At 58.8% G+C, this 115343-nt stretch carries 109 protein-coding genes (2 of these 109 only partly in view); 47 read left to right on the top strand and 62 right to left on the bottom strand.

Annotated features, from left to right (window positions below):
* Both K1X75_01135 and K1X75_01130 read left to right on the top strand, forming a co-directional pair.
* Nucleotides 1-56 carry the 3' portion of an enoyl-CoA hydratase/isomerase family protein gene (locus tag K1X75_01135; protein MBX7056637.1) on the top strand. 757 nt of this gene lie to the left of the window's left edge, so only the last 56 of its 813 coding nucleotides appear in the window; the start codon falls outside the window, past its left edge; its stop codon occupies nt 54-56.
* Between the two features lie 216 nt (nt 57-272).
* Nucleotides 273-2699 (top strand): DUF1554 domain-containing protein, encoded by a 2427-nt coding sequence (locus K1X75_01130; GenBank protein ID MBX7056636.1) that lies wholly within the window; start codon nt 273-275, stop codon nt 2697-2699.
* A gap of 206 nt (nt 2700-2905) precedes the next feature.
* Here the strand turns inward: K1X75_01130 and K1X75_01125 are convergent, their stop codons facing one another.
* The 3 genes from K1X75_01125 to K1X75_01115 form a co-directional block, all read right to left on the bottom strand.
* Nucleotides 2906-3751, bottom strand: coding sequence for a flagellin (locus K1X75_01125; GenBank protein MBX7056635.1), 846 nt, complete (start codon nt 3749-3751; stop codon nt 2906-2908).
* A gap of 258 nt (nt 3752-4009) precedes the next feature.
* Nucleotides 4010-4855 (bottom strand): flagellin, encoded by an 846-nt coding sequence (locus tag K1X75_01120; protein ID MBX7056634.1) that lies wholly within the window; start codon nt 4853-4855, stop codon nt 4010-4012.
* Nucleotides 4856-5615: 760 nt separating this feature from the next.
* Nucleotides 5616-6011: a flagellar protein FlaG gene (locus K1X75_01115; GenBank protein MBX7056633.1), complete on the bottom strand. Its 396-nt coding sequence runs from the start codon at nt 6009-6011 to the stop codon at nt 5616-5618.
* A 150-nt stretch (nt 6012-6161) separates the two neighbouring features.
* On the opposite strand from K1X75_01115, the gene K1X75_01110 reads away from it, so the two are divergent.
* Entirely contained in the window at nt 6162-6608 is a 447-nt protein-coding gene (locus K1X75_01110) for a hypothetical protein (protein MBX7056632.1), read from the top strand.
* A gap of 78 nt (nt 6609-6686) precedes the next feature.
* On the opposite strand, the gene whiG is transcribed toward K1X75_01110, so the two are convergent.
* Genes whiG through K1X75_01090 form a run of 4 tightly spaced genes read right to left on the bottom strand, consistent with a single transcriptional unit; the run spans nt 6687 to nt 10376 of the window.
* Nucleotides 6687-7487, bottom strand: coding sequence for an RNA polymerase sigma factor WhiG (gene whiG, locus K1X75_01105; GenBank protein MBX7056631.1), 801 nt, complete (start codon nt 7485-7487; stop codon nt 6687-6689).
* 23 nt (nt 7488-7510) lie between these two features.
* Nucleotides 7511-7939 carry a hypothetical protein gene (locus tag K1X75_01100; GenBank protein ID MBX7056630.1) on the bottom strand — a complete coding sequence of 143 codons (429 nt, stop codon included), beginning with the start codon at nt 7937-7939 and terminating at the stop codon, nt 7511-7513.
* A gap of 12 nt (nt 7940-7951) precedes the next feature.
* Nucleotides 7952-8917 carry a MinD/ParA family protein gene (locus K1X75_01095; protein ID MBX7056629.1) on the bottom strand — a complete coding sequence of 322 codons (966 nt, stop codon included), beginning with the start codon at nt 8915-8917 and terminating at the stop codon, nt 7952-7954.
* 7 nt (nt 8918-8924) lie between these two features.
* A complete protein-coding gene (locus K1X75_01090) occupies nt 8925-10376 on the bottom strand; it encodes a hypothetical protein (protein ID MBX7056628.1) in 1452 nt (483 codons plus the stop codon).
* A 229-nt stretch (nt 10377-10605) separates the two neighbouring features.
* Between K1X75_01090 and K1X75_01085 the strand changes: the two genes are divergently transcribed.
* Nucleotides 10606-11238, top strand: coding sequence for a hypothetical protein (locus K1X75_01085; protein ID MBX7056627.1), 633 nt, complete (start codon nt 10606-10608; stop codon nt 11236-11238).
* Nucleotides 11239-11310: 72 nt separating this feature from the next.
* Nucleotides 11311-12363 carry a class I fructose-bisphosphate aldolase gene (locus tag K1X75_01080; GenBank protein ID MBX7056626.1) on the top strand — a complete coding sequence of 351 codons (1053 nt, stop codon included), beginning with the start codon at nt 11311-11313 and terminating at the stop codon, nt 12361-12363.
* 1101 nt (nt 12364-13464) lie between these two features.
* Here the strand turns inward: K1X75_01080 and K1X75_01075 are convergent.
* The 4 genes from K1X75_01075 to K1X75_01060 form a co-directional block, all read right to left on the bottom strand.
* Nucleotides 13465-13686: a hypothetical protein gene (locus K1X75_01075; GenBank protein MBX7056625.1), complete on the bottom strand. Its 222-nt coding sequence runs from the start codon at nt 13684-13686 to the stop codon at nt 13465-13467.
* Between the two features lie 249 nt (nt 13687-13935).
* Nucleotides 13936-14787, bottom strand: coding sequence for a hypothetical protein (locus K1X75_01070; protein ID MBX7056624.1), 852 nt, complete (start codon nt 14785-14787; stop codon nt 13936-13938).
* Nucleotides 14771-15664: a hypothetical protein gene (locus tag K1X75_01065; GenBank protein ID MBX7056623.1), complete on the bottom strand. Its 894-nt coding sequence runs from the start codon at nt 15662-15664 to the stop codon at nt 14771-14773. The genes K1X75_01070 and K1X75_01065 overlap by 17 nt, the downstream gene beginning before the upstream one ends.
* A 317-nt stretch (nt 15665-15981) precedes the next feature.
* On the bottom strand, nt 15982-16413 hold the full coding sequence (locus K1X75_01060; GenBank protein MBX7056622.1) for a hypothetical protein: 432 nt from the start codon (nt 16411-16413) through the stop codon (nt 15982-15984).
* A gap of 39 nt (nt 16414-16452) precedes the next feature.
* On the opposite strand from K1X75_01060, the gene K1X75_01055 reads away from it, so the two are divergent.
* Nucleotides 16453-17268 (top strand): CoA pyrophosphatase, encoded by an 816-nt coding sequence (locus tag K1X75_01055; GenBank protein ID MBX7056621.1) that lies wholly within the window; start codon nt 16453-16455, stop codon nt 17266-17268.
* Between the two features lie 21 nt (nt 17269-17289).
* Here K1X75_01055 and K1X75_01050 read toward each other — a convergent pair whose 3' ends face one another.
* The 10 genes from K1X75_01050 to K1X75_01005 all read right to left on the bottom strand — a co-directional run bounded on the left by K1X75_01050 (nt 17290) and on the right by K1X75_01005 (nt 25155).
* On the bottom strand, nt 17290-17640 hold the full coding sequence (locus K1X75_01050) for a TRL-like family protein (GenBank protein ID MBX7056620.1): 351 nt from the start codon (nt 17638-17640) through the stop codon (nt 17290-17292).
* A complete protein-coding gene (locus K1X75_01045) occupies nt 17627-17953 on the bottom strand; it encodes a TRL-like family protein (protein MBX7056619.1) in 327 nt (108 codons plus the stop codon). Before K1X75_01045 ends, K1X75_01050 begins: the two co-directional genes overlap by 14 nt.
* Nucleotides 17954-17958: 5 nt before the next feature.
* Nucleotides 17959-18279 carry a TRL-like family protein gene (locus tag K1X75_01040; protein ID MBX7056618.1) on the bottom strand — a complete coding sequence of 107 codons (321 nt, stop codon included), beginning with the start codon at nt 18277-18279 and terminating at the stop codon, nt 17959-17961.
* Between the two features lie 14 nt (nt 18280-18293).
* Nucleotides 18294-19142: a hypothetical protein gene (locus K1X75_01035; protein ID MBX7056617.1), complete on the bottom strand. Its 849-nt coding sequence runs from the start codon at nt 19140-19142 to the stop codon at nt 18294-18296.
* A gap of 110 nt (nt 19143-19252) precedes the next feature.
* Nucleotides 19253-20464 (bottom strand): 6-phosphofructokinase, encoded by a 1212-nt coding sequence (locus tag K1X75_01030; GenBank protein ID MBX7056616.1) that lies wholly within the window; start codon nt 20462-20464, stop codon nt 19253-19255.
* Between the two features lie 46 nt (nt 20465-20510).
* The gene (locus tag K1X75_01025) at nt 20511-22298 is read right to left on the bottom strand and encodes a hypothetical protein (protein ID MBX7056615.1); all 1788 of its coding nucleotides are present in this window, start codon (nt 22296-22298) and stop codon (nt 20511-20513) included.
* 6 nt (nt 22299-22304) lie between these two features.
* A complete protein-coding gene (locus K1X75_01020) occupies nt 22305-22949 on the bottom strand; it encodes a hypothetical protein (GenBank protein ID MBX7056614.1) in 645 nt (214 codons plus the stop codon).
* Nucleotide 22950: 1 nt separating this feature from the next.
* On the bottom strand, nt 22951-23889 hold the full coding sequence (locus K1X75_01015; protein MBX7056613.1) for an electron transfer flavoprotein subunit alpha/FixB family protein: 939 nt from the start codon (nt 23887-23889) through the stop codon (nt 22951-22953).
* Nucleotides 23890-23910: 21 nt separating this feature from the next.
* On the bottom strand, nt 23911-24672 hold the full coding sequence (locus tag K1X75_01010) for an electron transfer flavoprotein subunit beta/FixA family protein (protein MBX7056612.1): 762 nt from the start codon (nt 24670-24672) through the stop codon (nt 23911-23913).
* 111 nt (nt 24673-24783) lie between these two features.
* Nucleotides 24784-25155, bottom strand: coding sequence for a hypothetical protein (locus K1X75_01005; GenBank protein MBX7056611.1), 372 nt, complete (start codon nt 25153-25155; stop codon nt 24784-24786).
* Between the two features lie 165 nt (nt 25156-25320).
* On the opposite strand from K1X75_01005, the gene K1X75_01000 reads away from it, so the two are divergent.
* Nucleotides 25321-26505: an acyl-CoA dehydrogenase family protein gene (locus tag K1X75_01000; GenBank protein ID MBX7056610.1), complete on the top strand. Its 1185-nt coding sequence runs from the start codon at nt 25321-25323 to the stop codon at nt 26503-26505.
* On the top strand, nt 26502-26933 hold the full coding sequence (locus K1X75_00995; protein MBX7056609.1) for a hypothetical protein: 432 nt from the start codon (nt 26502-26504) through the stop codon (nt 26931-26933). Before K1X75_01000 ends, K1X75_00995 begins: the two co-directional genes overlap by 4 nt.
* Here the strand turns inward: K1X75_00995 and K1X75_00990 are convergent.
* A complete protein-coding gene (locus K1X75_00990; GenBank protein ID MBX7056608.1) occupies nt 26930-28543 on the bottom strand; it encodes a hypothetical protein in 1614 nt (537 codons plus the stop codon). The two genes, K1X75_00995 and K1X75_00990, sit on opposite strands and share 4 nt — an antisense overlap.
* Nucleotides 28544-28695: 152 nt before the next feature.
* On the opposite strand from K1X75_00990, the gene K1X75_00985 reads away from it, so the two are divergent.
* Entirely contained in the window at nt 28696-29976 is a 1281-nt protein-coding gene (locus K1X75_00985; GenBank protein ID MBX7056607.1) for a diguanylate cyclase, read from the top strand.
* Between the two features lie 18 nt (nt 29977-29994).
* Here K1X75_00985 and K1X75_00980 read toward each other — a convergent pair whose 3' ends face one another.
* From K1X75_00980 to K1X75_00965, 4 genes are read right to left on the bottom strand one after another with little or no spacing between them, the layout of a single operon-like run.
* On the bottom strand, nt 29995-33045 hold the full coding sequence (locus K1X75_00980) for an SDR family oxidoreductase (protein ID MBX7056606.1): 3051 nt from the start codon (nt 33043-33045) through the stop codon (nt 29995-29997).
* Nucleotides 33045-36068 (bottom strand): SDR family oxidoreductase, encoded by a 3024-nt coding sequence (locus tag K1X75_00975; GenBank protein MBX7056605.1) that lies wholly within the window; start codon nt 36066-36068, stop codon nt 33045-33047. Before K1X75_00975 ends, K1X75_00980 begins: the two co-directional genes overlap by 1 nt.
* A 17-nt stretch (nt 36069-36085) precedes the next feature.
* Entirely contained in the window at nt 36086-37675 is a 1590-nt protein-coding gene (locus K1X75_00970; protein MBX7056604.1) for a nickel-dependent lactate racemase, read from the bottom strand.
* A 17-nt stretch (nt 37676-37692) separates the two neighbouring features.
* Complete coding sequence (locus tag K1X75_00965; protein ID MBX7056603.1) at nt 37693-38385, bottom strand: HAD-IB family hydrolase; 693 nt, start codon at nt 38383-38385, stop codon at nt 37693-37695.
* 186 nt (nt 38386-38571) lie between these two features.
* Here K1X75_00965 and K1X75_00960 point away from each other — a divergent pair, with 186 nt between their 5' ends.
* The 3 genes from K1X75_00960 (at nt 38572) to K1X75_00950 (ending at nt 40271) form a co-directional block, all read left to right on the top strand.
* Nucleotides 38572-39006 carry a MarR family transcriptional regulator gene (locus tag K1X75_00960; protein MBX7056602.1) on the top strand — a complete coding sequence of 145 codons (435 nt, stop codon included), beginning with the start codon at nt 38572-38574 and terminating at the stop codon, nt 39004-39006.
* A 63-nt stretch (nt 39007-39069) separates the two neighbouring features.
* Nucleotides 39070-39498: a hypothetical protein gene (locus K1X75_00955; GenBank protein ID MBX7056601.1), complete on the top strand. Its 429-nt coding sequence runs from the start codon at nt 39070-39072 to the stop codon at nt 39496-39498.
* Between the two features lie 329 nt (nt 39499-39827).
* The gene (locus K1X75_00950; GenBank protein MBX7056600.1) at nt 39828-40271 is read left to right on the top strand and encodes a YHS domain-containing protein; all 444 of its coding nucleotides are present in this window, start codon (nt 39828-39830) and stop codon (nt 40269-40271) included.
* Nucleotides 40272-40312: 41 nt separating this feature from the next.
* Here K1X75_00950 and K1X75_00945 read toward each other — a convergent pair whose 3' ends face one another.
* The 3 genes from K1X75_00945 to nirK are packed head-to-tail and all read right to left on the bottom strand — an operon-like array spanning nt 40313 to nt 43202.
* Nucleotides 40313-40909: an SCO family protein gene (locus K1X75_00945; GenBank protein ID MBX7056599.1), complete on the bottom strand. Its 597-nt coding sequence runs from the start codon at nt 40907-40909 to the stop codon at nt 40313-40315.
* A 4-nt stretch (nt 40910-40913) separates the two neighbouring features.
* Complete coding sequence (locus tag K1X75_00940; protein ID MBX7056598.1) at nt 40914-41744, bottom strand: formylglycine-generating enzyme family protein; 831 nt, start codon at nt 41742-41744, stop codon at nt 40914-40916.
* A 30-nt stretch (nt 41745-41774) separates the two neighbouring features.
* Nucleotides 41775-43202, bottom strand: a complete 1428-nt coding sequence (nirK, locus tag K1X75_00935) for a nitrite reductase, copper-containing (GenBank protein MBX7056597.1) — start codon at nt 43200-43202, stop codon at nt 41775-41777.
* Between the two features lie 158 nt (nt 43203-43360).
* On the opposite strand from nirK, the gene K1X75_00930 reads away from it, so the two are divergent.
* The 7 genes from K1X75_00930 to K1X75_00900 all read left to right on the top strand — a co-directional run bounded on the left by K1X75_00930 (nt 43361) and on the right by K1X75_00900 (nt 51383).
* Nucleotides 43361-45181 carry an alginate export family protein gene (locus K1X75_00930; protein MBX7056596.1) on the top strand — a complete coding sequence of 607 codons (1821 nt, stop codon included), beginning with the start codon at nt 43361-43363 and terminating at the stop codon, nt 45179-45181.
* A 221-nt stretch (nt 45182-45402) separates the two neighbouring features.
* Nucleotides 45403-46098 carry a c-type cytochrome gene (locus K1X75_00925; GenBank protein ID MBX7056595.1) on the top strand — a complete coding sequence of 232 codons (696 nt, stop codon included), beginning with the start codon at nt 45403-45405 and terminating at the stop codon, nt 46096-46098.
* Nucleotides 46099-46110: 12 nt separating this feature from the next.
* Entirely contained in the window at nt 46111-47478 is a 1368-nt protein-coding gene (locus tag K1X75_00920) for a cbb3-type cytochrome c oxidase subunit I (protein ID MBX7056594.1), read from the top strand.
* Entirely contained in the window at nt 47478-48269 is a 792-nt protein-coding gene (locus K1X75_00915) for a CbbQ/NirQ/NorQ/GpvN family protein (protein ID MBX7056593.1), read from the top strand. Before K1X75_00920 ends, K1X75_00915 begins: the two co-directional genes overlap by 1 nt.
* Before the next feature lie 20 nt (nt 48270-48289).
* Nucleotides 48290-50008: a VWA domain-containing protein gene (locus K1X75_00910; GenBank protein MBX7056592.1), complete on the top strand. Its 1719-nt coding sequence runs from the start codon at nt 48290-48292 to the stop codon at nt 50006-50008.
* Nucleotides 50009-50058: 50 nt separating this feature from the next.
* Nucleotides 50059-50676, top strand: coding sequence for a Crp/Fnr family transcriptional regulator (locus K1X75_00905; GenBank protein MBX7056591.1), 618 nt, complete (start codon nt 50059-50061; stop codon nt 50674-50676).
* 56 nt (nt 50677-50732) lie between these two features.
* Nucleotides 50733-51383 carry a TetR/AcrR family transcriptional regulator gene (locus tag K1X75_00900; protein MBX7056590.1) on the top strand — a complete coding sequence of 217 codons (651 nt, stop codon included), beginning with the start codon at nt 50733-50735 and terminating at the stop codon, nt 51381-51383.
* Between the two features lie 26 nt (nt 51384-51409).
* On the opposite strand, the gene K1X75_00895 is transcribed toward K1X75_00900, so the two are convergent.
* Nucleotides 51410-52411, bottom strand: coding sequence for an NAD(P)-dependent glycerol-3-phosphate dehydrogenase (locus tag K1X75_00895; GenBank protein MBX7056589.1), 1002 nt, complete (start codon nt 52409-52411; stop codon nt 51410-51412).
* Nucleotides 52412-52532: 121 nt separating this feature from the next.
* Here K1X75_00895 and K1X75_00890 point away from each other — a divergent pair, with 121 nt between their 5' ends.
* The 7 genes from K1X75_00890 (at nt 52533) to K1X75_00860 (ending at nt 58523) form a co-directional block, all read left to right on the top strand.
* Nucleotides 52533-53210 (top strand): hypothetical protein, encoded by a 678-nt coding sequence (locus K1X75_00890; protein ID MBX7056588.1) that lies wholly within the window; start codon nt 52533-52535, stop codon nt 53208-53210.
* Nucleotides 53211-53291: 81 nt separating this feature from the next.
* Nucleotides 53292-53756 (top strand): hypothetical protein, encoded by a 465-nt coding sequence (locus K1X75_00885; protein MBX7056587.1) that lies wholly within the window; start codon nt 53292-53294, stop codon nt 53754-53756.
* A gap of 134 nt (nt 53757-53890) precedes the next feature.
* On the top strand, nt 53891-54817 hold the full coding sequence (locus tag K1X75_00880; protein MBX7056586.1) for a metallo-mystery pair system four-Cys motif protein: 927 nt from the start codon (nt 53891-53893) through the stop codon (nt 54815-54817).
* A gap of 1 nt (nt 54818) precedes the next feature.
* Nucleotides 54819-56126 (top strand): di-heme enzyme, encoded by a 1308-nt coding sequence (locus K1X75_00875; GenBank protein ID MBX7056585.1) that lies wholly within the window; start codon nt 54819-54821, stop codon nt 56124-56126.
* A 2-nt stretch (nt 56127-56128) separates the two neighbouring features.
* Nucleotides 56129-56917, top strand: coding sequence for a hypothetical protein (locus K1X75_00870; GenBank protein ID MBX7056584.1), 789 nt, complete (start codon nt 56129-56131; stop codon nt 56915-56917).
* Nucleotides 56914-57942 carry a hypothetical protein gene (locus K1X75_00865; protein MBX7056583.1) on the top strand — a complete coding sequence of 343 codons (1029 nt, stop codon included), beginning with the start codon at nt 56914-56916 and terminating at the stop codon, nt 57940-57942. The genes K1X75_00870 and K1X75_00865 overlap by 4 nt, the downstream gene beginning before the upstream one ends.
* Before the next feature lie 23 nt (nt 57943-57965).
* Nucleotides 57966-58523, top strand: a complete 558-nt coding sequence (locus K1X75_00860; GenBank protein MBX7056582.1) for a c-type cytochrome — start codon at nt 57966-57968, stop codon at nt 58521-58523.
* Nucleotides 58524-58838: 315 nt separating this feature from the next.
* On the opposite strand, the gene hemN is transcribed toward K1X75_00860, so the two are convergent.
* The 7 genes from hemN to K1X75_00825 form a co-directional block, all read right to left on the bottom strand.
* Nucleotides 58839-60227, bottom strand: coding sequence for an oxygen-independent coproporphyrinogen III oxidase (gene hemN / locus K1X75_00855; GenBank protein ID MBX7056581.1), 1389 nt, complete (start codon nt 60225-60227; stop codon nt 58839-58841).
* Between the two features lie 85 nt (nt 60228-60312).
* Complete coding sequence (locus tag K1X75_00850) at nt 60313-62259, bottom strand: hypothetical protein (GenBank protein ID MBX7056580.1); 1947 nt, start codon at nt 62257-62259, stop codon at nt 60313-60315.
* Nucleotides 62260-62421: 162 nt separating this feature from the next.
* The gene (locus tag K1X75_00845) at nt 62422-62826 is read right to left on the bottom strand and encodes a DUF4332 domain-containing protein (GenBank protein ID MBX7056579.1); all 405 of its coding nucleotides are present in this window, start codon (nt 62824-62826) and stop codon (nt 62422-62424) included.
* A 47-nt stretch (nt 62827-62873) separates the two neighbouring features.
* The gene (locus tag K1X75_00840) at nt 62874-63998 is read right to left on the bottom strand and encodes a DUF4340 domain-containing protein (protein MBX7056578.1); all 1125 of its coding nucleotides are present in this window, start codon (nt 63996-63998) and stop codon (nt 62874-62876) included.
* Nucleotides 63991-65730, bottom strand: coding sequence for a GldG family protein (locus K1X75_00835; GenBank protein ID MBX7056577.1), 1740 nt, complete (start codon nt 65728-65730; stop codon nt 63991-63993). The genes K1X75_00840 and K1X75_00835 overlap by 8 nt, the downstream gene beginning before the upstream one ends.
* Nucleotides 65727-66461, bottom strand: coding sequence for an ABC transporter permease (locus tag K1X75_00830; GenBank protein ID MBX7056576.1), 735 nt, complete (start codon nt 66459-66461; stop codon nt 65727-65729). Before K1X75_00830 ends, K1X75_00835 begins: the two co-directional genes overlap by 4 nt.
* Before the next feature lie 101 nt (nt 66462-66562).
* Nucleotides 66563-67486 (bottom strand): ATP-binding cassette domain-containing protein, encoded by a 924-nt coding sequence (locus K1X75_00825; protein MBX7056575.1) that lies wholly within the window; start codon nt 67484-67486, stop codon nt 66563-66565.
* Nucleotides 67487-67655: 169 nt separating this feature from the next.
* On the opposite strand from K1X75_00825, the gene K1X75_00820 reads away from it, so the two are divergent.
* The gene (locus tag K1X75_00820) at nt 67656-68552 is read left to right on the top strand and encodes a hypothetical protein (protein ID MBX7056574.1); all 897 of its coding nucleotides are present in this window, start codon (nt 67656-67658) and stop codon (nt 68550-68552) included.
* Nucleotides 68553-68630: 78 nt separating this feature from the next.
* Nucleotides 68631-68936 (top strand): hypothetical protein, encoded by a 306-nt coding sequence (locus K1X75_00815; GenBank protein ID MBX7056573.1) that lies wholly within the window; start codon nt 68631-68633, stop codon nt 68934-68936.
* 26 nt (nt 68937-68962) lie between these two features.
* Here the strand turns inward: K1X75_00815 and K1X75_00810 are convergent, their stop codons facing one another.
* Nucleotides 68963-69595, bottom strand: a complete 633-nt coding sequence (locus tag K1X75_00810; protein ID MBX7056572.1) for a hypothetical protein — start codon at nt 69593-69595, stop codon at nt 68963-68965.
* A gap of 129 nt (nt 69596-69724) precedes the next feature.
* On the opposite strand from K1X75_00810, the gene K1X75_00805 reads away from it, so the two are divergent.
* Both K1X75_00805 and K1X75_00800 read left to right on the top strand, forming a co-directional pair.
* Nucleotides 69725-70345, top strand: a complete 621-nt coding sequence (locus K1X75_00805; GenBank protein ID MBX7056571.1) for a response regulator — start codon at nt 69725-69727, stop codon at nt 70343-70345.
* On the top strand, nt 70342-71286 hold the full coding sequence (locus K1X75_00800; GenBank protein ID MBX7056570.1) for an ROK family protein: 945 nt from the start codon (nt 70342-70344) through the stop codon (nt 71284-71286). The genes K1X75_00805 and K1X75_00800 overlap by 4 nt, the downstream gene beginning before the upstream one ends.
* Here the strand turns inward: K1X75_00800 and K1X75_00795 are convergent.
* On the bottom strand, nt 71265-72101 hold the full coding sequence (locus tag K1X75_00795) for a hypothetical protein (GenBank protein MBX7056569.1): 837 nt from the start codon (nt 72099-72101) through the stop codon (nt 71265-71267). The two genes, K1X75_00800 and K1X75_00795, sit on opposite strands and share 22 nt — an antisense overlap.
* Nucleotides 72098-73012, bottom strand: coding sequence for a diaminopimelate epimerase (dapF, locus tag K1X75_00790; GenBank protein ID MBX7056568.1), 915 nt, complete (start codon nt 73010-73012; stop codon nt 72098-72100). Before dapF ends, K1X75_00795 begins: the two co-directional genes overlap by 4 nt.
* A gap of 84 nt (nt 73013-73096) precedes the next feature.
* Here dapF and K1X75_00785 point away from each other — a divergent pair, with 84 nt between their 5' ends.
* The 3 genes from K1X75_00785 to K1X75_00775 are packed head-to-tail and all read left to right on the top strand — an operon-like array spanning nt 73097 to nt 74825.
* Nucleotides 73097-73942, top strand: coding sequence for a sigma-70 family RNA polymerase sigma factor (locus K1X75_00785; protein ID MBX7056567.1), 846 nt, complete (start codon nt 73097-73099; stop codon nt 73940-73942).
* Nucleotides 73939-74487: a UDP-glycosyltransferase family protein gene (locus K1X75_00780; GenBank protein MBX7056566.1), complete on the top strand. Its 549-nt coding sequence runs from the start codon at nt 73939-73941 to the stop codon at nt 74485-74487. The genes K1X75_00785 and K1X75_00780 overlap by 4 nt, the downstream gene beginning before the upstream one ends.
* The gene (locus K1X75_00775; GenBank protein MBX7056565.1) at nt 74484-74825 is read left to right on the top strand and encodes an STAS domain-containing protein; all 342 of its coding nucleotides are present in this window, start codon (nt 74484-74486) and stop codon (nt 74823-74825) included. Before K1X75_00780 ends, K1X75_00775 begins: the two co-directional genes overlap by 4 nt.
* Nucleotides 74826-74842: 17 nt before the next feature.
* Here the strand turns inward: K1X75_00775 and K1X75_00770 are convergent, their stop codons facing one another.
* Together K1X75_00770 and K1X75_00765 are read right to left on the bottom strand one after the other, a co-directional pair.
* Nucleotides 74843-75787: a rhomboid family intramembrane serine protease gene (locus tag K1X75_00770; protein ID MBX7056564.1), complete on the bottom strand. Its 945-nt coding sequence runs from the start codon at nt 75785-75787 to the stop codon at nt 74843-74845.
* A gap of 1 nt (nt 75788) precedes the next feature.
* Complete coding sequence (locus K1X75_00765; GenBank protein MBX7056563.1) at nt 75789-76049, bottom strand: hypothetical protein; 261 nt, start codon at nt 76047-76049, stop codon at nt 75789-75791.
* A 91-nt stretch (nt 76050-76140) separates the two neighbouring features.
* On the opposite strand from K1X75_00765, the gene K1X75_00760 reads away from it, so the two are divergent.
* Nucleotides 76141-77010, top strand: a complete 870-nt coding sequence (locus K1X75_00760) for a hypothetical protein (GenBank protein MBX7056562.1) — start codon at nt 76141-76143, stop codon at nt 77008-77010.
* A 101-nt stretch (nt 77011-77111) separates the two neighbouring features.
* Nucleotides 77112-77519, top strand: coding sequence for a PaaI family thioesterase (locus tag K1X75_00755; GenBank protein ID MBX7056561.1), 408 nt, complete (start codon nt 77112-77114; stop codon nt 77517-77519).
* Here K1X75_00755 and K1X75_00750 read toward each other — a convergent pair whose 3' ends face one another.
* The 9 genes from K1X75_00750 to K1X75_00710 form a co-directional block, all read right to left on the bottom strand.
* Entirely contained in the window at nt 77520-78815 is a 1296-nt protein-coding gene (locus tag K1X75_00750) for a hypothetical protein (GenBank protein MBX7056560.1), read from the bottom strand.
* Nucleotides 78812-79180 carry a hypothetical protein gene (locus tag K1X75_00745; GenBank protein ID MBX7056559.1) on the bottom strand — a complete coding sequence of 123 codons (369 nt, stop codon included), beginning with the start codon at nt 79178-79180 and terminating at the stop codon, nt 78812-78814. Before K1X75_00745 ends, K1X75_00750 begins: the two co-directional genes overlap by 4 nt.
* A gap of 208 nt (nt 79181-79388) precedes the next feature.
* The gene (locus K1X75_00740) at nt 79389-80750 is read right to left on the bottom strand and encodes a TIGR04282 family arsenosugar biosynthesis glycosyltransferase (protein ID MBX7056558.1); all 1362 of its coding nucleotides are present in this window, start codon (nt 80748-80750) and stop codon (nt 79389-79391) included.
* The gene (locus K1X75_00735) at nt 80747-81544 is read right to left on the bottom strand and encodes a hypothetical protein (GenBank protein ID MBX7056557.1); all 798 of its coding nucleotides are present in this window, start codon (nt 81542-81544) and stop codon (nt 80747-80749) included. Before K1X75_00735 ends, K1X75_00740 begins: the two co-directional genes overlap by 4 nt.
* Nucleotides 81545-81857: 313 nt before the next feature.
* Nucleotides 81858-83264 (bottom strand): HEAT repeat domain-containing protein, encoded by a 1407-nt coding sequence (locus K1X75_00730; GenBank protein MBX7056556.1) that lies wholly within the window; start codon nt 83262-83264, stop codon nt 81858-81860.
* On the bottom strand, nt 83209-85311 hold the full coding sequence (locus K1X75_00725; GenBank protein MBX7056555.1) for a tetratricopeptide repeat protein: 2103 nt from the start codon (nt 85309-85311) through the stop codon (nt 83209-83211). The genes K1X75_00730 and K1X75_00725 overlap by 56 nt, the downstream gene beginning before the upstream one ends.
* Nucleotides 85312-85411: 100 nt before the next feature.
* On the bottom strand, nt 85412-85855 hold the full coding sequence (locus K1X75_00720) for a transcription antitermination protein NusB (protein MBX7056554.1): 444 nt from the start codon (nt 85853-85855) through the stop codon (nt 85412-85414).
* A 110-nt stretch (nt 85856-85965) separates the two neighbouring features.
* Nucleotides 85966-86349, bottom strand: a complete 384-nt coding sequence (ribH, locus tag K1X75_00715) for a 6,7-dimethyl-8-ribityllumazine synthase (protein ID MBX7056553.1) — start codon at nt 86347-86349, stop codon at nt 85966-85968.
* Between the two features lie 105 nt (nt 86350-86454).
* Nucleotides 86455-87759, bottom strand: a complete 1305-nt coding sequence (locus K1X75_00710; GenBank protein MBX7056552.1) for a thioredoxin domain-containing protein — start codon at nt 87757-87759, stop codon at nt 86455-86457.
* A 103-nt stretch (nt 87760-87862) separates the two neighbouring features.
* On the opposite strand from K1X75_00710, the gene K1X75_00705 reads away from it, so the two are divergent.
* From K1X75_00705 to K1X75_00685, 5 genes are read left to right on the top strand one after another with little or no spacing between them, the layout of a single operon-like run.
* Entirely contained in the window at nt 87863-88306 is a 444-nt protein-coding gene (locus K1X75_00705; GenBank protein MBX7056551.1) for a hypothetical protein, read from the top strand.
* Between the two features lie 16 nt (nt 88307-88322).
* On the top strand, nt 88323-89459 hold the full coding sequence (locus K1X75_00700; GenBank protein ID MBX7056550.1) for a glycosyltransferase family 4 protein: 1137 nt from the start codon (nt 88323-88325) through the stop codon (nt 89457-89459).
* Nucleotides 89449-90579: a hypothetical protein gene (locus K1X75_00695; GenBank protein MBX7056549.1), complete on the top strand. Its 1131-nt coding sequence runs from the start codon at nt 89449-89451 to the stop codon at nt 90577-90579. Before K1X75_00700 ends, K1X75_00695 begins: the two co-directional genes overlap by 11 nt.
* Before the next feature lie 6 nt (nt 90580-90585).
* Nucleotides 90586-90927 (top strand): P-II family nitrogen regulator, encoded by a 342-nt coding sequence (locus tag K1X75_00690; protein MBX7056548.1) that lies wholly within the window; start codon nt 90586-90588, stop codon nt 90925-90927.
* 18 nt (nt 90928-90945) lie between these two features.
* Nucleotides 90946-91266, top strand: a complete 321-nt coding sequence (locus K1X75_00685) for a divalent-cation tolerance protein CutA (protein ID MBX7056547.1) — start codon at nt 90946-90948, stop codon at nt 91264-91266.
* Nucleotides 91267-91297: 31 nt separating this feature from the next.
* Here K1X75_00685 and K1X75_00680 read toward each other — a convergent pair whose 3' ends face one another.
* From K1X75_00680 to K1X75_00670, 3 genes are all read right to left on the bottom strand, one after another.
* Nucleotides 91298-92890, bottom strand: coding sequence for an OmpA family protein (locus tag K1X75_00680; GenBank protein MBX7056546.1), 1593 nt, complete (start codon nt 92888-92890; stop codon nt 91298-91300).
* Nucleotides 92891-92960: 70 nt separating this feature from the next.
* On the bottom strand, nt 92961-94055 hold the full coding sequence (locus tag K1X75_00675) for a hypothetical protein (GenBank protein ID MBX7056545.1): 1095 nt from the start codon (nt 94053-94055) through the stop codon (nt 92961-92963).
* Nucleotides 94024-95547 carry an MBOAT family protein gene (locus K1X75_00670; protein MBX7056544.1) on the bottom strand — a complete coding sequence of 508 codons (1524 nt, stop codon included), beginning with the start codon at nt 95545-95547 and terminating at the stop codon, nt 94024-94026. The genes K1X75_00675 and K1X75_00670 overlap by 32 nt, the downstream gene beginning before the upstream one ends.
* 104 nt (nt 95548-95651) lie before the next feature.
* Between K1X75_00670 and K1X75_00665 the strand changes: the two genes are divergently transcribed.
* From K1X75_00665 to K1X75_00655, 3 genes are read left to right on the top strand one after another with little or no spacing between them, the layout of a single operon-like run.
* A complete protein-coding gene (locus tag K1X75_00665) occupies nt 95652-96896 on the top strand; it encodes a bifunctional ornithine acetyltransferase/N-acetylglutamate synthase (protein MBX7056543.1) in 1245 nt (414 codons plus the stop codon).
* On the top strand, nt 96877-98217 hold the full coding sequence (locus tag K1X75_00660; protein MBX7056542.1) for a hypothetical protein: 1341 nt from the start codon (nt 96877-96879) through the stop codon (nt 98215-98217). The genes K1X75_00665 and K1X75_00660 overlap by 20 nt, the downstream gene beginning before the upstream one ends.
* Nucleotides 98214-100715, top strand: coding sequence for a serine/threonine-protein phosphatase (locus tag K1X75_00655; GenBank protein MBX7056541.1), 2502 nt, complete (start codon nt 98214-98216; stop codon nt 100713-100715). Before K1X75_00660 ends, K1X75_00655 begins: the two co-directional genes overlap by 4 nt.
* Before the next feature lie 59 nt (nt 100716-100774).
* On the opposite strand, the gene K1X75_00650 is transcribed toward K1X75_00655, so the two are convergent.
* Nucleotides 100775-101089 (bottom strand): hypothetical protein, encoded by a 315-nt coding sequence (locus K1X75_00650; GenBank protein ID MBX7056540.1) that lies wholly within the window; start codon nt 101087-101089, stop codon nt 100775-100777.
* A 31-nt stretch (nt 101090-101120) separates the two neighbouring features.
* Entirely contained in the window at nt 101121-102173 is a 1053-nt protein-coding gene (locus K1X75_00645; protein ID MBX7056539.1) for a quinone-dependent dihydroorotate dehydrogenase, read from the bottom strand.
* Nucleotides 102174-102310: 137 nt separating this feature from the next.
* Here K1X75_00645 and K1X75_00640 point away from each other — a divergent pair, with 137 nt between their 5' ends.
* The 3 genes from K1X75_00640 to K1X75_00630 all read left to right on the top strand — a co-directional run bounded on the left by K1X75_00640 (nt 102311) and on the right by K1X75_00630 (nt 105060).
* A complete protein-coding gene (locus K1X75_00640) occupies nt 102311-102988 on the top strand; it encodes a hypothetical protein (protein MBX7056538.1) in 678 nt (225 codons plus the stop codon).
* 246 nt (nt 102989-103234) lie between these two features.
* A complete protein-coding gene (amt, locus tag K1X75_00635; protein ID MBX7056537.1) occupies nt 103235-104698 on the top strand; it encodes an ammonium transporter in 1464 nt (487 codons plus the stop codon).
* Nucleotides 104699-104721: 23 nt separating this feature from the next.
* Nucleotides 104722-105060: a P-II family nitrogen regulator gene (locus K1X75_00630; GenBank protein MBX7056536.1), complete on the top strand. Its 339-nt coding sequence runs from the start codon at nt 104722-104724 to the stop codon at nt 105058-105060.
* A gap of 75 nt (nt 105061-105135) precedes the next feature.
* On the opposite strand, the gene K1X75_00625 is transcribed toward K1X75_00630, so the two are convergent.
* Nucleotides 105136-105621, bottom strand: a complete 486-nt coding sequence (locus K1X75_00625) for a peptidylprolyl isomerase (protein MBX7056535.1) — start codon at nt 105619-105621, stop codon at nt 105136-105138.
* 103 nt (nt 105622-105724) lie between these two features.
* Complete coding sequence (locus K1X75_00620; protein ID MBX7056534.1) at nt 105725-106795, bottom strand: hypothetical protein; 1071 nt, start codon at nt 106793-106795, stop codon at nt 105725-105727.
* Nucleotides 106796-106989: 194 nt separating this feature from the next.
* Here K1X75_00620 and K1X75_00615 point away from each other — a divergent pair, with 194 nt between their 5' ends.
* Nucleotides 106990-111888 carry a protein kinase gene (locus K1X75_00615; GenBank protein MBX7056533.1) on the top strand — a complete coding sequence of 1633 codons (4899 nt, stop codon included), beginning with the start codon at nt 106990-106992 and terminating at the stop codon, nt 111886-111888.
* Nucleotides 111889-111902: 14 nt separating this feature from the next.
* Here the strand turns inward: K1X75_00615 and K1X75_00610 are convergent, their stop codons facing one another.
* From K1X75_00610 to K1X75_00595, 4 genes are all read right to left on the bottom strand, one after another.
* A complete protein-coding gene (locus tag K1X75_00610) occupies nt 111903-112445 on the bottom strand; it encodes a TIGR00730 family Rossman fold protein (protein ID MBX7056532.1) in 543 nt (180 codons plus the stop codon).
* Nucleotides 112442-113986 carry a hypothetical protein gene (locus K1X75_00605; protein ID MBX7056531.1) on the bottom strand — a complete coding sequence of 515 codons (1545 nt, stop codon included), beginning with the start codon at nt 113984-113986 and terminating at the stop codon, nt 112442-112444. Before K1X75_00605 ends, K1X75_00610 begins: the two co-directional genes overlap by 4 nt.
* Nucleotides 113987-114136: 150 nt before the next feature.
* Entirely contained in the window at nt 114137-114754 is a 618-nt protein-coding gene (gene lexA / locus K1X75_00600; GenBank protein MBX7056530.1) for a transcriptional repressor LexA, read from the bottom strand.
* Nucleotides 114755-114875: 121 nt separating this feature from the next.
* Nucleotides 114876-115343 carry the end of a PDZ domain-containing protein gene (locus tag K1X75_00595; protein MBX7056529.1) on the bottom strand. The gene runs 1380 nt beyond the window's last position, so only the last 468 of its 1848 coding nucleotides appear in the window; its start codon lies off the right edge, out of view; its stop codon occupies nt 114876-114878.

Below are 115343 nucleotides of genomic sequence, written 5' to 3'. Positions count from 1 at the left end.
GCAAGGCGCTGCGGGAAATGGTCGCGGCGATGCGCGCGCGGAAGGGCCCGGCTTGACTGCGCCGGGCCAGGAAATTGGCGGTAAGGGCCGTCCAATCTAGAGTGCGGCCAGGGTCCGCCCGCTTCAGAGCAGATTTTGGCTGACGTAGCGTCAGAGTCCCCCCTGATGTGCACAAATCTGCTCGCGCTTCGCCTCAGCAGGGAATGCCTTCGGGGGAGACTGGAAAAGGCCGATTCTTAGTTGGGAATCACTTGCGCCTGTGATTTAGAGAGATGGCTACTTTGCGCAAATTCTTGCGACTTTTTGGCATTGCCGGCCTTAGCTGCAGCGCCTTTGCCTGCGCTCAGTCGCCGGAGCTGCCAAATTTTCTGGCGCTTGGGCTGCTGCCGACCCCCGGAGTTTCCGTGCTGGCCACGCTGAACGTGACCGAGGGAGGTGCAACGGACACCTACTCGCTCCGTCTTAACCAGGCGCCCACAGCTCCCGTCACCATCCAGGTTGTGCCCGATTCCCAATTGAGCGTCTCCACGACCAGCCTGACCTTCAACAGCAGCAACTATTCTACGCCGCAGGGCGTGATTGTGACGGCCGTTGACGATCTGATCATCGAGGGCAACCACTTTGGCTACATCACCCATTCTGTTTCAACCAGCGATCTGGCTTTCCAGAGCCTGAATCCTGGCATCGTGGTTGCCGGCATCACCGACAACGACAGCGCCGGCATCTCCCTTTCCACGACGACTGTGGCGGCAACCGAGGGCGGCGCCACTGGCGCCTACACCGTTGTGCTTACTTTTGCGCCAACGGCCAGTGTAACGGTTACGGCCACAGCCGATAGTCAGACGCGCGTCAACGGCGCAGCCTCAGCGCCGCTAACATTTACTGCGGGCGCCTGTCCTGGCCCCGGGAACTGGTGCGTTCCGCAGACAATTACAGTCAGCGCCGTCAATGATACTGTAGTCGAGGGCGCCCACACGGGCACGATCACTAACGCGGCAACAAGCGCCGATCCAAAATACAACGGCCTGGCGATATCGAACGTGACCGCCAATCTGACGGACAATGATGCGGCCGGCGTCTCGCTAGTGGAAAGCGGCGGAAGTACAGTACTGGTAGAGAATGGCGCCACTGATTCTATCAACGTATCGCTGACCCTGCAGCCCTCCTCCAACACAACGGTTCGCATCGATCCAGACGCCCAGGGCGATGTTGGCGCCGGCGCCGGCAATCCGCTGGATCTGGTATTTACGACCGGCGCCTGTCCCGGACCGGGGAACTGGTGCACGGCGCAGACGGTCACTGTCACCGCTGTAAACGATGCCGTCGACGAAGGCGATCATACGACTACCATCACACGTACTGTAATCGCTGGACCGGCGCCCTATGTTGCACTGGCCCCGGTCAACATCATTGCTACAATCACTGACAACGACCGTGGCAGTGTTACTTTCAATACGGCGGGCAGCGTCGATGTGGATGAGCTAACCCCGGCGACCGCGGACACCTACACCATCGTGCTGGGCTATCGACCAGAATCCAATGTCACCATCACCGTGGACCCCGATTTGCAGCTCAGTGTCAACGGCGGCGGAGCGGGCGTGGCAACCAATCTCACCTTTACCGGCGGCGCCGCCTGTCCGCCGGCCAACTGGTGCACGGCCCAGACCGTTTCAGTTACTGCCATCGATGATGTTGCCGCCGAAGCGACTCCCCACACTGGCGTCATCACTCACACCGTCGCAGCTGGTTCGCCGGCCGCCTATCTCGCGCTGAACCCGCTGGCCAACGTAAATGTAAACATCGCCGACAACGATTCGGACGGCGTCCTAATGGTTCAGAGCGGCGGCGTAACCAACGTAACAGAAGGCGGCGCCACCGACACGTATACGATCAAATTGACCTCGGATCCGGGCGTCAATGTGACGATCAACATTGATCCAGATGCACAGCTCGATCTTGGCGGCGGCGCCGACAACGCAATCAACCTGACCTTCACGACGGGGGCCTGTCCGGGGCCGGGTAACTGGTGTGCGAATCAGACCGTTACCGTGACAGCCAATGACGATGGCGCCGCCGAAGCCAACCACACCGGCGTAATTGCACACAGCGTAACAGCAGGACCGGCAGGCTATCTGGCGCTCAACCCGCTGCCGTCGATTACGGCCAATATCACGGACAATGACGTGAAACGGATCTTTGTCACCGCCGGAACCTGGAATGGACAAACCGTAGGCGGCATAGCCGGGGCCGATGCCAAGTGTGCGGCAGACGCAAACAAACCGGCCGGCCCTGGCGTATGGCGCGCGTTGATGGTGGAGTCAAACCTCAACACACGCATTGCCTGTACCACCGCTAATTGCGGCGGCGGACCTGGCGAACACATCGCCTGGGTGCTTGCCGCAAATCAGGCATATTACCGAACCAACCTGACCACCGCCCTCTTTACCACGGATGCAAATGGGATCTTTGTGTTTGGCGCCTTTACCAATGCCTTTGGCGCCGCCGGAACCGCCTGGACCGGGCTGAACAGCAATTGGACGGCACAGGGCGTGCTGCTCGAATGCGGACAGTGGGCAAGTTCCGGCCCCATCATCTTTGGCGCATTTGGCAGCGTTACTGCAACCAATGGCACCGCACTGAGCAATGGCAGTACGAGCTGCAACGGAGCAACGCGCAACCTGATCTGCGTGGAACAGTAGTCTTCCCGCCGCCTGCCGCAAGAGCTCAGCTTTTTTCGTCTACTACCGATACTGGAACTGGACGAATCCTGCCGACGCCAAAAAAAACCCGGGGCGAAACCCCGGGTTGTGCAGGTCCTTTTTCGGGCGCTTTGGGCGAGCTCCGCACAAATACGCTCTCGTTTATGCGCCGGCGGGATTCGTCCGCTCAGGTTGAAGGCGCTGCCTCAACGCAAGAGCGATAGAATCCCCTGTGGACGCACGCCAGCCTGCGCCAGCATTGCGACGGAGGTCTGAGATAGAATCTGGCGAGTGGTGAGCTCAACCATCTCCTCCGCCATATCTGCATCTCTAATTCGCGATTCTGATGCCATGACGTTTTCATACGCATTCATCAGCCCCTTTGCAGAATGTTCCAGCCGGTTATAGTAACCGCCCAGATCAGCCCGCAAACGCATCAGCCTGGTCAAAGCCTTATCGGCGCTGCCGATCGTATCGTTGGCCCCGGCTGGCGTAGAGATCGTCACCGCGCGCGAATCCGCGCCGCGGAGACTCAGAGCTCGCGCCGTCATCGTAGTGATGAACACGCGCTCCCTCTGCGCCGCATTGGCCCCCATCTGAAACCACATGGAGCCGCTGCGTGATCCTCGCGAATATTCGCCGAGCAGCAGCTTGAAGCGATTGAATTCCGCCTGCGACGCAACTCGATCGACTTCGTCAACAAGTTGAGAAACCTCAACCTGTATCAGCTGCCGGTCTTCCCGGCTGTAGATGCCGTTAGCGGATTGTACCGCCAGTACCCTGATTCGCTGCACGATGTCAGCAATTTGCCCCAGGTAGCCTTCCGTGGTCTGGATGAAGCTCATCCCGTCCTCGGTATTACGCTCTGCCTGTCGCAAACCCTGAACCTGGGTCCGCATCTTCTCAGACACCGCAAGCCCGGACGGATCGTCTCCGGCGCGGTTGATCCGCTCTCCGGAGGCCAGTCGCGCCATGGACTTGTCCACTTGCCACTGATTGAACTTATAAACGCGATGGGCATTCACCGCGCTCATGTTGTGATTGATAATCATCCTGCACTCCTTTTGCTTTCTTTTTCTCTTTTCCGACTTCCGTGCCGGAAGCGACTGCGGCGCTACTTGCGTCGCGCCAGAGTCATGGAGAAAGCAGCCTGTTCGGTTCGCCGCCTGAGCGACGATCCCGCACAGTCTTGCGTCCTCCCCCCGGAAGGCGCCCGGCGGCGCCTGGCGGAGAGAGAACGCAAATGGAGATTCAGGAAGGTTCAATCAGCGCAATACTCTCATCCTCCTGAGTTCAATTCGATCGAATCCTTATCGCAGCAGTTGCAATACTGACTGCGGGCGGATATTCGCCTGAGCGAGCATGGCCGTTCCGGTTTGGACCAGAATCTGGTTCTTGGTGAAAGCCACAGATTCCTCGGCCATATCCGTATCGCGAATGCGGCTTTCCGCCGCCTGCGTGTTTTCGTAGGCGTTCATCAAGCCTTTGGCGGCGTGTTCGAGGCGATTGAAGTAAGCGCCCAGGTCCGCGCGTTGCTTGTTGATACGCGTCAACGCAGAATCCACCATTCCCAGCGCCTCGTTGGCCATGGCCGGCGTGGAGAGGCTAACAATGCTGCCATCCACACGTCGTACGTTCAGCGACAGGGCGGTCATCGTAGAGATGTATACCCGCTCGCGCTGATGCTGGTTTGGTCCAATATGGAACCACATTGAGCTCACGCGTGATCCGCGTGCGTAGTGGCCCATCAACAGATTCATCTTGTTGAACTCAGCTTGCGATGCGACGCGATCAATCTCGTCGACGAGCTGAGACACTTCGACCTGAATGTTCTGCCGGTCGCTGGCAGTGTAGATTCCGTTCGAGGCCTGGACAGCCAGAACGCGAATTCGTTGTAAGATGTCCGCGACTCCAGACATGTAGCCTTCGGCGGTCTGGATCATGCTCATCCCGTCTTCAGTGTTACGTTCCGCCTGGCGCAAACCGGCTATTTGAGCGCGCATCTTTTCAGATACGGCCAATCCAGAGGCGTCATCTCCGGCGCGGTTGATCCGCATGCCCGAAGACAACCTCTCCATATTCCGGTCCACTTCCCAATGCTGGAACTTGAGGACGCGATTCGAATTGATCGCGGAAAGGTTATGGTTGATGATCATTCGCGTTTCCTCCCTGAAACGGCGTATGTCTCCGGGATGTTGGCCCGGTTTCTATATATCCGGCGGCCCCGTCCAGGTCCGAATCCTTTCGGACGCCAATAGACGGAAAGCCCCAGTCACAGATCGGGAGGCGACGGGGGGCGCCTTAAGGGCCGGCGGGAAAAAAAACCCGCCGCCACAAAAAAATTGCCCCGGACAAAAGCGACGCCGCCAGCCCAAAGGCCGCCGGCGCAGGGAGGGGCGCCGGGCGGCATCTGGACGGAGACTCGGTAAGGCTTCCATCGGCCGCAGGCCGCAGGGCTTAATAGCCGTCCTGCAAATTTCAGCGGCGCCCGGGCAGTCCCATGGCGGAGGACAGGATCGCCCGCTCCCAAATAGTTCAATGTTAAATTACATGGCAAAAATTCAAATCCAGGCGGCGCTTGCGGCGGCATTTGTATTGGCCATTTTTTGGCCGAATCGAATCAGATCGTGCGTCCTTTAGATGAATGGCTGATCCATTCAGGAGAATAGATTTCGTATGACGAAGTAAATTCTGACCGCGTTGATAGTGAGTTCAAGCTTGCTGGCGGCCGAACGCCGCGAATGCGTGCGCGAGGCAGGCGCAGATCAGCGCACTGCATTGGCCGCCGGTCATAGCTGAGAGATGCGTTGTGCAGCGGAGGGCCTGGGCGCGGCCCTTCGCCACTCCCCGCAGGGCAGGCGCCTCCATGAGATTGGCCCCGATCGACGTGCAGGGCGTCGACCGAGGTCCAGTCTTTCAGGCTTCCTTGTTGATAATCAATCCGCTCAGCTCATCCAGTACGTTGGCAAAATCCAGGACCTTCTCGGAGGGAATCTCTTCGATTGTCTCTCCGGTCATAAAATTCACCAGGGCGACCTGTAGACGACCCGATTCGGCATGCATCTTGAATTGATAGCGGGTATTTGCAGCGTCGGTCCCGTGCGAACTGGCAACGGTTTCCAGCGCACCAAGCGCCTTACCGATGCGTTCCCGGTTTTCCGGCGTATCGAGTACATCCCTGTACTGCCTTTCCCGCGGATTTGCAACAACTTGCAGCTGTTCCTCGCTGCGCCTTGCGGCGACGATCCGCATGCCTTCCGTGGCGGTCTGGCTGTGCGCAGACTGGACCCTGTCAATGGCGACATTTTCCATAGTTGCCCACCTCATTCACCCCATCGACGAGGGCAGGATGTGGCTTTAGGCGGCTGCACGAAAAAAATTGAGGCCCGGAGACCTCGTGCCGCCGTTCAAACCCAAGCCGGTCATGGTCGCCGGGCATATTTCTGTTGATCCCCGGAAAGAATGCTATTTCTGTTGATTGTGCTACGTCGTCGCCTGGGTCTCCTGGTTTTCATTGGGGTATGCGCTGCCTTGCCTTCGGCCTGTCTGGATACAGTCTACGACCTTGATGATTCAGGCGATGCCGCATTGGAAACTCGCGGCAAGGCCTTACGTAGAATCAGCGTAGCCTACACCCTGCGCCTGTCGCAATGCGGATTGGCGAACAACTCCGAATTATCCCTTTTTCCTCTGATTCTGGAAGGCGACTGCTCAGCGAGGGATGACGATCTATTGCGAAGCTGCGAGCAGCGCCGTGAGTACGTAGGATCGCGCGCAGTCGATGACTGCATCGTGGCGCTCATACTGACACCTTGCAGTAGCAAGACGACAGCCGGCTCTGCGGCGCAAAGCGCCTTCTTGCCAGCACTGATTATCTGTTCCTCAGCAGTTGACGGCGAACTTCCTTGAAGTACTACTGACAATTTGCATTCGGCGCCATTCGGAAAATCCCGCGCCGGTGGGCGCTAGCTGACGACGCCGAAGCAATTACTTCTTCAGCGCATTTTTCATACGCATCAGCTTGCCGCGCAGACGCATAATTGCCTTGGTGTGCAATTGCGAGATGCGGCTCTCCGTCACTTCCAGCACTTCGCCGATTTCTTTAAGAGTAAGGTCCTCGTAATAGTAAAGAACGATTACCTTTTTCTCTTTGTCCGGCAGATGCTTGATGGCCTCAACAATCACCGACTTGATTTCTTCTTTTTCGATGAGCGTATCCGGATTAAGGTTCGCCGGAGACTCGAGGGTTTCCATGAAAGAAACCTCATCATTGTCGTCTCCCAGATACCAGATGTCGTTCAATGAGATCATGCTGGCGCCGGAGATCTTGGCCAGCAGGCTTTGCAGCTCATCCTGGGAAATGCCCATCTCGCGAGCGATATCATCGTCATCCACAGTATGCCCGAGCTTGTTCTCGAGCATGGCAATGGTCTCTTCCACCTGCTTGGCTTTTTGGCGGATCGAACGCGGGATCCAGTCAATGCTGCGCAACTCATCGAAGATGGCGCCGCGGATGCGGGTCATAGCGTAGGTTTTGAACTTGATGTCGCGATCCGGATCAAATTTTTCGATGGCATCCAGCAGTCCAAAGCTGCCGTAGCTCACCAGATCGTCGAATTCGACATTTTGAGGCATGCCAATGGCCACCCGGCCGGCAACGTACTTCACCAGCGGCGAGTACTTCTGCACCAGATAGTCGCGGATTTCCCGATCAGCAGTCTGACGATAGTTGCGCCAGAGCTCCAGCTCATCCCGGTCTTTGTACTTTTCCCAGATCCTGGTGGACATGCCTATCTCGCGTCAATTTGAACCTATGCGCTATCTTTAGCCAGCATTGTTTTGATGGCCTCGGCCATCAATTTTGGCTCATTCTTGATCTTGATCTTATCGACTATGATATGATCGCCAAACTTGCCCGAACTGGCCTCGTTGGCGGCCGACGCCATCGCCGGCGTCTCTTCGCCCAGGTCCAGCTCGCCTTCCTCGTCGCCGCCGAGGCTCAATTCGTCATCTGACGAAGCGGAGGACGCGGCGCCCCCTGCAAAGAGTTCAAATACTTCTGGAACTCGCTTTTCCAGAACGATATAACTGCCAATTCCGGCGCCGCCGGCAACCAGCGAGCAGACTACGGCGGTTACTACCAATGGAGTAACGCGATTTCCGCCGATCAAACCGGCAATAGCGCTGATCAGTAGGCCAAGCACTGCAAAAGCGATGGCAAATCTGATGAGCAGTCCCATAGCATTGGAGTCTTAGAACGCGCCTGCGTTGCGGTCGCCGCTGCGACCCATCAGTTTGCGAAAGAAGCCAAGGATCCCTTCTGGCGCTTCATTGCGATTGGTATTCATCAAGCGCGCCGCAATGTGATTGATGCAGGCCGAACTCTTGGAACCGGGGAATTGAACCAGATGCGGACGCTGGCTTCTGACGCTTTTTTGGACCAGACTCTCCTCAAAGATGAAGCCAATAGCATCGACTTCTGTCTTGAGGAACTGAGCGGATATGCTGGCCAGCCTGTCGGCGACGCGCTTGGCTTCAATAGCCGAAGGCACGCGGTTCACGATCAGTTTGATGATCTTTTCCTGGCCGTTAGCCACGATACTCTTGATCATCCCGTAAGCGTCGGTGATAGCTGTTGGCTCGGGGGTGGTCACGACGACAATTTCATCGGCAGGCATGACCAGACCCAGCACATTGGCGCCCACGCCAGCGCCGGTATCGATCAGCATCACGTCGTAGCCAGTCAGCTCGCCAAGCTGGCTCAGGAAATGTTCGCGCTGCGAATCATTTAGATTGGCCAGCTGCGAAATGCCATTCGCGCCTGCGATGATGTCTATTCCAAAGGAAGTGGGGATGATGATGTCGCGGATTTTCTTTTTCCCCTTCATAACCTCGTAGATGTTATGCTCGGGGATAATGCCCATCAGGACGTTGACATTAGCGAGGCCAAGGTCGCCATCGAGCAGCAGGACGCGCTTGCCCAGTTTTCCAATAGCAATGCCCATATTGACCGAGAGCGTTGACTTCCCCACGCCTCCCTTGCCGGAGGTTACGGAGATGACCCGGGTCTTTACCTCGCCCTGCTCTTCGCTCATTTCCGGCACATCGCTGTCCGTCTCAATTGGCGTATCGCTTTCTGCTGGCTCCAGCAAAGCGGAAGCGCGGGATCGATCGCCCGCCAGCTTTCGAAGACTCTCTGCCTGATCCATAAGCTGCACTCTGCTATCAATGGTCCTGAGCAACAGGAACACGCGCTGCCGTGGCGCCCTCCTCCTGGATCAGCCGTTGAGCTAGCTCCTCAGGCCTCAGGTCGAGGATGTCCGCAGGCACATCCTGGCCATTCATGAAAAACGAGAATGGCTTGTTGTACTTATCGGCAAGCTCAACCAGGGGGCCGATTTTTTCCGTTTCGTCCATCTTTGTAACGACTATTTTGTCCGCTCCAATCCGGTCGCAGGCAAGCATGATTTTTTCCATGGCCTCGGGGCTCAGGTCGGCGGCCAGCACCAGATGGCGCTCACAGCGAACCTCGCAGGCTTCCATATACTGCCGCAAGGCATTCAAGCGCTCATGGTCGCGCGCCCCGATCCCCGAAGTGTCAATCAGCATCAGTTCGGCGCCGTCGCGACGCAGGCATTCCCGAAACTCACCCGGCGAGAAGGGCGCAAAAAAGGGGGCCTCCATGACCGAGGCATAAGTCTTCAGCTGTTCCGTCGCCGCCAGGCGATAGTGGTCCAGACTGTAAAGCGAGACATCGCGCTGCTTCACAATGTGGTAGCGGGCCGCCACTTTGGCCAGACTGGTTGTCTTGCCGGCCCCGGCCGGCCCGATGAAGAAGATGGCGCGACATTCGCCGCGCGGCGGGGCTATTTCGGAGTTGATGTGAATCAGGTCCGCCAGGCGAGCAATAGCCCGATTTTCAATGATGCGCAGGTCCTCTTTTTCCTCCGCCGAGAGCGCTTTGTCGAGCTTGCGCAGGAAGCGCCGACAGAAGTCCTCGCTGAATCCCTGAGCCCCAAGCCGCGCGCGCAAGCGATTGAAGTGCATTGCGCTCCGCTCACTGGATGAATCTTCCTCTTCCGGCTCCGCAGCAAAGATTGGACGCTCAATCCGCGGCGCGGCAGCATCGGCGCGGCGGCGAGATATTGCCGGCCCAGAAGGCTCGTCAGAGACCATTGGCTCAGGCGAGGAGAGCGGCCTCGCCGGAACATCGGGCCCCGCCCCTTCCCATCCCTGGAGAAGCATGTCAATGGCTGCTCGATCGCCGGCATCGAGCACTGGCTTCACCGCGTCATCGCTGGCCGAGCGATGCCTGGGCGCGGATTGGTCGACGCTTGCTTCGCCCAGGCGCGGGAAGCGAGCAGGCAAAGGATCGCCTTCGCCTGCAGTCTGACGCAACGTTCGGTCAATCCATTCTCTGCGCTGGCGATTGCGCTCCGGCGAGGTGAGTGCGGCGCGGTCATTCAGACGACTGGCCAGCGCGCTGCGCCCGGGCGAGCGTTCTTCCGCCACCATATAGTCGATCTCATATTCCTTTTTGCCAAAGATGCCAGCTCCGAAGAGGCCATCGCCCTTCACGGCTCGCGTCTGGACGACGATAGCATTCTCCCCGTGCTGCGACCGGAGCTTCATCAAGCATTCGGAGACGTCTCGACCGCGGATCTTGCCGTACTTCATGAATGCTCCGCTCGATCGTTTGTAAACATATGATAAGTAATGACAGGCAAAGCTTCGCCTCCTGCATTATGTCGCATTTGTGCTTCTGCCTGGCAATCGTTTTCCATTTTTCCGCTTCAACCTCGCAGGGATGCGGTCTTCTCTGCGTAGACTTCGCCTTCGTTGTCCGCGCCGGACGCGGAAATTTGCTTGTGAACGCACTGCTCAAGCGGCAAGCGCGGTAATGCTGATGCCCTTGCGCCCTTTCATCCTGGCCCTCAGCGCCGTTGGCGTGGCGGCATTTGCTGGCTGCAAAGGCGGAAAGCAAGCGCCCGACGCCCCGCCAGCTGCCAGCCTGATGCAATGGGGACAGGCGCAAGCTGACACCGCAGCGCGGCTGGAAGCTGCTGGATGGAAAGCACAGGGGGCGGCTGACGGCGGCTTGCGACTGATCCTTCCTGAAGCAGATGAACCTGCTGCTGAGGCCCTTGCTGCCCTGGGCGACGATGCTCCGCCGCGCTATGAACTTGCTCTCCTCGGCCAGAGCGAAAAATTGCAAATTGTTGTCCTGCAACGTCGCGATTCCACGCAGAGGCTGACTGCATTTCGCCAGTCGCTTTTGCATGAATTTGGCGCTGGCGAACCCATCTGGACCGCGCCGGAAAAGGAAATCGCCCAGGCCTCCGGAAATCGGCTGGCCGAACGCACAAGCCTCTACGAAACTGCAAGCGCTTACATTGCGCTCTACGAAACTCGATTTACTGCTGCTGAGGCCAGGCAGGCTGATGATCCTAATTCGAGTATCGAGGCGCGCATTTATTCACGCCAGTACAATGAGGGCATCAGCCGCGAGGCCCTCGTTGCAGGCTTCGAGGCTCGCTAATCCAGGGGCCGACCAAACCCATGTCCTGAATTGTCCGGGAAAGAAGATCATGATAGTGAGGAATGTACAGAAATGAGTTACAATCGAATCGTAGAGCTGCTTGGCAAAGACGGCGACTCGCTTTTGAATCACAAAGCAAAGGTCGATAAATCGACGCTGCATTTGCCGGGAGAAGACTTTGTAGAGAGGGTGTGGATGCCTTCCGATCGCACTCCGCAAACGCTGCGCTCGCTGCAGCAGCTATTTGGGACTGGCCGACTGGCGCATAGCGGCTACGTGTCGATTCTGCCCGTCGATCAGGGGATTGAGCACAGCGCCGGCGCCAGCTTTGCGCCGAATCCAATCTATTTCGATCCGGAAAACATTGTGAAGTTGGCCATCGAAGGCGGCTGCAACGCCGTAGCCTCGACTTTCGGCGTTCTGGGAACCGTCGCTCGCAAGTATGCGCACAAGATTCCCTTTATGGTAAAAATCAATCACAACGAACTGTTGAGCTATCCCAATAAGTTCGATCAGATCATGTTTGGCAACATTGAAGAGGCCTGGAACATGGGCGCCGTCGCCGTGGGCGCTACCATCTACTTTGGATCGGACGAGTCCAGCCGTCAGCTCATTGAAGTGGCGCAGGCCTTCCAGCTGGCTCACGAACTGGGCATGGCTACAGTACTTTGGTGCTACACCCGAAACAACGAGTTCAAGAAGGACAAGGACTACCATGTCTCTGCGGACCTGACCGGTCAGGCTAACCACCTGGGCGTTACGATCCAGGCGGATATCATCAAGCAAAAGCTTCCGGAGAACAATGGCGGTTTTAACGCCATCAAGTTTGGCAAGACGCATCCCAAGGTTTACAGCGACTTGTCCAGCGATCACCCGATCGATCTCTGCCGCTACCAGGTGCTGAACTGCTACATGGGCCGCGCCGGCCTGATCAATTCCGGCGGCGCCTCTTCCGGAGAAAGCGACCTGGCCGAAGCAGTACGCACTGCGGTGGTCAACAAGCGCGCTGGCGGCATGGGACTGATATCCGGTCGCAAGGCCTTCCAACGGCCAATGAAAGATGGCGCTGCGCTACTGCAGGCCATTCAGGACGTTTATCTGGCCAAAGAGATTACGATCGCCTGAGAGGCAAAGAGCATCCGTGGGGTTGCCAGGAGGCAGCCACACGGATGGCGCGTCGCCCGCCAAATCAGCTCAAAGCTTACAAACCCAAAGCAAGGCTCGCAATCGGCAAGACCCTACCTTGGCGAATCGCAGAAGATAAGTCCGCGAATCGCCTGCCCATTCAGCGGTTCAATGCGCAGCGACTTAGCTTCTGGAAATGTGACTAGAGTATCGGGGCCGATTTGCTCCCAATGCTCCGGACTCAATGCCAGGCGTCCGCGCCCGGAGAGAACAAGCATAGAGGTCGCCCGTGGAGCTCGAGGCAATAGGTCAACCTGCTCTGCGGCAGCGAACAGGTAAACTTGTGAACCCACAGCCGCGCGCAAAGGTTGCACTGTGACGCTGGCAGGGATGATACGTGAAGTTCGAACCGCGCGTAGATCAATCAGACGCAGGGCGGGGCTTTCGATCGGACCTCCGGCAACGGTCTCACTGGCCGACCGATCGCCCTGGTCGCATGCTGCGACCAGAACCGTCAAAACAAACAGACCGAGGCAGAGCTTCCGCTCCCATCGAATCGCCTTCAGGCTTGCCCTGGCCGGCCACGAGGCCAGCCAGAACGAGCGCAAGGTTATTCTCCCCAAAGGATCCGCACTTCGGTGCAAGTAACCGAATCTCCGCTGATATTGCATCGCTCGACACTCGGTTCGCTAGCACGGAAAAACAAGTATTCTCCGTGCGAGAAGCGATACGTACCGTTTGGAGTATCTACAACGTAGGTTGTCGGGTGACAGGCGGCGATCAGCCCGGCGACTGCTAGATTCAATGTCAGTATGATTTTTTTCATTTCGAAAGTCTCCTGATCTGGCATGTCACCAAAGATTCAGTCCCGGCCAGTCCTGGAACGATGCGCGCATGTCTGTACAACTCAGATTGCCAGCGGCGTCGACTTTACAGAGGTTGACCCGCCTGTTAAAGCACAAGTATCCACAGCGCTGGGTGTATAGGACCAGTTGCTTGGAATTCCCATTTCCGCCTTGGTCAACCGCATACGTGGTCTGGCAGGCGCCGAAAGTCAAAGCAAGTGCAATGAAGGCGATTGATAGTATTTTATTCATTGTTTCAGTTCCTATTCAGTTCCACTGCGACGCGACGGCACTTTAAATCGCCGTTGCTTTGAATTTCACAGCGCTGCACTCCAAATTCTGTGCCGAAAAGAGCGCTACTGATGTAGCTCACGTAAACAGCGTCCGAGACATATGTGGCCCCGGTCATGAAACGGCACGCGGAGCCAAGCGACAATGTCAGGAATGACAGCGCCAGGAGCTTGATAAGTTTGCTCATAGTTCCTCCAATTTATTTGCGCTGGAGGCGACCGTTTGGCCTGCGCCCAGCGCAGGCAACTTAGCTTGGTCCTTTTAGCATAGTCAATACATTTAAAAAAGTTAACAATGGCCGCGATTCCGAAGCAGCAAATGCTGTCCTGGTTCCACTTTGCGAGGCGACACACATGGCCAGCCGGAGCAGGATCCGTTCAAGCTGGAGCGGGTGCCACTATCCAATCGCTACCAAAAACGTTAGCGCAATTCCCGCTCACCTTCGGTCGGGTCCGGCGCCCAGCGCATCCCATTGCGCCTGAATCTGGGCCTCCAGCAACGCTTGCAAACCGCGATGCCGCTCGTTAGGGTTCAAGGACGATGACCCGCCGAGGGCGAAATCATCTGCGTCGTGATCGAGGACGATTTTTCCGGTTTCAAGGTCGTAGACAACGAATTTGGTGCTAACACGGGCGCCCGCCAGGCAGCCGAGTTCCTGCCCATTGAACCATCCGGCATTATGTGCATAGTACTGCAGAATGATCGGAAATAGGACCGATGAAGCCTGCGGCGCATTTCGTCGCCAGTATCCGCGAATTTCTGGACGAAGCTCCTCGGGCGCTGAAAAAACACGCCGCGGTAGATTGATATTTTCTCGACCCTCATTCGGAGATGGCTCGAAATTTCGGGAGGAGCGGAAGTTTTCAAGCGCCAAGCGTTGGTTGGGGGGCAACGGTAACATTCCCCTGCCCGATAGCCGCGTCAACTTGCCGGCCAGCTGGGAGGAGGCATCGTCGCGGATCTCTTGCTGCAGGGAAAACTCGGTAGTCTTGTTCCGTATGTAGGCGCCTTCTGCAGCGGGTGCGCGGTCATAGCCGCCTCGAAAGAAAATCAAGCCAACATAGACATTGGTCTGATATTGACTTCTTGGGCTTCGCTCGCCCAGTACATCCGCAATGAACTGCACCGGAGCGATAGCCAGCCCCTCCGTAGACGCTTGACCAGCCCGAACCAGATATATGGCCGAAAGCGAATCGACGCTGCTGCACCCGGCGAAAAATGCAACAGGAAGCAAGGCGACCACCAGGATTGCCGACAGCTTCCCCGGGTAGCTACTCCTCTGCCGCATGAGCCGTATCCTTGAAGTCAGCCCAGAGCCTCAGCATTTCGTCGCTGATCCAGTCGTCGCCATCGCCCTGGTCAAAAAACTTCTGAAAGCGATCCGCTGCTGTAGCGGAATCGCCGCGTCGCCACGCAGCGATCGCGGAGTTCCAGAGCGCAGCGCGCGAGCGCCCATTGCTATGCCTGAGTGCAAGCTCCCATTGCCTTGCCGCCTCTGTCATGTCACCCTGCCTGGCAAATCGAATGCCCAATTGCAATGAACTCAGTACGCTATTCGCTTCTTCCGAGTCTTCGATATCATCCACACGATCCAGGAGTGGTACGCTCCGATCTGCCAGCTGCGGCGAAAGCCGCTCGGACAGCGCAAGGCCGGCCGCAGTCGCCGCACCGTCCAGCGCTGCGAGGGCGGAAGGGCACTCCGGATTACCTGGAATTCCAACCAGGCGGTAGGGAGCGCTTGTTGCGTAGGAAAAGCTATCGCCTGTTTGAACATCCGTCAGGCGTCCCTGGACGAACAATGTCAGGTAGCGAACACCCGCAGGCTTGGTTCCAGAAAGCGTAAGCAACATCTTGCGCCAGGCCAGCGCAAGTCCAGTTTCCTGCGCCGGAGCGGTTGCATCGTTACCCAGTAAGCCGCCAACAAGAGCCCCCATTCCGTGAGTGGTATTGATTGCTTCTTCTTCTTTGCATTCGCTTCGCGGCTGATTGGTCAGTCTGACAAAAAGCAGAAAATCGACGGCAGACTCCCGCCCAACAGCCAGCTGTTGTTCGGTCATGCCACTTTGAGTGTAAGCCAGTTCGCGCAAGCGTTCTCGACGATTGCTGATGTCGATGACCTGAAAGTACCCCCCCGAATTGAGACTACTCTCCGTTTTCGCCTCCATGAGCGAACTCCAGTCCCCGCTGAAGTTCAGACTGCCTGCGACATCCGAGCGAGGTTGAACGGCTACCACGCCAATCCTGCGACGGCCCTGAAGAATTTGCTGCAGTCGCTGCTCACCGCCTGGTCCGAAGCGTGCTAGTTGTATTTCTATCGAATTACTTGAGCAATTGACGATCGTTGTCAGGAAGACTGATGCCAAAGCGCAACCGAGAAGCGAACCGCGGATCATAGACTGATTGAAGACGGCCGGGAGAATTACGCAAGTACGATTGGGAGGTCCAATATTGCGGCGCCGGTAGCGGCGCCGCAAATGTGAGTCTATTGACGCGCGGTATTCTTGATTGTGAGAGCGCGACCGTGTACAGTTACGCATTCTCTACCAAACGCTGGCCACAGACCGCTCGCCTCGGCGCGCACCTGACCGATTGCAAAATAGCTCGATCCTTCGACTTTTGCAAGGGCGTTGTTCATCGCCTCGCTACGGGCTTCGCTTGTCAGGAGCCCACTGGAGAAATCCAGCGGATTGGAATAGAGCGAAGCGCCCCTGCCGCTTTCCGAGCTGAACAAACGGCCCCAGGCAACAAAGAATACTCGCGTAACACACGCTTCCCCAACCGTATCTCCAGAAACCTCAAAATTTGCGGGCAGCAGGCTCAACGGAGCAGGAACAGAAGCGCCCTCCTCGCGGAGCGAATGCGTACATTGCGCGAGCAGCGCCGTCGCCGCCAGAATCAGAAGAATTTTTTTCACAGCGTATCCTCCAGAGTGAAACAGTTATCAGCTGCCCGGATGGTCAGCGTGGATCCGTTGATTCATTCATCCAAAGCATCTGTCAAATACAAAAATAGCATTTGTCGCCGACTCAATTGCCAATGTGAGAATTGCCTGCGTTGCTATCTTTTTGCGTTGCACCAGCTCGCCGTATTTAATTTGCTTTTGTTTGCAATGCCTAACTCCCCAGGAGAACAACAAAAAATTTTTGATCGGCTGCGGCGGCGCATGCTTGAGCCGCTTCCGGGCGCTAAGGCGCAATATCGCCTGGCGCCATCCCACAGGCCGGGCCCCGAAATGAACCCGGGGCCTTCCGCCCCCGTCAAACAAGCGGGCGTTCTACTACCTTTATTCTATCGAGCCGGTGCGCTGCGTATCTGCATGATTCGCAGGCCTGAAGAGTCGGGTCCGCACAGCCGACAAATAGCCTTCCCCGGAGGTCGACGCGAAGATTCAGACGCAGATCTACAGGCAACTGCTCTGCGCGAAACAACCGAAGAAATTGGCCTCGCAATTCCGCCGGACAACGTCGCCGGGGCGCTAAGTTCACTCTATGTGGCGCCTAGCCAGTTCTATGTTGAGCCGTTTGTTGCCCTGATCCTTGCTCCGGACCAGTATCGAGCAGACGAAGAGGAGGTAGCTGAGGTCCTGGAATTTCAGTTACAGGATTTTGCCAAATCGGAGAATTTTCGGATCGAAGAGTGGATAGTTCGCGGATTTCGAACGACGGTTCCGCATTTCCGCATCGACGGAGAGACAATCTGGGGTGCTAGCGCCATGATGCTGGCCGAGTTATTGGAAATCCTGAAAGATTGCGGCCTCAAACTTTTTTGAAAATCAAAGCGCCGCCCTTGCCTACTCCCCCCAGACAATAACACATTCGCGAACAAATCCTGCGCCCAGAATCTCATCATGGGAATAGTCCACGGCCGCAATTCGTGTTATCTCGCCTTGCTTCATTGCCTCGGCTATGCTGGCGCCCGTTTCGTACCAGAAATAGTTGAGATAGGCCAGAGCCCAGGTGCAGTTTCGGCCTGACCTGAGCGCCTGTCCATCCCCAATGGCCTCGCCGCGCGCCGTATCGCGTGATGAATAATGCACGTTGGTGTACAGACAACCGCTCATCGGAGGCGAGTAGTGCTGAATGCAGCTAACGGATATTCCGGCGAACAGGGAAAGCGCGAGGAACAGATTACTTTTCGCCATAGACATCTGTACAGTAAGCATGATACACGCCCAAAACGCTGAAGTAGCTAAAATCAATTCGTGCAATACGGCGAATTCCGTTTTCGCTAGCAATGTGGCCTGCGCCCGCATCCCCCCACGCGACAAATATGCCGATCATCTTCAGGCATCCTCTTGCGCGAACGACAGGTTGAGCACTATTGTTGCGATTGAATTCCCCATCCAGATGGAAGTTATTGTAAATGAGCGAAGTATTAGGAATTTCCGCCGAATTAACACAGCCAGCGAGAAGAGAAACCGAAAACAAAAACGGAAGTGCTCTTAGATTTGGCATTGCGATCATTCTGCACTCTGCCCCGGAGTTCCAGTGAGGATGACACAGTAGCGTCTGTACAGGAAACCGAGGACAAGCGTATATTCGCGTTCGGTAGAGTGCATCGCGATCAAATTCCCATTCTTGATTGCTGGCCTCAAGGAGGCGTCCCCCGTCGATACCAGGCCCAGATAGGAGCGAAAACAGCTGCGCTGTACCGAGAGATTTGCAGCATTGCCGACTCGAGCCGGATCGGTATGCTTGCGATACACCAACCCGTAACAACCGCCAAGCATCCAGATCAGAACTGCCGCTAGCGGGGCGAACCAGTATGATTGCCGCACCATGTTGAAAACTTCTCTCAATACGAATAGCGAGCAATGTTATCAAAATTGAGTACGAAACCTGCCTCCAGCGCAGTTGTATTCAAGGCGCTGTGGAAACCTCCGTCCCCCCTTAGCAAGCGCCGCGTCCATGCCCCTTCAATTTTCACACCAAACTCGGGCGTAAGGTAGAGGTTGGCCCCAACGCCCAACGCGCCGGCAAACCCAGTTCCATTTTGCGATTGAACCTGATTGAACGCGATGAAAGTTGTGGAGGATTGAAAAGCAGACTCAAACTTCAAGAGTCCGCCGCGCAGCAAGAGATATGGATCAATTCGCGTCTTTTCGACCGGGTGCCAGGAAAAATGTGCCATCCAAATTGTGTCACGATAGAAGCGCCGCGACACCGGCGTCACTTCTGTATAGCGACTTAAGAATAGGGCGCTTGAGCTGCTCGCGTTTGGAAGCAAGAACTGCTCTTGCCGTTGCACGTGAATCGAAGTGCGTGCGATGCTGATGCCGGCGCCTATTTGCGATGAGATGCCGTACTCCAGAACGCCTGTCGCGGACGATTCGCTAGAAAATCTGGCCGGCAAAAGGAGCAAGGGAGACGCAGGAACCGTTCCCAGTACGCGTACCTCAGCTGCACCCAGGGCCGCCTGCGTGCGACGCTCTTGCCATTGGCTGCTCTCTGTTCTGATCAGGTCGCCGCTACGATCAAACAAGGAGCCGCCGCCGCCGGAAAGGAGAATGATTCCCTCATAAAAACCAGACTCAGCATCCGACTGCAGTGACGGAACGGAACCCGTTCCCCCCTCTGCCAGCAATCCGCCTGTGCCAAGCAAAGCCACCGACAGGACCGCCCCAAATCGAACTCTAATCCGCATTTGCTAAAAGTGGTTTAGACGCAAGAATCGGTCAATCGAATTCAAGGGGATATCCGGACACTTCCGGCCGAGCTGAGATTCAAGTGCGCTGCGTTTAGCCCAGCCGCGCCTCAGTGCGGCCGCCAGGGGCGCTCGCTTTGCTTCACCAGTTTTGGTTGTGCAGCGACGGGCTTTCGGCCAAAAGAAATCCCCAGGCTTTCATAGAGCGCAATTTCGCTGACATCTACGTGCCGCTGTTCGATCGCCCTGGCGCAGTCCATGTAGCGCACCTCGCCCTCGCGATAGTCGACTACGGTCACGCCAAAGATTCCCTGGCGGGCTAGCTCTACGGCGCCGGCGCCCACCTGCAAACCGAAGACGGCATCTACAGCAGTGGTGTGACCGCAGCGCACCAGGTGGCTCGGGCGAATCTCGCGCACCTCGGGGATTTCATAGACGCTTTCCACGAACTGCCCGGTCTGCTTCATGAATTCTTTGATTGCCGGGTCTTTCTTCATCCGGCTTTCGATTTCCTTTACGACATACTTGCCAGCGCCCATCAAGGGATAATGTCCAAAGGAATCGGGCGCAACGCTCTTATCGACAAGCTCCTCGCCAGAGGCATCTTTTAGGCCCTCTGCCACGATAACCATCACCGATCCAGCGCGATGATCGCTTTCTCGAATGCGACGGGTAAACACGCTTTTCACATGCTCGTAAAGCAGATCGAAGTTAACCAGCACCTCCGGTATCAGTATGGCATCGGCTTCGGCGGCAATTCCGCCGCGAAAGGCGGTGTGTCCGGCGTAACGGCCAAAGACTTCCATCACAATGACTCGATTGTGGGTATTGCCGGTGGTGCGCAGGTCGCGGGCAAAATCGGCAATGCGATTGATAGTGCTATCGCCGCCGACGCTGTAAGTCATCAGATCGAGGTCCATGGTCTTCGGGGCGTGCAAACAGGGGATGCCTTTGCTGGCCAGATCGACAACTACGCTGCCAGTATCATCGCCGCCGGCAATGACTACCGCATCCAGACCGAACTTCTGCAGGCCTTGCTTGATGCGCTCATACTTTTGTTCGTCTTTGATCTTGGAGACCTTGACGCGCGAGTTTCCCGCTTCGCTGCCAGCCATGTAAACGTGAAACTTTTCCAGCCTTGCCCGATCGAGGCGAACCAGCGAATCGAAATCGATCAGGTTGTACAGACCGGCGTAACCGTTGGGAATCAGGTAGGCCTCGATGCCATTGGCCTCAGCCACGCAGGCAGCGCCCTTGACGACGCCGTTGAGCCCGCCGCAGTCTCCGCCTGATGTGAGAATGCCTATCTTCTTCAGTGCCATAAACCTTTCCCTGCGCCGGCCCGCTCGATCCGACGTCCGGCGGGCATTACTGCAGTCGCACCCCAAGTCGTGTCAATTCCTCTTTGTATTCGCCAGCCTCCTTTTCAAGGCCCGCGCCGGAACCGAGCAAATCAATCAGCTCTGGATCGCGAAAGATGTAGAGGTAGTTGTACAGGTGGTGCAACACCTGTTCGAGGGCGACTTCGATTTTCATGCCATTCAAGCGAGTGGCGCTGACCAGTTCCTCGCGGCCGTAGGGGATGTGGCGCGCCCCCGGCTGAACGGAATCGACAGGAATCGTCCGCGAACGAGCAAAGCGCTCGAGGTCGCCGGAGCTGCGCTCCGTCTCCTGAGCGGAACGCGCATTGTAGAGAACGGTATAGAGGTCGCGGGCAAACAGGTTAAACATTTTGATGCTGGCCCGGACAATCTCGTGGAACTGCTTGTGAATGGCGTCAGTTGGCGGCGTCTTGGTGTGTGAAATAAAGTCGGTGAAGGAGTAGTTGATATCGCGATACTTCTTCAAGAACTGCTCTGATTCTCGAAAGGAAGCGGTGAAGGCGTCGGCATGTTTCTTGAAGAGACCCTGAACAAAGAGCGGCGCCTCCTGAGCATGGGAATGCGCTCCCGCTGAGCGGAAGCTTACCGCACCGATAAAGAGCGTAAGGCAGTTTGAGTCAAAATCCTTTAGAATCGAGTACAGCAAGCGATGCGGCTCGCGCTTGAAGGCGGCGATGTTCGCCTCGCCTACGGCAACATCGCCGTAGGTCCGGCGCACAGCATCAGCAACGACTTCGTCCAGAAAATCCGTAATCAGTCGACCGTTGGCATCGGTCTTCAAATACTCTTCGCGCAGGCGACGAATCTCGCTGATCTGCGACTGACGATTGTTGAACTTGCCCTTCAGATCGCTGATGCGACGGTTGATCACATCGAGAACAGCATCCGGACCGCGGTAGCTATCGAGCGCCGGCCGCCCCAGCTTTAGTTCGGCCGCGAGGTCGTCCCAGCCAACAACCTTCTTGCGCGCCAGACTGTAGATTGCAGCAAAGATGTTGGTCAGCGTGGGTCGACGTCGCTCCAGGTTAAGCAGATAGGCCATCGACTCGCGCATCGCCGGCTGGAGCGGAACCATTTGCTCCCTTTTGCCCAGCGCTTCGATCAAATCATCTTTGAGAGTCTTCTCATATTCGGGAAAAAGCAGGAGCATTCCATAGTACTTTTGCAATTTGATCGTCTGTGTAATCCATTCCTCCGGATTAGGAGTGCGCTGAAACAGATTCTTGAGCTTGGAGATTTCATTGAAAACCTGGAAGGCGGCAATGATCGTATTGTAGCGCGCAGGTTCGAACAGTTCCCAGGCATATCCCGCCGCGCCGCGGAACCCTTTGATCGTTGGCACAACCAGGTCCTCGCGCAGATCGCTGAAGACGCTCAGGCTGCCCGGAGACAACTGGACATTGAGCGAAAAAAGTCCGGAACCGGCAAGGGTTCCATTGGCGCGACCCCAGATCGCCAGTTCGCCGCCAAAGAGACGCTCGAAGAAGCCGGCGCGTACTTCTTTCTTCTTTGGCGGCGCCTTTGCACCGCCGCGAGCTCCGCCGCCTCCTCCGCCGCGCACGGGTCCGCCGCGCAGCGGCGCGCCCTTTTCCGCTTCTCGCTTGCTACGCGCCGCCTGCTCGTCGATTTCCTCGATGCGCTGGATGCGCACAAAGACGTCGCTGGTAGCTGCAACAATACGATCGACCTTCTCCTGCAATTCGGGCGGCCGCGATTTGCGATACAGTTCGCCGAACTTCTGGTGCGCCTGAGCGCCTGTCAGCGTGGGATCCATCGCGACTCAGTTACTCTGGTCGAGAGGATTCTCCACAGTTCTGGCGCCGGCCGGCGGGCGGTAGGAAAAGAGCGAGGCCGAAAAACCGCTAACGGCGCGCACATTGGAAAGGGAGATAGTGAACCAGCTGTCACTGTCGGCGTTGCGAATGCTAAGGCGGCGCAGGGTAAAATCAGGGGCCCAGGCGACCTTGATCTCGCGAATCCGGTTGTTGGGATCGGTCGCTCGGCCAATAGCCTCGGAACCGGCGACGCGGTATTCATAACCGCTGAGGATCCAACCGAGGCCGCCGCTGGCGCCGCCTGCGGTTTGTTTGCCGGCAACGCGCGAAGCAGGACTGTAGACCACCATGCGATTGCCATTGGCCGCAATCACGCGGCCATCGCTCATCTGAAAGTTAAAGTGGCCGCCCTGGTAACTCAGTGTTCCGCTGATTCCGCCGCCAATGGTAACATTGGCGCGAAAGCTGCGCAGACTGTTCATACGTGCTACCACCTGTTGCACCTGCGATGGCGCCTGCGCCTGAAGTCCGCCAGGCGCTCCAAAGACCAGCGTCAGGGAAAGGGCACAAAGCACAAAAGCCGCCTGCCCCAGGGGGCGGCGGCCTGCAAAGCTTTGCCCCGCCTGGCGGCAGGGCAGTCTGTCTTGCATCTTATCCAAGGACCTTCTTGAACTCCGCCGTCAAAGCGGGCACCACGGTGAAGAGGTCGTCGACCACGCCGTAGGTGGCAACCTTAAAGATAGGCGCTTCTGGATCCTTATTGATGGCCACAATGACCTTGGAAGAACCCATGCCGGCCAGGTGTTGAATGGCCCCGGAAATGCCGCAAGCCACGTAGCAATTTGGAGATACCGTCTTACCAGTCTGTCCAACCTGATGGGCATGTGGAATCCAGCCGGCGTCTACGGCCGCCCGGCTGGCGCCAAGCGCAGCGCCGACAACGTCGCACAGCTCTTGCAAGATTGGCCAGTTCTCCGGGCCTTTGATGCCACGCCCGCCTGATACCACCACCGAGGCGTCGGTCAATTGCACTTTGGTTCCGCCGGTCAGTTCCAGATCTTTCAAAACGCTCTTCACTTCGCCGGCGCTGGCGCCGCCATCTTCGACTTTCGAGCCGCTGTGCGTAACCAGTTCCTGTGAGTTGGGGCGAACAGTAATCACGGCAGGCGACTGCACCTTGATATTCGCATAGGCTTTACCGGAATAGACCGGCTTCTTGACCTCGACCGCTGATTCACTGCCCTTCACGGAAACGACGTCAGCCACCAGGGCCCCGCCGAGCTTGACAGCCAGGCGACCGGCATAGTCGCGACCCTGCACTGAGTGCGGCGCCAGAGCCAGTTTCGCGCCTTTCTTTTGCGCGATTTCAGCGGCGATATTGGCCACTCCCTGCGGACTGTACTCGGCCAGCGTGTTCTTTACGACGACGTCGGCCCCGGCGGCCAGCAGTTCTTTGGCATGAGTATCATTGCCGTTGATCAGGAGGGCTATGACCTCTCCTCCGAGGCCGCGCGCCGCCGCCAGCAGCTCCTTCGATACCTTCTTGAGTTCGTCGCCTTTCAATTCTGCGATTGTCAGTATTGCCATGATGCTTTCTCCTGAATGGCTAGATCAGATGACTTTGGCTTCTTCGCGCAGCGCCTTGACCAGCTCACGCGCCTTCGTTTCCGGGGAGTCGCCTTCGATGATTCGTCCTGGCGGACGCGGCGGCGGCGGTTCCATGGATGCCAGCGCTACTTTGGGGGCGCTCACGCCGAGGCTCGCCACATCCACGCTTTCAATCTGCTTCTTCTTCGACGCCATGATGCCCTTCAGCGACGGATAGCGCGGATCGTTCAGGCCCTTGGAAGCGGTAATGACAACTGGCGTCGCCGAACTCATAACGCCGCTTCCGCCCTCTACCTCGCGCTTCACCTTAACCGAGCCGCCTTCAATGCTCAACTCGATAGCGTTGTTGATATTAGCGCATCCCAGATGCTCGGCAATCATTGCCGGAGTCATCGACGACTGCGAATCAATTGCAATATGTCCGGCCAGAATCACATCGGCGCCGGCGCTCTGCAAATATTTGGCAATTGCAGCGGCGGCATAGGCCACATCAAATACGTTATAACTATCGTCCTTCAGCAAGACGGCCTTATCGACGCCAAGCGCGTAGGCGGTGCGCAGCGCTTCCACGCAGCGCTCCGGCCCCAGCGACAGGGCCGTTACGGTGGCGCCATTCTTTTCTTTCTGGCGCAGGGCCTCTTCCAGGGCGTGCTCATCAAAGGGAGAAACGATCCACTTAATTCCAGTTTCGTCAATTCCGGTCTCTTTGGTTTTGATGCGGGTCTCGGTATCGGGGACCTGCTTTACCAGAACGAATATATTCATGGTAGGGAATCCTTCCTCTGTGTTGGGCTCTCAGTAGGCGAACCATGACCGGATCGCCAGAGCAAGGCCTGCGGTCAATGAAATTAGGCCGCCGATGTCTGCGGCGCGGTCTCAACTCTCGCTTTCGCTCAGATCTTCCTCGTCCTCAGAGCTGCCAGGATAGAGTCGTTGCACCAGCTGGATACTGACAATGATGGCAACAATGGCCGTCAGGAAGTTTGCATCACTGTGCAGGAAGAGCCCAAAGCCAAGCAGCGGCGTCAGCAGATGGAGGGCGACATAGTGCAGAAGCGCCAGCGCCTCGTCCAGCCCGCCCTTGCCGCCAAGCAGGCGTCCGATCGAGGCCCGGTAGTAGCCAGCCCAACCGGAGTTCTTTTCTTCAATAGAAGTAAGCGCGTTGCGAAAGCGACGCGGCATGCTCCATGATATTCCAATTACCAGGGCTGCATCAAGCAAACCAGAGATCAAAAAAGGAAGCGACATGAAATATCCAGCGCCCTCGTCCGCGGGCAGGTTCCTTTTCTTAGACGAAGGGTAAAGAGAAAATCCCCGAATGCACTGAGCGAAGTTCGAGGAAAATAGCTGTGAGGATAGGGCCGCGTGCAGTTTGTTGCGGCTATGAGTGCTGCAATGGATTCGGGCGCGGCGATGGAACAAGAGCCCTTCGACCTCTGCAATCCCAGCCAGGAGCACCGCGAGCTGCGCAACGCTGTTGCCGCATTCGCCGTTGGCGAAATTGGTCCGCAGGCCAGCGAGTATGACCATGCTGAACGCTTTAACCTTCCGCTGTTCCGACGGCTGGGCGCTGAACTCGGCATCTTTGGACTGACAGTACCGGCCGAACACGGCGGCGCCGGATTGGATGCCGTAGCTGAAGTAATCGTTCATGAAGAGATGAGCCGCTTTGACGCTGCCTTTACCTTGAGCTATCTGGCGCATGAAGTGCTGTTCGTGAACAATTTGTTCGTCAACGCATCGCCCGCGCAACTGAAACGCTACCTGCCAGGCGTTCTCTCTGGAGAGAAGGTGGGCGCCATGGGCATGACCGAGCCTTCGGCAGGCACAGATGTGCTTGGCCTGCGCACCGTGGCGGCCCGGAAGGGGGATCGCTACATCCTGAACGGCGCCAAGCAATTCATTACCAATGGACCGGAAGCAGATTTTCTAATCGTATACGCCAAACTGGACCACGCGGAGCGACGGGAAATTACCAGCTTCATTGTTGAATCCTCCTGGAAGGGCTTCGCCGTCGGCAAAAAAGAACAGAAGATGGGGATGAAAGCCTCATCGACGGCCACGTTGTTCTTCGAAGATCTGGAAGTGCCCGCGGAGAATATGCTATCGGCAGAAAACGGCGGACTGACCTCAATGATGCGCAATCTTGAGATCGAACGGGTGAGCCTTGCCGCGCAGTCTCTGGGGATCGCAAGCCGCTGCATGGACGAAATGGCCCGCTACGCACTTCAGGAACGGCGAGCCTTTGGCAAGGCGCTTTCCGAATTTGGCCAGGTCCAACGCTTGCTGGCGGACAGCTATGCAGACTATCGTGCGGCGCGCGCCCTGGTTTACGAGACAGCGCGCTCGTTGACGCCGCAGGCGCGACAATCCCTGTCGGCGGCGGCGGCCAAGCTTTGCGCAACACAGATGGCTGAGCGCGTCGCTCGAAATGCAATCCAGGTGCTGGGCGGCTACGGCTACACACGCGAGTATCCCGTGGAGCGCATGCTACGCGATGCAATTCTGCTCAGCATTGGCGGCGGCACCAACGAGGCGATGCAAAAAAATATTGTCGGCGACTTGCGCAGACTGTACGCGACAGGCGCCGTCGGATGAATCTGAAACTGCACGGCGCGCTGGTCGGCATCCTTGCCGCCATTCCCGGCGCCATGTTACTGCTGGTTGCCGGTCCTGGCGAGGGTTGGCTGCACTGGTTGCTGGCGCTGGCGCCATTGCCGCTGGCAGCGCCGGGCGGCGTCTGGGTCGCCAATCGTTCCATGCACAGAAGCGGCCTGCGTTTTGTCGGAGCGTTCGCCGATGCTGCGCTGGTCTATTCGGTAGTCGCGCTGTTGCTGGCCCTGCCGGGCTACGCCGTGTTTCGCGAATATCCGGCGGAGCTGGGCGCTCTTAGCCTTGGCTATTCCGTTCTCCGATTGTCAGTACTGGCGACGATGCTGATGTTTCTGCCTTCCGCCCCGGCGCTGCTGGCCGCAGCATGGAGCATCGAGAATCGAACGCGCCCGCCTCAGCCGCCGAAGGACTAACGCGTCCGTCGAAAAAAGGTTAAGGAGAGCAAAGCAAAACAGACAAGCGCCGCGGCCAGAAATCCGTGCGACCAGAGCGCCAGAAGCTGCGTTTGCATCCAGCCGGCGGCCACCGCGAAAACCACGCCGCCTGATGCCAGAATACTCTCGCGTATGACCAGTCGCCGCAGCTTTCGTTCCTCGCGCAAATCGTAGGCGGTCTGAAACTCGCTCTTGCGCAGTTGCGGATGCAGCGCTTCCTGCAACGCGCCGCGCAGACCGCGCCCACGAAACAAACCAAGCAAACCGCGGCGCGGAAGACCGATGTATCGATCAATATGCGGACGGGCGACGAGGAAAACGTTGACGCGATCGTCCAGGCGCATTGCCAGAGATATCAGCATGGTCAGCGATCGTCCAAGATAGATATAGCGACGCGGCAAACGCAACTGGCCGATCAAATCGCGCAGCCGCAGTCCGACAGTGGAAAGATCGCGCAGCTTGATGACGCGACCAAAGCGCATTGGATTGATTCGATAGAATGAATCTACCTTGAAACTGCCGTAGCGCGCGGTGATTTGCTCAAAGAGATTGGCGTAGAGCTCGCGATCGGCGTCCGGCGCAAGCATTCCCGACTCTACGGCAAGGTCGACAAGCGCCGGCACATCGCGCGAGCGAGCGACCTCCAGAAAACGCCGAAAAAAGCCAAGCATTCGCTCGGTAATGTCCTGCGTTGCGCCAAAATCGACAAATGCCAGACGTACCGGATGCATGGCATCCTCTGGAAGTACGAAGATATTCCCCGGATGAGGATCAGCGTGATAGAAGCGATGCGAAAGAATCATCCGCGCATAAGATTCCAGCAAAAGCTCAGCCACGGCCCCGCGATCGAGGCCCATGCGGTCAAGAGCGGGCAGGTCCATGATTGACGCGCCCTCAACGAACTCCGTAGTCAGAACAGTGCTGCGACTCAGTTCATCGATCACTGCCGGGACCACAATGCGCGGCTCATCCTTCCACTGATCGCGCGCCCGCCGCATGCTCTCGGCCTCATTGAGATAGTCGATCTCCAGTTGCACCATGTTGGCGAATTCGGAGAAGTGCGGCCGGAAATCCAGATGTGGGTAGACGACGAGAATCATGCGCACGGCCAGATTCAGGGCGCGCAAGTCCTGGTGGATGGCGCGTTCCATATCGGGGTGCAGCAATTTGATGGCGACCTTGCGACCATCGCTGATGCGTCCAACGTGCACCTGACCGAGCGAGGCCGCCGCCAGCGGTTGCTCCTGAAATTCCAGGAAGAGTTCGTGCGCATCGCGGCCAAAGGCCTCCTGGAAGCGGTAGCGAATGTCGGCATAGGGCCGCGCCTCGGCGCGATCGGGAACATCTGCAAAGATTTCGGTAAATTCCACATCGAATACATTGGAGACCGTAGACAGATACTGCGCGGCCTTCAGGAAGATGCCGCCCTGCCGCAGAAAGAAAGAGGCGATCTGCTGGGCGCCATTGCGCGTGGCCCGGAAGCGAATGCGCGATCGCCAGTCCGCCGGCAGGAAACGAGTGCTGTTGTATATCACTGCTGAGACCAGCAGCAATCGGAAGGCAAAAAGCAGCGTGGACAGGGTCCGCACGGCGTGGACATTCGCTTTGCGACGGAGAGAGTCAAATTATTTCTTTGCAGACTCCCTGCATTGCAGCGCGCTTGGCTGCCGGAGAAGATAGACGCCCATCGCTGACAGTCTGTCGGCGGGCCGCGCTCCCTCCTCTACCGGCGTTGCCAGCCATGCGAAAAAGTGAAGAGAGCGATGCTCCGCGGATTATCTACGTAGTGGAGTCGGATCCGGCGCTGCGTCAGGCCATCGCCAGCGAACTTTCCTACTATGGCTATGTTTCAGCCGGTTATCCGGACCTCTACGCCGTGCGCCATGCAGTACGCGTCCGACCGCCGATGGCCATTGTAGCCTCCGTAGGAAGCCAGAGCGAGGACATTGGCATGGTCATGTCCGAAGTACAAACTGAATCCTCGCGAGCCTTTCCGGTGGTTTTCCTTGCAGAAGAGGATTCGTTGCAGTTGCGTCTGATGGCCGCACGCTTTGGCGGAGTGGCCTTTCTGCCCTCTCCTCCAGATTTCAATGAACTGGTGGCAACCCTGGATCGATTGGCCACCAGCGAAGACCAGCCGCAGTATCGCATCTTGATTGTAGAGAACGACGCCGCTGCGCGCACAAAATACGCCGCGATTCTCTCCGCAGCCGGCATGCAGGTCCAGGCCGTGGCCAGCCCGGCGGAAGCGCTGCAAGCCATCGCCGAATTCGATCCGGAACTTCTGCTTTTGAACATGTACTATGATGAGTGTCTGGGCGGGGAATTGGCCCAGGTCATCCGTCAGCATCAGCAGTACGTGTCGCTGCCGATCGTTTTTCTTTCAGGGGAGGAGAATCGCGAACGCCAATTGAGCGCTATGGGCCGCGGCGGCGATGACGTTCTCCTGCAACCGATTCAACCCGCTCATCTGGTTTCCTCCGTTACCGCCAGGGTAATGCGTTCGCACTCCGTCCGACAACTGATGGTGCGCGACAGCCTGACCGGGCTACTCAATCATACCGCCCTGCAACAGCGCCTGGATTTTGAGCTGGCCCGCGCCGCTCGCGAGGGCGGCAGCCTGTGCTTCGCCATGACGGACCTCGATAAATTCAAGCGCGTCAACGACACTTACGGTCATTCGGCAGGCGATCAGGTAATCAAGAATCTGGCTCGCGCCTTGAAGTTGCAGTTGCGATCCAGCGATGTGGTGGGCCGACACGGCGGCGAAGAATTCGGCATTATCTTGCCGGGCGTCGATCGCAATCTGGCGCGCCAGGCGCTGGAACGCGTGCAGCAATCCTTTGCCCGGATAGTCCATCGCTATGGCGCAGCGCAATTTCAGTGCAGCTTCAGCTGTGGCGCGGCTTTCTACCCTGGGCATGAGGACGCGCGGGGCCTGGTGGACGGCGCCGATCAGGCGCTCTATGCCGCCAAGGGCGCCGGCGGCAATGTCACCATGTTTGATGCTCCGGGCGCCTGAAGCGCCCGCAGCGCAAGCTCAGGTAACTGACGATTTCAACATGATGCGGTCCAGCACCGCCGGGGCCACGCGACTGAGACCCAGTCCAATGATCTCTTTGACGCGCGAGGGATAGACATCGCGACGGCGCAGCTCAATGCCGCGCAAAATGCGCCGCGCCACAAAATCCGGGCGCAGTCCGGCCGCCGTATTGTCGCTCTCTTTGTCGTGCGACTCGCCCTGTGAATTCAGTGCGCGGCGCGTAATCTCCGTACTGACAAAGCCAGGCGCCACCGACATGACGTGCACTCCATGAGCAGCGTTTTCCAGACGGACGCTATCGAGATATCCCTGCAAGGCGTGCTTGCTGGCGCAATAGCCGGAGCGCAACTGCGTAGAAAAGTGACCCATCATGCTGGATACGCCTACAAAGTGGCCGCGACTGCGACGCAGGGCGTCAATCGCATGTTGGTACATATATATGATTGGATAAAAGTTAGTAGCCAGCAGCCGATCGACAACGCTCAGATCGGTCTCTTCAGCCAGGCCGCGCATACTAACGCCGGCATTGTGGATTACTGCATCCAGCCGGCCATACTGCTTCAGGGCTGCATCAATAGCAAAGCGACAATCCGCTTCCACGCTGACATCGCCGCGCACCATCCATTGGCCGGTGATAGCCTGTAGCGAGCGTAGTCGCTCTTCGGTTCGAGCCATGGCGACTACGTTGGCCCCGCGACGAGCCAGCTCCAGCGCCAGCTCGCGTCCAATCCCGGAGCTGGCGCCGGTTACCAGCACCGTCTTCCCGCTGAAGTAGCCGCGCGCCGAGGCCGTGGTCTCTGCTGCGCGACGCGCGGGCGCCAGAAGTTCCGCGGCGCGATGGTTTTCCATCGAACTCTGAGCTTGCAGCTCGACGCGCGACGGCCGACCACGTTGCGCCGGAAGCACCTCGGCTACTGGAGTTTCCACCAACAACGAGGGCGCTGCGGATGTTGATGCCTGTCCCATGAAGGCCGGCGATGGCGCAGCCTGAACCTTGGTCTGAGATCCCGGCAGAGCGCCGCCGGCCAGCCAGTTTGCGACGCGTGCAAAGAACGAGGCCAGACGCATGCGCAGCCGTCGAAAGAAACCCATCCCCGCTGCCGAGGGCGCCCCTGCCGGCGCAGCAATTGCCCCGTACTGGTTGCGCACGCCAAAGATATTTTGCGGATCCAGCGCCTCCTTCATGCGCTCCTTCCACTGCAGTCCTGCCGGCGACAGAATTTGTGGCATAAAACTGGTACGCAGCTTGCCGACTCCGTGGTGGTGCGACAACGAACCGCCCGATTTCAAGATCTCCTCGCGGGCCGCATGCTCAATTTCATTGAAGACATGGTGTGGGTTGGGCACATCCTTGGCGTAAAACGCAAAGTAAAAGTATATGACTGCGCCGGTCTCATAGATCTGCGTCAATCGCGCGGTAACAAAGGGCTTGCCAGGCAAATTGCGGCGGGCGTGCTCCTCAGCGACGCGGCGCTTGACATTGTTCACTACGTCATGAACGCGAGTCCAGGGCATCGAGGTCTCAAAGGACTCCGCCATCAAGTAGTGGTTCATCATGAAGTCGCGGATATAAGCGATGCCAAAGGTTAGTTGATAGCCGCGCTCGCCATTCTCTCCGCCGCCTCGTAATCCCCCATAGCGGCGGGCGATGCCGTAAACCTGTCGCTCCTGAGCTTGCACCTCTTCCGCCCGACCCTCAAAGACCAGGGTGCAGGCTGTCATTTGATCCGGATCAAAACCCTTGATCTGTGTTACGAAGAGCTTCTGCAGGCGACTCTTGCGCCTGTGCCAGGCGCTTTCGTTTGGATCGGCGGGCTTGAGCGCCATGCTCAATTGAAACTGCAAATTATCTACCAGGCGCGCCGAGGCTGGCCAGGAACTCTGGCGAGATAACTCGTACATGAATTGCACGCCGCTTTCGAAATTGGGGAAGATCACTGAACCGTAGCGCTTTACTTCCGGCAGCGGAAAGAGCTTTACCACCGCCTGGGTGACAACGCCCAAATTGCCCTCCGATCCAAACATCCAGAGTCTGGGGTCGATGCCGGTGGATTCTCGCGGCCCTGCCGAAAAGCGACGCACGATTCCCAGCGGGCCGACCACATTCATATCTACGATTAGATCTTCTATGTTTCCATACTTGTTCTTTTTCATCCCGCTGGCATGGGTGGCAATCCATCCTCCAAGGGTGCTGAACTCGATGCTATCCGGCTCATGGCCCATGGTGTAGCCATAGCGCGCAAGATGGGTCATGATGTGCCGGCCAACGGCGCCAGCCTGGATACAGGCCGTATGATTGATCGGATCGATCCAGAGTACGCGGTTCATCCGACTCATATCAATAGAACAAATCAGACGCTCTTCATCCGCAGGGCAACGCAACGCTTCCGTGACGTTGGTACCGCCGCCGTAAGGAATCAAGCAAACATTGCGCCGAATGGCCGCTCCCACCAGACTCGCAACCTGCGACTCATCCGCCGGATAGACGACCCGATCTGGCACGCGCGGCAGCGAGCCGTTCTTGATCAGGTACATCTCTTCTTGCGTGTGCCCGTGTCCGTGCCGCTGTCGGATTCGCTCGTCCGCTGTAATCTGGTCTTCGCTCAGGAACTTGCGCAAATCCTCTTCGAAATGCGCATTGCGCCGCGGCGCCGGAATTCCCTGGCCATAGTGCGAGGGCCTGGTATCGCGCGCGTCAACTTTGAGGCCAAGGACATCCTCAATCCAGGGCAGCAGTCGGGTCAGCTCGCTGCCGGACAGCGCATAGCGGCGGCCGGTAAGCTCGACGTGGCCGCGGTCATTGATGATAAAACGCGTGTCCTTGAAGCCCCACACATCGAGACTCTCGCGATCGGCCGGATCGTAGGTCATTGGTTCGGGACTGAAGCGCGCATCGCGCAGGGTCGCGCCGGCCGGCAATGTAGCGCTGCCGGTCGCTTCTTTGCCGCGGTAGCGTCTGGCCAGCGCTCGCAGGCCGGCCACGGCGGCGCCAGCCAGACGCGTATTGCGCCGCCAGCGCTGGAGTTTCTTGAGTTTGTTTTCGCTCATCAGGATTCTCCCTGCGATCCGATGTCATCGTCGCTTTGCGCCTTGCCGTGAATGGAGCGCACCGCTTCTTCCAGGCTGCGGGCAATATGGGCGTAGGTTTTGGTCGGCGAAAAGCCGCGTGTTTGTTCCTCAAGTTCTTCGTAAGAAACAAGTTTACCGATCTGTACGCGCACGTCGGCGCGGCGCACAAGGGTCTTTCCCTTGGGGAGCGCTACATGCGTATTGTAGAGCCGCAATGGCAATACGTCGGCGCGGGCATGCTGCACCAGATAGCCCAGGCCATGACGGAAGGTGCGCATCTTGCCGTCCGGCGAGCGCGTGCCCTCCGGAAAGATCAGCAGCGGTCCGCCCTTTTGCAAGAATTCCAATCCGTGTTTCAGCGCCTTGCCGTAGCTGGAATTGTCGGCGCGCTCCACTGGAATGAGATTCAGGAAATTGCCAAAGAAGGTCGACTTCAAGAAGCGATCAAAGAAGTAATCGCGCGCCGCCAGGATGCCCATATCGCGGGCATAGTCGCCCAGGCTGTACCAGACCAGGCCGTAGTCCAGGTGACTGGCATGGTTGGCCACCAGGATCACGTTGTTATTGTTCAGCGGGATGTTGTCGCGGCCGGCGACTCGCGCTCGCACCACTCGTCGATAGAACCACATCTGCAGACGGTAGAGCATCTCCGCGGTAGGTTCGCGGATGAAATCCGGAATCTCGACGCCGTCCTCCGGCAGCGAGAACAGACCGCCTTCGCTGCTTTCGGCCAACTCCTCCTGACGACGGTCCAGCAGACGCTCCAGCTTGGCCGGGGCGCCCATGTCCAGCAGCCCCTTGCCATCGACATCAATGCCGCCAATCAGAGACACATGGGCGGCGAAACGATCGCGAGCCTCGGGGCTCATTTCTGAGTACTGATTTACAGCAACGCCGTCGGTAAAGTGTCGCACATGCTGCCGGATCCAGGCCGAGGAAACCAGTTCCTCTTCCTGCTGACGCGCAGCGCGCGCCGCCTTGCGCTTTTCGCGCGCCGTTTTCAGACGCTGGGCTGCAGCTCGTCGCAGCAGATGGACGCGATCGCTGAAATCCATATCGCTGCTGGCAAACACCGCGCGCAGCGAGGCGATGCTGTTGGCGCCCTCGCTCTTGTCCGGACTCTTTCGACCGATCTGATCAATGGACTTGAAACGTTTGTCCAGAACCGGAAAGATCCACTTAAAGACCGAGTCCATGTGGTAGTTCGCCAGGTAGTCGATGAAATCGATCTGGTAAGGGTTGAAAAAATAAATCTCGCTCTCTTCGGGAGGCAGACGTCGCCAGAGGTCGACGCAGTTCTGATTTTCGAAAATCGGAAAGCCGTGATTCATGAAGGGCATGAACTCGCCAAAGATGCGATTCTTGACGTGGCTCAGCTGGTAGTAGCGCTCCACATTGCCCTGCACGCGTTGCACCATTTCGTGCGCCAGACCGGGCAACTTGCGCGCCTCAAGACGCTCCAGACTGTCGCGGGCGCGGCTGAGAATCTTGAGCATGCGCGGGCTGGAGAACTTCTGAAACTGCTTTTTGGTCACCGGATAGGTTTCCAGATGACGGTGCATGAAACGCTGGTAGCGCGGCAAGGCCGGGTCATTCATGGCGCGCAGTTTTACCTGCAGCACGTTGAGCAGTCGATTGGGCGTGACCGGCGTATCGATGCCGCCGGCGGCCAATTGATAGACTGGCTTGTGCTCATCAGCAAGCAGAGCAGCCATCGCCAGAATCGTGCCGGCAGCCACCAGATCGACCTGAATGATATCCAGGCGCGCTTCCTGTCGTTCGCCCGGCGCGGTGGAGATGCTGGGCAACATCCGGTGGCCTTTGTATATGAGATACATCAAAGGCGCAGAACCCTGAATGCCCTCATTCCATCCGGCAAAGGGATACTTGATTGCCGTCTCCACAATCGACGGGCGCACGATGGTATAACGAATCCGATCCTCGCGCGCCTTGACAATCAGCTCTGCCAGGGTCTTGGTATAGGTGTAGACGTTGGGGCGATTCAAGCGCTCGGCGCGCTCGCGGCCGGCGCGGATCAGTTCTTCGCGCAGCGCCATGGTGCGCAGATTCTTGGCCGTCTTTTCCGCCAGTCGATCGCTCACATCCTCGCGACCGAAACGCTTCAATTCTTGCCAGGCCTGAGCGCGAAACTCGTCCATCTTTTCCGGACGCTCGAAATTTTCTTTCAGGCGCGCAGCAACGCGCGCCGCCTCCGCCAGTTCCCGCTCCGCATCAATAACGATTTCGTTTCCCGAGGCGTTGACCACTCGATCGCTGACCACAACTTCCGGCGCGCGATCGGGATAGCGCTGGCGGTCGGCGACGTAGCAGGTGGAAATGTGGACGTAGCGCCGCGACTGCGTCGCCTCTACAAAATCGAGCACCTCGCGGGTGGCGATGGCATTGGCGTTGAGCGAAAGATCGAGCGGCGGATTGAATTCGACATTGCCGGCAGTGTTGAGCACAACATCGACCTCAGCCAGCAGCAGCTCTCGCACCTCCGGCTTCAAATTCATGCCTGTGCGCGCCGCATCGCCCTCCACCACTGTGATCTTCTCGGCGGCCAGGCGACGAAAATATTCGCGATCGCCCTCAACGGTGGTAAACACCGGAGACTCCAGGATTTCCTTTTCCAGCCGATCCTGTCCGGTGCGCCCATGGGTAGGACGGATCAGCACATAGATGCGCTCCATGACTGGCGAATACTTGAGGAGCATATAGAGCATGACGCGGCCCAGAAATCCGGTGCCGCCGATCATCATGATCTTCTTGCCGTCGAGGGTTTGGCGAACGCTGAATGCGCCGGCCGCCGCAGACATCGCCGCACCGCGCAGCGACTTTGCCGCTTCGCTGCCGGAAAAATGCGGCCCGCCATCGAGCGTCGCCGCGCCGCTTTCGCGCCGCTCGCGTTCCGCAACATAGGAACGCAGTGCATCGAGACTCATCGAGTCAAGCGCCGGCCCCTCGCCTTCGGTTGTGCGTTTTTTTCGAGCTGTAGCCATGGTTTTGTTCCTGGTATTCAAGATTTCTCGGCTGCAATGTCCGGCAAAACTTGCGGGCAACACAGCGACGGCTGTGGCAGATAGACGATCGAATGCTCAAAGGAGTTGGCCTGAAGCTGGGCCAGAGCCTGATCAACAGTGGCTGCGCTTTGCCAGCCCAGGGCGTCGGCGATTTCCGGCGGCGCGTCGCCTACCAGCGTTACGCGCGCGTTCAGTCGGCGGCCGCGGCTGCCCATGATCCAGAGCAGCATGGCGTGCCCGGGCGGCAAGGCGCCCTCCGTACGGTAGGCCTGTTGCGCCTCGCTGGAGTACTGCAATCTCTTTGGAGTCTGCAGCGCCGTCTCCCCGCTCAGCAGCAATTCCGGCAAGGCCTCTTCAAAGAATTCCTGATATCCAGGAAATGCGAAGCCGTCGAAGTCCAGTCGTCCGCTGTAGCACAGCAGCAGATCGCCGCCCGGGTGAAGCAGCGGCTGATCGCCATAAAAATTGGAACAGATCGCGGCCGCTGCGTAGTGCAGCAGCAGCGGATTCATGGCTCCCTGCAGATGAAAGGCGCTGATTGGCGGCGCAGCGCTGATCAGAATATCAGCGGGCCCCGCCGTCCGGATGCAGTACTGCTTTTGGTTGGTGCGCAGAATACGACGCCGCACCCTGATCGGATCGCCGGCAAAGACAGCTGCACACTGGCGCGCACCGCGCATGCGCGCCAGCAAGCGTCCCGTATAGTCCGAGCGCAAACGCGACAGACTGCGCTGCAGGGCATGGCTCTTGCGCCGATCGATCGCACTCCAGCGATCTTCGTTTCTTTGCAAGAAGTCCAGGCCCCCGCCAAAGGCGCGACTGTTGATCGCCGCCTCGATTTGAAAAATGCGCGGCCCGGCGCTACTGGCCAGCGGATCGACGCCCTGGCGATCCATCTCCAGGAGCAGCGCTGCGGAACGCATCGAACACAGGCCAAAGAGCCAGGACTTGCGCAGGTCATTTTGGGCGCCGGCATGCAGCGAAAGATAAATGATCAGATCGCTGCTGGCGGCCCGACGCGATACCTCAAGCTGAGGTCCCGGACCATCCGTCGGCAGCGCTTCTAGAAGAGACGCGTCCAGGCAGTCGTGACTGTAGAGCCGGTCTGGCGCAAAGCGCTCATAAATCGCCGCTCCGCACAGTCGGCGCATTTCTTTGGCGTTCATGCGACGATTGCAAGCAGTTGCGAATACAATATGAATGTCTTCCACCGCGGCGTGATCAGCAAAATCCAGCACACACTCCAGTGCGCTTTGCCTCCAATCAGGGCGCGGCAGCGCCGGCAGAACAGCGCCGGCGTCTTCCACGGCAATCGTCAGCTTCATACCGGGTCGCAACAGCTGCGGCAACGGCGCGCTTTGCTCGGGATGAAGGCAGGCGAAGCGCAGCGCGCCCGGCAAATCGCGCAGCTCGCGCATCGGTTCGCGCGGATAGATCATGCGCACCGCAGCCGGCAGTTGCAGATCCATCAGTCGCTCGCCGGAGAGCAGGCAACGCGAGGCGGCGCCCGGATCGCTGATCGCGACCTCCCGATCGTCCTCGCCGACGACGCCCGCTAACGCGGAATATGCTGGCTGTCTGCTCACAACAAATCCGATATTCTTCAAATAAACTGCAGCAGCGGCCAACCGCGTTCGCGGGCCGCCTCGGCCAGACCAGGCTGAGCATTCACTGCACTGGGAAACCCTACGGTCTCCAGCATTTGCCGATCTTGAAGCGAATCAGCAAAGGCGTAAGAACTCAGCAAGTCGATGCGCTGTTCGCGCGCAAAGCGAGCCACAGCTCGGGCCTTGTCCTCGCCCAAGAGCAGCGGCGGAACGATCTTGCCGGTTGCAAATCCGTTAGCATACTCCAGCTCATTGCAAATAGAGTGTTCAATGCCGAGACTCTCCGCCAGCGGCTGCACAATAAAATCCGGCGAGGCGGAAACCAGGACCTGCACCAGACCCATGCTTTGCGCCTTTGCAATTCTTCGACGCGCTTCCTCGTAGATATGAGGCAGAATCGCCTTTTGCACAGCATCGCTCCCCATCAAACGCAGACGCTCCAGCGGCATGCCTTTGTAGCTGGCATAGAACAGGCGGTAAAAAAGGGCGCGATTCAGTGCGCCGGCCGCGGCGTAGACTGGCGAAAGCAGCGCCGTCCGGGTCAGCCGGGCAACGCGTTCGCTGATGCGCGGCATACGCAAGGCAAAGTAGAGGTAGGCATAGATTACGCGCGAATCGACCAGCGTGTTGTCGATGTCGTAGAACACAGCAGCGCGAGATGTCTCGGCGGATACAGCCATAAGATTCACAATTCAGCGCAATTTGCCGGGGGTCAAGTCTGATGCGCCGCACTGCATGCGACATAGCCGGCAATCGCGCTCAGGCGCCTGACGCACTGTCACCAAATGAAGGCGCGTTGCCCTATTTCAGAGGATGGCGGCGCGCCTCCGCTGAAATAGAATTGACGGACGCAATTTAGTTTTGTATAAAACCAGATGAGCCAGCGGCCAGCGATCCTCTATCTGGCCAGCAAACTCCGCCAGGAGGCCTTTCGATTGCTGGAGCGCGAGCTGTCGCGGCGCGGCCTTCAAGATCTGGCGCCGGCTCATGGCGATTTGCTATTCGTATTGTTGCACAGCGGACCGCTAACGATGATGGAGCTGGCCCGTCGTACGCGTCGCGACAAATCGACGGTGTCAGCGCTGGTGGAGCAACTGGCGACGCGCGGTTTTGTTTTACGACGGCGCGACGCCGAGGATGGCAGGCGAGTGGTGGTTGATCTCGGAGCGCGAGCCCGAAAGGCCGCGCCGGAATTGATGCGAATCTCGGCGGCGATGAACCGACGCATGTTACAGGGATTCAGCGCGGCGGAGTTGACGCAACTTTCCGAGCTGCTACTACGCGCTTTGCGCAATCTGGAATCGGAATGAGTCAAAAAACGTAGTCGCCAAATGGACTTTAGTTTTGTATAAAACCAATAGAGAGGCGGGGTTATGAGAGCAGGAGAAACTCTGTACACGGAACGCAGCTTTACGCGGCAGGAAATTCTGAACTTTGCGGCGGCCAGCGGCGACACTGGCGAGCATCATGTACGCAGCGATGGCCCGCTGATTGCGCACGGATTGCTGGTCGCCAGTCTGCCCACCATGGCCGGCGGACAGATCAGCTTTCTGGCGCGCTCGATGCGATTTGAGTTCGTCAGCCCGGTTTACGAGGGCGACCATGTGGTTTGCGAGATCTGCATTGACGAAGCGGTAGAGCGGCGCAGCCACGAAAAACTAAAACTGAGCTTTGTCTGTCGCAATCAGCGCAATGAAGTGGTTATGCGCGGCGCCAGCGATGGAATTGTGCGCAAAGCGGAGGCCTCCGGTCCCGGCAAGAGTCTGCAAGCTTTGCGCCGCGCCGGGGAGATCGCAAATTAGCGCCGGTCCAAAGTCGGCTGCGCACGACAGGAGGTCGCGCCATTCACGAATCGAATACGCGCATCGGTTGAAACATTCGTGCGAATTCTCCGAGAAATTCGCCATTGCTGCAGTCAATGCAGTTCATTTTGAAAACCGTTTTGTTTATCCCCAGGCCCCAGGAACGGAGGTTGGAGGCGCGCTCTCGGGCGGGGATTGGGCGCTGGCGAAGGCAGATTGTCAGCGCTTTTTCCGGAAAGCCATGTAACCTGCGGCCAACGTCCAACATCCCAAGCATGAACGCGATGGCCAGGCTCCGGCAGGGTATCGCGCATTGCAAAGGGGAACCCATGAATCGAAGCATTGTCTTTGGCGCGCTGCTTTCGCTGATCCTTGGCGGATCGCTTGCAGCCTCGCCCGTTTTTGTCGCCGATGGCGCAGCAATCCGCGGCTATGATCCGGTGGCCTATTTCACCGTGGGTCGGCCAGTGCGCGGTCAGGCGCAATTCAGCTACCAGTGGAATGGCGCCAATTGGCGCTTCTCATCCCAGCAGAATCTCAATCTGTTCAAGGCCAATCCACAGCGCTATGCCCCGGCCTACGGCGGGTATTGCGCCTATGCCATGGGACATTACAACAAGCTGGTCGAAGTGGATCCAACGGCCTGGAAGATTGTCGGCGGCCGCCTTTTTCTGAACTACGACTCAGACGTACAGGAAGACTGGCTGGAAGATATGCAGAACTATATCCGCCAGGGCGACGCGAACTGGCAGGGTCACGTCAACGCCCATTGACCGGGCGGAGCGGCGCCGTACTGTCGGCGCCGCTTTTTTTGCTAGAGTTCTGCGACAGAGGCCGAGAAGTCCTCGATGCTTTGCCCGGCGCCTTCTTTGCGACTGACCACCGCGCCCTCCTCATCCAGCAGATAGATGATTGCGCTGTGTGTGAACTGGCCGTCGCCGTGTTTGCGAAATTGAAAGCCCAGAGCCGCCGCGAGCTCCTGCACTGAATCCGAAGTCCCGCCAAGCAAGGTCCACGACTCATCCAGATGCATTCTGGAGGCATAGTCGGCCAAAATTTCCGGCGTGTCTTGCCCGTCAAAGCTCAGTGCGACAAAGCGCACCTCGGCGCGCGCCGCTGGCGGCAGCGAATCCTGCACGCGCTTCATGTCGGCAATGATGCGCGGGCAGACCGAAGCGCAGCGCGTGTAAAAGAGCGCCATCACTGTTTTCTTGCCGCGCAGATCCTGCCAGGCAATGGTCCGTCCACGCTGGTCTTTGAATTGCAAGTTGAGATCATACAGTGAGCCGTCGGAGGAAGCGCTTGCGGGCAAGGAGGCATGATCATGCTCGCCTTTACAGAGTGTGAGCATCGACAGGAGCGCGACGGCAAGTAGCGCGGCGCTTGTGTAGAGTGAGCTGCGGTATTTCATTCGATCACCTCGCTTGTAAATGAGAAGTTGCAACACATCGAAAGCCAAGATTGCCGGCGGTTGAGGCGGCGCGCAGGCTCGATCGCATGGCAAAGCGCATGTAGGCGGCGTAGTCTTCCCGGTTGCTGGCGTTGCCAGCGCTTGCGCCGCAAAATTGATTCTGCTCGTTTTCGCCGCGGCTGTCGCGCTGTACGGCCGCCTGCGTAAAGTCATCGGTCCACTCCCAGACGCCGCCATGCATATCATAGAGGCCGTAGGTATTTCGGTACACGCTGCCCACGGGCAGCAAACGGTTGGGCGATCCGTACCAGGCCAGGATCCGCTCGGTGAGCGCCGCACGGCCCTCGCCACGGCGTGCCGCGTCCGGCGCCGCTGCGGCCAGTTCCCATTGTGCTATAGTTGGCAGCCGTTTGGCCTGCGCCTGACAGTAGGCTCTGGCCGCAAACCAGGAAACATTGACCACCGGCAACTGCGCCTGCGGCGGCGACATGCGCCCGCCAATCCAGTGGCGCAGGTAGCCCGCATCAGCTTTGATCCGCGGCGGCTGGCCGGGTCCCCACTGTGGATAGCGAGCGACGAAGTCCGCAAAGCGCTGGTTGGTTACGGCATAAAGATCCATTCGAAAGGGGGCCACGCTTTCTGGCGCCTCCTCAGAGGGCGCCAGAAAGGATCGGTAACGGCCGCCAGGCAGGGGCGCCGTTGGATCAAGGGACTGCGGCGTAGCCAGGGCCGGCGTTGCGCCGATCGCCAGCAATGCGCTGACCAGGAGCAGCCAGCTCGTTAGCCTTTGTGGTGCAAACGCCTGAGCCCTGCGCGCCGCAGGAGAATCAAACATCCTCATTGCCCTCTACGCCCCAACTTGCAGTCAACGCAATCCGCGCACCTGCTCCGGCGAAACTGCGCCCCCCGTGTTGCCCCAGCTGTTGCGCACGTAGCTCAGAACATTGGCAATTTCCTCGTCCGAAAGCGACTGCGCCGGCATCACCGAGTTGTAAGTCTTGCCATTGACAGTCACCGGACCATCCAGACCGCGCAGTACGACGCGAATGGCGCGCTGCGTGTCGGCCATCAAGTAGTCCGACTTTGCCAGCGGCGGAAAGGCGCCGGGGACGCCCTGCCCGTTCAACTGATGGCAGGCGGCGCAGGTCTGGTTGAAGGTATTGCGGCCTGCGGCAATGCGCTCCGCCAGGGTATGCGCCGTCGGGCGCGAAGCGCCGGCATCCGCAGGGACGCTCTGCACCGCTCCGCCCTCCGGCAAATACACCGTATCCGATTGTTTGCCGGAATAGATCATGTGATTTTCCGCGCCCTCGACCTTCAACATGCCAAGCGCGCCCTTGTTGAAAGTGCGGAAGATGGAGTGGTCTACCAGCAAGAAGGTGCCAGGGACATCGACCTTGAATTCAACTATGCTCGACCCGCCGGCCGGCACCAACGTCGTCTGCACATTGCGCTGATTCTCCTCAGTCCCTCCCTCCTGGTGGACGACGTCAAAGATCTCGCCAATCACGTGAAAGGAACTGACCAGGTTCGGTCCGCCGTTGCCAACAAACAGCCGCACTGTTTCGCCAACCTTGGCCTGGATGGCGTTGTCGCCGGCCAGAGCGCCAACGGAACCATTGAAAACCACATACTCCGGCTGCTCGCGTATCGCTTTCTCCATGTCAAAGGGTTGCAAACCCGGCCGGCCAAAGCGATCGCGTGTATAGAATTCGCTTTGTACTACATAGTATTCTCGATCGACCTCCGGCAGACCGCCCGAGGGTTCCACCAGAATCAAACCGTACATGCCGTTGGCGATATGCATGCCTACAGGCGCCGTAGCGCAGTGATAGATGTACAATCCTGGATTGATTACCTGAAACGAGAAAGTGGAGGTGTGGCCCGGCGCAGTGAAGGACGAAGCGGCGCCGCCGCCAGGACCGGTGACCGCATGGAGGTCGATATTGTGCGGCATCTTGGAACTGGGATGGTTGCTGAGATGGAACTCCACCTCGTCGCCCTCGCGAACCCTGATGAAAGGACCCGGCACATGGCCGCCGAAGGTCCAGAAGGTATAGTCCACGCCATCGGCCAGGCGGGCCGTCACTTCCCTGGTCTCGAGGTTCACAATAACCCGGGCCGGTCCTCGATTGACCGGAGGCGGAACCTGCGGGGCAAAAGTCATCTGCGCCTCGATAGTCGGTTTGCTACATTGCAGCGAAAACGCCGCAAGGAACAGAACCAGTCCGGCGGCAGCAAGTGCAGCAACGCCCGAATTCCCGGCAAATTTACAATTCAAGATCTGGCTCATAGAAGCCTCCTCTTGCCCCCTCTTCGCACAATCCCGGTGGAAGGGCATTGATCTGGATCAAACTGGGAGGGAAAAAAAGCAATTCTTTAAGCTTCACTTGATCCGGATCAAAGCAAATCGAAAGCAAAGCGGATAAGATGGCCCCACCGGGGGTTATCATGTCAACGTTTAAGAAATTGGTACTTTTGCTCGCCTTGCTGCTGGCTGCATTGAATTCGCTGGCCGCCGAAGGCGAAACGACGCCGGCGGATCCCGGCGAAATGGAACGAATGCGAGCATTGCTCAAGGCCTGGGAGGCCATTCGCGTGGATGGTATGGTCCGAGTTCGTCCGGAATGGAAATACAATTTCAATTTTGATCGATCGGATCTCAGCTGTAGCGGGACCCTTTGCCGCGCCCGCGACGACAACCAGGAGTTTACCGGCATGCGCAGCGAGCTTGGCGTTGCCGCCAAACTGGGCGAATCCAGCGCAGCGCGCATCCGTCTCCAGGATTCTCGGGTCTGGGGCGCCGAACGCGGTTCCGATACGGGACTGGCCACAGCGAACGACGACACGCGGCAATCCGTCGACGTACGCGAGGCCTGGCTGGAGACCACCGGGCTTTGGGGCGGCCTCGATGTACGCGGCGGAAGATTGATTCTGGCCTTTGGCGACCAGCGTTTGATTGGTCCGTTGGACTGGACTAACGTCGGCCGCAGCTTTGATGGAATTCGCGCCAACCTGCATGGCGATGCCTGGTCCTCGCAGTGGTTTGTCGCACAACTCGCCGAACAGGATTCAGATAGCGCCGGCAATTCGACGGCGGTGGGCGCCCAGAACGGAGACCTGGACGACGCCAGACTATTTGGAATCTACAATACATTCAAGCCCATTGAGTGGCTTCAGATTGAGCCCTACTATATTGGAGCGCGCTTCAGCCCTGTGCAACGCAGCGCGCCGGTAGCCGACGCGACAGCGATCCAGAGTCGCGGCGGCGTGGCCATCATCAACACCGAGGATCGGAGCCGCGAAGCCGAGCAGCTGCATACGCTGGGCGCGCGCTTCACCAATCGCACTGTCGACGGCGGCAAGAGCGCTGCCGGTCCTCTGGACTGGACGCTGGAATATGCCTGGCAAACCGGGCGCAGCGGACGCTATGTGGGCGCAGCCTGGGATCAGGCGCAGCTCATTGCCCCCCTGCCGACGGATCTTTTCACCAGCGCCGCCAATCCTTGCCGCGTTTATGCCACGGTAACTCAGCCTGACGGGTCTTCGCTGAGCGGTTGCCGCGTCTACGTTGAGCGCCAGCGCATCGATGCATTTGCCGCAGCAGCCAGCATCGGCTACCGCGTGCTTGAGTCGCTGCGCCTGGGCGGCGAGGCTCTGGTTGGAAGCGGCGACGGCAATCGCAACGACGCAACGGTTGCTACATTCAACAATCTATTCCCCACCAACCATGGTAAATTTGGCGAAGCAGATCTGGTGAGCTGGCAGAACATGAAAGCCTGGTCGATCAATCTGGAATGGCGCCTGGGCGACGCCGGCAAGTTGCGCATCGCTTACTGGTCGGCGGACAAATACAGAGCGCAGGACGCCTGGTACAAAGTTACAGGAGGAGGACAGAGCGGGGCTACACAGGCCAGCACCGAATCGGCCTCCAATGCACGTTTCGCTTCGGCCTACAATACGGATTTGAGCGCCGCAGCCCTTGGCGTCGGCCATTTGCGCAAACACCTGTTCCGCGAATATGATCTTGTCTACGAGGTCAAAGCGCTGGCCATCGAATGGCGCGCCGGATACAGCTATATCCTCGGCGGCGATGCCGTCGGCGCGCTCAAGGACGACCTGCTGATTCGCCAGGAGCTATACAGTCGCCGGGTGGTCAGCGATCTGAGCGATGGACGCATTGATCGACCGGCAGAATTTCTGGCCCTGCAGCAGCCGCAATCGCGGCGCACTGCGCACTTTGCCTACCTGATGGCAACCGCTCGGTTTTGAATCATCGCGGCGCAGTCTTACTGCGCCGCTGCCAATTCCACTGCAAATTTTTCAGACTTCTTGATCTGGATCAAGGATGATCCTGCGGCCATCAAAAGAGCGGGCCAGCTCTCTCAATAGCTTCTATGTCTCTTTAAGCCAGCAAACAATTAAAGCTTGCCTGATTCAAGCGGCTCCGGCCCAGACTTGGACGTTGCGCAGAATGTGCAACGGGAGGGGCGATGCTATCCAAATCGCAAGCCCGCGCCTTTTTTCTCATCGGCACTGCGCTCTTCAGTGCGCTGTTCCTTGGTTTGACGGTAGACTCTTTGCGTCAAACTGGCGAGCGCACGAGAGGTCAGAATCTGAGCGAGGAAGTGAAGCGCGGCAAGGCCATCTGGGACCAGAACAATTGTATGGGTTGTCATACAATTCTTGGAGAAGGCGCTTACTACGCGCCGGATCTTACCACGAGCTATCGCAAACGCGGACCGGAATGGCTGCGCGTATTCTTGCAGGATCCCGAGGCAATGTTTCCGGGAGAGCGCAAGATGGTTCAATACCACTTTTCCGAACAACAGATCGGCGACGTCATCGCTTTCTTGAAGTGGATTGGCGAAGTCGATACCAACGGCTGGCCGCCCGAGCCCGATATCGCCGCCGCTAACTCGCAGCCGGTCATCGCGCGCACTGCCGTCGACCTCAGCAAGGCGCCTGAAAAGTTTGGACAGCTCTGTACTGCTTGCCATTCGCTGGGCGGCCAGGGCGGAAACGTCGGGCCAGCGCTGGATGGCGTAGGCGCCCGTCGCGATCTCGCCTATCTGGATCGCTGGCTATCCGATCCGCAGTCGGTGAAGCCGGGTACAGCAATGCCAAAATTGCCGTTGAGCGACGCCGAACGCGCCGCACTGGTCGCCTTCCTGGCGACGCTGAAATAAGAGGACTGTTCCATGAAATACAAATCGCAAAGAATCGCGTATCTGTTTTTCGCAACGGTGGCGCTGCTGTTGACGCTGCAGATCATCTACGGCTTCATCATGGGCTTTGCGCGCATTGGCTATGACGGACTTCACCAGTGGATTCCCTTCAATGCAGCGCGCGCTACACATACCAACCTGCTGGTGGTCTGGCTGTTGACCGGCTTCATGGGCGCCGCTTATTTTATTATCCCCGATGAAGCGCAGCGCGAATTACTGTGGCCTAAGATAGCTGTACTGCAGTGGGCCAGCTGGGTGGTGGTTGGCGTGATCGCCCTGATCGGTTTTCATTTGAACTGGTGGGAAGGACGCAAGTTTCTGGAGATCCCGCGACCGCTCGACTACCTGGTGGTGGTTAACGTATTGACCTTTCTGGCTAACGTCGGGCTCACATTGTGGAAGGGTAAGCGACTGACGACCACTTCGCTGGTCTTCTTCTTTGGCCTCTTCTGCGCAGCATTGCTCTATCTGCCGGGGATGATCTACTTCGACAATCAGACGCTCGACTCCTACTTTCGCTGGTGGGTGGTGCATCTCTGGGTAGAGGGCGTCTGGGAGCTGATCATGGGCGGCATACTGTCCTACTTGCTGATCAAGCTGACCGGCATTGACCGCGAGGTGGTAGAGAAGTGGCTCTACGTAGTCATTGGACTCACATTTCTATCGGGTATTCTCGGCACCGGACACCACTACTACTGGATCGGTACGCCGCGCTACTGGCTGATGGTGGGCGGAATCTTCTCGGCGCTGGAGCCGCTGGCTTTCCTGGGCATGGCAATCTGGGCGATCAACATGTACCGCAAGAAGGGACGCGAACACCCCAACAAGATCGCCATCTTCTGGACGCTTGGCTGTGCGGTGATGTCCTTTCTGGGCGCCGGATTTCTGGGATTTGCCCATACCTGGCCGCAGGTCAACCGCTGGACGCACGGCACGCTGATCACGGCCATGCATGGCCACCTGGCTTTCTGGGGCGCCTATGCAATGCTGGTACTGGCAGTCATTTCCTATGCAACTCCCTTGCTGACTGGACGGAAGCTGTGGGATACAATGGCTGGCTACATCGCCTTCTGGTGTGCAAACCTTGGCATGCTTGGGATGACTGGCGCTTTGGCTGTCGCCGGCATCGCCCAGGTATATCTGGAACGAAAGATGGGCATGGACTTCCTGGCGGTGCAAAAGGAAATTTCCATTCACTTTGTGGGCATGCTCGCCGGGGCCAGTCTCTTCACCGTTGGAATTGCGATTTACATTGTCCAATTCCTGCGACACGGACTGCCAAAAATGGAGGCGATGATGCCGGAGGATGCGTCGGATGAGGCTGTTGCCGCTGGCCGCTAATGGCTGATGCAAGCGGGGTGCAAATCCCCTACTACCGGGCGGTGGGGCGCGAATGCGAGCTCTTTGAGCACGCCTTCCGCAATCAGCTGGCATTGCTGCTGAAGGGCCCCACCGGCTCGGGCAAGTCGCGATACGTGGAACATATGGCGGCGCGCCTGGCGCGTCCGCTGATTACTGTCGCCTGCCACGACGAGACCTCGGCCGTAGACCTGCTTGGCCGCTACCTCATTCAAGGCGCCGAAACAATCTGGCAGGACGGCCCGCTGACGCGAGCGCTGCGCGAGGGAGCGATCATTTACCTCGACGAAATTGCCGAAGCGCGACCCGATGTAATTGTCGCCATTCACTCGCTCACCGATCATCGACGCGCGCTCTACCTGGATCGACGTAATGAAAGCCTGCCAGCGCCCGCAGAGTTCATGCTGGTGGCTTCCTTCAATCCCGGTTACCAGCGCGGTATCAAAGAACTGAAACCGTCCACCCGGCAGCGCTTTGTCGCCTGGAGCTTTGATTATCCGCCGGCCGAGGTAGAGATTGAAATTCTCTGCGGAGAGACCGGCGTATCGGCGCCGCGCGCCACGGCGCTGGTCAAGATGGCGGCAAAGATTCGAGCACAATCAGAACTGGGACTTTCGGAGACGGCCTCGACGCGTTTGCTGGCCGACGCCGCCCGGCTGATGAACTCCGGACTTCCGGAACGGATGTCCTGCAGGGCGGCCATTGCCGAGGCGCTGACCGACGATAGCGATACCTTACAGGCCCTTGGCGATCTGGCGGCGCTCTACTTTTAGAGTGCGATCCGAGAACGCTTATGGAGCTTGATCAGCTCGTCTTTCGCTGGATCTGGCGCGGACTGCGCCGCCTGCGCACGCCGCGCCCCCTGTGGCCTGCCGCCGAACCGGGCGATCAGCTGCCGCGTCTGCAAAGCTTTGCTCTGCTGCTTGCTGGCCGCGGCATTCAGCTGGAACGCGCTTCAGACGGTATTGGCGGCCGCGCTGGCGACCGCTTCTATCTGCCCTTCGGTCAGTGCATCTCCGGCGCCTTGCAAGAAAATCTGGACTTCTTTCGTTTACGCATCTTGCTGATGGCCAGTCAGCCCTTGCAGCGCGTCGACGCCCCGCGCCTTCATCGTCTGGCGCTGCGCCGCGCTCTGCGAGAATTTCCGCAGGCGCGCGATCTCTATGCAAGAGTAAAGCAAATGATCCGTCGCGAAGAGTCTCTGGATCGCAGGCGTCCGCCGCACGCCTGGCGGCCCTTGAGGCAAATGCTATGCGGCCGCTATTTGGAGATCAGCGAGAGCGCGACGGCAGGCCCCGGCGCGGCGATTCAATCTCAAAGAGCGGCCGAAGAAGAGCATAGCCCTGTCGCCGCATTGCCGGAAAATGCCCGCTGGCTCACGCCGGACCAGAAGGCCATCGAGGATTACACTCTGGGTCACAATTTTGAAAAGATTGAAACCCTCGACGATTTTGACGGCCGCTGGCGCGATCTGGATGGAGAAGATGAGCAGGCCCAGCACAGCGAAGCGCTGCAGGAATTGCAACTGGCCTGGCGCATCCGATCTACGGAACAGGCCCAGAGCATTCGTGCGCTGGAACAAGGCGGCGCCGGCGGCGGAGAAATATCCGGTGAACAGAGTACCTCACCGGCAGTTTTCTACGATGAATGGGATTTCAGAAAGCGCAGCTACCGCCCGCGGCACTGTCGACTGTATCAGCGGCAGCTGAGCGAGGTTCGACCGGGTTATGCAGCGCAGGTTCTTCAGGAGCGATCCGCCGCCTTTCGTCGTCTGGAGCGTAAATTCGCCGCTGTATTTCAGGAGTTGCAGTTGCTCCATAGGCAGTTGAGCGGGGACGACCCGGACCTTGACGCCCTCTGCGAACGCTTCTGCGATCTTGCTGCGGGCCGCAGTCCGGAGGAACGACTCTACCTCAGTCGAAGGCGTCGGCGCAAGGACCTGTCCATACTCTTTTTGCTCGACCTGAGCATGTCCGCCGATGCCTGGCTGATGGACCGGCGCGTTCTCGACGTGGAGCGCGAAGCCCTGATCCTCTTTGGCGAGGCGCTTGCCCTGCACGGCTGCGAGTTTGCCGCCGCCGCCTTCTACTCCCGTACGCGCAACGACTGCGAATACTTACGCATCAAAGAGCGCACGGAAGGCTGGCAGACAGTACGCGACCGGCTGGGTCGCCTGCAGCCGGAGGGTTACACGCGCGTGGGACCGGCGCTGCGTCATGCAACAGCGCAACTGCGCACAACGCCGGCCGCACAGCGCTGGCTGATGCTGATCACCGATGGTCGCCCGAACGACTACGATCGTTATGAAGGCCGCTACGGCAATCTGGACGTACGCCAGGCAATCCGCGAAGCGCAGGCCGCCGGCATCCATGTCCAGGTCTTTGCCGTCGACTGGCGCCGGCGCGCAGCTTTTCAGGAAATGCTTGGACAGGGCGCCTGCCAGATCCTGCACGATCCGGATCAGTTGCCGGAGGCTCTTGGCGATTTCTATCTCAGACTGCTTCGCAGCTGAAGCTCCCGCTTCGATTGACAGAGCGGCAGGATACATTTTCAACAGGCCCGGTGACTCCTGATTTTCGCGACAGTCTGCAGCCGGAGGATCGGGCAGCGCTGCAGGAAATCTCGCGACCGCTCAACTTTGAGCCAGGCGAGAGCGTGTTTGGCGAGGGCGATCGCTACCGCGGCTTCTTTCTGGTAGAACGCGGGGCCTGCAAGGTCTTTCGCGTCAATTCCTCGGGCAAGCAGGCGGTGCTCAGCTTCTTTACTGCGGGCCATTGCATTGCCGTCCTGCCTCTCTTTCGAAACATCGAAAGCTATCCGGCAGCCTGCAGCTCCATCCAGCATTCCGATTTGCGGCTTTACCCGGTCGATTCCATGCGCATCCTGCTGCGCGACAGGCCGCTCTTGCAAGGGGCTTTGCAGGATTCGATGCTGGAGATTGCCCGTTTTTTTCGAGACAAAAGCAGCATGCTCATGCTGCAGTCGGCAGAGGAACGCGTACTTGGATTCCTGCAAGAACTGGGGGCCGGCGATTCTCCCATTTTGCTCGATATCCCCAAAGGGCAGGTTGCACTCTACTTAGGAATCACCCCGGAGGCCTTCAGTCGTGCACTGGCGTCGTTGAAGGATCGCGGCGCGTTGAGCGAGGAGAACGGGCGATTGCGCATCGGCCAGCTTTGAGCGCTACGGCGTTTTTGCTTGCCGCATGCCAGGAATCGCTTCAGCCTGACGACTCCATGTTGCCCCGCCCGCTGCCTGCCGCATCCAGTGCGCGCGAAAAGCTGATCTATGCTGCCGAAGAATGCCTGCTACGCCAGGGCCACGCCGCCACTTCGGTGAAGGATATTGCCCGTGCAGCGGGAGTGAACCACGGACTGGTTCACCACTACTTTGGATCAAAAGAGCAGTTGTACGTAGAGTTGTTGCGCTCCTACGATCAGGTGGAGCGCCGTCGTCTGGAACAACCGCTGTGTGCCGAAGAAATAGTCGAACTGACCAGCGAGAAATTTTTCAACGATTCGCGAATCATGATCGAGATCCATGCTATGGCGCATGTAATGCCGGAGCTGGCGCGTGAAATGAATGAGCTCTTGCAACACCGCATTCGCATGCTGCGCGAACTGTATGGCGCCGATAGCATCAGCGCCCACCTGACGATCGCAGCCTTTGCTGGAATGGCGCTGCTTTCCGACACTTTGAAGGAGCTGCCGCTGCGCGACATGGTCCGGCAATTCTTACGCTGGAGTCAGATTGCGCAGAAGTCCGGTCCGGGCGAGGCAGCAGCCCGGCGAGAATCACAGCTGGCCGGCGCCGGGCGAAGTGCAGAGCGCAGCCTTCCGGCGGCGCGCAAGCGAACAACGCGCGGACGTCGCCACGCGGCTCGCTAGTCGGCTTTCGCAATCGTCAGCAGGAGCTAGACGCCCTCTCGTTTCAGCTCGCGCGACATCAGATCGATGGTCACCTGCCGCGCGTCCTTATCCTCATACAGCAGCTTGTAGATCTGCTCCGTAATTGCCATTTCCACTTTCATTTTCTGCGACAACTGGTAGGCGGATTGCGCGGTATAGACGCCTTCAACCACCTGATTCATCTCGTCGAGGGCTTCTTTCAGTTTCTTGCCCTGACCCAGCATCAGCCCTACCGTCCGATTACGCGATAGCGCGCCAGTGCAGGTCAAGACCAGGTCGCCAAGTCCGGCCAGACCCAGGAAAGTCAGCGGATCGGCGCCCTTGGCAATTCCCAGCCGCGTGATCTCCGCCAGGCCGCGCGTAATCAACGCCGCCCGCGTATTGTTGCCAAAGCCCAGACCATCGGAAACGCCGGCGGCGATGGCAATTACGTTCTTCAACGAGCCGCCAACCTCGACGCCTGTCACATCAGGCGTCCAGTAGGTGCGAAAGAAGTTGGTATAGAAGATCTGCTGAACCTTCTGTGCGACGACCTCGCTGCGAGCGGCAATGCTCACCACCGTTGGCACTTTCTGGATCATTTCTTTGGCGAAACTGGGTCCGGATATATAGCTGAGCATTCCATGGTATTTTCCTGGCAGCTCCTCCTCCAGGATCTCCGATACCAGGCGCAAGCTGCCTTCTTCAATGCCCTTGGCAGCGGAAACGATTGGAATGTTGACCGGCAAGAGCGCGCCGTAATCGCGAATCACAGCGCTGATCTGCTGCGCTGGAACGGCCAGGACCACCAGCTCGGCGTCATGCAAAATGGCTTCAATGTCGGTTGCGGCGCGCAGTCTCTCGGGCAAGGGCAGGTCCGGAAAATAGCGCTTGTTGCGGTGCTCGTTGTTGATCGCTTCGGCCAGCTCCGCCTGACGAGTCCACAGGTTTACGTTGAAGTCCTTGTTAGCAAGGATCGAGGCCAGCGCGGTTCCAAAGGTTCCCGAGCCCAGTACAGCACACTTCATGAATTTCTCCGCCGGGCGATCGCCCGGGGGCCACACAGAGCGCTTCAAGGGCGGCGGGGCAAACACTTTACTCGGGGCGAGGGCAATTTCAGACTGGCGAGCCAACTGGAAGGGCAACCCCGTGCGCTGGCTGAGCGATCTTTCTGAATTTGCCAATCCCCTTGCCAGCCGCATGTACAAGCTGGTGGTATCGCTGCCGGCCCTGAATCCGATCTTGCAAAAATACGTCGCCCAGCCCTCGCGCACCATCGAGTCGCTCTCCGTCGGATCTTCCGATGGAACGGTGGTTTTTCGCGGCATCTACCTTCCGCGCGAGGATCATACCCTGGCCTCGCTGGGCTACAAGCGCGTTGGCTTTCTGGCCGAGACGCAGCCGCTCTCCAACGAAGGCAGCCTGGTGCGATTGGCAATTCGGAAGTTTCGATTGCTGGATCCCTCCGAGGCGACCGTGGACCTGATGCGCCTGGCCTCAAAGTTTGTTCCCGCTATTCAGCGACGATTTGCACAGTCGCTGGCGCGCACAGCGCCAGCCGTTTTTTCCGCTCCCTCCGACGACGGCGATACGATTGCCATGAACATGGACTACTTCCTGGAACGCGTGCCAGGCTACACTTCGATGCTGGGAGAACTGCGCCTGATGCGGGTGTTCGTGCGTACGGATGAACGCGTTGTATTTTTCGTACAAACCAATCTGATTCTTCGACAGCTTGCCGAATTTTTTGGCCCGCAATTCATTTCCATCGAGGAGCTGGAAGACCGCGATCACATCGAGGCGCTGTGGCAGGATGCCGCGCCTTGAGGCTGACCTTTCAGTTTAAAGAATTCATTTAGCGATAATTCACTGGACGCCGGCGCCTGCGTTTTTCGCGATGGCCGTGACATGGGCCTGCGGCTCTTTGCCACACTGCGCGCACGACAGGTCGCCTCGCTTGCGGCGCTGCTGGCCTTTTGTCTGCAGTATCCGGTCCCCTCGCTGCACCGCTGCCCCGTTCTCAATCCCGGACAGATCTCCGATGCAAAGCTCAGCGACGCACAGCGACGCTACATACAGACTTTGCCTGCCTGCCACCAGGCCGCCGCCATTGCCAATCTGATAGAGCAGGCGCAAAGCGCCGACCCTGGTTCGCGCCACAACAGCCGCCATGCGAACGACGCGCCCCATCAGCACGATACCTGTCCCATCTGTCAGAGTTTTCTTCATCTGGCGCTCACGCTTGCGCCGCTGATTCAGCCTCTGGCTGTGCAGCTACAGACGCTCTACGCATTTTCGCAATCGCCGCACACCGAACTGGTCTGCGCTGAGTCCTGTTTCCTTCCTCCGTCGCGAGCGCCTCCGATCGCCTGAGGCGATCGCAAAGGGCGGCCTGGCCGCCGATTCTGAGAGCAAACCTGGATTGCACCGGGTCCCTGCGTACTCTGATTTGCGAGCGCCTCCCCCAGGCCGAGATGCGGCCGTTTTTTACTGGAGGAACTATAACAATGTATCGATCTATATTATTGCAATCTCGCCGGGCATTGCTTTTCGCCCTGGCAGCGCTGAGTTCTCTGCCTGCGCTTGCTTGCCAGCAAACGGAGAATGGAGATGCCGAAATGCTGGGCATGCTGGCCATTGCCGCCCTGCTTCCGCAGTCGCTGTCTTTCCAGGTCATCGATGCCAATGCCGTCGAGTTTCAATGCGGGGCCATTACCGCAAAAAATACTAACGCCGGGGCCGGCGTTGCTGTAAGCTACGCCGTTCAAGATCTACGCTTCTTTGTTTCTAATCTGCGCTTCCTCGATGCCGCTGGCGTCGAAACGCCGGCGACGATTGTATCGGACGGCGTATTTCAAGACCAGCAGTACGGAGTCGCACTGCTGGACTTTGAAGACGCTACGGCGGGCTGCGTAGGCGACAGTCGAACCAATCGATCGGTGCGCTATACGGCGCCATCGGGCGCCTATACTGGCGTAGCATTCAATGTGGGAGTTCCGGAAGCCAGCAATCACATCGACCGGGACGGCGCCGATACGCGATCGCCGCTAAACATTACGGCAATGAACTGGGCCTGGACCAGCGGCTACAAGTTTGCCAAGATCGAACTTCGCGACGGCGGATCCAATCTAACCAATTTCCACCTGGGCAGCACCGGGTGTGCAGGGACCCCTCCCTCCGGCGTTACCTGCAGCGCCGCCAATCGGCCTGAGGTTCGTATCTCGGATAGTTCAGGATTCAACCCTGCGCAGCGGCGGGTAGTGCTCGATTTGAATGAGTTATTGCGCGGTTTCCCGCAGAATCCTGGAGCTCTAACCTGTATGCCGCGTCAGGGCGGCGCGGTCTGCGACACCTTGCTCGACACCCTTGGCGTTAACGGCGCCACCGGCGCATCCAATTCGGCTTCTGTAGAAGCCTTTCGCGTGAGTCAATAGCATGGCCGCTTGCCATAGCATTTGCCGTCGCACCTTCGTCGTCGCCCTCTACCTGAGGGCTGCGGCGCTGGCCGCCTTGTGCGCTTTGCTGCACAGCTGCCTGATATGGGAAGCGGTCTTTCCGAAATCGGAGGACGACCTCAATGCCGAATTACTTGGCCTGGCGCTGCTTGCCAGCGCCTGCAGGCCTTATACGCCAGGGCTGCCGCCGAATACGCCCATTCCGCCGCAGCCCGCGGAAAACTGCACCACGCCGGAGCGGGCCGAGTTGGGCCGTCACTTGTTTTATGACCGACGACTGTCCGGCGACGAATCGATGTCCTGCGCCAGCTGTCATCAGCAAGGCCTTGGATTCACCACCCGGGCCGCGCGACCCAATGGCATTGCCCACGACGCCTTCCCGACGGGCGAGACGCATCCCCGAAACTCACAAAGCCTGGCCAACGTTGCCTACTTCTCGCGCCTGACCTGGGCCAATCCAGCCTTTGTGACTCTGGAAGCACAGGCGGCCGCGCCGCTCTTTGGCGCATCCGGACCCAGCACGATTGTTGAACTTGGTCTAAGCAATGAAGGCTACTTAGACAAGCTGCGCAATGATCCGCGTTATCTGGAGTTGTTTCGGCGCGCCTATGGCAGCGCGGATATCAGCGAGTCACGGATTCGCCGCAGTCTGGCGGCTTTCGAGAGAACAATGTTGAGCTTCAATTCCTCCTACGATCGCTTCTTGCGCGGCGAGACGGGCGCGATCAATGCATCGGCGATACGCGGCGCAAATCTATTTCATGGAGAGACTGCCGAGTGTTTCCATTGCCATGGCGGATTTACCTTCAGCGACTCTGTAAACCATCCTGGCTTGCCGTCGCCGGAGCTTTTCTATCACAACAATGGATTGTATCTTGCCGCCGACTATGCTGCGCGGCCAATGCGCGAACGCGGCTTGATCGATGCAACCGGACAGGCCGGAGACGAAGGTAGGTTCCGAGCGCCATCGCTACGCAATGTAGGAATGACCTTCCCTTATATGCACGATGGCAGCGTCGCCTGCAATCCGGCCCTGGCGGGAGACGCCGACGCTTGCGCGCGCGATGCGCTACAACTGGTTCTGAATCACTACATGAACGGCGGGAAACGCGATGGAATGGGGCAGCCGCATCCAGCGGTAGATCAAACGTTAATCCGACCCTTCGGGCTCACAGCGCAAGAGCAAGCAGACCTGATTGAATTTTTAATGAGTCTGAACGATTCGAGTTTCTTAAACAACCCGGCCTTCAGCAATCCCCAACCGGCCGACTCGCACTTTGGGATATGAACATGAAACGACTGTTTTCCATTTTCTGCGCATCGCTGATAGGCGCCTGCCTGTTTGGCGCCGAGGGCGATGCCACAGCGGAACAAAAAGCTCAGCTGCAGGCCCTTGCAACGCTGCTGGGCGCCAGCTCCAGCATCCAGCTTCAATTGCGCTCTGCCGACGGCGGACTTGATACGATTCAGGACTTCACCGAAAACACCTTCAACATTCACCTGACTGCAATGCAGGTTCACTTTTATCGAGCAGAAATTGGCCTGGCGCCGCTTGCCCTGAACGGCCGGACCGGCGAGCGATCGTGGCTGGACCGGCTTGGCGGCATTCTCGGACGGCGCAGTTTGCAGGCGCACGGCGAAGCAGGCAGCGCTGGCGGCGGAGCATCAAATTTGTTGACTGATATCAACTACTCTCTCGACGCCCTTTCGCCAGCGGCCTCCGGAAGCGAGCTGGATCTTGGCGGCCATCCTTACAATCGAGGCGGTCCGCTGGAGATATTCGGGGCCTTTGCCGTCGCCAATGCAGTGCGTCTGCATGGCGATCGCCTGGTTGCCGCCGGTACAATCAACGGCGCGGCCTTCGCCGTCGTCGCCAACGAGAACTTTGACTGGAACGCCGCGCTGGCCTGCCCGGCGAAAATGAGCCCGGCGCGCGATGCACAGGCAAAGCTGCTCTTTAATTATTCGCATCTTTTCGAGGGCGTAGCGGCCGCAACGCAAGATGCGGTTCAAGACGCCATACATGACAACCTCGCCAGCAGCGACGTACTGTCGGAAACGGAGTGCTTCCATCTATGAGCACAATACCGAAGGCGCCATTGATAGCGAAAGGCCTCGGGGCCATGCTGCTGCTGGCCGCAGCCATGAATCCGTTGCAGGCCCATCACGGCGGCAGCGGCGGCGGCAGTGCGGCGCCGGGTCTGCTGCCGCGCAACCAGGTTGCCTATTCCTTGCAGGTGCGGATGGGAGAACAGGGCGACCGCGATCGATGGCTGAACAGTCTGGCCGGCGAACTGGCCTTCGGTCAGGCCTTCTCCTTCTACGGGGCCGCAAGCTACCACTACCTGTCGCAGAAGAATCGCAGCGACGCCGGACGGCTGGGTCGCGTAGAGATCGGCCTAAAAGCGATGCCGCTGGAATCTGGTCCGTGGCAGTGGACGCTGCAAGCAGCCTACCTGCCGGCGACAGGCCCGACGCGTTCGCGCTTTGTGGACGAAGATTATCAGGAGGGACGAATCGGAACAGGGCTGGGTTACAATGCATCGCCCTTCTTCGGCGACCTGAGCGTTAGCGGCGCCTTTCCACTTTCGCGATTGCCCGAGCAGGCGCCGCCGCCGCAGGATCCGGTGCAGTCCATTGCCTACGAACCGCCTCCCGCCCGTCAGACTCACGAATTGAAAAAGAGTACAGCCTGGCGGCTGCGCGTTGGCGGCTTCCTGAGCGAACAGATCTACGCCTCAGCAGCTTTCAACTATCGATTGCCCTATGCCGGCGTTCTCAAAGAACGGGATGCGCAAGGCGAAGCGCCTTCGATCTATCGATCGCTTGATTTCGGTCTGGGCTATGAAGTCGAACACCGTCTTCAGCTGGAGCTTGGTTACGAGCATCCGCTTTACCAGAAGCGCAGTCGTCCGTCCTGGGAAGTCCCGCTGCTTTACTTTGGCCGCGGCGTCGGTCCGGAAAATCCGCGCGCGCAGCGACTCTACGCCGGCGCCTGGCGCTTTGCATTTGTCTTGCATCTCTGGGACGCCGATCCCGAAAACCAGGATCTTGATGAGGACCAGTGGCTGCAAAATGAGCCAGCGCAAGGGGCCGAGCAGTAGATGAATGCGATAGGGCTAAGGCGATGGCGGTGAAAAGCAAGGGAGTTGTTGCGGCGCTGCTGGCAATCGGCGCAGTCCTTGCGTCAGGCCTGCTGCTGCGTGTCGATAGCACCGCCAGCGGCGAGCCGGGCGCTCTGGAAACGGCGCTCATGCGTCGCCTTCGTCGCTGGCTGACGCCCGAGCAGTTGATCCGGACGCCAAATCCGGCTGCTAACGATGCGGCGACTCTACGGCGCGCGCGGTTGCACTACGCGGATCATTGCGCCTTCTGCCACGGCGCCGACGGCGCAGGCGGACAATTTCACTTTTATCCGCCTGCGCCGGATTTGCGCCAGGGCACACAGCAGCTGAGCGACGGCGAAATCTACTTTGCGATTGCCAGCGGCATTCGCTTTTCAGGCATGCCAGCCTTTGGCGATGGCAGCGCCAACGATCTGGAAAGCTGGGAGCTGGTGCGTCTTATTCGCGCTTTGCCGCAGCTAAGTCCGCAAGAGCTGCAGGAAATCGCTGAACGATCGCCACAGGGCGTACGTTTGCTGCGCGAGCGGCGCGAAGAGGAGGAATTTCTTCATGCACCGTAGAACATTGCATCTGTACTGCGCCTTTGCTCTTGTTCTTTTGCCGGCATTGCCAGCGACGCTGCCGGCTCATGAAGGGCACCGGGTCTTCGGGATCATCGAATCTTTTGAAAACGGAATGCTTCAGGTCAAAGACCGGCAGGGGCGGGTTGTGCAGTTTGCCGTCGATGAAAATTCCCGCCTCGAATGTCCAAGCACGGCATGCGAAGAGCGGCCCCTGATTGTCGGCAGACGTGTTGTTGCCTTCTTGACTGGCGATCATCGTCGCGCTCTGCGCTTACGGCTTGGTCCGCGGCCAGGTCCGAGCCCTGACAGGCCTTAGACGGTGCGGGAAAAGCGCGGCGCCTTCTGATTCAGTTCGGCAAGTCGCGCATCAAAGACCATGGCAATGTTGCGCAGGGCAAAGCGACCAAGGGCGTTTACCAGCAGGCCCTGATCATCCATTCGGAGCAAGCCCTCCTCAATCAGAGGGTGCAACGACCGTAGCTCCTCTTGAAAATGCCGTCGACTGTCGAGGCCAAAGCGTGCGTCGATCTCAGCAAAAGACAGCGAAGCGCGACACATGATGTCCTGAATCACTGCGCGCCGCAGTTTGTCCTCTTCGGTGAGTCGTACTCCGCGCTGCGTGGCCAGTTGGCCATCGCCGATCGCCTGCTCATACTCCGACAATCCGCGCTGATTCTGAAAGTAGGCGTCTTTCAAGTCGCCGATTGCAGTGAGACCGAGACCGATCAGGTCCAGATCGCCGCGCGTGGTATACCCTTGAAAGTTGCGGTGCAATGCGCCGCGCCGCGCCGCAATGGCCAGTTCATCTCCGGGCTTCGCAAAATGGTCCATGCCAATTGCTTCGTAGCCTGCCTCAAGAAACAGCTGCAACGCGCCATAGAAGATGCGCAGGCGCGCCTCGGCATCGGGCAACTCCTCGGCGCGAATTCGCTGCTGGTGCTTCACCACCCCCGGCAGGTAGGCAAAATGAAATAGCGAGATGCGATCGGGGCCAAGGGCCAGCGTGCGTCGAACGGTATCCAGGAAACTCTGTTCGCTCTGACGCGGCAGGCCGTAGATCAAATCAAAATTCAGGCTTTCGAAGCCGCGACGCCGTAGATCTGCAGCCAGGTTCGCCACCAGTTCCTCCGACTGTTGACGATGAATGGCCTCCTGCACTTGAGGCGCAAAGTCTTGCACGCCCAACGATGCGCGGCGAAATCCGACTTGCGCCAGAGCAGCAAGATGCTCGTCGCTGGTAACCCGCGGGTCCAATTCGATGGAGAGTTCCGCATTGTTTGCGATATCAAAGGAGTCGCGCAAAGCAGATATCAGGTCCAGAAGCTGCTGCGGCTCGAGGAAGGTTGGCGTGCCGCCGCCCAGATGAAGCTGCTCCACGCGACGCTGTGAGCCGCAGTGAGCGGCTGTCAGAGCTATTTCACGCTTGAGCAGCTCGATGTAAGGGGCGGCTCGACGGTGGTTGGCAGTATAGACCACGCTGCAGGCGCAATAGAGGCAGATGTTCTCGCAGAAGGGAATGTGCAGGTACAGCGAGAGCGGCGAGCGCAGCGCGCGGCGCTCTTCCAGCATTGCCGCGTACTCGGATGGCCCCAGCTCCTCGCTGAATGACAGGGCTGTCGGATAGCTGGTGTAGCGCGGCCCCGGTTTGCTCTGCGCCTCGAGGCGACGCAAATCGGCCAGCGATATATCGAGGGCCTGCATGCTGCCAGTTTACGTCGCACCGGCAAAAAAGTCGAGACGCATTGCGCCGGGCGCAGGGCTTTCCTGGTAGCGGCGGCAGTCAGCCTCAGGGCGTGCAGGCGCCGTCGTATTCGTAGGGTCCTATGGAGAAGGCAATGGTGCGCGTGATCATATCGATATCGGCCGGAACGGTTGCGGCGTAGACTGGCGATGCGCCCTGGCTCAACTGGCAGGGAGAACTCGCCTGATATCTGAAGTTCAGCGCCGCGGCATTGACGAAGGCCGGATTCAGGTTCAAGTTGTCCAGGCCTGATGAGAAGGGCTCTGCATTCAAGGCAACAAGCGTAGCATCGTTCGCTCCAAATACATCCTGGTAGAAGGCGCTGCATCCAAAGAGGTTGCTGGCCTCCAGAATATCCGGCGTTGCCGTCAGGCTTGCTTGCTTCAAGCATACTCCGCCGGCGCCGGTCTGCAGAAGATTGTTAGCAATCCTTGGAGTTGCATTCACTTGCAGCGCTATAGCCCAGGCCGCAGGGCTGCTCTCCTCTACTGAGATGATATTGTGCAAGATTACGTAAGTCGGCAAAACCTGGGCAATCATCAGGCCGTGATCGCCGCCGCCGCTGGAGGACTTTGTAATTACAATATTGTTGAATACATCGCCGGCGATCGGTCCGAAGGATCCCTGGGCAAGTTGGAGGCCAATGCTATTGCCCCCCGTACCAGGTCCGGCTACGATTACGTTGCCGCGAATAATGAAGGCGGCGCCAGCCAGGGGAACATTGCGAATGCCAAAGACCTGTCCGCTAACGGGCGTGAAGGCGCCGCCCTCAAACATGCCGCCAACGGCCAGGTTGCCGCCGGCAATGATTGTTCCGACGCCATCCTGCGCGATAGCGGTTGATTCCGTCGTACCATTGCCGCCATCAATGTAGTTGCCGGCGATGCTCAGACCGCCAAGCACGCGAACGCCAAAAGTATGGGTGTGCGCCGTCCGGTAGCCGCGAATCCGAAAGCCCTGGACGATAGTTGGCGCGCCAACTCCGGCGCCTGACGTAATGATACTGCAGGGAGTGCCCGGCGCTGCGCCGCAGGCAGCCATTTCCAATCTGGCGCCAAAAGCGCTTATATTCCGGGAGCTAAAATCTGCGCTGTAGCCGCCGTACAGCGAAACGCCGCTGTTCGTGAGGCTCAGTCCGCCTGCGCCAACGTCATAAACGCCGTCGGCGACCATTACCGCACAGTCTGGCAAAGTCCCCGGACACACGGCATTCAGCTGTACTACGGCTGTTGCTACATCGGCCATCGGCGACGCAGCGCTCAAGCCAGTGCCGGCAGCTCCGGCGCGCACAAAACGCGCGGCAGTCGCATCGTAGACTTTGTAGGTTACATTGGCGGGCGTCACTGCCATAGGCACGCCTGCCAGCGCGGTGCATGCTGAAAGCGAGAGGCTGCGGGTCCCTGTAGTCCACAGTCCCGCAGGCGTAGCGACAATCGTATCGTTGGCAACGCTGGTTGTAGCCAGACTCAGAGTGTGTGGTCCAATGCCGCCGGCACTGGCGCAAGCGCCGGTAGTCATCGCTTGATTGAATACAAATCGAATGGGCTGATTGTTCAGCAAAGGCGAAGCCCCTGAAGGCAAGGCCTCCGGGTTCATCTGCAGCAGAACGGCATGGATCAGACAGGATACCTGCACATGGATGACTTCGTTTTCGCCGCTGCCAAAAGCGCCGGCCGGAGCGGATGTTATGGTACAGGTGTGCGCGGGGTTCGATGGCTGCGTCAGAATGGCTACACTGAAACTTTCCAGCGGATCAAATTGTCTGCTGTAAACGTAGTCGCCGCTGGCCGATGGCGACAGCGTTTCCAGCGGGCCAGCCCCCGGCGTCAGTTCAATCTGCAGGCCGCTGCCGCCAAGACCGGCAATCTGCAGTTGCAGTCGCCGTCCCTGCAATCCGGACGCACCGGAATCACCCAGCGCCAGCAGCAGCGAATAGGGCGGGGTATCGGAAAAGCTGCCCAGGCACGAGTTCAGGCTAAGGGCAATTCCCAAAAGGCATCCCAGACATGTAGCGCGCATCAGGGTTTCAGCTCCCTTTGACCAGAGTCAGAGGAGTCCGATACAACGCTGTACTATTTTTGGTCGCCCGGCAGAGAATGGAAGGCCATACCCGGGTCCAATTCGCGATCTTAACTGCGGAAAGGCTTCCAGCGCCTAGTATTCAATGGCCCTCGGCAGGGCCTTAGCCTGGGCAATCCAGTCCTTCACTTGATCCTCGCCAGGCGTCCGGCGGGTAAGCTTCTTTTCTTCGTTCTTTGACGACAGCGCCGTCGCCAGCGCGCCGGCGTTGCGTTGTGCCAGTTCCGGAACCGTGTCGACTCCCGCAGCCTCCAGCAGCTCGGCAAATTCCCAGCCGATGCCATTGACTCGCGCCAGATCGACATGGTTGATCCACTTCAAGACCAGGGTGAGCGTGATTCCGCTGGCGGCCGCGATCTTATCCCGCCCGGCCCGCGTCTTACCCTGCGCAAGAAGATCATCCGTGCTGGCGACGCCGGCGGCCTTCAACTTTTCCGCGTAGACCGGACCAATCCCTTCTATGTCTTCCAGCTTTGCCATATGTCCTGGCCTCCCGCATGAGTCCGCAATGCGGACCGATCACAAACTTACGGCGCCGGCGCCTGTGTGTCCACCAGCTTGCGCGCCGGGTCGTAGAGATCTTCCAGATAGATCGAATTAACCTCGACCATTGCGCCGGCCGCCGTGCGCAATACGTAACTGCTGAAGTTGCGACGTCCCAGGATCTGGTATTCCAGGATTTGCGGCGGCGTCGTAGACGCGGCCTCGCGCGCCGCAAGTTCCAGCCGCAACACGCCGGCAAAACGCTGGTCCAGGTCGGCTGGCGCCGTGGCGGGAAAACTCTGCGCCCGCCAGGCAAAGATATCGCCGGCAATCAGATTGACTTCTTCATTTTTGATTTTGATCCCCGGACTGGCCGGCAGGCGCCAGTTGCCGCTCTCGAATTGCAGCGCCAGCGACTGACCGCGAACTTGCAGATGCAGGCCAGTCAAACTCTCGCGCTTCCACTCCAGCGGCAAGACGCGGCGGTCGCGAAAATAGTCCATGTCTCCGCCGCCAAGCACGCTGCGCAGATTGGTTGCCACCTGGAAAATCACGGACTCCTCATCGAGTCGCACGTAGCTTTCGGCCCCGCTGGCCGCCGCGCGTCCAATGAAAAGCGTATGCTTTTCGCCGCTGGGGGAAACGGTTTCGATGCGCAAGTTGGCATAGCGACCGCGAGAATCCTTGCCCATCTCCAGGTCGCGATCGCGCTCCGGGCTTCGATCGACGCCATAGTAACGACGGGCGTCGCGCAAGGCTGTGAAAAGATCGCGAATGCGATCAGGATCTGCGCCAAATTGCACTTCGCCGCCGGCGCGCTGTTGCACCAGCTGCCAGGCGTACTCCGGATGCTCGCGCTTCAGTACGCTGCGCTTGAATTTCTGCCAGGCGCTTTCTTCCGCTGGCGGCGGATCTTTCCATTGGTCTGGCGGCAATTGTTCGCCGCGCACCAGAGCTACAACATTGTCGGAACCCAGATCCGGATCCAGGATGCGCAAGGTTTGCACATCTTCCTGGTAGGCCTCCAGCAGCGGGTCCGCCGCCTGGTAGCCAGTAGCAATCAGGTTCAGCGGATTGTACTGGAAATAGAGAACGCTGGCCAGACCGAGATTCAACAGCAAGGCCAGAACCCCTGCATTGCGACGCAACCTCTGCAAGAGCTCAGACATCTTTCTTCTCCGTTGCCTCAACTTCCAGTCCGCGGCGGCGGTTGCGACCGTAGAGTCGCAGCACGCCGTATGCAGCAAGCAGGCCGGGAATGGCCAGGATATGAAAGCTGCTGAAGAGCAGTCGAAGGAAGGGGTATTCCTCAAAGAAAGGCGATATCGTAGCCAGCTGCGGCGTACGCGCCCTTGCCTCCGCCAGGTCGGAGTCGCCATTCAGTTCTTCCAGCAGGTTCAATACAAAGGCGCGATTCAAGGTGAAGACGGCTACGCCGGTTTCATTGCGCAGTAAGATATCGCTGAGCATATAGGGCGTGCCTATGACGGCCAGACTGCCTTCGGTAGCTCCGGCCTGCGACTCGCGAAAAAGCGCAGCATCGGCGCCCGCCGGCAATGCATCGCGATGGAAGGCGCTCTGGAAACGACCGCGGGCCAGCGCCGCCACCGGCGCCGATTCCGGAAGAACTTGATCGCCTGGCGAGCGGCCGGCCTGCAAGGCGGCTTCATAGTCCAGCGAGCCGCTCTGGCGTCGGTAGGCCTCTTCGCCGCTGCGAATGAGCGTCTGGTAGCGAACGTTTGGCTGCGCCGCCTCGCGCAGATCCAGCGTCGAAAACCAGGGAGCTACAATCTGACGCACAGACTGCAGCGCAGGTAAGGACGCCGGCAGCGTATCATCGCTGCTCGAGAAAACGGCCCACGCCGGATAGGGCACGCGCCGAACAAAACGCCCCATGATATCATTCACCGGGAGAGCATGGCTGGGCTCCAGAATCACGCCTGGCTCTACAATGATTCCGTAGCGGCCAAGCCATTCGTTCATCGCCTTGAGTTCTTCCTGGGGAACGCTGGCGAAGCCAAAGCCGGCGGCGCCGCCCAGTCCAAATTGAGCAAGCTGCGGATTGGCGTCCTGAAAATCGAAATCAAAGCCCTTGGCCATCAGCAGCACATTGCCGCCACGCAGCAAAAACTGATCCAGCTCGTAGATCTCGCGCTGTTCGAGACGCGGCAATCCGATGATCAGGAGCGTACGCACGCCGCCGGGTACGCGTTCGTTGAGGCTGATATCATCGACCCGCCCGTACTCCTTCTCCAGCAGCGCCTTCAGCACCGAAGCGCCATCCTTCTGCAGACTGTTCAAACTTGCCTGATAGGAAAGCGATTCAGTGGAAGAGAGGCCGGGTCCGCGGACAATGCCAACTCCGCTGCTATCCTGCTTGCGATTGAGGCGCTTTAATTCGCGCAGAAAACGATACTCCAGATCGTTGATAAACCAGTTGCCCTCGGTCAAATTAAGCGTGAAACTCTTCTCTCCTTGCTGCACATAGATGCCAAAAAAGGCGCCCTGTCGCTGCTCGGAGAAGTCCTCTTGCAACGTAACTTCGAGGGGCATGATACCCCGGCGTTGCGCTTGCTCGCGTTCGTAGTCGGAGACTGGATCAATCATCCGTAAACGGACGCGGTCGCCGCCGACACGTGCAATCTCCTGCAGCGAGTTGATCAGCGGATAGAGGCCGGACTGGTATTCGCCCGGTATATTGCGCGTAATGTAGGCCTCAATCAGCAGCGGCTCCGGCGCTGACGCCAGAACCTTGGCCGTGCTGTCCGAGATGGAATTGAGTCGGTCGCGCGTAAGATCCAGGCGGCAACCGGAGCGCGCCAGCACCCCATTCAGCAACAGGAAGGCAATCGCCAGATTGATATAGAGAAATCCGCGACTGCGGTTGATGGACTCAATCATCGCTCTCTCCGCAGTATCCAGATATTCAGCCCCAGCATCAAAGCCGTAAAGCTGGCAAAATAGAAAACATCGCTAAATTGAACGAGTCCTCGCGCAAAGGACTCATAGTGATAGCTAAAGGAAAGAAAACCAATGACCTGCGCAAAAGAACCGGCATGCTGAGAGATAATATAAAAATTGATTAAGAACATCGCAAGGCTCATCACGCAGATCAGAATAAAGGCGACGATTTGTTCCCTGGTCAGAGCCGAAATCACCATGCCGGCGCTGACATAGGCCCCGGCCATCAATATGGAGCCTGTGTACATAGCGAGCAGGGCGCCCCAATCGAAATTGCTGCCAATCAAAGCAACGCTTAGCGCCAGCGGCAAGGAGGCCAGCACCAATCCCGCCACGTAGCTGAGCGCCGCCAGGAATTTGGCCAGCACCAGCTCAATGTCTCGAAACGGCAGGGTGCTCAACAGTTCAATGGTGCCGCTCTTGCGCTCCTCCGCCCAGATGCGCATGGTGATGGCCGGCACAAACAAAATGAAGGTGACTGGCAAGAGCGTCAGGTAGCCGCGAATGGTCGCTTCATTAGCCCGCCAGAATGCAGGCACGATATCGAATATCCCAAGAAAGAAGAAGGCGAAGTTCAGAAACAGACAGATGACGGCAAAAACGTAGCCTATTGGGGTATTGAAATAGCTGCGCACTTCGCGCCAGTAGAGTATTTTCCAGGCCGCTTGCATTGCTCAATTCCTCTAAAGATATGATTCCTGGCTCATCCCCGCCAGGCGCCGACGAGCGCATAACGGAGCCAGCGCATTGTTCGACCGCAATAGATCGATGCTCACCGGGTTAGCTCGCTGAACACTTCCTGCAGCGAGCGCGTCAGCGGCGCCAGCTCGCGCACTTCCCAGCCCTGCCGGGCCACGAAGGCGAAGAGCTCTTCCGGACGATCATCGCGCAACTGGCAGACGATGGCTTGAAAACCCTCAGGCAGATCCGGGCGTTCGCGTTTTTCGGCGGCGCTAACAATCGGACACTCTTTGAGACGCGCCGCAATGCCCTCGCCGCGAGCTACCAGCATACAGCTGGCATGCGCGGCTCGCAATTCGTGAGCCGGCTGATCGGCGACGATCCGACCGCGGCTCATAATGATCACTCGATCGCATATGTCTTCGACTTCGGCCAGGATGTGCGTGGAAAGTATCAATATGCTCTTCTTGCCCAGTTTCTTGATCAAGGCGCGAATATGTGCGATCTGATTGGGATCAAGGCCAGAGGTTGGTTCATCGAGTATGACGTAAGGCGGATCGTGGATCAGGGCGCCGGCCAGAGCCACGCGTTGTTTGAAACCCTTGGAGAGAATACCCAGGGGCGAATAGTAATGGGAGCCAAGCTCCAGCTCCCCGACCATTTCCTCCGCGCGCCGCTCCAGCGTTTCGCCATCCAGCCCGCGAACGCGGCCCATGAACTCGAGGTACTCAGAAATAAGCATCTCCGGATACAGAGCTGTGGACTCCGGCAAATAGCCGATCAGCCGCTTGACTTCAACCCGCCGCTGCTCATCGTCCACAGAAATGCCGCCGACGCGAATTTCTCCGGACGTGGCCTGCAAATAACCGGTGATCAAGCGCAGCGTTGTCGTCTTTCCGGCGCCATTGGGGCCCAGCAATGCAGTGATGCCATGCTGGCGATCAATCTTGAAGTCGATGCTGGAGAGCGCTTGAAAATCGCCGTAGGATTTGGAGACCTTCGCTACCTCAATCATCGCCGTCAGGCTCCTTGTGTGGCTGCGACGGGGCAACCAGAATCCGGCAGCAGCGCCTTGCCGCCTCTGCAGGAAACGCCTGGCGATGCGTCCGGCGGACGCCGCACCCTGGTCTCCTCAAATATTTTTTTCTTCCCCGCCGCCGCCCTGCGACGGGAGCCTGGGCTTTATGGAAGGGCAGATTGCAAAACGATCTCTGGCGGCGGACGCGGTATCCTATAAGTTGAGCAACCCGCTGGCGGTACGCATGGTACAGGCTCGTCGGCTGTCGGCTGCGGAAAGCGGCGATGAGATCTATCATTTGACGCTGAAGCTGGAGGGTCGCGCCTATTCCTTTGTCGAAGGCCAGTCAATGGGCATCGTTACGCCCGGGCTTCGCGAGGATGGGAAGCCGCACAAACTCCGCCTCTATTCGATCGCATCCGCCCAGCACGGCGATATTGACAGCGACACCATCGGACTGTGTGTAAAGCGTCTGGTGGAACATCGCGCCGAGGGTCCTTACCACGGCATCTGCTCCAACTATCTGTGCAATCGCAAGCCAGGCGATGAGTTGCTGGTGACCGGGCCCGTGGGCAAGGCCTTCAGCTTGCCCGTCGATTCAAGTTTCGGCGTTCTGATGTTTGCAACCGGCACCGGTATCGCGCCCTTTCGAGCGTTCCTGGAAAGTATGTACCCGGCCTCGGGCGCGGCCTGGGGCGGCCAGGCGGCGCTGTTCTATGGCGCACGGACGCGAGCGGAACTTGCCTATCTGAATGACGAGAACGATGATATTGCAACACTGGCCCGACGCGGACGATTCGCCGTTCACGTCGCCCTGTCGCGCCAGGAAAAGACTGCGACCGGCGAGCGCATGTATGTACAGCATCGCCTGCGAGAGGCGGCTCATGACATCTGGCCGCTGGTCAAGGACAGCAAAACGGCTATCTATATCTGCGGCATTAAGGGCATGGAGCATGGCATCGCCGAGACTCTGGCGGAGACGGCGCGCTCCCATGGCGCGGACTGGGAGCAGTTGCTGGAGCAATGGAAGAAGCGGGGACTCTGGAATGTTGAAGTCTATTGAGCTTCAGGTTGGACTTATTATGGAATCTGCTTGACCTTCGGCCGATGCGCGGCAGCGCTTCGGCTCGGGAAATTTCATATGGAATCGATGGAAGATTTGAAGGCTCGCATCCTCTCACAGCAGGATATCATTGGCGGACTGGAACGAATTCTCAAGCTCAACGAGCAGGAGCTGGCCAATGCCGCTGAAATCATCGAAATGTACGAGAACATAGTGGACTTTGCGCGCGCCGAGCAGCTGCAGGCCCGGGAGACCGTCGAGGCCCAGAATGCCGCCTCCAGCCTGAGTCGCGACGAATTGTTGCAAGCGCGCGAGCGCATTCGCGCGCTGGAAGACAACAACCGCAAATTGCGCGAAGAGGCTGAGCAGCTGCGGCGCAAGTAAGCGCCGCGGTGCGGCAAGCCCTGGTTTTAGAGGAGGCCTGCCAGGTTCAGCTCGATCCAGTCGCTGCCAGCCTTCGTTTGCAGTCCTGCTTCCTTTGCGACCAGCATAGCGGCGCGATAGAGTAAATTAGAATCATTGAGCTCTTCCGCGGCTTCGACTGGCGCAAGTCGCAAGCATCCAGCTGGATCGAGACTTGCCTGGATCTCGCCTACACCGCGAGCGTTCAATGTCAGCAGAATACCGACGAGGGCTTCAGCCGCCAGACCGGCATCAAACGTAGCCTCAGCTTTCCCACTGGCCTGCCAGGAGAGCTGCAGCTCCCCGCGGAGAACTGCAGCAAGGACCGGAAAGACCTGGTCCAACCATGCGGCGATTGCCTGGCGCTCCCGCCGCCGTTCGCGACTGCGGAAATAACGCGATACCTGCTCGTTGAGGTCTGCAGCGCGCTCGGCTGCTTTGCGCAGCGCTTCCAGGTCTTGTGTAAATTGTGATTCGTCCTGAGCTTCGGCCAGGGCGTCCGCGCGAAGCAGCGTGACATTGAGGGCGTTGTTCAGAGCATGGCTCCACGGACTGCTGAGCGCGCCCTGAATGAGCAGACGCGCCTGCTCCAGCGCCTGGGATTCGAGACGGTCCTCAGGGACTGCAGGGAAAAGCGCCATAGAACCAAAAAATGCTTCACCGCGCCAAAACTACGACAAAAACACGATTTTAGTAGCCAGTTCGCACATTGTGAATATTTCCTGTTCCAGTAGTTTCGTCCCATTGTCTGAGAAGGATCAGGGTTTAAAATGAAAGTAACAGAAACAAAGCAAACAAAGCAAGAAACCGAGGAATTCTCTGAGATCCTGGGGACTACGGACATCAGCCGGATTTGTGGGGTCACCACGCAGACGGTCCAGAGCTGGATTGATCGCGGCGTCTTACGCGCCTTTCGCACGCCGGGCGGCCACCGGCGCGTAAAGCGCGAGGATTTCATCGAATTCTTACACAAGTTCCAGTTTCCGGCGGCCAGCCGTGCACCGGCCGTCTCCCGGCGCATCCTGGTAGCTGACGATGATAATCAGCTGCGCGATTCGATTAAGACTGTAATCAGCCGCAGCTACCCGGAAGCGAAAATCGTTCCCTGTGGCACCGGTCCAGAGGCGCTGATTCAAATGGGCCTTTCTCGCCCCGATCTGGCCATTCTGGACATTTTCATGCCAGGGCTGTCCGGAGTTGAGATTGTCGAGAAAATCGCCAGAACGCCAGAATTCAAGCACACCAAAGTGATCATCATCACCGGCCATAAAAACAAAACGCCGGAGGCGCGTTTGCGCGAGATGGGCGTTGCGGCGGTACTTTACAAGCCCTTCAGCGCGGCCGATTTCAAGCAGGCGCTGGATTCAGCACTGCGCGCCATTTCTGGCTGAGGCACTTACAGGCCGTGGCCGATTTGCATATCGGCGTTGACCTTGGAGGCACCAAGGTTGAGGCGATCGCCCTGGACTCCCAGGGCGTCGCACTTTTTCGGCAGCGGCGAGCGACTCCCAGGCAGTCTGGATACCGGGCTATCGTCGATGCGGTAGTTGAGCTGGCGCAGGAAGCTGCAGCCAGCAGTAAGGCGCAAAGCTACAGCGTCGGCATTGGCATTCCTGGCGTGATCGACAGCCGTGACGGTCGCGTGATCAACGCCAACACGACAGAGCTCATAGGTCATCCGTTACAATCTGATCTTGACCGGGCCTTTGGCTTCCCGGTCGCAATCGAAAACGACGCGAACTGTTTTGCACTGGCTGAGGCGCGCTCCGGCGCCGGCCGCGGCTATGATTGTGTATTTGGCGTAATCATGGGCACCGGCTGCGGCGGCGGCATCGTGTTGCAGGGACGGACGCGGCGCGGCGCCCATGGCATTGCCGGAGAGTGGGGTCATCTGAGCATTGATCCGCAGGGTCCGCTTTGCTGGTGCGGACAACATGGCTGCGTTGAGACTGTAATCAGCGGCTCTGGCCTGCAGGCCCGCCATCGAGATCGTTGCGGGCAGGACCTTGGCGCACCACAGATCATCGAGGCCTATCGCCGGGGCGATGCGGCTGCCAGCGCTTCCATTGATGAGTTTCTCAACCAGTTTGGACGCGCTCTGGGCGGGTTGATCAGCGTTCTCGATCCAGACTGCGTGGTGCTGGGCGGCGGCCTTTCCGCTTTTGACGAACTCTATACTGAAGGTGTAGTGCGTGTGCGGCGCTCTGCATTTCACCCTCAACTGCAAACGCCTATCGTCCGCAATGAGCTGGGCGATTCAGCGGGCGTCTTTGGCGCCGCCTGGCTTGGCGCCGCTGACTCAGGGGAAGCTCATTTGCCTTCCAGTGTTTGACGCATACGTTGCAGCATCGGAGGCAATTCCAGACCTGCCTGCTGCGCCTTGCTGAAAAAATTCTCCAGCAACATTCGCGCTTGAGCCTGCTGCTGACCTCCGAGGGTAGCCTGGTCGCGCGCGGCCAGCAACTCGTTGCGCAAATTGTCGATTCTGGGATCTTCCGGAATGCCTTGGCGCAGCAGCAGAGAGGGGGCCAGAATAGCAAGGCTGCTGTACTCCCTCCGCGGGATCTGCGTCGCCATGCGCTTGTACTCTGCCACTGCGATGTGGCGCACTCTGTCGGCCGGCACGCTCAGCTGCGTCTCGACAAAGAAGTGACGCAGCGCCGCTGCGGCGCCGCGCTCCAGAGTGAGCTCCGCTTCTTCGCGGACTTGAAGCGGCAATGAGCTGCAATCATCGATCCAGACCAGGGCGATACTATCCTCGGTTTGCTCGCTCCGCGCCAGCGCCAGGGCGGCATTGGAACTCATCCAGTAACTCTTGCGCAGCTGAAGCAGGAAACCCTGTTCTTGTTCGACAATTCTGGATTGAAGATTGCCAATTCTTCCGCGCCAGCCGGGTTCTGCTGCGGCAAAGGCAACGCGACCTTGCGCCGCCTCGATCGCGCCGCGAAGCTGCGGCCAGAAACGCGCCGCCACAAAGCAGGGCACATTGCGCGCCACCATCCAGGAAAAGACATCGCCCAGTCGACCGGTTTTGGAAAGGCGCGACATCATCAGCCGGTGGTAGTCGGACTCGCTGGCCTCAAAGAGCGCTGCCAGCAGATCGCGCTCAAAATCTGAGAGCGGCCCCAGCTGGTTGGGCGCAATCATTGCGCCAGCCCCGCACTGGCCGCACTGGCCGCACTGCTGCGCAGAGCCGGCAAATCAAAGCGACCTTCAAAGCAACGACGCACTTCGCCGCTGAGCCATACCCCTTCGCTTCTGGCCTCCGGATTCCAGGCGGCTCGCAATTCGCCGCCACGCAGTGCAATTCGCGATTCGGCGGAGCTGCGCCCGCTGAGCGATGCCGCAACATGGACGGCACAGGCCCCGCTGCCACAGGCCAGGGTTTCGCCGCTGCCTCGTTCCCAGGTGCGCTGGCGGAATTCTCCATAGCCCATCGTCTGCACAAACTCGATGTTGCAGCGCTGAGGAAAGGCGCGGTGGTTTTCCAGCAACGGCCCGATCTCCTCGATAGCAATCGCCTCAACATCTTCGACAAAGATCACAGCGTGCGGGTTGCCCATGGATACCAGCAGCGCCTCATAGTTGCGCCCTGCAGCCTGCAGCGTTGCTGTAATCAGGGGACCGCTCAAATGTAAAGGCGCATCGCTTTGCTCCGACAGGAATGGAATGGTCTGGGCCGCAAAGGACGGCGGCGGCAGCTGAACGCGGGCCTGGTTGTGTTCTCGATCGACATGCGCCTGGTGCAGGCCAACGTCGCTCTCCAGCGTCAGATCATCGCAGCCCAGATCACGCGCAAGGTAGAGGGCAATGCAACGCAGCGCATTGCCGCACATGGCCGAGGATGAGCCATCAGCATTCCACATCTGCATTCGGCCTGCAGCTCTGGCGGAAGGGCCTATCAGCACCAGACCATCGCCGCCCACGCCGCGACGCCGGTCCGACAGGAAGCTAATCTCCGCAGGGCTGAAGGCCGGCGCCGGGACACGCCGCGTATCCAGGAATAGATAGTCGTTCCCGGTTCCCTCCATTTTCACAAACTCGATCCAGTCGGACATCCTGGAGTATTGGAATCCTGCCGCGCCTCCCGGGCGCCAGAAAAAATAAGGTACGAAGTGCGTGCGGCAAACGGGAGTAATCAGATGTCCGGCTTTCGTAAAACAGCCCCGCACGGGGATCTCAGCGACCTTCCGAGCGCCTACTGGAAAAACCAGGACCTGAACGACCTCTTAGCGGGCGTTTCCGATTTCTTTGTCCGATTTGTTCGCGCTCGCCTGAGTCCGGAGCCGGACGTGGTCGGCGAATTCTACCTGTATATGCAGCCGCGCTTTTCTGCCTTAATGGAACGCTACCGGGCGCGGCAAGACGCGCCTTTTCGCGCCTATCTGGCGGCTTATCTCCGACTTGAATTCCGCAATTTTCAGCGAAGCCAGCGCAGCCCGCTGGAGTATTTTCTCGATACTGAGTTCGTCGAAGAGACCATCCGCGCTCCGGATTCGGAGGCTCTCGCACCCGCCGTTTATCGCGATCAGGAGCAGGTTCGTAAAGCCGTCGAGGACTTGCCAACCGAATGCCGACTGCCGCTCAAACTCTACCATGGCTTTCAGCTCAATCTGGAAGATTTGCGCAGCGTCGCCGATTGTTCTACTCATCCTGCGGCGGCGGCCAGCTTTCTGGAAAAATATCATCAGCGTCGCGCGCAGGCCGCGATCAAAAGCGACCAGTTGCAGCGCAGCGCCATCCGACTGCAGCGCTGGAAACGGGCGGCAAGCGATGAAAGTATACGCGGCCGCTGGCGGCAGGCGCGCCAACGCGTGCTGCAACGATTGCACACCGAACGCGGAGTCCTTTCCGTACAGGAGATCTCAGAACTGGTGGGCGTAAGCAAATCGACCATTGCGCGAAGAATGGAGCGAGCACTGAACTTGATGCGCCAGACGCTGACTGGCGGAATTTGCCAGGCCGCGCTGGCAGAGGAGCTGGCATGAACAGTGATTGTCCGGAACTGGAAGAACGGATCGCGCTGGCTCTCCAGCCGGCAGACAACTGGCGCCCGGCGGACCTCAGCCTCTCGTCCCACGTTTTTGGCTGCAACAGCTGCCTGGCCGAGCACCAGCGCCTCCTTGGCGATCGCTTCACGGCCGCTGAATTAGCAACGTTCCCGGCGCTCGAAGCGCAGCCGGCACTGAGCGTCGGACAACGCATTGCGCTACTGGACTACCCGCTGCTGGTGGAACGCCGCATTGCATTTCGCGGCGACCAGGCAGCAGTGCTCTATTCCGGGTTGATTCCGTTGCCTGAATCTTATGTCCTGCTGGAACTCGCGCAGATTTCGGAGGTCTTGACTCTGCGCCTGGAAGCCGGCCGGAAAAATGGAACTCCCGTGGAGATTTCGCTTTACAACGGAGACGATCTCGTGGAAAAATCGCGACTCAGGCAACGGCTGGAATGGAGACTCGATGGGCTGACGCCCGGCCAATATCGAATCGCATTCAACGAATCTAAGATCCTGGGTTTCCGCGTTCAGGGATGAAAGTGAAAGTTATTACGAAAGGCGAAGTCAACATTGTCCGGATTGAAGGAGCTATCAAATCCGGCGATGAGTACAACCTGGCGGAAAAGATGGAGAAATACATCAAGCCGGGCCAGGCGCCAAAGTTCATCATCGACATGAAAAAGGTGCCGTTTGTAAATTCCGCCGCCCTTGGCGTGTTCTTGAACATTTATAAGCATGTCGACAATCTCAAGGGCCGCCTGGTCTTTGCCGGACTCAATTCGGATGTCGAAAATCTGATGGAGATTACCAAGCTCTCCTCAGTCTTTGAAATTTTTCGCACCGTGGATGAAGCGCTGGAAAGCTACGACTTCTGAGTTGCTGGAGCGCGTTTCTATTCCAATCTAAATGTGCCAGCCGCCGGATCGTAGCGTAGCTTCGGTCCGCCCTGCCTGTCGCCTGGCGCGCCTTCTGTCCCTGCTTGTGTGGCGCCCTTACTTTTCTCTGCTTCGTCGGCCGGAGGCCTTCCCGATTCTGCTGGCGCGTCACTGCGCCGAATCTGGTCCAGAGCGGCGCGGCGCGCGTCAAGGCGAGCGGCATCCGGCTTGAGACTGTCAACGGCGCCGGGCTGACTGTTGCCTGTAGATGTCGCCGCACGATCGCCCGTCGGCGCCTGCCATTCACTGGCGCGCAACTTATCCTTCCTTGCGGCCAGGCGCCGCCGAAAGGCGGACCAGGCAAGCTCCTCGCGACGCATTTGCAAAGCAAATCGGGCGTAAAGGAATCCTCCCAGCGCCCCGCCCAGTACGGCCCAGGGCGAACCGCCAGCCAGACCAGTAAGCGCCAGATCCATCGCCAGCAAAGCAGCCGCCGCCAGAAAGGCGCTGGCCGGTATGGCAAAGAATAGCAGAGTGCGATCTGCCGGGCGATAGATCGCCAGCACCATCAATAGTCCGCCAAGGATGCCATCCATTCCGCTGACCCATTGCTCCGGCGCGGCCATCACGGCGAACAGCCCGAGGCCAGCGGCGGAGGATGCGATGCATAGCGCCACGAAGCGCAGCGAACCCTGGGCTGGTTCCAGAATGATTGCCGCCAGAGAAAATGCAAAAAGCTGCAACACGACGCGCAAGGCATTGTCGCCCGCAAATAGGTAGCTCAACGGCTGCCAGATGCGGCGCTCATACCAGAAGCCATCCATGCTGAAGGCCCACTGCGACAGCAACAGATCTTCGCGTTCAACTCCCCCGCTGAAACGCCAGTATTGAAACAAAGCCAGACCGCCCAGGGCTAACAGCGAAACAAAGCATGTTACCGGCAATCGACGCAGCCACTGCACATCAAGCCTCCGGACCGCCTTTGCTCTTGCTTTGTTTCAGCTTTTCCAGAAAATCATCCAGGCTCTTCTTTAGCGCCAGGGCTTCCGGGCTGTCGTCATCCTCGCCCTTGAGCACCAATTCATTCCAGCGGATGAGCAAACGCGCCGCTTGCCAGCGCAGACCTTCCTCCAGCTTGAGAAAGGCGCCGATCAGAAAATAGGCCGCCGAGCGGATCATTTCCAGAGAATCGCCATCATCCTGATTGGGCATCGCTTGTTCCACTGCGAGGGTCGCAGCTCCAGAAATGCGGAGGGCGGCCGTGGCGAAAACCTTTTTTGATGGCGCCTCCCTGCGGCCGCGCCGCGCTGGTCCAATGCTTCGCCGGCCAGCGGAAGATGATTTCTGGATCATTGCCCATCGCGGCTACAGCGCGGCAGCCCCTGAGAATACGCTTTTTTCCTGCGCTCTTGCCTACCGCGCCGGCGCACCGGCCGTTGAGATTGACCTCACTCTTACGCGCGATGGTCGCCTCATTGTCTTGCATGACGACATCCTGGATCGCACAACTTCCGGTCGCGGCCCGGCGGCGGAGAGCAACTTCGCCGACATTCGCAAACTGGAGGCAGGCACATGGATGGCCTCAGGGTTTCATGGCATGCGACCGCCAACGCCGGGCGAGATTTTACGGCTGGCCAGAGCCTGTGGCGGCGTGGTGAATATTGAAATCAAGCCGGAGTGCTATCGCAGTACGCTCATTGCTTCTCAGGTCTGCGCCGAAATTTTGCAGATCATAGCTGCCAGACGGATGCAGGATCATGTCATTGTATCTTCATTTGAATGGCGATTCCTGGATTTGATGCGCGCGGCAAATCGCGATCTGGCGCTGGGTCTGTTGCTGGAGGCGCCCGTAGACGATCGCCTGCTCGACGCGTGGCGCCAGCGTTTCTGGCCCTGCAGTATTCATCCTGAATTGCAGCGTACCAGCGCACGTTTGTGCAGCGAAGCCCGCAATCGCGGTATGCGCGTCATTCCCTATACTGCTAACAGCGCTGCGGAGATTTTGCTGGCGCGACAGTTAGGCGCCAGCGGGGTCTTTACCAACTTTCCGGAGCGCGCGAGGCGCATGCTGCAAATTGTTGCTGCGCAGGACTTACCTACCGAGGCCGCCAATGAAGCCGCCGAGGAGCGAATGCTGCGCGAGCGCGCACTGCAAAGCTGGACGCAACGTCACAAGCGTGTGTAAGCTCGTATTGCGCTCCCCGGCGTGCATATCGGGCCCTCGGCGATGCGGCCCAAAACTTGCTTGACGCAAATTGGGACGGACCTATCAATGGCCGACGTTTCCTGATGGCTGCCCGCAACAGCAACCTCAGCTTTGGTTCCGGTCAGGAGAATCCGGACGGGCTTCAGCTCAAGCTGACCTTTGACGAAGACACCCGCACGGTCTACGGCGAATACCGCTGCCCGCCCAAGTTTCAAAGCGAAGACAATACTGTGCACCCCGGCGTGCTGGCCGTAATCCTCGACGAAATCATGGCGCAAATCAACAGCGCCATGAACTTTGATACAACCACCGGCGAACTTACCATTCGTTATCTGCAGCCGGCGATGCTTGGCGAAAATCTGTATCTGCGCGGCTGGTTTGTTAAGAAGAATCGGCGCATCGTCGAGAATCGCGCCGAGATCGAGAACGAGATTGGCAAGATTGTCGCCCGCGGCAAAGGCAAGTACATCGAGCGCGAAGACGCTTGATTATACCGCTACGTCGCGCACCAGGCATTCCGAGCGGGAGTCCCAGGCCAGCTCCTTCATCCGTTGCAGCTGAGCCCAGGCAATTCTCGGCCAGCGAGCAACCAGTGCAAACTCGTCGGCCAGCGAGCAGTCCAGGATGCCCGGATCATCAGCGCCCAGGCAAGTCTTGATGCCTGCTGCCAGAAAACGCGGCAGCGGATGATGGCGAGCGTCGCCCAGACCGGCGATGCGTAAATTGGAGGTCGGGCAGCTTTCAATGATGGCCGCACTCTGTGCCATCTGTGCCATCGCCCAGTCTTGAAACAGGCGCAGCCGATTGACGCGCTCCGAATCATAGTGCGTTTCGACCAGCTCCGGAGCCTCGGCGGAGCTCAATTGCTGGCGCTCCTGTTGCAAGGCCCGGACATCCAGGCTGTAGCCCGCCGCTGACAAACTCTCCTGGTGACACAGTTCAAATGCAATCTGCGCTGCACGTTCCCTTGCACTTTCCTTGCGCACGCTGCCAAGGTACAATTCGGGCGCCGCGCCAAGCGCAACACAATGCCCCAGACGATGGGCGCCAGACCACGCCGCTTCCAGACACCAGCGCGTTGCGCTCTCCACGCTCTTATCTTGAAAGCTCTCGCCTACATGATAGAGCAGCGCCAGAGCTTGCTGCGGTTGCCGTTGATTGTCGAGCAACACCTCCGCCAGAAACGGAGCGGCTTCCTGTGGAGGATGACCCTCCTCAACGTGACAGAAATCGATGCCGGTAATCGTCGCAGCCAGATGGACATTTTGCTGCAGAAGACGGCGCAGGTCCTGGTAGCGCAATTGCCGCATCTCCGGATCGCGCGGCAGCGAGACCAGCAGACGCGCTTCGCGTCCCGGAGCGCTGGCCGAAGCAAGTCCCTCCGCCAATGCGAAGACCTTTTCTTGAAACGAAACGGAATCCTCGCGCGGTGAAAAAAGCATTCGATATTCGACAAAGGCCTCCTGCTGTCGACCGACAACGCGCGCCGCGATCTGCTGCAGTTCTTCGGCATCGGTATGCGCCACGGCAATCACCAGGTCAAAGCAGGTCTGAAAGCGCTGAAAATTTCCCGGCTCTCGAAAAAGGGCGGTGCGTTCCAATAGTGCGCGACTCTGCGGCTGATCGGCAAACAGTTCGGCGCCGGGCGGCGTCGCGCCGTAGCTGCGGCGAAACGAATCTTGAAAAATCTGCCAGCGCGGCGGCCGACGGGCTGCCAGCCAGCGCAGATCATCCAGCTGCAAGCAGCCATAGAGATGACAGTGCAGTTCGCAAAGTCCGTTCACCGGGCGATGGCCGCCGCCGGCGCTCCGCCATCGGCCAGACGCCGCGCACCGCCTCGAATCTCAAGCTCCGTAGCGACGAGCTCGCGCTGATCTGGATCGCCAAGCGTCGTCAGCATCTGGCGAAGCTCTTGATCGCCGGTTTTTCGGATGATGCGGCGCAGCTTGTTCAGCTGCCGTGCATGCAGCTCGCCTTCCAGCAGCTCTTGAAGCTCTGGATAGTCGGGCAACTCCCTTTTGAAATGATCCAGTTGCAGGGCTATGAAAGCGTCGCTCCAGGCGCGCGCCCGCTGACGCATACGCGCCAGATATTCGGCGGTAATGAAGTGGAGGCGCAAATCCGCATCGGCCGCACCGGGGACCTTCATTTGGACTCGCCCTCTGGCGTCGCCGGCGGCTTTGCCTTCGGCAAAAAGTCGCCCTCGCTCAGTTCATCGATCTCAATTGGCGCGGGCGCAGAGGGCGGCGTTGACCCTTTACTTTCTTTTTCTGAAGCCATAGCTCTATGGGCAGAGGATGAACATTGCCGGTCGCCGCGCAAAGCCAAAAATAAGTACGGCGCCGGCGCGTCCTGCATCAGCGCACTGCCGCAAAGCGTTCGCGCAAAATGGTCCACAGAATCACCAGACCGGCGCGCACGCTGCCGCGCAGCGTCGATGTCACCTTGCTCTTTCCGGCGCGACGACGGCGGTAGGCGGCGGGAATTTCAACAATCCGCAGTCCGGCCCGCTGGGCGCGCAACTGCATCTGCAGCGTCCATCCATAGTTTCGGTCATCCATGCGCAATTGTTCCAGAGCTTCCCAGCGCAGCGCGCGGAAGGGACCGAGATCGAGAAAGCGACGGCCGAAAAAGAGCGCGCTCAAGCTGCAGGCCAGCCAGTTTCCAAATCGGGCGTGCGGCATCAATGCGCCCGCCTCCGAGAGCTGAACGTCGCGAGCAATCAGCGCAAAGTCGTATTCGCCGCTCCAGAGCGGCTGCAACAGCGGCCCCAGCAAGGCCGGATCGTCCGCGCCGTCAGCGTCGCAGAATACTACCCAATCACAGCCTCCGCGCTGGCGGATATCCGCCAGGGCCGTCAAACAGGCGGCGCCATAGCCGCGCTCGGCACAGTGTGTAACCCGGGCGCCAAGCTCGATGGCCAGAAGGTCGCTGCCATCGCTGCTGCCATTGTCAGCCACGATGATCTCGCGAAAGAGTCCGCAGGCAAGGAGCGGCGCCAGAACTGCCGGGAGATTGGCGCGCTCGTTCAGGCAAGGCAGTATGACGCGAATGTCGGGCGCCAGATCGCGCCAGGCTTGCTCATCAATGGAGCGAGCGGCAATCAGATCGGCGGCCACATCGAGATCAGCAAGAAGTGCAGTGCGCGCCGTACGCAGCCCCAGGGAGGCGGCTCGTTGCTCTTGATGATCTAGCGTTGCTGATTGCGACCAGGCTACATTGTCAAATAAAGACTGCAGCTTCTCATCCTTGCGGGCCAGAGCGGCGCGCATCGCAATCAGGTAGTAGCCGCCATCTGCCGCCGGCCCAAAAATCAGATCCGATTCGTGCAATGCGGTTTGAGCCTGGCGCAGGTGTTCAACGCGCAGCGCCGGCACATCGCTGCCCACAAGCAGCAGGCAATCCTCATCGGCAAGCGACTGAGCGGCCTCGGCCAGGGCGCTTGCCATACGCACGCCCAGATCTCCCTGGCGCTGTTGCTTCAGCACACACTGCGGATATGGCGCCAGCAGCGGATGCAGCAGCTCCTCGCCGCCCGCTTCCGCGCTCCAGAATTGAAAATCGGAATTCTCCAGCTGAGCGGCGGCGGCCAGGGCGCCAGCCAACAAGCGCCGATATGCTTGAACAGCCACGCTTTCGCCGGCGATTGCTGCCAATCGCGTCTTAACGCGCCCGGCGACGGGCGCACGACCGAAAACCAAAACGCAGCTACGAATCACATCTTGAACTTGCGATCAAAGATATCGTAGAAGTAGTCCTCTTCCTGTAAATTGAGGCCGCGGTTAGGAAATGCCTGCTCGAAGAACAATGCCGCCAGTATTTCAAAACGCTCATCGTAAGGGAGCTCGTTATCTTCCCAGTACTGGTTGCGTTTCTTGATCATATAGGCGATACTACGATCGGAAGCGGCAAATTCCACGCCCAGCGCATTCATAGCGCGAATCAGCCAGTTGAGGTCCCAGCTGAGGAAGTCTCCCAGGAACTGCAAACCGGCGAGGCTCGGTTCGTAGTCCATCAATGTTTCGACCAGATAGAAAGCAGTACGATAGGACTCATCCTTCCCCTGATCGGCCTCCTGGATGGCTCTGGAGAGGGACTCATAAAGGCTCATCAAACTGTTATAGGATTCCAGAATATCTGTGATGTGAATTGGCCGCTCATTCATCAAATCGACGATGTCAACGAATCGGTTTTGCTCCATATGTTCGCGCAGCGCTACATCCTGCGGCCGCGGCGTTGGATCGACCAGCGGGACATAGAGGTAGCGCGTTTCCACGGCAAAACGTGACTCGCGAGGTATGTAGTATTCGATGCGGACCGGCTCGACGTAGTAGTTGATGTACTCGCCGGGCGGCAGACGCGGTTCAATGGAGAGCGATTTGAGCTTTTTGACATCGTCCGTTACGATGCGCCGTCCCTCATGGCGTACGCGAGCGCTCTTGATACGTTTCAACTCTGCCAGCGAGGTCATCTCTTTCGAGCGCAACGCCGCCTGGGTCGAAGAGAACTCCATGCCAGCGAAGGGATCGCGCCGGCGTCGACGGCGGCCAAACTCGCCAGGGTCAGATTCCTTTGCCGCGCCGCCCTCCTCATCCAGCGGCGACTCTTCAGGGACTGCGGCCTCCACGGCCGGCGCGTCATTGGACTTTTCCGATGGCAGTGCAGAAGGTCCAGGGGCGCGCTCTTTGCGCGGCGGGGCCGCGGCCGCGTCATTGAGCAGGTTTTCCAGATCCGGGAGCTCGCCAATTACCTCGGCGGCGACCAGCTCGCTTTCCGGAATGGGGCTGCCCTCGGACACTATGATTTCATCGTCGCCGGCCACTGCCTTATTCTCGGAGTCGGAGTAGCACGTTCTGAACGCGCCGACGCATCTCTCCTGGGGGCAACTCGCTGCTCAAGCGGGCCAGCTGCTGCCGCGATTCACGATTTCCGATGGCGGCGATGGCCATGGCCGCTGCCGCACGGACAGACATTACCTCATTCTCCCGACGCACACTGTCGGCCAGTCCGCCCAGCGAACGTCCATCAGCCAGGCGCGCCAGAGCGCCGGCCGCCTCCAGTCGTACGTGTTCATTGGCATCATCCTGCAAAGCGCGCAGCAGTGCGCCAAGCGCTTCGCGCTCATTGAGAATGCCGATGGCAGAGGCCGCCTGGGCGCGCACCAGTTCATCCTGATCGCCGGTCAACATTGCGGCCAGACCCCGTCCTCCGCCGCTCGAATCCAGGCGCAGCAGACAGTAGATGCTGCGTAGCTTCAAGGTGCCGTCGAGTTCACGCTCCTGTTGCCTGGCGATTGCAATCGCCAGACTGCGATCCTCCAGCAGCAGGCTGGCCTCCAATGCTGCGCCGCGAACCAGCGGCGAGTCATCGGCCATGGCGCGGGCCACAATGCTGCTCTGGCGACGCCAGCGATACCTTCCAATGAGTTCGACAATGCGTTCGCGTACCTCGGGATCGCTATCATCGCCAAATTGTCGCGCCAGGTACTGGCTTTGATTTTCGGCGTCCGACTGTGCGGCAAGTGCGGCGGCGGCATAGATGCGCACCGACTTGGAGGGCGAAGATAGAGCCTCGAGAATGAACTTTTGCAATCGAGAATCTGGAAACTGCTCCATTCCTTCCAGGGCGTAAACCTTCAAGATGGCGCGATCCGAAGAGTAGAGTCGCAAGAGTGTGGGAATCAAAAGGTCGTTGGCAAAGCTGGCCATGCCTCGAAAAGCGGCGGAGCGTACGCTCTCGTCCGGATGCTGGGCCAGACGAGTAAGCGCTGGCATCAGCCGGTGTTCTTTCCAGGCCGCCGCCAGTTCAATGATTTGAATCAGAATATCAGCGGGTCGATCCAGATTGATATAATCATCCAGCATCAAGTACCAGTTTGGAGCGGCGCCTTCCAGACGGTCGCCATAACCGCGCATAGCGTTGAGCACCGCACGATGGTCATCGTAGTCGTCGCTTTCCACCAGCAGGCGAGCCGCCTCCGGAAAAACCTCGTCCGCGCCGATCTGCTGGATGTACCAGATAGCGCGCCGCCGGGTCTCGCCGCCGCTGCTTAGCATCGAGCGCAGGTCATCGGAATTTGGATTCTGCGCGCAAAGCTCTGCTGGAAGCAGTGCGATTGAGGCGGAGATGAAAAGCGAAACTACCAGCGCCGTTTGATAGAGCGCCCTTCGCGCTGCTCTAGAGATTTCTCTCGTAGGCGTTGGCTGCCGCCCGTTGATTCTGATAGGCCTCATTGTTCGATGGGTCCAATTGCACGGCCTGGTCAAAGGCGCCCAGCGCACGACGATACTCGCCGTTTTTCATGTATGCTACGCCCAGCAGATTGTAGGCCTGCGCCGCCGTTTTAGCATCGACATCGGACTGCGCCACCTCTTTCAGCAGCTCGATCGCTTTTTCGCGGTCGACCAGCGACTCCGTTTGAACCAGTATGGAGGCCTGCAGCAAACGGGCGCGCTGGTCAGCCGGATCCAGTCGAGCGGCGCGATTGGCATTGGCGCGCGCATTCTCCAGATCGGCGCTTTGCCCGGTGGCAGCGTAAGCCTGCGCCAGACGCAGGTAAGCCTCTTTTCGCTGCTCGGCGCTGGCATCCGCCGCCTGCGCCGCTCGTTCCAGAGCGCGAGCTGCGTTACTGAAATCGCGCAGATCAAGGTAGGTCTTGCCCACCTCCAGATCCAGCTGGGCGTCTTCGGCAATCGTCGGCGCCTGCTGATTGCGCTCGGCGATCTTGCGAAACTCGGCAAGGGCCATGTCATAGGCGCCCTCGCGCCGGTAGACGTCGGCCATGGCCAGGCGGATCTGTCGTTCCTGGCTGCGTTCCAGTTGCACTGCAGCGCCGCCGCGATTCAGCGCCTTCTTCCACGATTCGACCGCCAGGGCGCGACGTCCGGCGCGATCGTAGACCATGCCCAGCAAATAGTAGACCTTGCCGTTGGAGGGATTCAGTCCGGCGGCGCGCTCCAGGGTATCAATGGCTTCATTGGAGCGCTCCAGATCCATTTGCACAGCGGCAAGCTTCAATAAGGCATCTTCCGTGTTGCGGTCGCCAGGCGTGGTATTGACGATGCGCTTGAATACATCTGCAGCTTTTAGAAGATCACGCTGGTCATAGTAGAGGTCGCCCAGCTGAAAGAGCGTAGTAGAATCGTCGGGATTTAAGTAGAGCGCCTTTTCCAGGGCGCGCGTGGCCAGCGCTGGCTGCCGCATCTGAAGAAAGGCGCGCGAGAGCGCACGGTAGACGGAGACATCATTGACGCCGGCATCCAGCGAGCGCTGGAACTCCGCCGCCGCCTCCTGAGCGCGGTTCATGCGCAGATAGACGACGCCCAGATTGTAGCGGTAGCGTCCATTGTCCGGCGCCATGGCGGCCGCCTTACGCAGATTGTCCGCTGCCATCTCAAGATTGCCCTTGTAGAAATAGATCTGACCCATTTGCGCGTAGGACTGCACGGCAATCTGGCTGGCGCCGGCCTTCTCGATAGCCCTGGCGAAGTTCAGCAAGGCCTCGTCGTACTTCTGCTGTCGCAACAAGGAGAGCGCCAGATTGTAATAGAGGAGAGGCTCTTCTGGCGACGACGCAATGCCTTCGCGGTAGATGCCGATCGCCGAATTCAGATCTTGACCCTCGGCCAGAATATTGCCCAGAAGCAAAGCGACCTTTGGATCATTGGGGGCCAGTTCGCGCGCTTGCTGGGCGTAGCCGCGCGCTTCGGCCATGGCGCCCGCCTTGCGCTCGACAATGGCCAGGTTCACCAGCGCTGGAATGAATTCCCGGTTGTACTTGAGCGCGCGCAGCAGATGATGACGGGCCAATTCCAGATTCTCTTGTTCCATCGCCATAACGGCCAGGTAGACCAGAGCGATGGCCTTTTCCTGGTCCGGCGACGCTGATGTGACGACGCCATCAAACGCACGGCGCGCCGCATCGCGCTCCAGATTGCGGTACAATTCTACTGCATGATTGAGCGCCGGACTGAAGGGACCGTCGGGAATATAGTAGCGATCCTGCAAGGTCTCTTCCAAACGCTGAAAGGCCTGCTCGCGCTGATTGGCTTCATCGCCAGCGCCTTCGCGCATGAATCGAAAATAGACAAAGGCGCCGATACTGAGCAGCAGCAACAGGGCCAGACCGCCAAATGCTATCAGGCGAAAACGCCGGCTGCCGCGGCGACGGGCGTAGGGCTCATCGAGCAGGACTGTCTCATCGGCAGCGCCATCATTGAGCGCCCAGATGGTCCGTTCTGGTTCAACGCCGCCCTCATCGAGACGGAATCGATTTTGCACAGACCTGGCCATACCTTATTTATCCGGCCCAATTGAGAAAAGGTTAAACACATTTATGCGGGCGGCCGAACTTTCCGGCGGACAAAGGAAGCGGCAGCGCTCAGGCCGGCTCGCCCTGCTGACGATGCAGATAGGCGTCCAGAATGCCATTGACAAAGCCTACGGAGTCCTCGCCGTCATATTTGCGGGTAAGGTTCAGCAGGTCGTCGAGGACGATATCCGCCGGCAATTCGGCGATGTCCAGTTCAGCCATGCCCATGCGCAGTACGCAGCGTACTACCGAGGAGAGCTGGGTGATATCCTTGTGTGAAAGGCTGCGAATTGCCTGATCCAGCTCCGCGCGGCGGGCGGCGCAGACACGTACAATGCGATCGGAGTGCATCCGACTTTGTGGGTCCATCGGTTCATTGAGCCAGCCAAGTCGCAGCGTCTCGTCCAGATCGGCATTGACGACATCCAGCTGGTAGAGCGCCTGCAGGGCCACCTCACGGGCGTGCGAGTTGCGATGCTTCTTCTGCCCGCTGCGCTTTGGAGGAACGCTCATTGCCGCTGCCACAGGCCAGCTTTCCCGATGGGACCTGCGGCGCCTTCTGAAAAAGCCGGAGGGCTGCGAAAAAGCAGGCTCAGCGGAGCGGCCAGGCGCGCCTGCGTTTTTCAGCCAAGCTTCTTGTATAGATTGACCAGCTCGATGGCGGCCACTGCGGATTCATATCCCTTGTTGCCCGCTTTGGTTCCAGCGCGTTCGATGGCTTGCTCGATCGTGTCCGTGGTCAACACTCCAAAGATTACCGGCACGCCGCTATCGTAGGCTGCCTGCGCAACCAAACGCGCCGCCTGTCCGGCAACATGATCGAAATGCGCCGTTGCGCCGCGGATCACACAGCCGAGGCAGATCACCGCGTGGTAGCGGCCGGAACCAGCCAGTTTCCGCGCCGCCGGCCCCAGCTCGAAAGCCCCCGGTACGTGCGCCAGGTGAACATCGTCGTCGGCCACTCCGTGATCAGCCAATGCCGCCAGCGCGCCCTCTTTCAGACGCATGGTGATAAAGTCGTTCCAGCTACTGACCAGTAGCGCGTGCCGCTGGCCCTGCCCGTTTTTTCCGCCGCGCACTTCTTTCACAAAGCTTTGCCCCCGCTTGCCAGTTTAGAGCGGATTGCGCGCCGCAAAGTCAGCCTCTGCGGCCGCACCTTCTTTCTGTAAGACCAGGGCGTCAATAACCGCGGTTATCCACTCGATGGGCGGCGCCCCGCGGAACAACCGCCCCTGGATGATCAATGTTGGCGTCGCCTCGACCTTGACTGCCAGCGCATCGGCAAGATCTCGATTCAACCGCTGCTGTGTGGCAGCAGACCCCATACACTGCAACAGGCGCGGCCAGCTGCCGCCCGCACTGACCGTAAGGTTCTCGAGCTCGCGAAGCCCGATATTCTGTTCCGTCGCCTGAAAGTTAAAGATGCCGTGGTAGATCTTTGGAAAAATGTTTTGCTCCGACGCACAAAGCGCCGCCTGCGCGCCGTTGCAGGAGTAGCCGCCGCGCGACTGCGAGACCTGTGGATTGCAGGTAGCGTCGAGCGGGAAATGGCGATAGTAAACGCGCAGGCGATCTGGCCAGCGTTGCTGCAGATAGCGCAACTCCTCGCTGGCGTGGTAGCAATGCGGACAGCGAAAATCAGCAAACTCCTGAATCACAATCGGTGCATTGGCTGGTCCCTCGAACTGAGTTAGGCCATTCACATTCAATTGCGGGGCGATCGGCAGCGCTTCGTGTTCAGCAATAATGCCCGCGCGACGTTCGACGCCAAGCAACGGAATTCCGCCGCGCGAATCGCGGCCCTCGCCGCCAGCTGCATCGATTCTTAGCGCTACGGTAAAGTAGAGGGCAAGGCCCAGACAGATCAGGAACGCCGCCGCAAAAACATACCAGGCGCGCAGCGCCGCGCGCAGAACTTCGCCTGCGGCGAGCATGGCAGGCGACTGGCGAAAGTCAAATGCCAGGAGTGCAGCGCCCAGCAGCGCGACCAGGGTGGCAAAGTAAGTATAGATACAGAGCTGGCAGGGAACTTCGAAGACAAACAGGTTCTTGTAGGCTAAGAAGCCATCGTAGACCGTTCCAAAGACAGTCATCGCCAGCAACAGGCCGGCCAGTGCGGCGCGACGGTCCGGGGGGCAGAGCAGGATTCTGAGGAAGAGGCCGCCCAGCGAAAGGTAGAAAAACAATCCAAACCAGGCGATGTGCGGGCCGCGACCAAAGAAGATACGGGAGTCCGGACTGGCGCCCAGGTTTTTGCAGCCGTCCTGACCATCGATGGTGCAGCCAAGATCTGATTGAATGAAGCCGCTGTGTTTGCCGGCCAGCATGACTGCCAGAACAATGCCGGCTACAGCCGCCAGCAGGCCAAGGATGGCGGCGAGACGCGCCAGTTGTTTCGAACGATCCTGGATCAACATAACAGTGCCTCGTCCCGGTCGCGCCGACCCGGAGACGCGTCAATCACTTTGGCCTGGATTCGTGCTTGCCGCAGGCGTCGTATTCGGGCGCTGTCCTGGAACCATGTCGCTTTCGACCCGCGCTCTTTTCGCCGCGATGTTGAGCCTGCTCTGCGTCAGCGGCGTCCTTCATTGCAAGCACAAGGCCAGTATTTCGCCGGAATTGCGGCAGCGCTACGACCTGGACGCCGCTCGTCTCTGCAACGCCATCGTTGATTGCTTGAAGGAGGATGTGGCCCGTCGTCTGGCCGATCAACCAGAACGACGCGATGTGACGCTCAGCCGAATGACCCGGGACCTTTGCAAGGAACGACAGTTTGCTCTGATTGGACAGGTCAGCGTCGCCCCTGGGCCCGCGGCGCTGCGGACCGATCAGGAGATCTACGAGAGCTACGGACGGTGCTCAGCGTCCGTAGCCGCCGCTGCCGACTGTAACGAACGTCGGCGGCTCTACCGCCAGGACCCGGACTGCGTTCGTATGAAGCTGGTCGAAGCCCAGAGCCCCTGAGCCGCCGCAAATCACAATGAAGGCGCCCGTTTCAGTCGATCAGTTTTGCGCCGGCTTTGCCGTGGGAGACGCAATCTCCAACGAAGCGCTTATCTTGCAGAAAGAATTGCGTCGACTTGGCTTTCGCTCGCAAATTTTCAGCCAGCATTTCCATACGACTGACGCTCATCTGGTTGAACACTATCGTCGCTATCACTACGCACGCAACTCGATCCTGATCTACCACCATTCCTTTCATTCTGATTTCCTGAATGATTTTGAGAGCATTCCTGCAGAAAAGGCGCTGATCCACCATAATACAACGCCCCCGGAATTCGTGGCCCCCTACAATCCGACGATTGCCGAACAGCTGGCCATCACTCGCGAAAAGCTGCATCGACTGGCCGGACGATTTGCCGCCAATGCCGCCGACTCACAATTCAACGCCCATGATCTGGAAGAATTGGGCTTCAAAAACATCGAAGTAATGCCGGTGCCGATAGATTTTTCGCAATTCCCGGATTGTACCGACCTGGATCGTCACGAGTTGTTTCGACGCGGACCGGCCACGCTGCTTTTTGTGGGTCGAATCTTTCCCAACAAGCGCCACCAGGATTTGATCAAGACTTACTATTATTACAGGAAACTGATTCCTGACTCGCAACTGGTTTTCGTCGGCGCATTTCATCCTGGCGTACGCAGTTACGTCAGTGAGCTGGCCAGTCTGGCGCAAGAGCTGGGCCTGGGCGACGCCGTACGTTTTACGGACATGATTTCGCCAGCCCAGGTGGCCGCCTGCTATCGCAGCGCGTCGGTCTTCCTGAGTATGAGCGAGCACGAGGGCTTTTTTGCGCCGCTGGTGGAGAGTATGCACTTTGATCTGCCGGTACTTGCCTTTCGTAGCTCGGTGATCCCTGAAACGCTGGATCGTTCCGGCATCCAGTTCGAGCGGAAGGATTTTGTCCGGGTGGCGGCGGTAGCCGCCGAATTGCATGAGAATCGCTCGCTGCGCGGCGCGTTGTTGGATGGACAGCAACGCCGGTTGCGTCATTTTTCGCGAGGCCGGACGCTTGCCGCCTTTCACCGTATACTCAATCAGTTTGGCGCCTTGCCGGAAGATGAGCGGCTGAAAGCGCCCTCGGTGGCTGTTGCGGAGATTGTCCATGGATCTTGAAAATACAACCGAAGCGCTGCGCAGCCTGCTGACCGCAGTTCTACTATTGATTGCTTTTGCCGGCTGGCAGGCGTATTGCTCGGGGCTTCTGCGCGCCCGCAATGCTTTGAGTCTTGCTTTTCAAATGGGCCTGGGATTTGCTATTGCGGTAGCAGCCTGGCTGACTTCGGCGGCAGCCTTTCAAACCTGGAGCGGCGTCCAGGTCGCCGCGTTTTCGCAAGAAACGGCCGGATTGCCGCTGCTCTGTCTGGCGCCGCTTGGCGCGGCGCTGGCCCTCGGCGCCGGCCAGGAGCGAATGCGTAGCGGCGCAGTGTTGCTATTTTGCGTATTCTACGCGGCGCTCATAGCGCCTCTGGCCCAGATCCTTGCAGCGCAACTGCCGATGAACGCGATTTCGCCGCCGGCGCCTGCCGGCGCCTGGTTGTTCGCCAGTGCAGCCGGATGCGGCCTGGCGCTGGCAGCAAGCGTCGGACCGCGCACCGAAAAATACGGCGCTTACGGGAAAATCTATCCGCTGGTTGGTCACCACAGTCCGCTCTCGATGCTTGGGTTTTCCTTCTTTCTCAGCGGTCTGCTGGCCTTTGCTCTGCTATCCGATTGGCCATTGCTGCAGTCGGCGACTTCGTTAATTGCAATGCCCGCTGGCGGCATGCTGGGCGGGGCTCTGCTGTCCCGCTTCCTGTCCGGTCGCACGGACCTCAGTCTCAGCTGGAGCGGAGCGCTGGCCGCGGCGGCCATGAGCGCCAGCGGCGGCATGGCGATTTCGCCAGGCGCGTCGGCGTTCTCTGGTCTGGCAGCCGGCGTCGCTGGCGCGGCAGCCGTACTGCTTTGTGATCGCCTGCGCATTGATGATCCAACAGCGGCCGCCGGACCATTCTTGACGGGAGCATTGCTTGGACCTTTGGCCGCGGCGTTGCGCAGCGATCCTTTTCTCTCTGGCGGCCTTGCCTACGCTGCCTTGATGGCCGGCGGCGCCTTTCTGGGCACGCTGCTTCCTGCGCTACTGCTGCGCAAAATGGGCTGGCTGCGCGTCAGCGAAGCGGAGGAGTTGCGCGGACTCGACCTCAGCGCCCACGGCCACGACGCTTACAGCGGCTTTCAGATCATCCATCTGAAGTAGCATATTATGAAACTGATTACTGCGATTATCCAGCCACACAAGTTGCGCGACGTTAAAGCTTCGCTGCAACGTGCGGGCGTTGCCAAGATGACTGTCTTTTCGGCTGTCGGCTGCGGTCAGCAGCGCGGCTATGACGAGGGCTTTCGTGGCGCGCGCAGCGAAGTGACCTTGCTGAATAAGACTGTGTTGCAAATTGCGGTGAACGAAGAATTTGTCGAGCCAACGATCAAGGCGATTTGCCAGGGCGCCCGCAGCGGGCAGATTGGAGATGGCAAAATCTTCGTAACCGAGCTCAAGGAAGTTGTGCGCATCCGTACCGGCGAGCGCGGCCAGGATGCGATCGGTTGATCGCCGACGGAAAAATCTATGGATGTCTATTTCGTCTATGTAACTTGCGCCAGCGTCGAACAAGCGGAGCAGCTCGGCGAAGCGGCTGTTGCGGAGAAGCTGGCGGCCTGCGCCAATATTTTGCCGGCGATGCGCTCTATTTACTTCTGGCAGGGAGAATTGCAGCGTGATCAGGAGACGGTTTTACTGTTGAAAACCAGCGAAGCGAGGCTCAGCGCACTGCGCCAGCGACTCGCCGCCTTGCACAGCTATGACAATCCTTGCATCGTCGACTGGCCCCTGGCTGACGGCGCACCGGCCTATCTGCAGTGGGTGCGCGACAGCACTCGTTTGACTTAGAGCCGCTCCCAGTCGGCCGCCGTTTGCCCGCTCAGTGGCCGGCGGACGCGGAAAGCACGCGAAATTCGGTGCGTCGATTGCGTTCGTCGGCGGCATCGCTGTTCTCTCTACTCAGTGGCTGCGACATGCCGGCGCCGCGTCCCTGCAATCGCGCGCCCTGGATTCCGCGTCGCTTGAGCTCTTCAATGACAGCTGCGGCGCGCCTTTCGCTCAGTTGCTGATTGTAATCCGGATCCCCGTGCATATCGGTATGCCCCACAACTTCCAGACGCAGTTCGGGATTTTCACGAAGGAAGCGGTCCAGCTGTTCGAGACTGGCTGCGCTGTCCGATCGCAGGGTCGCTTCATTGTAGTTGAATTGAATGGCGCGCAAGTCGAAGGTCGCGGCAGTCTGGATCGGCAACAGTTCGGCCAGTAAATGCCGCGATGTTTCGGCGACGCCCAGGGTTTGCCGGGGAATCTGCGATCCGCTCTCTGAGTGCAGGGAATTTTCCGCTGGATTCAGGACAAAGTCCTGCTCGTAAGGCAGATAGCCGCGGCGACTGATGCGCAGCCGAATGGCGCGCGCACCGCTATCGAGCTGTAGATCCAGACGACCCTGTGCATCGGTTGCGGCGCGCTGAAAGGCCTGTCCATCTATGGAGCTTTCTACCTCGCCGGGCAGTGGCGCGCGGCTCTGACGATCGCGAACCTCTATTTGAAGTTCAAGCAGCGCCGCTACGCGTTCCAGAAACAAATCGACGCCGCCAGGTCCGCCGGACCGCGTCGAGCAAACTATAATCCAGTCCCCGCCAACCGCGAGGGCCAGATCGCGTTCTGCGCTGTTGATGCCGGGACCAAGGTTGATCGGTTGTCCAAAACGGCCATCCTCAAAACTTACAAAATATATATCATCGTAACCGAGGCCCCCGCTGCGACGGGAAGTGAAGTAAAAGCCGTGCTTGCCTGGCGCCGGCACAAACGAGGCATCTGTGGCGCCGACATTAACCGGCGCTGGCAATGCGCGGACGTCTACGAAGGCGCCATCCTGGTAGCGGGCCTGAAAGATCTGCGTGGCGCTGATATCGCCAATCGGTTGTCGAGAAAAGTAAAGAATGCCGCTCTGCTGGTCAAGCGCCGGGCTGCGTTCGGTCAGCTCTGAATTTACCTCGCCGGCCAGGCGCTGCGGCGCGGTCCAGCCGCTAGCGCTATGCCGGGATACGTACAGGTCCATTGAAACGCGCAGGCGCCCCTGTTCGTCGCGACTCTCGACGCTTCCATCGCGGTTCGAAGCAAAGAAGAGCATACTGCCATCGGGAACCAGAAAGGGCGTTTCATCGATGAAGGGCGAATTCAACTGGTCGAGGGCCTGCGGGTCCGACCAACGGCCGTCTCGGAAGTTAGTAACATAAAGATCTGCATATTCGGCGTCGCCGCGGCGCGACGCAAAGATCATCGTCTTGCCGTCGGCGCTCAGCGTTGGAGCAAAGTCATGGCCGACGCTATTGAGCGGCGCGGGTGCGGCGCGCAGCCCGCTGGACGATTCCGTCCCCCCAGGCATTGCGGCCTGCGCACGCAGGACGCTCCACGATGCAGCGAACATTAGCAGCAAGAGGCCAGGCAGGGCGCGACGGATAAGCTTCACGCTGCTTTCATCGGAATTCTGGCCGGCGGCTTGAGCTACGCCGTCAAAAATAACTATGCTGAGCTGGGGCTCAGGGCAGCAGCGACTCCCGTTGCAGGGCCCGGATCAGAGCCCTGGTATAGAGCGCCCGACCCAGCGGGGATAGATGGGAGCCATCGAGGTAGAGCGAAAAATCCTCTTCAAAGATCTGAGGCTCAATGCGCAAATAATGCAGTCGGGGATTGGCGCTGGCAATGCGCCGCGTAATGGCCCGCACCGCATCCAGTTCCCGCTGACGATCAGGAAAGCAGTTCGCATTGGGCGTCTCCAGCAGGACAACCTGGGCCTGCGGGTCGCGCAATGCTTCGCGCGCGGCCATGTCCATTTGCACCAATTCCAAAAGTTCAACTTTGCCAACAAAATCGCCGTAGAGAGTGCGCCACTCCTGGATGCGCAAGTCTCGCGCCCGAGGCGTATCAGCCTCGACCGACCCGACGCCCGGCAGCGTCCCTCCCGGCGGGGGCGCTGCGCCATAGTCCGCCAGGGACTCCGGGGGAAGCTGCAGCAGCTGACGAAGGGCGACGCTCAGGTCGCCGAAAATCAGCTTCCAGAAGCGCATGCCAATGTAGCCAAAATCGGAGCTGAGCGTATAGCTGCGCAGCGCTCTGTAAAACTGAAAGTAAGGTTCGCTCTCGCTAAATTTCCGCTGCAAATAGTCGCGGAAGAGGCCGCGATGGTAGTAGCCAATCAGCAACTGCCACGCGCCCTCTGGATAGCGGCTGGAGCTGTAGGTAAAGACGTCGGCCTCAATGATGATCAATCGCGCGCTCGCTCTGTGCCGCTCTACGACTTCGCGGACCAGCGCGCCGCGTAGCTCATTGTTGGCGCCGGGCACCGAAAGCATGCCAAGCGACAGACCAGTTTCCGAGCGAAACAGTTCGGGCTCCACGCCCCAGAACACATGGCTGCTGCCGACCAACCAGACGGGATTTGGCTTCTCCAGCGCCCCCAGATGATTGATTTTATCAAAGTATCTATACGAGAAAGAATAACAGCCGTAGTCGCAGGCCCAGAGCAGGACCCCAAACAGGCCAAGGCGCAGAAGCCAGCGAAGCCTCGGCGAGGCTACGCCTCGATCCAGCCAGCTGCGGTCTTCAGAACTGGAAGTAGACGAAATTTGATCCACCGAATACCCCCGCCAGCAAGGTAAAAGCGGCCAGTGCGGCCCAGAACAAGTAGCCCAGCCCAAGCGCCTTGAGCGCCGGCAGCCGACGCTGGAACCAGGCGCTATCCCGAATCAACTCAATAGAGACCAGAATGAGAATCAAAAGAACGCCGGAAAGCCGCAGCGTCTCCTCCTGGTAGAAGGCCAGCAAATTGAATCGTACGGGCGCCAGAGCGTGCGTGATCACATGCCAGGCATCGCCCATGGAAGGCGCCCGAAAAAAGACATAGCCCAGCACGGCGACATGAAAAACCAGAACGACGCGAACAATGCGCGTCAAGCGCAGCACGGCGCGCTGTCCAAAGGAGCCCTCGATAGCTCCCGAAGCAGAACGTCGCCACCAGTTTATGGCCGCCGGCGAGACGCGCTGCAGCGCCATTTCAAAGATTCGCTCAATCAAAACGAAAATGCCATGGACGGCGCCCCAGGCCACGTAGGTCCAGTTGGCCCCGTGCCATAAGCCGCTAACAAGAAATACGACCATCAGATTGAACAGCCCGCGCAATTCGGAGACACGGTTGCCGCCCAGCGGGAAGTAGACATAGTCGCGAAACCATCCGGAAAGAGAGATATGCCAACGACGCCAGTAGTCCGCATGGCTGGCGCTGAAATATGGCGTGCGAAAATTCTGCATCAGACGGATGCCCATGACCCGCGCGGCCCCGATGGCAATATCCGTATAACCGGAGAAATCACAATACACCTGGAAGGCAAAGAAGTAGGTGGCTGCTAGCAGCGGAAAACCAAGGAATTCCAAAGCGCCTTCCCCGGGCGCGTGTCCGCCGCCGTAGACTCGCGTAACATAGATTGCGAGGCGGTCGGCAACGACGACTTTCTTGAACAGGCCCCAGAGCATCAGCTTCAGGCCCTCGCGCGCTTCATCAAAGCGGAAGGCATTCTCAAGCCGCAATTGTTGCAGTAGATTTTGCGGTCGCTCAATGGGGCCGGCGACCAGCTGCGGGAAATACAGTATGTAGAGTGCAAAATAGCCGAAATGCTTTTCGGCGCGCTGGTCCCCGCGGTAGACTTCAATCAGATAGCTTGCGCCCTGAAAGGTATGAAAAGAAATCCCGATCGGAAGAATCAGCGAGAGCGCGCCAAATGCCCAGGGGATGCCCAGACTGGCCAGCCCGGCAGCCAGATTGGCGTTGAAGAAATCAAAGTACTTATATATAAACAGGACGGAAAAATTGGCCAGTAATGCCGCCCAGAAGACCGCGCTGCGCCGCGCGCCGCGCAGGGCTTCCATTGCCAGGCCGGAAAAATAGTCGATCAATACCGAAGCGCACAGCAGCAGGAAATAGTAAGCGACCTTCGCCTTCCAGAGTCCGAAGGCGTAGAAGAAGGCGCTGCCCAGAAGCAGCGGCAGCCAACGCCAACCCCGCGGCGTTAGATAGTAGATCAGCAAGACAGTCGGGAAAAACGCAACAAAGCTGAGGGAATTGAAGGTCATGCGACGCCGCTTCCAGGGCAGCGCCTGGGCCGCATTCCGGCAATTCATAAATTGCACAGCGGGATTGGGCGTGACCTCGTCGCCGCCGCTGCCAGACTTGCGCCATGGAAGGCGAGTGGCCCAGAGGATTCCTTGCTGGCGGTTGGTCGATTGGCATCAAGAAGGCGCCTGCTCTCGATTTTGCTGTAGCGCATAGCGAGCGGCCTGCGGTTGCCAGCGCCCTGTTCACGCGAAACAATTTCCCCGGTGCGCCCGTGGTTATCGGGCGCGAAAGAATAGCAGGCGGCCGCATCCAGACTGTGATAGTAAACTCCGGAAATTCCAATGTCGCTACGGGCGAGGCCGGAGTACTGCTGGCGCGAGAGTACACGGCGGTCGCCGCCAGGTCGCTGGGCGTGGCGTCGGAACTCGTCTTTCCCAGCAGTACCGGCGTCATTGGCCGTCCCTTACCGCGCGAATTGATGCTCGGGGCCAGCGCCGCGATTGCCCCGCGTCTGACGCAGCCCGACTTTGAAACTTTTGCCCGGGCCATTTGCACAACGGACGCCTATCCGAAGTTCGCCTCGCGCAGCTTGCGATCTGGCGTCCGAATCTTTGCCGCGGCCAAGGGCGCCGGCATGATCGAACCGAACATGGCCACGATGTTGAGTTACTTTTTCACGGATGCCAGCATCGAGCGCACCGACCTCGATCGACTCTGGAGGCTGGCGGTCGAACGCAGTTTCAACCGCATCAGTGTGGATAGCGATACATCGACCAGCGATACGGCCTTGATCCTGGCTAACGGACTCAGCGGCATTGCACTGCAATTCCCCGCCAGCGCCGCTGCCGCGCTCGAAAAGCTCGATCATCCAATTTCCAGCGAACAGATTGCGGCCTTGCCGGACATCGACGGTCCGTCCGCGGAGTTCGTTGCGGCAATTCTGGAGCTGGCATTGAAGCTGGCCCGAGCCATTGCCGCCGATGGCGAAGGCGCGACGCGCTTGATCGAACTGCGCGTGACGGAGGCGCGCGATCGACAGCAGGCGCTGAAAATCGCACGCTCAATCATCAATTCTCCGCTGGTCAAGACGGCGATCTACGGCGCAGACCCTAACTGGGGCCGCCTGGTCATGGCGGTTGGCAAGGTGTTTGATGAACCTACGCCGCCAGAGGCTTTGCAAATCTGGTTTGGCGATCATCCGCTGCGCGACGCCGGCGAAAAGGAGCTTGCCGAACTTTCGGCCTACCTGCGTAATCAGGAGATTCTGCTGCGCGTTTCACTGGGAACTGGCCGGGCCTCAGAAACCGTCTGGGGCTGTGATCTGACCGAGGCATACGTTAAACTCAATGCCGAGTACACAACCTAGGTTGCGGCGCAGTACCGAGCGCAGTCTGGAAGCATTGCGCGCCCGCGCTCGACAATGGCGTCCGCTGGCAGCAAGCGCGCGCCGTGTCCGATCGGCAGCGCTTTCTTTTCTGTTTGCGCTGGCGGTAATTGGCGTCTACTACGCGCTGCGCTGGTTGATCCCGGCCGAACTTGCACTGTATGATCAAATCGTAACCGTCGCTTTTATCATAATTTCCACACTGATCCTATTTCCGGCGCGGGAGCGCGCGCTGGCGCTGGCGGTGGGACGCGATGAGTTTTCGCGCTTCTTCGGCCGCGATTTTCACCACCTGGACTTTATGGCTCAGCCGCGAAGCATGGAAGAGATGATCCACGAATCTTTTCCGGCCTTCATGGAATGGCTTGGCGTCAAGCACGCGCGAATGGCAGTACTTGAACCAGGACGCCGTTCCTATCGTTTTCACGTGTATCGCAATGGCATCTTGCTGAAAAGCAGACACATTGCTCCGCGCGGCGCGGATGAGCTGCTGCGCGCGCTGAAAGCGCATGGCGCCATCGATATTCAGGACCGCAGCCTTTCGCCTGGAGCGCTCAAGAGACTGACCGAGATGGGCGCCGTCTCGGCGCACGGATTTCGTTTCCGCGGCCGCCTGCTTGGTTTTCTGGCATTGCACGACGTGGTACGCAATCGCTTTGCACCGCGCGCCCTCGAATTCTTTTGCGCCAAGGCCGGCATCAGCGTCCAGAATCACATTTACAGCTACCGTATCATCGATAGCCGCCTCTACGATCAGGAGTTCAGCGCCGCAGCCAAGGTTCAGAGCATACTGCACAATCCGCCTTTGCCGGAGATACCCGGCCTGCTCTTGCGCCGACCGGCGCAAAAGGAGTATGATAGCATCCTGGAATTTTTTCAGGCCGCCGATGATCGCTGGTATGTGATCGCCATCGCCTGCGAGCAGATGACCATGTCGGCCGCTCTGGAATTGTATGCTGTCATTGGTCGGCTCTACTCTGTGCTGCAGCGGGAAGAAAATCTGAACCTGCATCGGCTGCTCGGTCATCTCAAGAAGAGCCTGGAAGAAGAAGCCGCCGACTATCCGCTCTTCTCCTTTGCTGCAGAGCTTTCGCCTGGAAGGAAGATCATGGTAGCAATGCTGGAAAAGGGCGCTTTCCAGATTCGCGAAGTTGCCGAGCCAACGCGCGCCCTGGCGACGCCCGGCTGGCGCAACTTCATCGATCTGGAGTCGAATAAGACCTATCGGCTGTCCTATCGCGAGCGGCCGCTGCTCGAACTGCGACTGGCCGCAGGCGAAACACAGCGAACGACGCATCCATGAATCTGGCGCGTATTGCATATTTGACGGTCTTCTGTTTGCTGACAGTCCTGACCTGGTTTTTGGCTGAACCGGGCGGTCGACGCTTGCCTCGCTATTACACGCCCAACGGCGACATCGTCCCCATCGGCTACTTTTCCGAGGCCCGACGCATCTATTCGGTTGGCGGACGCGATCCGGCGGTTGCCGGACCGCTGGCCGGCGATGCCCTTTACGTTCGGGTTGAAACTGATCTCGGTCCGACGCTGATGGCAACGGTCCCCAACACATTCTGGATTTTCCTCTACCACTTTCGATTCTTTCTGCTGCTGGCCGTGGTTTTTTCGGCGGGCATCATCTGGTTCTTGCGCAGCGCCGCAGACTTTCATCTGGCAGCGCTGTCAGCCTGTATGGCGCTGTTTCATTTCTCGCTGAGCTTTACACTGGCCTACCACAAGATGGAATACCTCTGGCGCTTGAGTTCCGCTCTGGCGCCGCTGCTGATCTTCAATGCCGCGCTGCGTCTGACTGGCAAGGATGCGCCGGGACGGTTGATCGTAGGCGAATTGATCTTCGTCGCATTTCTGGCGTTGGTCGCTTACGTTGGCGGCGAAAGCGCGGCTGCCATCGGCAACTTCGAATGGCTGATCAGCGGGCTGTTTGTGCTTTCGCTCGTCGCCGCACTGGGCTTGCTCTTTGACAATGCCCTGCGGCGTACGGACGATCGAATCGAACGCTGGAAACGCTGGGCGCTCTTTGCCGGCTTTGCACTGGGCCTGGCGCTGCCGCTTGCCCTGGCCCAGTTTGCCATTCACACACGGCTGCCAATGCCGCCAGTAGAGTGGATCAGCGCCCTGGTCTTTTTCTTTCCGCTCACCGTAGCCTATGGGACATACCGTCTCAATGTCCTTCCGTTCCAGCTAACGCTCAGTCGCTCCATCGTTGCTGCGGCGCTCAGCGTTGCGCTTACCATGATCTACGGGCTCTTTCTGCTGCTGCACGCCCTGCTCTTGCCGGAACAGGAGACGAAGAACCACTGGCTGGCCAATGCCGCGCTGATTCTTGCCATTCTGTTGCTGCTCGATCCGATGCGGCGTCGCATCTCAGCCTTTGTTGAGCGCAACTTCCTGCGTCTGAATGCCGAGCTCTCCGAATCGCTGAAGCGAATCGCGGGCCTGCTGAGCGAGGATTCCCGTTTGCAACCGACAGCACTGGCCTTCCTGAATGAAGTGGCCTCCGTCTTGCAGCTGGAGAGCGCCGCTTTCCTGGCCGCCGGACCGGGCCTCGCGGCCTTGAATGTTAGACGCGAGGTGATGATTCGCGTTCCGGCCGGCAGCTCAATGTGGCGCTATCTGAAGCCAGAGCAAATGGGGGTCAGCGCTTATCTGGCCTATGCTGGCGGTCGCCGCGAAGAACTCTTTCGCTTTCTCTACCGCAATCGCTTCTCGCTGGCCATTGGCATCCTTGGCGGTCAAAAGGCGCCAGGCTGGAGCGCAAAGATTCTGCAGCTGCTGAAGCGCTCCCATCGATTGGTTGAAGCGAGAGAAGATCCCGGAACGGTGGAAAGTTATCGCGCGGCGTTGCTGGTCGGCTACCGAAGCGGCGGCCGGAAGTTGGCCTTGCGCGAAATTCGCTATTTGCAGGAAGCGGCGCGCCTGGCCAGTCAGCTGTTCCTGAACTATGCGGTTCTAATTCAGGAGATCAGCAAACGCCGGCGCATCCGCGCCCTGGCACAGGCCGGGCATTACCAGCGTTCCCTTTCCCGGACCGGCCCCGACCGCGTGGCTGAATTGCAGATTGCCTTTGTCAGTCGCGCCGCCGTTTCGGTAACCGGCGACTACTTTGATATTCTTGCCTTGCCCGATCGTAAACTGGCGATCTTTCTTGGCGATGTTACCGGGCACGGCGTCGCCGCCGGCTATCTAGCATCCAGCTTGCGCGCCATCGTGCGCACGCACCTGACGGGCGGAGGCTCCCTGGCGCAGACCGTGCAGACCATGAACCGCTTCCTGATGGAGCGCTATCAAGGCAGCGAATTCATTACGCTCTTTGCCATGGTCGTCGATCTCAACAACGGCCAGACGGAATACATCAATGCAGCGCATCCGGCGCCCTTTCTGGTGCGCAACGATGGGCGCCTGGAACAGCTGGTCAGCAATCAACGATTGATTGGTATTCTGCCGACCCCCTACTTCACCAATCAACTGCAACTGCAACGAAAGGACCGGCTCTACATTTACTCGGACGGGGTAACCGAAACCTTCAACGCCAGCGAGGAAGCCTACGGCGAAGCGCGCTTGTTGGACTACATCGAAGGCAATGGCAGTCTGTCCGTCGATGAGTTGATTTCCAAATTGGAGCGGCAGCTGGCGGATTTTCGAGGCAACGCCAGCCTCAGCGACGACACGACTTTTGTTGCCTTGCAATTCGAGCCGCCGCAGAATCCGCTGCGCGGCCTGGTTGCCGCGCTGGGTCTGGACCGGTTTTGGCCGGGAACGAAAGCGCCGCGCGAGGAAAACTAATCGCGCCCTGTTCGATCGGTCGATCAGCGGCGCGAGGCATCACTGTCGGCGCGTGCAATTCATCCGCCAAACAAGGCTCGGGCAGCGTCATGCGCGCCGGCCCGCTCCAGATCGGCGCGGTCGATCAGCTGCAACGGCAAAGAATCGGCCTGTATGCGCTTCAGAATTTTAATCACTTCAGCCGGGTCAGTCAGGCGAGTTGCCAGGTATTTGAATTCTGCGCCGCAGGCCGGACAGCGACGATCTTTGGTATAGTTCAAGCCCAGCTGCTTGCACTTGCCGCAGGCGCCGTAAAGGTCTTCGATCACCATCAGACCTTCCTGAACCTTTGCCAGGTCCAGTGTTTGCCAGACGCGCACCGATTGCAGGGCCATCGCCAGATGGCGATGGGCGCGCCACTGCCGGTCAAATCGAATTCTGAAACTTGAGCAACTGACGCTGAAGGTTCCTGGCAAAACCAGGCCCCTCATAAATGAATCCGGTGTAGGCTTGCAGAAGATCGGCGCCGGCATTCAACTTTTCCAGGGCGTCTTCCGCCTTGAAAATGCCGCCGACGCCGATCAGCGCCAGGCGGCGGCCGGCGCGGCTTCGGGCCCGCGCCAACCATTCCGTGCTGCGCGCCTGTAGCGGCCGTCCGGAGAGTCCGCCGCTTTCGCGGATATCCGGCAGGCCTTCGCGCTCAACGGTGGTATTGGTCAGGATCAATCCCGATACGCCGGCGTCGATGCTGCGGTCGACAAGTTCGTTGAATTCGCGCACGCTCATGTCCGGCGCTACCTTGCAAAAAAGGGGCGCCGGCTTTCTGCCTCGCTGGCGGGCCAGAAGATCGATGCGTTTGCGCAACGCATTCAGCAGCGAACTGTAACTCTTCCCCTTCTGCAACTTTCGTAGTCCTGGGGTATTTGGCGAACTGACATTAATGGCCATGTAGTCGGCTCGATCGTACAGCAAATCCAGACTGCGTAAATAGTCCGCCTCTGCATCGGCCAGTTCGGTGACTTTGCTTTTTCCGATGTTGATGCCCAGAGGAACGCGGTGCAAGACCCCTTCGAGATTGGCGCTGGCTCTTGCCGCACCCGGGTTATTGAAGCCCATGCGATTGACAAGGGCTTTGTATTGTGGATAGCGAAAGAGTCTGGGCCGCGGATTGCCGCTTTGTGATATGGCGGTAAAGGTTCCGCACTCCACAAATCCGAATCCCAGGGCGGCCAGGAAGGGATACAGCAATCCAGTTTTATCAAATCCGGCGGCAAGTCCCAGCGGCCCCGGAAAGTGAAGCCCCGCCACCTCGCGCGCCAGCCGGTCCGGAGGACGGGTCCATTGCGCCAGCAGGCTCAGGAAGCCCGGCACACTTGCCGCGGTGCGCATTTCCAGGCCGGCGAGATCGTGAGCGCTTTCGGGATCAAGGCGGAAGAGGATCGACCGCAGCAAGGGCCACATGGCAGGTGCGGCGCACATTTCAGTCAACTGAGCGATCGCCAGGGCCAGGCATAGGCTTTTTCGCTCGACGTACGCAAGAACCCCGGGCGCCAATTGACCGTCTAACCGGGAAATCCAAATAAGGAATTCCCCGGAATTCTGGGAGATTCGCCTCTATGCTCAAAAGTAAAATTGCCATGGTTCTTGGCCTGCTGCTGCTGGCCGGAGCCGCACCGATCACTGCACAAAGCCGTCCCTTCTCACAACAGGTTAAGCAGCTAACGGTGATCAACCGTACTGGCGCGGAAGTGAAATATCTGTTTGTTTCGCCAAATGATAGCCAGCACTGGGGACCCGATATTCTCGGCGCAAGCACGACACTGCCCTCCGGCGGCAGCGTTGGCTTCTTCACGCACTACCCGCAGGCCTGTGGAAAGTTTGACCTGATGGCGATCCACGCCAACGGCAACGTATTCGTGCAGCGCGGCGTGGAGGTTTGCGATAACCGCAACAACCAGCGCGTAACAATGACGGCGCAGAACCGCCAGAACAACAGCGCGAACTATACCTATGCCAAGCTTACGTTCACCAACAATCTGGACGTAACGATTCGCTTTTTGTTTGTTTCTCCAGCTGATTCCCAGTACTGGGGAGCGGACTATATGGACCAGAACACGGTGCTTGCGCCCGGCGCCTCGCACAGCATTCTGGTGCCAGTGGGCGGCAGCTCAGTGACCTACAATGTGCTGGGCGTTGATGATCAGGAACAGCAGCACAAGTTCGACATCGATGTCGACAATTCGCAACAAGAGTATAATTTCGAATTCAGCGGCGACGGATCGTACGGCGGCTGATCCAGCAAGCCCAGGGTCCCTGCCAGAGGGCCGCCAGCAGTGGCGGCCCTTCTTTTTTCCACGATCCAGTCTCTGTCCAATCGCCGGCGCCCGCTGACACCGCGTACGCCTGCCAGGCGAACAGGCGCCGGCGTACAGATAGTACATTCTGCCCGATTAATGAGCGAATTTGGACCAGAAGCGCCTGGCGCCATTTGTGCATACTGTCCTGCAGCCGCTTAGAGGCGGCAACTGGGAGTATAATCTATGTCGATATTTGGCAAGTGGTCCGCCTCCGCCCCACGCAGGGTGGCGGGCGCAAAAAGACTTCGCCAGATTGGATTTGCTGTCTCGATCTCGCTGGTAGCCTTGCTTGCGGCCTCGCCGCTGCTGGCCCAGGAGGCGGCAGCAGACCCGCTGGCCAAAATACAAGAAACGATCAGCAGCAACCGTGTCGGTCTGGATACCGTATGGGTGCTGGTAGCAGGTTTTCTGGTTTTCTGGATGAACGCCGGCTTTGCATTGGTGGAAAGCGGTTTTAACCGTGCCAAGAACACGGTCAACATCCTGACAAAGAACTTCATTGTCTTTGCCATCAGCTCGATCTCCTTCTACGTGCTGGGATGGGGCATCATGTTTGGCAACGGCAATGGATTCATGGGCACAAGCGGCCTGTGGTTCCTGGGGGGCGCCGATAATTCGCCGGCCCTGCTTGATGCCTACCAGGGCGACTACACGTCTATGAACTGGACGGGCGTTCCATTGCTGGCCAAGTTTTTCTTCCAACTGGTCTTTGCTGGAACTGCCGCTACCATCGTCTCTGGCGCAGTGGCTGAGCGTATCAAGTTCCACGCCTTCATTATCTTCAGCTTCATCCTGGTAGCGGTAATGTACCCGATCACCGGACACTGGATCTGGGGCGGCGGCTGGCTTGGTTCCGGCGCCTTCCGCGACTTTGCCGGATCAACGGTAGTTCACTCCGTGGGCGGCTGGGCGGCATTGGCCGGGATCATTGTTCTTGGACCGCGCATTGGCAAGTACCGCGATGGCAAGGTCTATCCAATCCCCGGACACAACATGACCTCCTCGGCCCTTGGCGTTTTGATTCTGTGGCTGGGCTGGTTCGGCTTCAACCCTGGTTCGACGATGGGCGTGGGCGACGGTTCGGCGATCGCCTATGTGCTGGTAAACACCAATATGGCGGCAGCAACGGGAACGCTGGGCGCAATGTTTACGGCGTGGATTCTGCTGAAAAAGCCAGATATGGGCATGATTTTGAACGGCTGTCTTGCCGGACTGGTGGCGATTACGGCGCCCTGCGCCTTTGTTTCCATCCCTGCAGGAATGCTGATTGGATTCATCGCCGGTATCATCGTCGTGCTTGCAACCTTGATGATGGACAAAGTGAAACTGGACGACCCGGTAGGCGCTGTTCCCGTACACTTGATCAACGGCATCTGGGGAACGCTCGCTCTGGGGCTTTTCTATGATAACGAAGTCGCCAAGAACGTTGCTGCGCTGGCTACGGACAATGGCATTGGGGCTCAAACCATGGAGCAGCTGAAAGGAATTCTGGCCGTTGGCGCCTTTACATTGGTTGCGTCCATTGTATTGTGGTTCATTCTGAAGTTCACCGTCGGCATCCGCGTATCTGAAGAAGAAGAAGTGGAAGGTCTGGACATTGGCGAACATGGCAACGAAGCCTATCCGAACTTCAGCATCAAGGGCTAAGAGCAGACAGGAGTACCAAAGCTATGAAGTTCGTAATTGCGATTGTTCCGCACCACAAACTGGAAGAGCTCAAAGATGAGCTCGCCAAAGTAGATGTCACGCGCATGACCATTATGGATGTGCGCGGATATGGGAGGCAGAAAGGCCACAAGGAGATTTTCCGCGGTCAGGAAGTGCATATCAACTTCGTGAACAAGCTGGAAATTCAGATCGCCGTGAACGACGATTTCCTGAAGCCGACTGTAGATACCATCATGCGGGTTTGCTACTCAGGCAAGCCCGGCGATGGCAAGGTCTTCGTGTTGCCGATGGATGAAACCTATCGTGTCAGCACCAAGGAGTCTGGCCGGACCGCCATTTAAGGTCCAAATTGCCAGCAACAGAACTTGCCGGCAGAACAAGAAGCCCGGTCTTTTGACCGGGCTTTTTTTGTCTGATCAGTGGTGGTGGTGTCCGCCTGGCCCGTGAACATGGCCGTGAGAGATTTCCTCTTTTGTAGCGTCGCGCACTTCCAGTATGGTGAGATCAAAGGTCAGCGTCACGCCGGCCAACGGATGGTTGCCATCGATAGTAATCTGATCGCCTTCCATTCCCACGACCGTAACAACTTCCATGCCTTCGCCGCCATCGGTCTGGAACTGCATCCCCACCTGCAAATCGTCAACGCCATCGAATGCCTTGCGAGGTACGTTGCGCATCAATGACTCATCGCGTTCGCCAAAGCCCTCTGCGGGCGGGACCGTCACTTTCATACTGTCGCCGCGGCCTTTGCCATTGAGCGCCGACTCCAGACCGGGAATAATATTGCCCATGCCATGGATATAGGCCATTGGCTCGGCGTCGGTCGATTCATCGATTAAGTCGCCGTCGTTGTCAGTCAGGCGATAGCGCAGGGTAACGACTTTGTTAGCGGCGATTTGCATGGATACCATCCCTCCGGCCGGGCGGAAATATCAGGAGGCCGAAGCCAGTCACTCAGGCAGCGCGGCGAGACGCCGCAAGCCAATTTCGTAGCGAGTGATGTGGCTAGGATTCATCCGCTTCCGAGGAAGCAATCTCGCCGGACTCGCGCAAGCGCTGGAACACGCCAAGGATACGTTCCTGAGCGTTGCGTACCTCGCCGCGCGTTGCGCCCTTGCCGGCGCCGGCCTCGCGCCGCAGCCGATCGACAACACGATCGCTGAGGTTTGCCAGAATGATTTCACGAACTTCCTCGCGCACTCCCGCGAGGGCGCAGGCCAGCTCGCCTGGCTCTACCTCGCGCATCACTCGTCGGATGGCGCGGAAATCCATATTGAGAAATACCTCTTCGAAGGAGGAAGCGAACATCCGATCAGGAGACTCTGGATCGCCAATCTGTAGCGCCGCTTCGTCGCCCGCACTCTCGAAGCCCTGGTCCTCGGCCAGGGTGCGCACCTGCATGATGTCGCTTCCTTCCAGCGTAGACAGCAAGCTGCGCATCAGTCGCGGGCTATCGCCGCTTTGCAGCGAAATGACGCCCTCGATGGCGATATTGCTCATCTTGATGAATTGGTCCTTGTACGACGCAAATTGGTTATCCAGCGCGCGACGCAGCCGCTCGTCCGGAAAAGCGCTGCGCAACGCCGCCAGACGCAATCCGGCGCCCGTCAGGGGGTGTCGGCGGTATTCTTCCGGCCAGCGCGACCACTCCAATTGTCCCTGCTCATTACTCAGCTCTGTCAGCAGGTCGCTGAAGGCTGTGCGCAAGAGGCTGTTCTCGGGATGATCGCCAAGAAGCAGCGCTTCCAGGAACTCGCCCAGCGGCGCCATGGGCGCGCCAGGCGACATAGCGCCGAGCAGTCCGTCCCAGATACGCCAGCGATATTGCAAACGAGTCAGATAGCTTTCGCTGCTGTGTTCCAGCGTACGGCTGACCAGTTCTGGATCCACACCATCAACGATCAAGGCCAGACCGATGCGAACCAGTCGTTCAAAGGGGTTGGCCGGAGTCAGCTTTCGATAGGCGCCCTCCAGCACAGCGGGTCCGTCCTGGCGCGCACGGTCGCACAATGCGATCAGGGTCTCGATCGACTCGTTCAGATCCGGAATTTCGTAGAAGATTCGTCGTGCGCCCAATTCCCGCTCCCTTCGCGAAGCGTCCAAGCTGAACACTGGTAAGCAGGGCGGCAGGCGGCATTTCGTCAAATAGAATCGCCCCGGGACATTGTGCAAAAAGTCTGGCGTGCAGCTGCGGCTGCTGAAAAATTTCAGGCGAGACCGTCGAACTTCAGACGCGCCGAAACCGTCTGCAGCGCTGTTTCTGTAACAAAATGATCCTCGCCACGCAGAATCGAGTCCTTGCCGGGCGCTATGAAATTCGGCAGGCCCTGGGTGAAGGGCGCACCGGACAGGCGGCGCTGGCCTGGGACCGGCAGACCCGCCAGCAGAAAGCTATCAAACTCATCGATGTTTCTGGACGGCGCTATCCGCTGGAGACGGTGCTTCGCTTTCGCGCTGAGGCCGAAACCTTGCGAAGCTTACAGCACAATTCGATCATTCGCTACGAAGATTTCTTTGAAGAGAACCAGATTAGCGGATTGGTGATGGAATACTTTCCGGCGCCCACGCTTCGCGACCTGCTCCAGAAAGAAGCGCCCTTGTCGCCGCAGGCCCTCTTCGAATTGCTGCGTTTGCTGGCCGACGGCCTGGCCTATGTCCACGAACGCGGCCTCGTGCATCACGATCTGAAACCGGCGAACATCCTGGCGCGTCTGGAGGACGGCGGCTGGCAGGGGCTGCGCATACTGGACTTTGGCCTGTCGCACCTGATTGGCGCACAATCGGGCCTTCACGCTGGAACGCTAACCTACATGTCTCCGGAGCAAACGGGGATGCTGCACAAACTGATCGACCATCGGGCCGATCTTTACGCTCTGGGCGTCATCCTCTACGAAGCAGCCACGGGAGAGCCGCCTTTTCAGCACAGCGATCCTGGCCGACTGATGCACCTGCACGTTGCCGGCGAAGCGCAACCGCCGCGCCAGAAGAACCAACAACTGCCCGTAGCGTTGGAACAGATCATCCTGAAGCTGCTGCACAAGGACCCGGACGATCGTTACCGTACCACGGGCGGATTGCTGCGCGACCTGGATCGACTGCAACGACTTGGACTGCACAGCGCAGACTTCCAGCCAGGCGAACAGGACCACTGGGAGAGTTTTCCCCGCTTGAGTCCCTTTGTGGGACGCGCCCGTGAGTTGCACGATGCGGAGCAGTTTCTTTGCAATGCGGGCGCGGCCCGCCTGTTGCTGATTGAATCCGTGGCCGGCGGCGGACGCAGTCGATTCCTGGATGAACTTTACAATCGCGTATCGCCTGGCGAGGGTTCTCGCTGGCAATTGCGCATCCGTCGCGAAGAGACGCGCCTGCCCTTTCGCATGACGGGCAATCTCATTTCCCGTGTTGCTAATTTTCTGCGTTCGCGCCCCGCCGAAATGCAAGCCCAGATGCTGGAAATGATTCAAAGCGAACTGGGCGATCGTTTTGGCTTTCTGCTGGAACTGGCGCCGGATTTGAAGACGTGGCTCAGCGAGACCCCGGCAAGCGCGCGTCCCTGGGTAGAAGACGATTACCGTTTTGTTCTGGGCCACTTCCTGGCCGGCGCCGTGGCTAAAGATGGCGGGCTTATATTGTTTCTGGACGATATGCACAATGCCGACCTTGACTCGCTGAAGCTGCTGCTGGAATTGCTCGGCGGGAGTCTGGCGCAGCAGAACATTCGCGTGGTCGCCACTTTGACCGCCTCGGAACTCACGCCGGGCATGCGCCGCCTGATCGACGGCGCGCCGGCCGGCAGCTTGCTGCAGCTTCATCTGGACTCGCTGACCGATCAGGAGACCGGCGAGTTTTTACAGCGCACCTTTTCCGGAAAGCTGGATGATAGTGAAACACTCCTGGAAATTCTAAATCACTATGCAAACGGAAATCCTTTGCTGCTGCGCTCCATCTTGCAGGAATCCACTGACCGCGGCATCGTTCGCTTTGAAGGCGGCGTCTGGATCTGCGAACATGCCGCATTGCAAGCGCTGATTCATGAACAGCATCACGGACGGGACGAAGCGCTGCCGGAGCTCTTCACCAGGCGCGAAGTTGAAGCATTGCGACGCGCCGCAATTTTTCAGCGCGCCTTTACGCTGGATGCCCTCTATCATCTGACCAATCCGCAGGAGAGCCATTGCCTGGCAGATTCCTGCTGCGAGGCCGACTTAAAGGATCTCTTTCCCGACCGGGTCGCGTTGCTGAATATGCTGGATCGCGCCATACATGCCGGCGTGCTCAGCGCCGATTCGCGCAAGCTCTATGCATTCACGTCGCCGCATCTTCGGTCGCATTTGAAGCAGGAAATGCCCCTGACGCTCAGACAGCGCTCGCACGGACGCGTGGCGCATTTTCTCGAGCGCGAAGTGCTGCCGCAAAGTCGCGAAGCCATCTATGATATCGCTTACCACCTGGAGCAAAGCGACGATCTGGAGAGCGCCGCACGTACCGCGGTACAAGCCGCGCGGCTGACGGACGATGGCCGCCATACCAATCGTCAATCACAGCACTACTATAACGTAGCCCTGCGCTGTCTGGAAAAGCTGGATCCCGGCCAGCGCGACGAAGAGCTTTTCTTTGAAGTCCGCAATGCCGCACTGCAGCACAACCTGAATATTGATCCGCGGCGCGCTGACATCATCCAGGAGATGGACTGTCTGGAACGAATGGCCGGCGAGCACGTTGGCCGTCGCATCGAAATACTGAATATGCGCGCACAGCTTGCTTCTTATAGCGGCGATCGCGTCGCAATGGTGCGCTACAGCGAAGAGGCCATTCAGCTGGGCGGCGGTCGGCCGGAATTTGAAGAGATGTTGCTGCACACCCTGGTCAATCTTGGTTCCAGCCCGACCGGCAAGAGCTATGCGGAGCGCGCTGAGCTGCTGCGCCAGGCCGTTGAGATCGCCAGGCGCCGCCAGAAACTGGCGCAATCGCCCATCGCCGTTGCGGTTTACCCCATCATGCTCTGTTACCTGGGCAAACTGGACGAGGCGCGCGCATTTGTAGCACAGATCACGAGCTCGCTGGAAGGACAGGATCGCGTTGATCTTCCTGTTGCGCTATTTGCGGCCGCCGGCGTGGCGGCGGAAGTGGGCGATTTCAGTGGCATCTCCGAGTCGCTTGGCCTGGAGCGACTCGCTGAATTTCAAGTCAGCGACGCCGGCCGACGCTTTGCTCTGGCCCATGGCGCTCGCGCCCTGGGAGTTCTGGGCCGCACCAGGGAAGCGCTGCAGTGTTTCGAGATGCTCTTTTCAGCAGACGTAGCGCCTGGCACTCGCGGCGAGTTGGCCATCGCTTTTCATGGTCGCATCTGGATGGCGCTGATCCAGGAAGACCCGGAAACGGCTCTTGAATTTGTTGAACGCGGCCTGAATCACCTGCGCCTGCGGCCCGACGCCTTCATGGAGAGTACGCTGCTCTACTTGTGCGCGCATGCTGCACTGGACCTCTCCGAACCGGATCTGGCGGAGGACCGCTTGAATTCCGCTCGCCAGCTGGCCCAGGAGTTGCGCTCGCCGCTGCTCGACGCGCACATCGAACTGGCCTGGAGTCGGCTCACTTCGTATCGCGTACGCTCAGAGGCCTCCACAGCCGCGCTGGAAGCTGCCTTGGAAGCGATCGGTCAGATTGGCGCCAGCGGCTGGCATGCCATCTATCGACAGATGCTGCGCAATTGGCGACTGCAGGGCAGCGACAGCAGCTCGCAAAGCCTGCGACTGCGCACTGAAAACCGCGAACTCTTTCAACTGATTGATCTTTCGCGCAAGATATCTTCAACTCTTGATTTCGATCAGTTGATGGAAGAGACGTTGAAGGGCGCCATGAGCCTGGCCGGCGCGCAGCAGGGCTATCTATTCCTTTGCCGCAGCGACAGCGCAGCCGGCGGCGGCGTCATTGCTGATCTACGCTTTGCACGCGACGCGGCTGGCCATCCGGTGAACCGGGAACGACTGTCGTACAGCCCCGGCGTTGTGGATGCCGTGCTGGAGTCGCGCAGCTCCGTATTGCTGCGCGATGCGCGCAGCGAAGCACGCTGGCGAGATGATCCGGCAGTACGGGAACATGAGCTGCGATCTATTCTGGCTACGCCAGTGTTGTTGCGCGATCGTCCGCTGGGCTTGATCTATTTGGACAATCGCCAGGCCAGCTCGGTATTTACATTGCATGATCGCGAAATTACCGAGACCTTTGCTACGCAGGCGGCCATTGCCATTCACAATGCGCGACTCTTTGAGGCGGAGCAACAGGCCAGACAGCGCACCGAGAATACGCTGCGCATTTTCGAGCGATTCATACCCAGACAGTTTACCCAGCGATTTGCCGGCGGCGAATTGGAGCGCCTGGAACGGGGCCTCTCTCGGCGCGAACGTCTCGGCGTGCTTTTCTCCGATTTGCGCGATTTCACCTCCATCTCTGAGAAACTGAGTCCGGAAGAAACCTTCGCTCTGCTCAACGACTACCTGGACCGGATGGAAGCGGCGGTGCGCCGACATGGCGGCTTCGTCGACAAATTCATAGGCGATGCTGTGATGGCGCTCTTTGACGAACATCCAGTTAACGCCCTGCGCGCCGGCGCCGACATGCTTCGCGAACTGGCCCTGCTCAATGAAGAACGAGTCGCATCGGGACTGCCAGCGTTGCGCGCCGGAATTGGCGTCCACTGGGGCGAAGCTACTCTGGGTGTGGTAGGATCGCGCGATCGACTGGATACAACCGCGGTCGGCGACGTGGTCAATACCGCTTCGCGTCTGGAATCGCTGACAAAAAGCTATGGCACGCCTTTGCTTCTATCTGGCGCCGTCAGCGAGGAACTCCCCGCTGGAGAGTTTGATCTTCGCTTTCTGGATATGGTAATGGTCAAAGGCAAGGATGAACCTATCGCCATTTACGAAACCTTGAATCAGCTCAGCGTAGAGGATCGAAACCGTCGCCAGAAGGCGGAGAGCGATTTCACTGCCGCCAGAAATCTGTATCTGGTTGGCGATTTTGCCGCCGCTCAGCATGCCTTCGCCGCCTACTGTGCCGCACATCCGGATGACCTGCCGGCGTCAGTTTTTCTGGAACGTTCCGGCGAATTCTTACGGACGGCGCCGGCCAACTGGGACGGGATCTTTCGCCTCTCTGCCAAGTAAGCCTTGCGCTGCTGCTAACTTGCCCCCAGCGCTCTGTCAATGGCCTCATCGACGCTGGCGCCGACCCCAAGCAGGCGCCGATTTTCGGGCCGCACAAAGCCCTGCTCTACACAGCGGTCGAGAAAGGCCAGAAGCGAATCATAGTAGCCATCGACATTCAGCAAAGTACAATGCAAGTGTCGGATGCCAAGCTGCCGCCAGGTAAGCGCTTCGAATAGCTCGTCGAGCGTCCCAAAGCCTCCGGGCAACGCGATGACGCCTTGCGAAAGCGAGCTCATCAAGGCCTTGCGCTCGTGCATTCCCTCGACAACGTGAAGTTCGCTGAGCGACGGATGCGCCAACTCGCGCTCGCGGAGACTTCGCGGAATGACGCCGATGACCTCTCCGCCCCCGTCCAGCGCGGCCTGTGCTGCGAGGCCCATCAGTCCAACGCTGGCCCCGCCATACACCATGCCAATCTTGCGCTCCGCAAGCCGGCGACCAAGCTCCTGGGCCGTGCGCGCAAAGGCCGGCGACGCCCCGGCGCTCGAACCACAAAAGATGGCAATGCGTTTCAAGGTCTGGTTTCCTGTAGCGGAAGGATTTCAATAGCGGAGGGCAGAGTCGCGGCAAATTCCTGCCACTGACCGCGCAAGGTTTCCGGCGCCACGCCAATCGCATAGACTGTGACTTGATCAACGCCAAGAACGACGTGGCCTGGTACGCGCCAACGGAATACCGGCGACCACGACGCAGGCGTACCGCCATAAGATTTGAGCCACTCCGGATAGATGACGGCAAAGGCTGCCTGTTCGCGCCTGGCCTGGCTTTCCAGCTGGGCAGAGTTGTACTGTCCGCGACGTTTGCTTTCGGCTATTTCGGTATTGGCCAGTCCATAGGAATCTAAAATACGAACCCTGCCGCTGTAAGCAAGCAGACCCACATCATTAGCAACGACAGTTCTGCCTGCATAGTAGCGGGCGGCAAATCTGGTAAAGACGCCTTGCTGCAGAGCGATATCACGAATGGCCAGCGGCGTACAATAGAGCGCATAAACGCCCCGGACAGCAAGCGCCAGGAATGATAGGCTTAGAAGCGCGGCCGCGACCCGGCGACGTGGAAGTCCCTGATTATTACCATACAGCCAGAAAAGAAGGTCCAGGGCGCATAGAAAGGCGCCAAAGAGCGCAAGGTATGCCTCGTAGCGGAAAAACCAGTGCAGGCGAGCAAAGCAAATGTGCTGAACAAAAAGCAACAGGTAGAGGAAGCGAAGATCTCGAACCCGCGGGTCCGTTGCCACGCCCGGCAATGGCCTGCGCAGCAATACAACTTGCAGTACGGCTGGCAGGGTGATATGCGGCGCCAGAATCACACTGGCCACAACACGAAAGATAAAGCTGAAGATAGGACGGCCGGGAATCTCTGCTTCGGTCTTCAACAGTAAGGGCGCAGGAATAAGCGGCAAACCCTGGAGGGACGCAAGCGCGGCGTAGAGCAATGGTCCGACAACGGCAATTGCGCAGATTACAATGGCGCCAGTCCAGCGCTTGCGAAGCAGTAGCAGCAATGCCAATCCACTGATCATGAAACTGAACTCCGGGCGGACCAGACCAAGAACTGCAATCAATGGCGAGCAGCGCAGCAGCAGCACGGCCGAATCGCCCTGCAGCAATCGAATTGCCACCGCCAGCATGAGAATCGCGACATTGATTTGCAGCATGTGTTCCATGCCCCCGGCGATGAGCGGAGCGGCGGGCATGGCGAGGCAGAAAAATAACAGCCACCAGAAGCGTTTCACGCTGGAGTAGGCAGGCGCAAAGACGACAAGAGCTTGTTGCAACAAATGCAGAGCAGAAACCAACAATAGCAGGTTGATCGCCAGCGGCGCATAGAGGGCAAGGTTCGGACTGAGAGCGCTTGCACCAGCCATCAATACAGTCCAGAGCGGAGAGGAGGATGCGCCTGCCGCCTGGTTGGCATTCAGTCCCCAGACGCCGGAAAGAATGTTGCGCGCAATACTTAAGTGAATGTAGGGATCATCAAGCCCATAGTAAAAATGGTCGCCGGCAAGACTGTAGCCTGCTGTCAGCAGCAAGGCTACAATGGTTACTGCAACCAAAGATGCCGCGACCCATACAAGCATTGAGTCGCGACGCAAATTTGGCGGGGCCGAGTTCGACCTGCGCAATCGTAATCCGAACATAGATTGCTGTCCAGTCCGAACGGACAAGCAGCAGAGGTCAAGCGTGGCGGAAAGCTGACAGGGGCGTTACATATGCCGGTAGATGCCAACCAGTTTGCCAAGGATCGTCGCATCAGTTACAAACAGAGGCTTGTAGGCCTTGTTGGCCGGCTGCAAGCGAATGCGCTTTTTCTCGCGATAGAAGTATTTCAGCGTGGCCTCATCATCGATCAGGGCGACGACGATATCGCCATCGCCAGCCGCCTCCTGTTTGTGAATCAAGGCTACGTCTCCATCCATTATGCCGGCGTCTTTCATGGAGTCTCCAGCGACGCGCAGAGCAAACACGCCCTCCTCGCGCGGAAGCATGGAGCGCGGGAAAGCAATGTACTCCTCAATGTTTTCTTCCGCCAGAATGGGCCGCCCGGCGGCAACCCGGCCCACCAGCGGAATATTCACAATTCGGCCGCCAGCCATATTGGCGGCGCCATTGCTCTTCTTGAGCAACTCAATAGCGCGGCTGCGGTTCTTTTCGCACTTGATGTAGCCCTTTTTCTCGATCGCTTTGAGGTGATCATATGCGCCCTTAGCGGTAATCGCAAATCGCTCTCCAATTTCGCGGATCGTGGGCGGATAGCCCTGCTCCTGGATGTAGACTTCAATGAATTCCAGAATGGCCTGCTGCTTCTCGGTGAGGTCGCGCATAGTAAACAGACAGGTGGCTACTGAATTTTTAGTCAACAAAAATTCAGTAAACGCCGACCAGGTCGCTGGCGGCAGCGCCGGGGTCCGCGCGGCTGGACCTCCTGGCGCCAGCCTGCGCCGCTCAACGCGCCAGTCGTCGCTGGACTGTAGAAACGCCGGCCCCGGGCAGCGGATTTCGTTCCAGAGCCGGCGCGAAGGCCAGCGCGCGGAGCAGCATATAGTCCGGCCGTCTGGCATCATGGCCGCGACGGGAAATGTCGGCCTCCGTTGTCTGGATCAGCTGGGCGCTGGCTCGACGCAATTCGCCGATCCAGGCGTTGCGCGCCGGGTCCGCTGGACGGTCGCTGAGCTCGGGAAGGTGTGTGAACATATCCTCTTCGCGAAAGCGCGTCGGGAATCCATTGTCGCCCTCGTCCGAAATCTCGATGTCCGGTCGTACGCCAAAAATCTGACAGGTGTAGCCGTGCGGTGCATAGTAACGCGCCGTCGTGATTTTCAACAAGTTGCTGCCGGATGGAATCAGATCTTGAACCGTAGCCTTGCCAAAGCTTCGCTCGCCAACTATCAACGCCGCATTATGATCCATCAG

The sequence above is a fragment of the Leptospirales bacterium genome (assembly GCA_019694655.1).
Lineage (GTDB): Bacteria > Spirochaetota > Leptospiria > Leptospirales > Leptonemataceae > SSF53.
This window is presented reverse-complemented; position numbering and strand designations above follow the sequence as displayed.

Bases quoted from the DNA above. Each gene is read 5' to 3' on its own strand.
- K1X75_01025 (MBX7056615.1), bottom strand. From the start codon at position 22,298: ATGGATCCCACGCTGACAGGCGCTCAGGCGCACCAGAAGTTCGGCGAA.
- K1X75_00995 (MBX7056609.1), top strand. From the start codon at position 26,502: ATGAATCTGAAACTGCACGGCGCGCTGGTCGGCATCCTTGCCGCCATT.
- K1X75_00840 (MBX7056578.1), bottom strand. From the start codon at position 63,998: ATGTCTGAGCTCTTGCAGAGGTTGCGTCGCAATGCAGGGGTTCTGGCC.
- K1X75_01130 (MBX7056636.1), top strand. From the start codon at position 273: ATGGCTACTTTGCGCAAATTCTTGCGACTTTTTGGCATTGCCGGCCTT.
- K1X75_00825 (MBX7056575.1), bottom strand. From the start codon at position 67,486: ATGATTGAGGTAGCGAAGGTCTCCAAATCCTACGGCGATTTTCAAGCG.
- K1X75_00700 (MBX7056550.1), top strand. From the start codon at position 88,323: ATGAAGGCGCCCGTTTCAGTCGATCAGTTTTGCGCCGGCTTTGCCGTG.
- K1X75_00630 (MBX7056536.1), top strand. From the start codon at position 104,722: ATGAAGTTCGTAATTGCGATTGTTCCGCACCACAAACTGGAAGAGCTC.
- amt (MBX7056537.1), top strand. From the start codon at position 103,235: ATGTCGATATTTGGCAAGTGGTCCGCCTCCGCCCCACGCAGGGTGGCG.
- K1X75_00720 (MBX7056554.1), bottom strand. From the start codon at position 85,855: ATGAGCGTTCCTCCAAAGCGCAGCGGGCAGAAGAAGCATCGCAACTCG.
- K1X75_00835 (MBX7056577.1), bottom strand. From the start codon at position 65,730: ATGATTGAGTCCATCAACCGCAGTCGCGGATTTCTCTATATCAATCTG.
- K1X75_01085 (MBX7056627.1), top strand. From the start codon at position 10,606: ATGCCCTTGCGCCCTTTCATCCTGGCCCTCAGCGCCGTTGGCGTGGCG.
- K1X75_01120 (MBX7056634.1), bottom strand. From the start codon at position 4,855: ATGATCATCAACCATAACCTTTCCGCGATCAATTCGAATCGCGTCCTC.
- K1X75_00665 (MBX7056543.1), top strand. From the start codon at position 95,652: ATGGAAGGCGAGTGGCCCAGAGGATTCCTTGCTGGCGGTTGGTCGATT.
- K1X75_00920 (MBX7056594.1), top strand. From the start codon at position 46,111: ATGAAATACAAATCGCAAAGAATCGCGTATCTGTTTTTCGCAACGGTG.
- K1X75_00950 (MBX7056600.1), top strand. From the start codon at position 39,828: ATGAATCGAAGCATTGTCTTTGGCGCGCTGCTTTCGCTGATCCTTGGC.
- K1X75_00685 (MBX7056547.1), top strand. From the start codon at position 90,946: ATGGATGTCTATTTCGTCTATGTAACTTGCGCCAGCGTCGAACAAGCG.
- K1X75_01065 (MBX7056623.1), bottom strand. From the start codon at position 15,664: ATGGAGGCGAAAACGGAGAGTAGTCTCAATTCGGGGGGGTACTTTCAG.
- K1X75_00880 (MBX7056586.1), top strand. From the start codon at position 53,891: ATGTATCGATCTATATTATTGCAATCTCGCCGGGCATTGCTTTTCGCC.
- K1X75_01055 (MBX7056621.1), top strand. From the start codon at position 16,453: ATGGTCAGCGTGGATCCGTTGATTCATTCATCCAAAGCATCTGTCAAA.
- K1X75_00870 (MBX7056584.1), top strand. From the start codon at position 56,129: ATGAAACGACTGTTTTCCATTTTCTGCGCATCGCTGATAGGCGCCTGC.
- hemN (MBX7056581.1), bottom strand. From the start codon at position 60,227: ATGCAGGCCCTCGATATATCGCTGGCCGATTTGCGTCGCCTCGAGGCG.
- K1X75_00865 (MBX7056583.1), top strand. From the start codon at position 56,914: ATGAGCACAATACCGAAGGCGCCATTGATAGCGAAAGGCCTCGGGGCC.
- ribH (MBX7056553.1), bottom strand. From the start codon at position 86,349: ATGCGTCTGAAAGAGGGCGCGCTGGCGGCATTGGCTGATCACGGAGTG.
- K1X75_00615 (MBX7056533.1), top strand. From the start codon at position 106,990: ATGATCCTCGCCACGCAGAATCGAGTCCTTGCCGGGCGCTATGAAATT.
- K1X75_01000 (MBX7056610.1), top strand. From the start codon at position 25,321: ATGGAACAAGAGCCCTTCGACCTCTGCAATCCCAGCCAGGAGCACCGC.
- K1X75_01100 (MBX7056630.1), bottom strand. From the start codon at position 7,939: ATGGGACTGCTCATCAGATTTGCCATCGCTTTTGCAGTGCTTGGCCTA.
- K1X75_01075 (MBX7056625.1), bottom strand. From the start codon at position 13,686: ATGAGCAAACTTATCAAGCTCCTGGCGCTGTCATTCCTGACATTGTCG.
- K1X75_00925 (MBX7056595.1), top strand. From the start codon at position 45,403: ATGCTATCCAAATCGCAAGCCCGCGCCTTTTTTCTCATCGGCACTGCG.
- K1X75_00745 (MBX7056559.1), bottom strand. From the start codon at position 79,180: ATGAAGGTCCCCGGTGCGGCCGATGCGGATTTGCGCCTCCACTTCATT.
- K1X75_00780 (MBX7056566.1), top strand. From the start codon at position 73,939: ATGAACAGTGATTGTCCGGAACTGGAAGAACGGATCGCGCTGGCTCTC.
- K1X75_00785 (MBX7056567.1), top strand. From the start codon at position 73,097: ATGTCCGGCTTTCGTAAAACAGCCCCGCACGGGGATCTCAGCGACCTT.
- K1X75_00900 (MBX7056590.1), top strand. From the start codon at position 50,733: ATGTTGCCCCGCCCGCTGCCTGCCGCATCCAGTGCGCGCGAAAAGCTG.
- K1X75_01040 (MBX7056618.1), bottom strand. From the start codon at position 18,279: ATGGTGCGGCAATCATACTGGTTCGCCCCGCTAGCGGCAGTTCTGATC.
- K1X75_00625 (MBX7056535.1), bottom strand. From the start codon at position 105,621: ATGCAAATCGCCGCTAACAAAGTCGTTACCCTGCGCTATCGCCTGACT.
- K1X75_01035 (MBX7056617.1), bottom strand. From the start codon at position 19,142: ATGCGGATTAGAGTTCGATTTGGGGCGGTCCTGTCGGTGGCTTTGCTT.
- K1X75_01010 (MBX7056612.1), bottom strand. From the start codon at position 24,672: ATGAATATATTCGTTCTGGTAAAGCAGGTCCCCGATACCGAGACCCGC.
- K1X75_00875 (MBX7056585.1), top strand. From the start codon at position 54,819: ATGGCCGCTTGCCATAGCATTTGCCGTCGCACCTTCGTCGTCGCCCTC.
- K1X75_01115 (MBX7056633.1), bottom strand. From the start codon at position 6,011: ATGGAAAATGTCGCCATTGACAGGGTCCAGTCTGCGCACAGCCAGACC.
- K1X75_01070 (MBX7056624.1), bottom strand. From the start codon at position 14,787: ATGCGGCAGAGGAGTAGCTACCCGGGGAAGCTGTCGGCAATCCTGGTG.
- K1X75_01125 (MBX7056635.1), bottom strand. From the start codon at position 3,751: ATGATTATCAATCACAACATGAGCGCGGTGAATGCCCATCGCGTTTAT.
- K1X75_00910 (MBX7056592.1), top strand. From the start codon at position 48,290: ATGGAGCTTGATCAGCTCGTCTTTCGCTGGATCTGGCGCGGACTGCGC.
- K1X75_01080 (MBX7056626.1), top strand. From the start codon at position 11,311: ATGAGTTACAATCGAATCGTAGAGCTGCTTGGCAAAGACGGCGACTCG.
- K1X75_00655 (MBX7056541.1), top strand. From the start codon at position 98,214: ATGAATCTGGCGCGTATTGCATATTTGACGGTCTTCTGTTTGCTGACA.
- K1X75_00795 (MBX7056569.1), bottom strand. From the start codon at position 72,101: ATGATTGCGCCCAACCAGCTGGGGCCGCTCTCAGATTTTGAGCGCGAT.
- K1X75_01020 (MBX7056614.1), bottom strand. From the start codon at position 22,949: ATGCAAGACAGACTGCCCTGCCGCCAGGCGGGGCAAAGCTTTGCAGGC.
- K1X75_00775 (MBX7056565.1), top strand. From the start codon at position 74,484: ATGAAAGTGAAAGTTATTACGAAAGGCGAAGTCAACATTGTCCGGATT.
- K1X75_01005 (MBX7056611.1), bottom strand. From the start codon at position 25,155: ATGTCGCTTCCTTTTTTGATCTCTGGTTTGCTTGATGCAGCCCTGGTA.
- K1X75_00650 (MBX7056540.1), bottom strand. From the start codon at position 101,089: ATGGCCCTGCAATCGGTGCGCGTCTGGCAAACACTGGACCTGGCAAAG.
- K1X75_00915 (MBX7056593.1), top strand. From the start codon at position 47,478: ATGGCTGATGCAAGCGGGGTGCAAATCCCCTACTACCGGGCGGTGGGG.
- K1X75_00815 (MBX7056573.1), top strand. From the start codon at position 68,631: ATGGAATCGATGGAAGATTTGAAGGCTCGCATCCTCTCACAGCAGGAT.
- K1X75_00690 (MBX7056548.1), top strand. From the start codon at position 90,586: ATGAAACTGATTACTGCGATTATCCAGCCACACAAGTTGCGCGACGTT.
- K1X75_01050 (MBX7056620.1), bottom strand. From the start codon at position 17,640: ATGGCGAAAAGTAATCTGTTCCTCGCGCTTTCCCTGTTCGCCGGAATA.
- K1X75_00980 (MBX7056606.1), bottom strand. From the start codon at position 33,045: ATGAGCGAAAACAAACTCAAGAAACTCCAGCGCTGGCGGCGCAATACG.
- K1X75_00705 (MBX7056551.1), top strand. From the start codon at position 87,863: ATGTCGCTTTCGACCCGCGCTCTTTTCGCCGCGATGTTGAGCCTGCTC.
- K1X75_00645 (MBX7056539.1), bottom strand. From the start codon at position 102,173: ATGTGCGCCGCACCTGCCATGTGGCCCTTGCTGCGGTCGATCCTCTTC.
- nirK (MBX7056597.1), bottom strand. From the start codon at position 43,202: ATGAGCCAGATCTTGAATTGTAAATTTGCCGGGAATTCGGGCGTTGCT.
- K1X75_00885 (MBX7056587.1), top strand. From the start codon at position 53,292: ATGGGCCTGCGGCTCTTTGCCACACTGCGCGCACGACAGGTCGCCTCG.
- K1X75_00670 (MBX7056544.1), bottom strand. From the start codon at position 95,547: ATGACCTTCAATTCCCTCAGCTTTGTTGCGTTTTTCCCGACTGTCTTG.
- K1X75_00820 (MBX7056574.1), top strand. From the start codon at position 67,656: ATGGAAGGGCAGATTGCAAAACGATCTCTGGCGGCGGACGCGGTATCC.
- lexA (MBX7056530.1), bottom strand. From the start codon at position 114,754: ATGCGCGACCTCACCGAGAAGCAGCAGGCCATTCTGGAATTCATTGAA.
- dapF (MBX7056568.1), bottom strand. From the start codon at position 73,012: ATGTCCGACTGGATCGAGTTTGTGAAAATGGAGGGAACCGGGAACGAC.
- K1X75_01045 (MBX7056619.1), bottom strand. From the start codon at position 17,953: ATGCCAAATCTAAGAGCACTTCCGTTTTTGTTTTCGGTTTCTCTTCTC.
- K1X75_00640 (MBX7056538.1), top strand. From the start codon at position 102,311: ATGCTCAAAAGTAAAATTGCCATGGTTCTTGGCCTGCTGCTGCTGGCC.
- K1X75_00930 (MBX7056596.1), top strand. From the start codon at position 43,361: ATGTCAACGTTTAAGAAATTGGTACTTTTGCTCGCCTTGCTGCTGGCT.
- K1X75_00985 (MBX7056607.1), top strand. From the start codon at position 28,696: ATGCGAAAAAGTGAAGAGAGCGATGCTCCGCGGATTATCTACGTAGTG.
- K1X75_01090 (MBX7056628.1), bottom strand. From the start codon at position 10,376: ATGAAGTACGGCAAGATCCGCGGTCGAGACGTCTCCGAATGCTTGATG.
- K1X75_00945 (MBX7056599.1), bottom strand. From the start codon at position 40,909: ATGAAATACCGCAGCTCACTCTACACAAGCGCCGCGCTACTTGCCGTC.
- K1X75_00735 (MBX7056557.1), bottom strand. From the start codon at position 81,544: ATGGAGTTCTCTTCGACCCAGGCGGCGTTGCGCTCGAAAGAGATGACC.
- K1X75_00695 (MBX7056549.1), top strand. From the start codon at position 89,449: ATGGATCTTGAAAATACAACCGAAGCGCTGCGCAGCCTGCTGACCGCA.
- K1X75_00940 (MBX7056598.1), bottom strand. From the start codon at position 41,744: ATGTTTGATTCTCCTGCGGCGCGCAGGGCTCAGGCGTTTGCACCACAA.
- K1X75_01110 (MBX7056632.1), top strand. From the start codon at position 6,162: ATGCTATTTCTGTTGATTGTGCTACGTCGTCGCCTGGGTCTCCTGGTT.
- K1X75_00805 (MBX7056571.1), top strand. From the start codon at position 69,725: ATGAAAGTAACAGAAACAAAGCAAACAAAGCAAGAAACCGAGGAATTC.
- K1X75_00830 (MBX7056576.1), bottom strand. From the start codon at position 66,461: ATGCAAGCGGCCTGGAAAATACTCTACTGGCGCGAAGTGCGCAGCTAT.
- K1X75_00660 (MBX7056542.1), top strand. From the start codon at position 96,877: ATGCCGAGTACACAACCTAGGTTGCGGCGCAGTACCGAGCGCAGTCTG.
- K1X75_00975 (MBX7056605.1), bottom strand. From the start codon at position 36,068: ATGGCTACAGCTCGAAAAAAACGCACAACCGAAGGCGAGGGGCCGGCG.
- whiG (MBX7056631.1), bottom strand. From the start codon at position 7,487: ATGTCCACCAGGATCTGGGAAAAGTACAAAGACCGGGATGAGCTGGAG.
- K1X75_00710 (MBX7056552.1), bottom strand. From the start codon at position 87,759: ATGTTGATCCAGGATCGTTCGAAACAACTGGCGCGTCTCGCCGCCATC.
- K1X75_00860 (MBX7056582.1), top strand. From the start codon at position 57,966: ATGGCGGTGAAAAGCAAGGGAGTTGTTGCGGCGCTGCTGGCAATCGGC.
- K1X75_00960 (MBX7056602.1), top strand. From the start codon at position 38,572: ATGAGCCAGCGGCCAGCGATCCTCTATCTGGCCAGCAAACTCCGCCAG.
- K1X75_00810 (MBX7056572.1), bottom strand. From the start codon at position 69,595: ATGGCGCTTTTCCCTGCAGTCCCTGAGGACCGTCTCGAATCCCAGGCG.
- K1X75_00760 (MBX7056562.1), top strand. From the start codon at position 76,141: ATGCTTCGCCGGCCAGCGGAAGATGATTTCTGGATCATTGCCCATCGC.
- K1X75_01030 (MBX7056616.1), bottom strand. From the start codon at position 20,464: ATGGCACTGAAGAAGATAGGCATTCTCACATCAGGCGGAGACTGCGGC.
- K1X75_00895 (MBX7056589.1), bottom strand. From the start codon at position 52,411: ATGAAGTGTGCTGTACTGGGCTCGGGAACCTTTGGAACCGCGCTGGCC.
- K1X75_00845 (MBX7056579.1), bottom strand. From the start codon at position 62,826: ATGGCAAAGCTGGAAGACATAGAAGGGATTGGTCCGGTCTACGCGGAA.
- K1X75_00955 (MBX7056601.1), top strand. From the start codon at position 39,070: ATGAGAGCAGGAGAAACTCTGTACACGGAACGCAGCTTTACGCGGCAG.
- K1X75_00730 (MBX7056556.1), bottom strand. From the start codon at position 83,264: ATGAGGCCTATCAGAATCAACGGGCGGCAGCCAACGCCTACGAGAGAA.